Annotated in this window: 104 protein-coding genes and 1 riboswitch (1 of these 105 running past the window's edge); of the genes, 43 read left to right on the forward strand and 61 right to left on the reverse strand. The window is 40.2% G+C overall.

Annotation, left to right across the window (positions count from 1 at the left end):
• Positions 1 to 330: 330 nt before the first annotated feature.
• Positions 331 to 1,068 (forward strand): FMN reductase, encoded by a 738-nt coding sequence (gene msuE, locus NQ782_RS06605; RefSeq protein WP_000145704.1) that lies wholly within the window; start codon positions 331 to 333, stop codon positions 1,066 to 1,068.
• 44 nt (positions 1,069 to 1,112) lie between these two features.
• Positions 1,113 to 2,225, forward strand: coding sequence for a dimethylsulfone monooxygenase SfnG (gene sfnG, locus NQ782_RS06610; protein ID WP_057093275.1), 1,113 nt, complete (start codon positions 1,113 to 1,115; stop codon positions 2,223 to 2,225).
• Between the two features lie 91 nt (positions 2,226 to 2,316).
• On the opposite strand, the gene NQ782_RS06615 is transcribed toward sfnG, so the two are convergent.
• Positions 2,317 to 2,730, reverse strand: coding sequence for an Lrp/AsnC family transcriptional regulator (locus NQ782_RS06615; protein ID WP_001019415.1), 414 nt, complete (start codon positions 2,728 to 2,730; stop codon positions 2,317 to 2,319).
• A 105-nt stretch (positions 2,731 to 2,835) separates the two neighbouring features.
• Here NQ782_RS06615 and NQ782_RS06620 point away from each other — a divergent pair, with 105 nt between their 5' ends.
• Positions 2,836 to 3,378 carry a cysteine hydrolase family protein gene (locus NQ782_RS06620; RefSeq protein ID WP_000806374.1) on the forward strand — a complete coding sequence of 181 codons (543 nt, stop codon included), beginning with the start codon at positions 2,836 to 2,838 and terminating at the stop codon, positions 3,376 to 3,378.
• A 46-nt stretch (positions 3,379 to 3,424) separates the two neighbouring features.
• Here the strand turns inward: NQ782_RS06620 and acs are convergent, their stop codons facing one another.
• Positions 3,425 to 5,374, reverse strand: coding sequence for an acetate--CoA ligase (gene acs, locus NQ782_RS06625; RefSeq protein WP_086231073.1), 1,950 nt, complete (start codon positions 5,372 to 5,374; stop codon positions 3,425 to 3,427).
• A gap of 294 nt (positions 5,375 to 5,668) precedes the next feature.
• Between acs and NQ782_RS06630 the strand changes: the two genes are divergently transcribed.
• Positions 5,669 to 6,244, forward strand: a complete 576-nt coding sequence (locus NQ782_RS06630) for a DUF805 domain-containing protein (protein ID WP_000457175.1) — start codon at positions 5,669 to 5,671, stop codon at positions 6,242 to 6,244.
• 112 nt (positions 6,245 to 6,356) lie between these two features.
• Positions 6,357 to 7,337: a mechanosensitive ion channel family protein gene (locus NQ782_RS06635; RefSeq protein WP_000752853.1), complete on the forward strand. Its 981-nt coding sequence runs from the start codon at positions 6,357 to 6,359 to the stop codon at positions 7,335 to 7,337.
• Here NQ782_RS06635 and NQ782_RS06640 read toward each other — a convergent pair.
• The 5 genes from NQ782_RS06640 to prfB form a co-directional block, all read right to left on the reverse strand.
• Positions 7,317 to 8,024, reverse strand: coding sequence for a 16S rRNA (uracil(1498)-N(3))-methyltransferase (locus NQ782_RS06640; protein ID WP_057093277.1), 708 nt, complete (start codon positions 8,022 to 8,024; stop codon positions 7,317 to 7,319). The two genes, NQ782_RS06635 and NQ782_RS06640, sit on opposite strands and share 21 nt — an antisense overlap.
• Positions 8,021 to 9,313 carry a 3-deoxy-D-manno-octulosonic acid transferase gene (locus tag NQ782_RS06645; protein ID WP_000224845.1) on the reverse strand — a complete coding sequence of 431 codons (1,293 nt, stop codon included), beginning with the start codon at positions 9,311 to 9,313 and terminating at the stop codon, positions 8,021 to 8,023. The genes NQ782_RS06640 and NQ782_RS06645 overlap by 4 nt, the downstream gene beginning before the upstream one ends.
• A 168-nt stretch (positions 9,314 to 9,481) precedes the next feature.
• Positions 9,482 to 10,540, reverse strand: coding sequence for an alkene reductase (locus NQ782_RS06650; RefSeq protein WP_000819048.1), 1,059 nt, complete (start codon positions 10,538 to 10,540; stop codon positions 9,482 to 9,484).
• Positions 10,541 to 10,568: 28 nt separating this feature from the next.
• The gene (locus NQ782_RS06655; protein WP_000350419.1) at positions 10,569 to 10,871 is read right to left on the reverse strand and encodes a helix-turn-helix transcriptional regulator; all 303 of its coding nucleotides are present in this window, start codon (positions 10,869 to 10,871) and stop codon (positions 10,569 to 10,571) included.
• Between the two features lie 199 nt (positions 10,872 to 11,070).
• A protein-coding gene (gene prfB / locus NQ782_RS06660) for a peptide chain release factor 2 (protein ID WP_096640204.1) occupies positions 11,071 to 12,166 on the reverse strand; the annotation gives its coding sequence in 2 pieces (ribosomal slippage) (positions 11,071 to 12,093 and positions 12,095 to 12,166; 1,095 coding nt in all).
• Positions 12,167 to 12,558: 392 nt separating this feature from the next.
• Between prfB and NQ782_RS06665 the strand changes: the two genes are divergently transcribed.
• The gene (locus NQ782_RS06665; protein ID WP_000731728.1) at positions 12,559 to 13,326 is read left to right on the forward strand and encodes a putative porin; all 768 of its coding nucleotides are present in this window, start codon (positions 12,559 to 12,561) and stop codon (positions 13,324 to 13,326) included.
• A gap of 43 nt (positions 13,327 to 13,369) precedes the next feature.
• Here the strand turns inward: NQ782_RS06665 and recJ are convergent, their stop codons facing one another.
• From recJ to NQ782_RS06695, 6 genes are all read right to left on the reverse strand, one after another.
• Positions 13,370 to 15,070, reverse strand: a complete 1,701-nt coding sequence (gene recJ / locus NQ782_RS06670) for a single-stranded-DNA-specific exonuclease RecJ (RefSeq protein WP_000161610.1) — start codon at positions 15,068 to 15,070, stop codon at positions 13,370 to 13,372.
• Positions 15,071 to 15,727 (reverse strand): pyridoxamine 5'-phosphate oxidase, encoded by a 657-nt coding sequence (pdxH, locus tag NQ782_RS06675; protein WP_057093279.1) that lies wholly within the window; start codon positions 15,725 to 15,727, stop codon positions 15,071 to 15,073.
• Positions 15,728 to 15,737: 10 nt separating this feature from the next.
• On the reverse strand, positions 15,738 to 17,075 hold the full coding sequence (gene glmM / locus NQ782_RS06680; protein ID WP_002132444.1) for a phosphoglucosamine mutase: 1,338 nt from the start codon (positions 17,073 to 17,075) through the stop codon (positions 15,738 to 15,740).
• Positions 17,076 to 17,224: 149 nt separating this feature from the next.
• On the reverse strand, positions 17,225 to 18,691 hold the full coding sequence (guaB, locus tag NQ782_RS06685; RefSeq protein ID WP_000956023.1) for an IMP dehydrogenase: 1,467 nt from the start codon (positions 18,689 to 18,691) through the stop codon (positions 17,225 to 17,227).
• A gap of 135 nt (positions 18,692 to 18,826) precedes the next feature.
• A complete protein-coding gene (locus NQ782_RS06690) occupies positions 18,827 to 19,192 on the reverse strand; it encodes a YkgJ family cysteine cluster protein (RefSeq protein WP_000952249.1) in 366 nt (121 codons plus the stop codon).
• 91 nt (positions 19,193 to 19,283) lie between these two features.
• On the reverse strand, positions 19,284 to 20,081 hold the full coding sequence (locus tag NQ782_RS06695) for an MBL fold metallo-hydrolase (protein WP_000505322.1): 798 nt from the start codon (positions 20,079 to 20,081) through the stop codon (positions 19,284 to 19,286).
• Positions 20,082 to 20,308: 227 nt separating this feature from the next.
• Between NQ782_RS06695 and NQ782_RS06700 the strand changes: the two genes are divergently transcribed.
• Positions 20,309 to 22,465: a TonB-dependent siderophore receptor gene (locus NQ782_RS06700; protein WP_057094366.1), complete on the forward strand. Its 2,157-nt coding sequence runs from the start codon at positions 20,309 to 20,311 to the stop codon at positions 22,463 to 22,465.
• Between the two features lie 58 nt (positions 22,466 to 22,523).
• On the opposite strand, the gene NQ782_RS06705 is transcribed toward NQ782_RS06700, so the two are convergent.
• From NQ782_RS06705 to NQ782_RS06725, 5 genes are all read right to left on the reverse strand, one after another.
• Positions 22,524 to 23,099, reverse strand: coding sequence for a TMEM165/GDT1 family protein (locus NQ782_RS06705; protein ID WP_001154986.1), 576 nt, complete (start codon positions 23,097 to 23,099; stop codon positions 22,524 to 22,526).
• A 15-nt stretch (positions 23,100 to 23,114) separates the two neighbouring features.
• Positions 23,115 to 23,311: riboswitch (yybP-ykoY riboswitch) on the reverse strand.
• A 36-nt stretch (positions 23,312 to 23,347) separates the two neighbouring features.
• Entirely contained in the window at positions 23,348 to 23,620 is a 273-nt protein-coding gene (locus NQ782_RS06710; RefSeq protein ID WP_267581182.1) for a hypothetical protein, read from the reverse strand.
• Between the two features lie 148 nt (positions 23,621 to 23,768).
• Positions 23,769 to 25,751: a 2-oxo acid dehydrogenase subunit E2 gene (locus NQ782_RS06715; RefSeq protein WP_057094370.1), complete on the reverse strand. Its 1,983-nt coding sequence runs from the start codon at positions 25,749 to 25,751 to the stop codon at positions 23,769 to 23,771.
• A gap of 2 nt (positions 25,752 to 25,753) precedes the next feature.
• The gene (aceE, locus tag NQ782_RS06720) at positions 25,754 to 28,471 is read right to left on the reverse strand and encodes a pyruvate dehydrogenase (acetyl-transferring), homodimeric type (RefSeq protein WP_000896433.1); all 2,718 of its coding nucleotides are present in this window, start codon (positions 28,469 to 28,471) and stop codon (positions 25,754 to 25,756) included.
• 250 nt (positions 28,472 to 28,721) lie between these two features.
• On the reverse strand, positions 28,722 to 29,414 hold the full coding sequence (locus NQ782_RS06725; protein WP_000557460.1) for a M23 family metallopeptidase: 693 nt from the start codon (positions 29,412 to 29,414) through the stop codon (positions 28,722 to 28,724).
• Between the two features lie 107 nt (positions 29,415 to 29,521).
• On the opposite strand from NQ782_RS06725, the gene NQ782_RS06730 reads away from it, so the two are divergent.
• On the forward strand, positions 29,522 to 29,962 hold the full coding sequence (locus NQ782_RS06730) for a DciA family protein (protein WP_000042455.1): 441 nt from the start codon (positions 29,522 to 29,524) through the stop codon (positions 29,960 to 29,962).
• A 97-nt stretch (positions 29,963 to 30,059) separates the two neighbouring features.
• Here NQ782_RS06730 and lpxC read toward each other — a convergent pair whose 3' ends face one another.
• The 8 genes from lpxC to gshB all read right to left on the reverse strand — a co-directional run bounded on the left by lpxC (position 30,060) and on the right by gshB (position 39,296).
• On the reverse strand, positions 30,060 to 30,962 hold the full coding sequence (lpxC, locus tag NQ782_RS06735) for a UDP-3-O-acyl-N-acetylglucosamine deacetylase (protein ID WP_000240700.1): 903 nt from the start codon (positions 30,960 to 30,962) through the stop codon (positions 30,060 to 30,062).
• A 110-nt stretch (positions 30,963 to 31,072) separates the two neighbouring features.
• A complete protein-coding gene (gene ftsZ, locus NQ782_RS06740) occupies positions 31,073 to 32,248 on the reverse strand; it encodes a cell division protein FtsZ (protein WP_000135734.1) in 1,176 nt (391 codons plus the stop codon).
• 164 nt (positions 32,249 to 32,412) lie between these two features.
• Entirely contained in the window at positions 32,413 to 33,675 is a 1,263-nt protein-coding gene (ftsA, locus tag NQ782_RS06745) for a cell division protein FtsA (RefSeq protein ID WP_001287630.1), read from the reverse strand.
• 60 nt (positions 33,676 to 33,735) lie between these two features.
• Positions 33,736 to 34,590, reverse strand: coding sequence for a cell division protein FtsQ/DivIB (locus NQ782_RS06750; RefSeq protein ID WP_000057903.1), 855 nt, complete (start codon positions 34,588 to 34,590; stop codon positions 33,736 to 33,738).
• A 2-nt stretch (positions 34,591 to 34,592) separates the two neighbouring features.
• A complete protein-coding gene (locus NQ782_RS06755; protein WP_057094372.1) occupies positions 34,593 to 35,519 on the reverse strand; it encodes a D-alanine--D-alanine ligase in 927 nt (308 codons plus the stop codon).
• Between the two features lie 37 nt (positions 35,520 to 35,556).
• The gene (gene murC / locus NQ782_RS06760; RefSeq protein ID WP_000075472.1) at positions 35,557 to 37,005 is read right to left on the reverse strand and encodes a UDP-N-acetylmuramate--L-alanine ligase; all 1,449 of its coding nucleotides are present in this window, start codon (positions 37,003 to 37,005) and stop codon (positions 35,557 to 35,559) included.
• An 11-nt stretch (positions 37,006 to 37,016) separates the two neighbouring features.
• Complete coding sequence (murG, locus tag NQ782_RS06765) at positions 37,017 to 38,114, reverse strand: undecaprenyldiphospho-muramoylpentapeptide beta-N-acetylglucosaminyltransferase (protein ID WP_057094374.1); 1,098 nt, start codon at positions 38,112 to 38,114, stop codon at positions 37,017 to 37,019.
• Positions 38,115 to 38,351: 237 nt separating this feature from the next.
• On the reverse strand, positions 38,352 to 39,296 hold the full coding sequence (gshB, locus tag NQ782_RS06770) for a glutathione synthase (RefSeq protein WP_057094376.1): 945 nt from the start codon (positions 39,294 to 39,296) through the stop codon (positions 38,352 to 38,354).
• 160 nt (positions 39,297 to 39,456) lie between these two features.
• Between gshB and NQ782_RS06775 the strand changes: the two genes are divergently transcribed.
• A complete protein-coding gene (locus NQ782_RS06775) occupies positions 39,457 to 39,669 on the forward strand; it encodes a DUF1737 domain-containing protein (RefSeq protein ID WP_000781166.1) in 213 nt (70 codons plus the stop codon).
• Between the two features lie 229 nt (positions 39,670 to 39,898).
• Complete coding sequence (locus tag NQ782_RS06780; protein WP_086231072.1) at positions 39,899 to 42,088, forward strand: TonB-dependent siderophore receptor; 2,190 nt, start codon at positions 39,899 to 39,901, stop codon at positions 42,086 to 42,088.
• A 50-nt stretch (positions 42,089 to 42,138) separates the two neighbouring features.
• On the opposite strand, the gene pyrE is transcribed toward NQ782_RS06780, so the two are convergent.
• Positions 42,139 to 42,789 (reverse strand): orotate phosphoribosyltransferase, encoded by a 651-nt coding sequence (pyrE, locus tag NQ782_RS06785; RefSeq protein WP_000211303.1) that lies wholly within the window; start codon positions 42,787 to 42,789, stop codon positions 42,139 to 42,141.
• 38 nt (positions 42,790 to 42,827) lie between these two features.
• Here pyrE and NQ782_RS06790 point away from each other — a divergent pair, with 38 nt between their 5' ends.
• Both NQ782_RS06790 and NQ782_RS06795 read left to right on the forward strand, forming a co-directional pair.
• Positions 42,828 to 43,652: an exodeoxyribonuclease III gene (locus NQ782_RS06790; RefSeq protein WP_000612365.1), complete on the forward strand. Its 825-nt coding sequence runs from the start codon at positions 42,828 to 42,830 to the stop codon at positions 43,650 to 43,652.
• 456 nt (positions 43,653 to 44,108) lie between these two features.
• Positions 44,109 to 44,459 carry an arsenate reductase gene (locus tag NQ782_RS06795; protein ID WP_002059456.1) on the forward strand — a complete coding sequence of 117 codons (351 nt, stop codon included), beginning with the start codon at positions 44,109 to 44,111 and terminating at the stop codon, positions 44,457 to 44,459.
• Between the two features lie 37 nt (positions 44,460 to 44,496).
• Here the strand turns inward: NQ782_RS06795 and NQ782_RS06800 are convergent, their stop codons facing one another.
• Positions 44,497 to 44,934, reverse strand: coding sequence for a DUF2147 domain-containing protein (locus tag NQ782_RS06800; RefSeq protein ID WP_000717015.1), 438 nt, complete (start codon positions 44,932 to 44,934; stop codon positions 44,497 to 44,499).
• A 149-nt stretch (positions 44,935 to 45,083) separates the two neighbouring features.
• Here NQ782_RS06800 and NQ782_RS06805 point away from each other — a divergent pair, with 149 nt between their 5' ends.
• Positions 45,084 to 45,995, forward strand: coding sequence for an alpha/beta hydrolase (locus NQ782_RS06805; protein WP_001025099.1), 912 nt, complete (start codon positions 45,084 to 45,086; stop codon positions 45,993 to 45,995).
• Positions 45,996 to 46,170: 175 nt separating this feature from the next.
• Positions 46,171 to 47,364 carry a GGDEF domain-containing protein gene (locus NQ782_RS06810; protein ID WP_000702282.1) on the forward strand — a complete coding sequence of 398 codons (1,194 nt, stop codon included), beginning with the start codon at positions 46,171 to 46,173 and terminating at the stop codon, positions 47,362 to 47,364.
• Here the strand turns inward: NQ782_RS06810 and dsbD are convergent.
• The 4 genes from dsbD to NQ782_RS06830 form a co-directional block, all read right to left on the reverse strand.
• Positions 47,356 to 49,170 carry a protein-disulfide reductase DsbD gene (dsbD, locus tag NQ782_RS06815; protein ID WP_057093910.1) on the reverse strand — a complete coding sequence of 605 codons (1,815 nt, stop codon included), beginning with the start codon at positions 49,168 to 49,170 and terminating at the stop codon, positions 47,356 to 47,358. The two genes, NQ782_RS06810 and dsbD, sit on opposite strands and share 9 nt — an antisense overlap.
• 28 nt (positions 49,171 to 49,198) lie before the next feature.
• Complete coding sequence (locus NQ782_RS06820; RefSeq protein WP_001218018.1) at positions 49,199 to 49,966, reverse strand: transporter; 768 nt, start codon at positions 49,964 to 49,966, stop codon at positions 49,199 to 49,201.
• Between the two features lie 12 nt (positions 49,967 to 49,978).
• Positions 49,979 to 50,524 carry an ankyrin repeat domain-containing protein gene (locus NQ782_RS06825; RefSeq protein WP_000958427.1) on the reverse strand — a complete coding sequence of 182 codons (546 nt, stop codon included), beginning with the start codon at positions 50,522 to 50,524 and terminating at the stop codon, positions 49,979 to 49,981.
• 158 nt (positions 50,525 to 50,682) lie between these two features.
• Positions 50,683 to 51,033, reverse strand: a complete 351-nt coding sequence (locus NQ782_RS06830) for an HPF/RaiA family ribosome-associated protein (protein WP_001019316.1) — start codon at positions 51,031 to 51,033, stop codon at positions 50,683 to 50,685.
• A gap of 252 nt (positions 51,034 to 51,285) precedes the next feature.
• Between NQ782_RS06830 and puuE the strand changes: the two genes are divergently transcribed.
• The 5 genes from puuE (at position 51,286) to NQ782_RS06855 (ending at position 55,413) form a co-directional block, all read left to right on the forward strand.
• Positions 51,286 to 52,251 (forward strand): allantoinase PuuE, encoded by a 966-nt coding sequence (gene puuE / locus NQ782_RS06835; RefSeq protein ID WP_038342939.1) that lies wholly within the window; start codon positions 51,286 to 51,288, stop codon positions 52,249 to 52,251.
• A 99-nt stretch (positions 52,252 to 52,350) separates the two neighbouring features.
• Complete coding sequence (gene uraD / locus NQ782_RS06840) at positions 52,351 to 52,854, forward strand: 2-oxo-4-hydroxy-4-carboxy-5-ureidoimidazoline decarboxylase (protein ID WP_000477669.1); 504 nt, start codon at positions 52,351 to 52,353, stop codon at positions 52,852 to 52,854.
• Entirely contained in the window at positions 52,851 to 53,174 is a 324-nt protein-coding gene (uraH, locus tag NQ782_RS06845; protein WP_000626024.1) for a hydroxyisourate hydrolase, read from the forward strand. The genes uraD and uraH overlap by 4 nt, the downstream gene beginning before the upstream one ends.
• A gap of 24 nt (positions 53,175 to 53,198) precedes the next feature.
• A complete protein-coding gene (locus tag NQ782_RS06850) occupies positions 53,199 to 54,566 on the forward strand; it encodes a nucleobase:cation symporter-2 family protein (RefSeq protein ID WP_057093909.1) in 1,368 nt (455 codons plus the stop codon).
• Positions 54,567 to 54,687: 121 nt separating this feature from the next.
• Positions 54,688 to 55,413, forward strand: a complete 726-nt coding sequence (locus NQ782_RS06855; RefSeq protein WP_057052156.1) for an outer membrane protein OmpK — start codon at positions 54,688 to 54,690, stop codon at positions 55,411 to 55,413.
• Between the two features lie 53 nt (positions 55,414 to 55,466).
• Here the strand turns inward: NQ782_RS06855 and hpxO are convergent, their stop codons facing one another.
• Positions 55,467 to 56,624, reverse strand: coding sequence for an FAD-dependent urate hydroxylase HpxO (hpxO, locus tag NQ782_RS06860; protein ID WP_001103537.1), 1,158 nt, complete (start codon positions 56,622 to 56,624; stop codon positions 55,467 to 55,469).
• A gap of 199 nt (positions 56,625 to 56,823) precedes the next feature.
• Here hpxO and alc point away from each other — a divergent pair, with 199 nt between their 5' ends.
• Entirely contained in the window at positions 56,824 to 57,834 is a 1,011-nt protein-coding gene (gene alc / locus NQ782_RS06865) for an allantoicase (protein WP_000212399.1), read from the forward strand.
• Positions 57,831 to 58,334 (forward strand): ureidoglycolate lyase, encoded by a 504-nt coding sequence (locus NQ782_RS06870; protein ID WP_057093906.1) that lies wholly within the window; start codon positions 57,831 to 57,833, stop codon positions 58,332 to 58,334. The genes alc and NQ782_RS06870 overlap by 4 nt, the downstream gene beginning before the upstream one ends.
• Before the next feature lie 122 nt (positions 58,335 to 58,456).
• On the opposite strand, the gene parE is transcribed toward NQ782_RS06870, so the two are convergent.
• Positions 58,457 to 60,340: a DNA topoisomerase IV subunit B gene (parE, locus tag NQ782_RS06875; RefSeq protein ID WP_000195974.1), complete on the reverse strand. Its 1,884-nt coding sequence runs from the start codon at positions 60,338 to 60,340 to the stop codon at positions 58,457 to 58,459.
• A 14-nt stretch (positions 60,341 to 60,354) separates the two neighbouring features.
• A complete protein-coding gene (locus NQ782_RS06880) occupies positions 60,355 to 60,936 on the reverse strand; it encodes a YqiA/YcfP family alpha/beta fold hydrolase (protein ID WP_001021725.1) in 582 nt (193 codons plus the stop codon).
• A 212-nt stretch (positions 60,937 to 61,148) separates the two neighbouring features.
• On the opposite strand from NQ782_RS06880, the gene NQ782_RS06885 reads away from it, so the two are divergent.
• Positions 61,149 to 62,492 (forward strand): alpha/beta fold hydrolase, encoded by a 1,344-nt coding sequence (locus tag NQ782_RS06885; RefSeq protein WP_057093905.1) that lies wholly within the window; start codon positions 61,149 to 61,151, stop codon positions 62,490 to 62,492.
• Positions 62,493 to 62,549: 57 nt separating this feature from the next.
• Here NQ782_RS06885 and NQ782_RS06890 read toward each other — a convergent pair whose 3' ends face one another.
• The 5 genes from NQ782_RS06890 to gshA all read right to left on the reverse strand — a co-directional run bounded on the left by NQ782_RS06890 (position 62,550) and on the right by gshA (position 69,844).
• Positions 62,550 to 63,077: a hypothetical protein gene (locus tag NQ782_RS06890; protein WP_086231066.1), complete on the reverse strand. Its 528-nt coding sequence runs from the start codon at positions 63,075 to 63,077 to the stop codon at positions 62,550 to 62,552.
• A gap of 15 nt (positions 63,078 to 63,092) precedes the next feature.
• Positions 63,093 to 64,691: a glycoside hydrolase family 19 gene (locus NQ782_RS06895; protein ID WP_086231065.1), complete on the reverse strand. Its 1,599-nt coding sequence runs from the start codon at positions 64,689 to 64,691 to the stop codon at positions 63,093 to 63,095.
• 3 nt (positions 64,692 to 64,694) lie between these two features.
• Positions 64,695 to 67,571, reverse strand: coding sequence for a type VI secretion system Vgr family protein (locus tag NQ782_RS06900; protein WP_086231064.1), 2,877 nt, complete (start codon positions 67,569 to 67,571; stop codon positions 64,695 to 64,697).
• Positions 67,572 to 67,736: 165 nt separating this feature from the next.
• On the reverse strand, positions 67,737 to 68,252 hold the full coding sequence (locus NQ782_RS06905; protein ID WP_001240040.1) for a disulfide bond formation protein B: 516 nt from the start codon (positions 68,250 to 68,252) through the stop codon (positions 67,737 to 67,739).
• 14 nt (positions 68,253 to 68,266) lie between these two features.
• Positions 68,267 to 69,844: a glutamate--cysteine ligase gene (gene gshA, locus NQ782_RS06910; RefSeq protein WP_000082281.1), complete on the reverse strand. Its 1,578-nt coding sequence runs from the start codon at positions 69,842 to 69,844 to the stop codon at positions 68,267 to 68,269.
• A gap of 168 nt (positions 69,845 to 70,012) precedes the next feature.
• On the opposite strand from gshA, the gene NQ782_RS06915 reads away from it, so the two are divergent.
• The 5 genes from NQ782_RS06915 (at position 70,013) to NQ782_RS06935 (ending at position 75,155) form a co-directional block, all read left to right on the forward strand.
• Positions 70,013 to 70,552, forward strand: a complete 540-nt coding sequence (locus tag NQ782_RS06915) for a DUF924 family protein (RefSeq protein WP_057092796.1) — start codon at positions 70,013 to 70,015, stop codon at positions 70,550 to 70,552.
• A 59-nt stretch (positions 70,553 to 70,611) separates the two neighbouring features.
• Positions 70,612 to 71,175 carry a CC0125/CC1285 family lipoprotein gene (locus NQ782_RS06920; protein WP_000876371.1) on the forward strand — a complete coding sequence of 188 codons (564 nt, stop codon included), beginning with the start codon at positions 70,612 to 70,614 and terminating at the stop codon, positions 71,173 to 71,175.
• 13 nt (positions 71,176 to 71,188) lie between these two features.
• The gene (locus NQ782_RS06925) at positions 71,189 to 72,499 is read left to right on the forward strand and encodes a DUF445 domain-containing protein (RefSeq protein ID WP_001055481.1); all 1,311 of its coding nucleotides are present in this window, start codon (positions 71,189 to 71,191) and stop codon (positions 72,497 to 72,499) included.
• A 27-nt stretch (positions 72,500 to 72,526) separates the two neighbouring features.
• Positions 72,527 to 73,681, forward strand: a complete 1,155-nt coding sequence (locus NQ782_RS06930) for a pyridoxal phosphate-dependent aminotransferase (RefSeq protein WP_057092797.1) — start codon at positions 72,527 to 72,529, stop codon at positions 73,679 to 73,681.
• Positions 73,682 to 73,787: 106 nt separating this feature from the next.
• Complete coding sequence (locus NQ782_RS06935; protein WP_001135114.1) at positions 73,788 to 75,155, forward strand: MATE family efflux transporter; 1,368 nt, start codon at positions 73,788 to 73,790, stop codon at positions 75,153 to 75,155.
• A 55-nt stretch (positions 75,156 to 75,210) separates the two neighbouring features.
• Here the strand turns inward: NQ782_RS06935 and NQ782_RS06940 are convergent, their stop codons facing one another.
• On the reverse strand, positions 75,211 to 76,044 hold the full coding sequence (locus tag NQ782_RS06940) for an SDR family oxidoreductase (RefSeq protein ID WP_000787755.1): 834 nt from the start codon (positions 76,042 to 76,044) through the stop codon (positions 75,211 to 75,213).
• Between the two features lie 196 nt (positions 76,045 to 76,240).
• On the opposite strand from NQ782_RS06940, the gene NQ782_RS06945 reads away from it, so the two are divergent.
• From NQ782_RS06945 to phoR, 3 genes are all read left to right on the forward strand, one after another.
• Positions 76,241 to 76,912, forward strand: a complete 672-nt coding sequence (locus NQ782_RS06945; RefSeq protein WP_000224581.1) for a TetR/AcrR family transcriptional regulator — start codon at positions 76,241 to 76,243, stop codon at positions 76,910 to 76,912.
• Between the two features lie 255 nt (positions 76,913 to 77,167).
• Entirely contained in the window at positions 77,168 to 77,878 is a 711-nt protein-coding gene (gene phoB, locus NQ782_RS06950; protein ID WP_000650776.1) for a phosphate regulon transcriptional regulator PhoB, read from the forward strand.
• A 9-nt stretch (positions 77,879 to 77,887) separates the two neighbouring features.
• Positions 77,888 to 79,246 carry a phosphate regulon sensor histidine kinase PhoR gene (gene phoR / locus NQ782_RS06955; RefSeq protein ID WP_057092799.1) on the forward strand — a complete coding sequence of 453 codons (1,359 nt, stop codon included), beginning with the start codon at positions 77,888 to 77,890 and terminating at the stop codon, positions 79,244 to 79,246.
• 69 nt (positions 79,247 to 79,315) lie between these two features.
• Here phoR and NQ782_RS06960 read toward each other — a convergent pair whose 3' ends face one another.
• From NQ782_RS06960 to pncB, 4 genes are all read right to left on the reverse strand, one after another.
• Positions 79,316 to 80,512, reverse strand: coding sequence for an alpha/beta fold hydrolase (locus NQ782_RS06960; protein ID WP_086231063.1), 1,197 nt, complete (start codon positions 80,510 to 80,512; stop codon positions 79,316 to 79,318).
• A 218-nt stretch (positions 80,513 to 80,730) separates the two neighbouring features.
• Positions 80,731 to 81,582 carry an archaetidylserine decarboxylase gene (gene asd, locus NQ782_RS06965; RefSeq protein WP_057094245.1) on the reverse strand — a complete coding sequence of 284 codons (852 nt, stop codon included), beginning with the start codon at positions 81,580 to 81,582 and terminating at the stop codon, positions 80,731 to 80,733.
• Positions 81,579 to 82,427, reverse strand: a complete 849-nt coding sequence (locus tag NQ782_RS06970) for a sulfurtransferase (protein ID WP_000174475.1) — start codon at positions 82,425 to 82,427, stop codon at positions 81,579 to 81,581. Before NQ782_RS06970 ends, asd begins: the two co-directional genes overlap by 4 nt.
• A 150-nt stretch (positions 82,428 to 82,577) precedes the next feature.
• On the reverse strand, positions 82,578 to 83,792 hold the full coding sequence (pncB, locus tag NQ782_RS06975; protein WP_000074557.1) for a nicotinate phosphoribosyltransferase: 1,215 nt from the start codon (positions 83,790 to 83,792) through the stop codon (positions 82,578 to 82,580).
• Positions 83,793 to 83,960: 168 nt separating this feature from the next.
• Here pncB and dtd point away from each other — a divergent pair, with 168 nt between their 5' ends.
• Positions 83,961 to 84,404, forward strand: a complete 444-nt coding sequence (dtd, locus tag NQ782_RS06980; protein ID WP_057094247.1) for a D-aminoacyl-tRNA deacylase — start codon at positions 83,961 to 83,963, stop codon at positions 84,402 to 84,404.
• A 39-nt stretch (positions 84,405 to 84,443) separates the two neighbouring features.
• On the opposite strand, the gene NQ782_RS06985 is transcribed toward dtd, so the two are convergent.
• The 3 genes from NQ782_RS06985 to serB form a co-directional block, all read right to left on the reverse strand.
• Entirely contained in the window at positions 84,444 to 84,923 is a 480-nt protein-coding gene (locus tag NQ782_RS06985) for a hypothetical protein (RefSeq protein WP_000778126.1), read from the reverse strand.
• A 253-nt stretch (positions 84,924 to 85,176) separates the two neighbouring features.
• Positions 85,177 to 85,512, reverse strand: a complete 336-nt coding sequence (gene aciT / locus NQ782_RS06990; protein ID WP_000255593.1) for a ciprofloxacin tolerance protein AciT — start codon at positions 85,510 to 85,512, stop codon at positions 85,177 to 85,179.
• Between the two features lie 409 nt (positions 85,513 to 85,921).
• Complete coding sequence (serB, locus tag NQ782_RS06995; protein WP_057094249.1) at positions 85,922 to 87,145, reverse strand: phosphoserine phosphatase SerB; 1,224 nt, start codon at positions 87,143 to 87,145, stop codon at positions 85,922 to 85,924.
• A gap of 59 nt (positions 87,146 to 87,204) precedes the next feature.
• Here serB and NQ782_RS07000 point away from each other — a divergent pair, with 59 nt between their 5' ends.
• From NQ782_RS07000 to glmS, 8 genes are all read left to right on the forward strand, one after another.
• A complete protein-coding gene (locus NQ782_RS07000) occupies positions 87,205 to 88,512 on the forward strand; it encodes a hypothetical protein (RefSeq protein WP_086231062.1) in 1,308 nt (435 codons plus the stop codon).
• A gap of 239 nt (positions 88,513 to 88,751) precedes the next feature.
• The gene (ribBA, locus tag NQ782_RS07005) at positions 88,752 to 89,873 is read left to right on the forward strand and encodes a bifunctional 3,4-dihydroxy-2-butanone-4-phosphate synthase/GTP cyclohydrolase II (RefSeq protein WP_001131392.1); all 1,122 of its coding nucleotides are present in this window, start codon (positions 88,752 to 88,754) and stop codon (positions 89,871 to 89,873) included.
• A gap of 11 nt (positions 89,874 to 89,884) precedes the next feature.
• The gene (gene ribE / locus NQ782_RS07010; RefSeq protein WP_001007829.1) at positions 89,885 to 90,355 is read left to right on the forward strand and encodes a 6,7-dimethyl-8-ribityllumazine synthase; all 471 of its coding nucleotides are present in this window, start codon (positions 89,885 to 89,887) and stop codon (positions 90,353 to 90,355) included.
• A 3-nt stretch (positions 90,356 to 90,358) separates the two neighbouring features.
• Entirely contained in the window at positions 90,359 to 90,808 is a 450-nt protein-coding gene (gene nusB / locus NQ782_RS07015) for a transcription antitermination factor NusB (protein WP_000084188.1), read from the forward strand.
• A 15-nt stretch (positions 90,809 to 90,823) separates the two neighbouring features.
• The gene (gene thiL / locus NQ782_RS07020) at positions 90,824 to 91,741 is read left to right on the forward strand and encodes a thiamine-phosphate kinase (protein ID WP_005109237.1); all 918 of its coding nucleotides are present in this window, start codon (positions 90,824 to 90,826) and stop codon (positions 91,739 to 91,741) included.
• Positions 91,719 to 92,234 carry a phosphatidylglycerophosphatase A gene (locus tag NQ782_RS07025; RefSeq protein ID WP_000380675.1) on the forward strand — a complete coding sequence of 172 codons (516 nt, stop codon included), beginning with the start codon at positions 91,719 to 91,721 and terminating at the stop codon, positions 92,232 to 92,234. Before thiL ends, NQ782_RS07025 begins: the two co-directional genes overlap by 23 nt.
• A gap of 16 nt (positions 92,235 to 92,250) precedes the next feature.
• Positions 92,251 to 93,615 carry a bifunctional UDP-N-acetylglucosamine diphosphorylase/glucosamine-1-phosphate N-acetyltransferase GlmU gene (gene glmU / locus NQ782_RS07030; protein WP_000108581.1) on the forward strand — a complete coding sequence of 455 codons (1,365 nt, stop codon included), beginning with the start codon at positions 92,251 to 92,253 and terminating at the stop codon, positions 93,613 to 93,615.
• A 12-nt stretch (positions 93,616 to 93,627) separates the two neighbouring features.
• Complete coding sequence (gene glmS / locus NQ782_RS07035) at positions 93,628 to 95,466, forward strand: glutamine--fructose-6-phosphate transaminase (isomerizing) (RefSeq protein WP_000334178.1); 1,839 nt, start codon at positions 93,628 to 93,630, stop codon at positions 95,464 to 95,466.
• A gap of 85 nt (positions 95,467 to 95,551) precedes the next feature.
• On the opposite strand, the gene murI is transcribed toward glmS, so the two are convergent.
• The 10 genes from murI to hutC form a co-directional block, all read right to left on the reverse strand.
• Complete coding sequence (gene murI / locus NQ782_RS07040) at positions 95,552 to 96,352, reverse strand: glutamate racemase (RefSeq protein ID WP_057094253.1); 801 nt, start codon at positions 96,350 to 96,352, stop codon at positions 95,552 to 95,554.
• 23 nt (positions 96,353 to 96,375) lie between these two features.
• Positions 96,376 to 97,014, reverse strand: a complete 639-nt coding sequence (locus tag NQ782_RS07045) for an HAD family hydrolase (protein ID WP_000414391.1) — start codon at positions 97,012 to 97,014, stop codon at positions 96,376 to 96,378.
• Positions 97,015 to 97,113: 99 nt separating this feature from the next.
• Complete coding sequence (locus tag NQ782_RS07050; RefSeq protein WP_057094255.1) at positions 97,114 to 98,940, reverse strand: DUF885 family protein; 1,827 nt, start codon at positions 98,938 to 98,940, stop codon at positions 97,114 to 97,116.
• 252 nt (positions 98,941 to 99,192) lie between these two features.
• A complete protein-coding gene (hutG, locus tag NQ782_RS07055; protein WP_001016881.1) occupies positions 99,193 to 100,113 on the reverse strand; it encodes a formimidoylglutamase in 921 nt (306 codons plus the stop codon).
• Between the two features lie 10 nt (positions 100,114 to 100,123).
• On the reverse strand, positions 100,124 to 101,329 hold the full coding sequence (gene hutI / locus NQ782_RS07060) for an imidazolonepropionase (protein WP_057093192.1): 1,206 nt from the start codon (positions 101,327 to 101,329) through the stop codon (positions 100,124 to 100,126).
• A 51-nt stretch (positions 101,330 to 101,380) separates the two neighbouring features.
• Positions 101,381 to 102,793 (reverse strand): amino acid permease, encoded by a 1,413-nt coding sequence (locus NQ782_RS07065; RefSeq protein ID WP_000081466.1) that lies wholly within the window; start codon positions 102,791 to 102,793, stop codon positions 101,381 to 101,383.
• Positions 102,794 to 102,857: 64 nt separating this feature from the next.
• Positions 102,858 to 104,396 (reverse strand): histidine ammonia-lyase, encoded by a 1,539-nt coding sequence (gene hutH / locus NQ782_RS07070; protein ID WP_057093190.1) that lies wholly within the window; start codon positions 104,394 to 104,396, stop codon positions 102,858 to 102,860.
• A gap of 87 nt (positions 104,397 to 104,483) precedes the next feature.
• Positions 104,484 to 106,160 carry a urocanate hydratase gene (gene hutU, locus NQ782_RS07075; RefSeq protein WP_000214181.1) on the reverse strand — a complete coding sequence of 559 codons (1,677 nt, stop codon included), beginning with the start codon at positions 106,158 to 106,160 and terminating at the stop codon, positions 104,484 to 104,486.
• Positions 106,161 to 106,411: 251 nt separating this feature from the next.
• Positions 106,412 to 106,987: a HutD family protein gene (locus tag NQ782_RS07080; protein ID WP_199983498.1), complete on the reverse strand. Its 576-nt coding sequence runs from the start codon at positions 106,985 to 106,987 to the stop codon at positions 106,412 to 106,414.
• On the reverse strand, positions 106,984 to 107,736 hold the full coding sequence (hutC, locus tag NQ782_RS07085) for a histidine utilization repressor (RefSeq protein WP_001138319.1): 753 nt from the start codon (positions 107,734 to 107,736) through the stop codon (positions 106,984 to 106,986). The genes NQ782_RS07080 and hutC overlap by 4 nt, the downstream gene beginning before the upstream one ends.
• 352 nt (positions 107,737 to 108,088) lie before the next feature.
• On the opposite strand from hutC, the gene NQ782_RS07090 reads away from it, so the two are divergent.
• Positions 108,089 to 109,201 (forward strand): acyltransferase, encoded by a 1,113-nt coding sequence (locus NQ782_RS07090; protein ID WP_057093119.1) that lies wholly within the window; start codon positions 108,089 to 108,091, stop codon positions 109,199 to 109,201.
• 34 nt (positions 109,202 to 109,235) lie between these two features.
• Here the strand turns inward: NQ782_RS07090 and zigA are convergent, their stop codons facing one another.
• From zigA to NQ782_RS07105, 3 genes are all read right to left on the reverse strand, one after another.
• The gene (gene zigA / locus NQ782_RS07095; protein ID WP_002068691.1) at positions 109,236 to 110,501 is read right to left on the reverse strand and encodes a zinc metallochaperone GTPase ZigA; all 1,266 of its coding nucleotides are present in this window, start codon (positions 110,499 to 110,501) and stop codon (positions 109,236 to 109,238) included.
• 142 nt (positions 110,502 to 110,643) lie between these two features.
• Positions 110,644 to 111,327 carry a D-Ala-D-Ala carboxypeptidase family metallohydrolase gene (locus NQ782_RS07100; protein WP_032009505.1) on the reverse strand — a complete coding sequence of 228 codons (684 nt, stop codon included), beginning with the start codon at positions 111,325 to 111,327 and terminating at the stop codon, positions 110,644 to 110,646.
• Positions 111,328 to 111,489: 162 nt separating this feature from the next.
• The gene (locus NQ782_RS07105; protein WP_000107088.1) at positions 111,490 to 112,878 is read right to left on the reverse strand and encodes an amino acid permease; all 1,389 of its coding nucleotides are present in this window, start codon (positions 112,876 to 112,878) and stop codon (positions 111,490 to 111,492) included.
• 358 nt (positions 112,879 to 113,236) lie between these two features.
• Here NQ782_RS07105 and fahA point away from each other — a divergent pair, with 358 nt between their 5' ends.
• The 3 genes in view from fahA to NQ782_RS07120 are tightly spaced (at most 17 nt apart) and all read left to right on the forward strand, a layout consistent with a single transcriptional unit that may run on beyond the window.
• Complete coding sequence (gene fahA / locus NQ782_RS07110) at positions 113,237 to 114,544, forward strand: fumarylacetoacetase (protein ID WP_000435865.1); 1,308 nt, start codon at positions 113,237 to 113,239, stop codon at positions 114,542 to 114,544.
• On the forward strand, positions 114,531 to 115,163 hold the full coding sequence (maiA, locus tag NQ782_RS07115) for a maleylacetoacetate isomerase (RefSeq protein ID WP_000781238.1): 633 nt from the start codon (positions 114,531 to 114,533) through the stop codon (positions 115,161 to 115,163). The genes fahA and maiA overlap by 14 nt, the downstream gene beginning before the upstream one ends.
• A 17-nt stretch (positions 115,164 to 115,180) precedes the next feature.
• A protein-coding gene (locus NQ782_RS07120) for a VOC family protein (RefSeq protein WP_000141645.1) crosses the window boundary here: on the forward strand, positions 115,181 to 115,343 show its start. Its footprint extends 386 nt past the window's final position; the window shows 163 of its 549 coding nt (coding positions 1-163); it begins with the start codon at positions 115,181 to 115,183; the stop codon falls past the right edge of the window.

Raw genomic sequence — 115,343 nt, forward strand, 5'->3', positions numbered from 1 at the left:
TACTATTTAGATGAAAGATATGCTCATCTTATCCATTTTTATGCAAAATGTTGTTAAATACAGACCTTTGCTCCGATTTGCAGATGTTTTTTACCTTTTAATCAAAATTAATCTGTTTTTTATATAAGCTTTATTTTTATTCTAAAAAATATATCATCAATAATTATATAAAATAAAAACAGTTATTTAACTCGCTATTTAATGATAAAAATCAACTATTCGGGTTTTATATTTAAAACTGATAAGGTTGACCAATTTCGTTATTTTACAGTTCGCCAGCATTGTTGATTAATAAGTCCAATCTTCTTTTTTAGGCTTAGGAACCAAATCATGACTGGTATCGCATCATCAAAACCCTTAAATATTGTTGCTGTTTCTGGTGGTTTGAATACGCCATCTAAAACCGAAAGTCTGGTTCAGGCCATTCTTGATGAGTTATCTGAAGCAATTGATATTAAAGTTCACTTTATTAAATTGAGTGAAATCGGGCCCTTATTAGGCGGCGCATTTTATCGCAACCAGCTTCCACAGCGCGTACAAGATGACCTTGCAGCGGTTGAAGCAGCAGATGCCTTAATTGTTGGTACGCCTGTTTACCGTGCTTCTTTTACAGGCCTTTTCAAACACTTTTTTGACTTCGTTGAACAAACTGCATTAGTAGATGTACCTGTACTTTTAGCTGCATCAGGTGGTAGTGATCGTCATGCACTCGTACTTGAACATCAGCTTCGCCCATTGTTTAGCTTCTTTCAGGCACAAACTTTACCAATTGGCGTATACGCAACAGATCGCGACTTTACTCCTGAATATACGGTGAAAAGTGAACAGTTATCTGACCGTATTACGCTAGCCGTAGCGCGTGCATTGCCAATTTTAGAATGGGCGCCAGCGAAAGGTAAACGTGCTGAAGTGGTTAAACCTAAATCTCAGCAAGCGAATCAAGAGCTCGGTATTAACAAGCAAATTGAGCAAGAAGAAGTATTGCCTTCAGCAGCTGTACCAAATCTCGATGCAGCAGAATCTCGTTTGCATCATAAGTCCGGTAAATCATTAACGCATGTTGCCTAAGCGCAATATAGCTAAATAAAAATAACGAATGGGGAGAGAGCACCATGACGCAATTACAACAACCAATTAAATTTGCTTATTGGGTACCAAATGTAAGCGGTGGCCTTGTCGTAAGTAACATCGAACAGCGTACAGACTGGAGTTATGACTACAATGTTCGACTTGCACAGGCAGCCGAAGACAATGGTTTTGAATATGCGCTCACCCAAATTCGTTTTACGGCAGGGTACGGGGCAGAAAACCAGCATGAATCTGTGAGTTTCAGTCATGCATTACTTGCAAAAACTGAGAAACTTAAAGTGATTGCGGCTATTCTGCCCGGCCCTTGGAAACCGGCACTTGCAGCTAAACAACTCGCAACGATTGATTATCTAACTCAAGGTCGTATTGCCATTAATGTGGTAAGTGGCTGGTTCAGAGGTGAGTTTGATGCTATTGGCGAAGAATGGCCTGAGCATGATGAGCGTTATGTTCGCTCTGAAGAGTTTATTCGCACGCTAAAAGGAATCTGGACCACAGATAACTATAGTTTCGATGGTAAGTATTACCAATTCCAGAACTACACACTTAAGCCAAAACCTCTGCAAAAACCACATATTGAAGTCTTTCAAGGTGGTAGTTCACGTGCCGCACGTGACATGGCCTCTCGTGTGTCTGACTGGTATTTTACCAACGGTAATACTGTCGAAGAAATTCAAAAACAGGTCGAAGACATTCGTAATAAAGCGAAAGCCAATAACCATCAAGTTAAAATTGGAGTGAACGCTTTCATTATTGCTCGAGATACCGAAGAAGAAGCAAAAGCAGTACTTCAAGAAATTATTGATAAAGCCAACACTGAAGCAGTAAATGCGTTTGGCGATGCAACTCGTGAAGCGGGTGCCGCTTCACCAGAACAAGAAGGCAACTGGGCAAAATCAACTTTTGAAGATTTAGTTCAATATAACGATGGCTTTAAAACCAATTTAATTGGTACACCTCAGCAAATTGCAGAGCGGATTGTGGCGCTTAAAAATGTAGGTGTCGACTTGATTCTTTCAGGTTTCTTACACTTTATTGAAGAGGTGGAATACTTTGGTGAAAAAGTTCTGCCGCTCGTTCGTCAGTTAGAACTACAACAGGAAAAGGAGGTAGAAATTCAAGCTAAATCAGCCTAAAACCTCCAGTTAAAACAGCGCAAGACAATAAAAACAATAAATAAAAATAAAGACATATTGGCTCCAAGACTCGGCTTGGAGCTTTTATTTTTTAAGCTTTCTCTACTTCTCGAATAACAGTTTCAACTGAGTAACGACACCATTTTGAGAGGACTTCAATAAAAGCATTGAGTTCTGCTGGTTCGAAATGACTAACGATCATATAACAAGCATTACCCATAACCTTAAAGCACTCATCGATTTGTTCATATTGCTTTACTAAATTTTCAATTTCTTCAAAGGAGCGCTGTTCATTTAAATGCAAATGAATGAATTGTTTATGCCTGTATTGCACGGCAATGGTGTAATTTTTAATAACGCCTGCATCCATTAACTGAGCAATTCGCGCTCCTACTGCCTGTCCTGTCCGATGAACACGCTGCCCAATTTCTTTATTTGTTAAGCGAGAATCTTGCTTAAGCAATGCAATAATTTTTAGATCAATAGGGTCTAATTCAATATTCATTTTTCATAACGAAAGAAAACTGGCGATAGTGCTTTCATAGGACTATAGCCGATTTTGCGGGCAGAGAATAACCTTGTTTTATCTTATACCAACAAGAGTATTCTCATGAAACAAGCACTATTAGTTATCGATGTACAAAATGATTATTTTAAAAATGGCAAAATGGAATTGGTTGGACCAGATCAAGCGCTCGATAAAATAAAACAGCTCGAGCAATATTTTAATGAAAAAGGTTTACCGATTATTTATGTGCAACATATTAACCCGCCACAAGCCAGCTTCTTTCAAGAAAATACTGAAGGTGTGTTACTTCATCCAGAACTTAGTGCTGGCAGTAATTCATTAATCGTGACAAAGCATTATCCAAACAGTTTTTTAGAAACCAATTTAAAAGAACTTTTAAAAGCACATCAAATTGAACAACTCGTGATCACAGGCATGATGACACATATTTGTATTGATTCTGGCACACGTGCAGCCAAAGAGTTAGGTTATCAACCCATCTTAATTGGAGATGCCACTGCGACCCGTGATTTAAGCCATAACGGAAAAACTGTTAAAGCCGAAGATGTACAAACTGCTTTTTTAGCTGCTCTTGGTATGTTTGCAAGCGTACAAAATACTGCTGAATTTCTAGCAAAATCTTAAACAGGCTTAATAAAAAAGCCCCTATCGGGGCTTTTTTATTAAAACGTTATTTTTGTCTATCAGGATAAACTGTCGCAATCAGTTGATCCACCACAGCAGGTTCAGCTAGGGTTGATGTATCGCCCAAACTATCCAGTTCATTCGCTGCAATTTTTCTTAAAATACGGCGCATGATTTTACCCGAACGGGTTTTAGGTAATGCTGGCGCCCAGTGCAGTGCATCTGGTGAAGCTACTGGTCCAAGTACTTTACGTACCCAGCTAATTAACTCTTTTCGCAGTTCTTCCGATTCCGGAACCCCCGCCTGCAGGGTCACAAAAGTACAAATACCCTGCCCTTTAATATCATGCGGCATACCCACAACAGCAGCCTCTGCCACCGATTCATGCGATACAAGAGCACTTTCAATTTCAGCCGTACCTAGACGGTGGCCTGAAACGTTTAAGACATCGTCAACACGACCCGTGATCCAGTAATAGCCATCTTCATCACGGCGGGCGCCATCACCTGTAAAATAAGTATTTTTAAAGGTCGAGAAGTAAGCTTCAATAAAGCGATCTGAGTCACCCCAAATGGTACGCATCTGGCCCGGCCATGAATCTTTAATCACAAGGTTACCTTCGGCAGCGCCTTCTAGTTCATTGCCTTCACCATCGACAATCGCTGGTTGAATACCAAATAAAGGACGCGTTGCCGAACCGGGTTTTAAAGCTGTTGCCCCCGGTAATGGCGCAATCAAAATACCACCTGTTTCGGTTTGCCACCATGTATCAACAATTGGACAGCGGCCTTCACCAACAACGTTGTAATACCAGTTCCAAGCCTCAGGGTTAATAGGTTCACCCACTGAACCTAACAAACGCAAGCTACTGCGGTTACTTTCACGTACATACGAATCACCCTCTCGCATCATGGCACGAATCGCGGTTGGCGCTGTATATAAAATAGAGACTTTATGTTTATCGACCACATGACCAAGACGTGCCCATGTTGGATACTGAGGCACACCTTCGAACATTAAGGTCGTCGTACCATTTGCTAGTGGTCCATAGATTAGATAACTATGGCCTGTAATCCAGCCGACATCAGCGGTACACCAGTACACATCATCTTGTTTTAAATCAAAAACTTCTTTAAAGGTACTCGCTACGTACACCAGATAACCACCTGTAGTATGTAACACTCCTTTAGGTTTCCCCGTCGAGCCAGAGGTATAAAGAATAAATAAAGGGTCTTCGGCCTTCATTGGTTCTGGAGGACAGTTTGCATCCACCTCCATAATAATAAGGTGATACCACAAATCACGACCCGGTTTCATCTCGATTGGGTTTGCATTACGGTAAACTACAATCACATTTTCAACGCACTCTGTGCCTGGCAATGCTAATGCCAAATCAACATTTTCTTTAAGTGGTAACAACTTACCGGCACGTAGGCTTGAGTCAGCCGTAATCACAAGTTTAGCTTGGCTATCTTCAATACGACTCGCCAACGAGTCTGGTGAGAAACCACCAAATACCACGCAGTGCACCGCACCAATACGGGCACAGGCTAACATGGCAATTGCAGCCTCAGTCACCATTGGCATATACAGCACAACGCGGTCACCTTTACCAATGCCATATTTCTTTAAAACGTTGGCGAAACGGCAGACTTCGTCATGTAATTCTTTATAAGAAACGATTTTATGACGAGAAGGATGGTCACCTTCCCAAATAATTGCAGGTTTGTGAGGGTGTTCTTTAAGATGCCTGTCCAAGCAGTTTGCTGATACGTTCAACTCACCATCAGCAAACCATTCAATCTTGAAATTGTCTTTGTCAAAACTAGTATTTTTAACTTGGGTAAATGGCTTTATCCAATCGACAATTTTAGCTTGCTCTGCCCAGAATTCATCTGGGTTCTCGATAGAGTGTTGATAACGTTTAAAGTAGTCTGCTTCAACAGTACGAGCAGTTTTTTTAAATTCCTCTGGTACTGGATAGATCTCATTCATACGCAACTTCCTTGATCTTGTGCATCCCATCTCGAGACTGTGGCTATTATTTTACTGGATCTTATTTGTTTGCCTTTTCAGTATGATGACTCTTTCAAAGCCTAGACAATGCGACTTTGGTCATATATTAATCACTTACTCAAGCATACGAAATTGTGAACATTTTTATAAAATTAAGTTGATTTAAAACATTTGTCTATAGCTTTTACTTTTATAATTTTTTTAAGTTTTGATGGTTTTGACCATCAACAAAGTTTATTTTAGCTTTTAGAAGCAGTGCAGGAATAAAATAAGATGTTTGCCGAAACCCCCTCTTCACGTCCACCTCAACTCCCGTTTAAAGACAGCCCTTTTTCAATTCATGGCCGCTTTAACCGAATGAGTTATTTGGGTGGATATGGCCTGATTTATTTAGTCACAATCGTGGGCTATTTTATACTGGCTTCGTTTCTTGGAAGTTTTCAGCTTTCAAGTGATCTATTTAATTTTGAATTTTACAGCTCTCTCTCCGGTATAAGTGCTTTAATGGTCTGGGCTTTCTGGCTATTTCTGATCTATCTCAACATTATTCTGGTCGTTCGACGCCTACATGATTTAAATAAAAGTGGCTGGATGGGACTACTGTTATTTATTCCAGTCGTTCAGTTCTTTTTTATGCTTTATTTACTGCTTGCTTCTGGTACAGCGGGCACTAATCAATATGGTCCCGTTCGGCCTTCAACGTTTATAGAAAAACTGATGGCTTGGCTTATTTTAATCGCTATTTTAATTAGCCTTATTTCTACAGCAGGCTTTTTCTACTACTTCTCTGGTACCGATACTATTCAAACCCCGACACAAATCTTACAAAAAGGAACGGAATACTTTTAATTAAAAAACACTTTATTATTTAGATGAACTCATTATAGTAGGCGCACATTTTATCTCCTACTATGATGGAAGCTGAAAAGGCTTTCTGAATTTATTCAATTAGAGACTTGTCGTGGCTGATGAACAAAAATCCTTAACGGATGTTGCAAAAAATACAGGCGAACTTTTGCAAGAAGCAGGTACTAAAACCACTCAAACAGTTTTAGCGCATACCGAGAAATACCATGATGCCTATACCACTATCGACAAAATCGTAGATAGTTTTTGGGAACGTGTACCTTATATCTGCATTGCGATTGTTGTTTTTCTTATTTTTTGGCTACTGACCAAATTATTTAAGTTCTTTGTTCGTAAGACCTTAGAAAATCGCTCTTATACTCGTCAAAATCTAGTTTTAGTTTTAAACCGTGTCGGTAGTACAGCGATCTTATTCTTTGGTTTCTTAATAGCTCTCGTCATTATGATTCCGGGGTTCACACCAGGCCAGCTTATGAGTGCGCTAGGTATCGGTTCGGTCGCCATTGGTTTTGCATTTAAAGATATTTTCCAAAACCTGCTTTCAGGTATTTTGATTTTATTGAGCGAGCCATTCCGTATTGGCGATTCAATTGTGGTGAATTCACTTGAAGGAACTGTAGAAGACATCCAGATCCGTGCAACCTTCCTACGCTCACCGGATGGTCGCCGTATTGTTATTCCAAATGCAACGGTTTATACAAGTGCCTTAACTGTTAATACTGCTTATCAACAACGACGCTGTGAGTTTGTAGTCGGAATTGGCTATGATGATGATGAGCAAAAAGCAAAACAGATTATTTTAGATATTCTCAATAATGATCGAAATGTACTGAGTCAACCTGCGTTTTCAGTTAACGTCACAGCTTTAGCAGATTTCTCGGTTAACCTGACTGTACGCTGGTGGGTTGATACCACTGAAACTGATATCTCTTCATCTATTAGTAATATTCAAGCTCAAGTAAAACAAGCTTTCAATGAAAATGATATTGATATTCCTTACCCAATTCAGGAATTAAAAATGGTATCTAATCCACCAGCTTTAAACCCTGAAACATCAGCTAAACAAACGACCTAAAATATAAGAAATAGACGTTTCGGTTCTTAAAATACGGTTGCCTAAGTTCATAGCTTGGCAGCCGTTTTTTATGAGCAAATCTACTTCGTAAGGAATAAATCCCCCTTCCGGTCCGACCACTACACTACAAGCATGGCTAATATTAATTGGCATACGCTGCTCAGCATAAGGATGAGCCACATAGGCAGGTGTTTCCTGCGTAATTAAACTTGGCAAGACGTCTTCAACGAAAGGTTTAAAGCGTTTATAGAGTTGAATTTCAGGAACAATTGTATCGCCTGCTTGCTCAAGTCCCAGCGTAACGTAGTTGTCTATTTGCTGTAAAAAGGGAGTTTGCCAATAGCTTTTATCAACACGATAACTATGAATCAAGCTTATCTTTTCAACCCCTAAAGTCACACTGTCCATAATTAGACGGCGTAAAACTTTAGGTCTTGGTAAAGCTACAATTAAATGAACCGGAAGTTTTGCTGGTAGTAGTTCTTCACGAATAGGCCGTATACGGACTTCATGCTCATTCATCGAAACAATTTCAGTGATATAACGAGCGCCGTTGCGAATACCAACTTTTAGATTCTGGCCGACTGTAATATCAAGATGTTCACGCAAATGTTGTAATTGACGTTTTGAATGGATAGACCATGTATCCGACTGAACATCTTCAGGCTCTAGTAAAACAATATTCATGATTTTTCGGCCAGATAGCGATTAATCACCCCGATATGTTTTTGTAAGGAACCTTGATTACGTTGCAACACTTTATGCGCCTGTACCACTAACTGTTCAGTCGCCTCAGGTTCTGCCAGACATGCTAACCAGATATCAACAACCTGCTGTGCATCTTGAGCAATAAGCACAGCATTTTCATCAATGAACTCATCGACAATCGTTTGAAAGTTAAAATAACGCGGTCCAACTACAGTAGGTACATTTAAAACCATAGGTTCTAAAATATTATGCCCACCACCCGGTTCATTTAAAGAACCGCCTACAAAACACACCTGACTTAAGGCATACCATAACCAGAGCTCACCCATACTGTCAGCGAGATAAACTTGCGTGCTGGCATGAATACTTTGGCCCATACTTCTACGATGCGTAATTAAATTTAAATTTTGGCAAATTTCAAATACTTCATCGAAACGTTCAGGATGACGAGGCACCACAATACACACCAACTCACGATCTGAATTTAAATAAGGTGCGAGCGCTTCCAAAATTTGTTGTTCTTCGGGTGCATGTGTACTGGCAATCGTCACAACCTGCCGATTTTCCAGATACCACTGCTGATGCAATTGGGCTGCTTGTTTAATAAAAGCCTCTGGTGCATGAATATCAAATTTAATATTACCAACGACCTGACTTTTGTGTTCGTCTAAACCCAGCTCAACATAACGCTGACGAGTTGCACTATCTTGCGCTAATACCCAGTCCAGCTGTTTTAACATACCTGCGGTTAAACCCGAGACTTTGCCATATCCTTTTGCAGATTTTTCTGACAACCGAGCATTAAGCAGCAAACAAGGTACATGCTGTAACTTGGCTTGATCGATTAAATTTGGCCAGAGTTCAGTTTCAACCAGTGCTAAAAGCTTTGGCTGATATAACTCAAAAAATTTTTTTAAAAGTGGCTTCTGGTCTACAGGCAAATAAACTGCTTGAAATAAATCTAAATAAGGTTCTTTTAGAAAAAGTGACTTGGCACGAGCCTGACCTGTTTTCGTGGTATTGGTCACTAAGACTGGCTGCCCAAGTTTTAGATAATATTCAATTAAAGGCTGTGCAGCATTGGTTTCCCCGACTGAAACAGCATGAAACCAGATCGCTTTTACATTCTTCGGTGCTTCAAACGGCCCAAATCTTTCCAGACATTCCTGCTGATATAATTCTAAACTTTCTGCACGTCTTTTTATCCGCCAACGATAAAACGGTTTTAATAAATGAAGTGCGGTGTTGTACCAAAATGGGGTCGCCAAGCGGTTTGCCTCAAATAGTCAAAATTCAAAAACTGCGGAAAATATAACATAGATAAAAAAAATGGCAGAGTTTCGATACCTAAACTCTACCATATACAAGAAAAGTCATTTACTGAACTCACAACAGAGCAAGTTCAGCACATATTAAATTTAAATAATATTATGAACTTATGAAGCTTCTAAAGCCGGATAGTCTGTATATCCTTCAGCGCCTTTAGCATATAAAGTTGTTGGTTGAAGTTCATTTAAAGGTAAGCCTTGTTCTAAACGCTGTAAAAGATCTGGGTTAGCGATATATGCTTTACCAAAAGATACAGCATCTGCTTGACCTTCACGCAAGATACGTTTTGCTGACTCTGGTGTCAGATTTTCATTGGCAATCCATACACCATTAAATTTTTTACGTAATTGTGGGCTAATACTATCAGCTGCTTCATATTCACGAGAGAAAATGAAAGCCACATTACGTTGGCTAAGTTGTTCAACCACATAACCAAATGTCGCTAGCGGGTTTTCATCACCCATATCATGCGAGTCGCCACGCGGTGCAATATGCACACCTACTCGGCCAGCGCCCCACACTTCAATAAAGGCATCAACTACTTCTAATAACAAGCGAGCGCGGTTTTCAACCGGACCACCATACTCATCATCACGCTGGTTAGTATTACTTTGAAGGAACTGGTCAATTAAATAACCATTTGCTGCATGTAGCTCAACGCCATCAAAACCTGCTGCTTTAGCCAATTCAGCTGAATGTTTATATTGAGCAACAATTTCCTGAATTTCTTCAATTGAAAGCGCACGTGGCGTTACATATGGACGTTTAGGGCGTAATAAACTTACTTCACCCGCAGGTTGAATCGCACTCGGTGCAACAGGAATATCGCCATCTAACAGCTCTGGATGTGAAATACGACCCACATGCCACAGTTGAACTACAATTTTTGAACCTTGAGCATGAACTGCTTCAATAATCTTATTCCATGCTTGTGCTTGCTCTTGTGACCACAGTCCCGGAGTATCTGCATAACCTACGGTTTTTGAACCAATCACTGTTGCTTCAGTGAGAATGAGACCAGCATTTGCACGTTGCTGATAATATTCCACCATTAAATCGTTTGGAACACGGCTTTCGCCACTACGCGCACGTGTTAATGGGGCCATTACCAGTCGATTTTTAATTTCAAAATCACCAACTGTTAAGGGAGTATTGAGTTCAGCCATGATCGCCTCGACTTACACTTTATTTGTTTTAAAGTGTTTGTTTTAAATGTTCGATATATTGCTGAATCAAAGCTTCGTTACGTGAAAAATAAGACCATTGTCCATATTTTTGGACCTGAATGAGACCCGCCTGCTGTAATACAGACAAATGATTGGACATCGTAGACTGAGCTACTTTACCCAAACGTTCAATATGACCTGCGCAAACCCCTTTTTCAAAACTACCACCACACTCTTCTACCGGTAAATAATGCTCCGGTTCTTTTAACCATTGCAGAATCTGCCGACGCAGAGGATTGGCTAGGGCTTTGCTAATTGCATCAATATCCATAGGCTCAACACGTCTTGTAAACGAACAAAGCTTTGTTCAGCATTTCGAAAACATAATATCGTATTTTGACGATATTCATATCTATTTTTTTCGATATTCATATCGTATTTTTCCGATTAACTTCCAAACACTGAACTGCTTTGCCGTTTTAATCGCTAAAAATTTAAGAGTTATAGAGAATTAAAAGTTCCAAAGACTCTTATAACCCCTGTTTTAAACTCGCTTCAATAAAACGATCAAGGTCACCATCAAGAACCGCACCAGTATTTGAATTTTCAACACCCGTACGTAAATCCTTGATTCGAGAGTCATCAAGTACATAAGAACGAATTTGGCTACCCCAACCAATATCAGACTTCGAGTCTTCAAGTGCTTGAGCAGCTTCATTACGTTTTTGCATTTCTAATTCATACAATTTTGCACGTAACTGTTTCCATGCATGATCACGGTTCGCATGCTGTGAACGTTGGTTCTGACATGCCACAACAATACCAGTCGGAATATGCGTCAAACGTACTGCCGAATCGGTTTTGTTAATGTGCTGCCCACCTGCACCAGATGCACGGTAAGTATCAGTACGAACATCTGAAGGATTAATATCAATTTCGATATTGTCATCAACTTCTGGAGAAATAAATACCGCAGAGAAAGAAGTATGACGACGGTTACCACTGTCAAATGGTGATTTACGTACTAAACGGTGTACACCAGATTCTGTACGTAACCAACCATACGCATATTCACCTTCAACACGAATCGTTGCAGATTTGATACCTGCGACGTCACCGTCAGACACTTCCATAAGTTCTGCTTTAAAACCATGACGTTCAATCCAGCGCATATACATACGTAATAGCATTGAAGCCCAATCTTGTGCTTCTGTACCACCTGAACCCGCCTGAATCTCGACATAGCAAGGATTCGGGTCCATTGGATTGCTAAACATACGGCGGAATTCAAGTTTTGCTAATTCTTCTTCAGCAGTACTCAGTTCAGACTGAACATCTTCAAGCAAGCTTTCATCATCAGCTTCTACAGCCAAATCCAACATTGCTTTTGCATCTTCAAGCTGTGTAGATAAGCCATCTAATACATTAATAACGTTTTCTAGTTCGCCCTTTTCTTTCGCCATTGCCTGAGCACGGTTTTGATCATTCCAGATCGCAGGGTCTTCTAACTCACGTAAAACTTCTTCTAAACGTTCTTTTTTTAGATCGTAGTCAAAGATACCCCCGTAGTGTTTGGCTACGATCAGTTAAGTCTTTCAATTGGTTTAGATAAGGATTAATTTCCACGCGAGTGTTCCCATAAAAGCAGATAAACAGTCAAATATTTTATCATAGCTACGGTTATCTTCGAACCTGCTTTAATCGCTAACTCTTATTTCAATGAATAAGTTTGCTAATTTTCTTTCAGTAGATTTTAAGCTTAACTCGTAACATCCCCATACAAAATTGGGTACTTTTCCAGCATTTTTAAGTTTCTACACAAAATCTCCTCATTTTTAATAAAATAAAACATTGTTTTTTTATTATTTAAAATCAATATATTAAATTAAATATAGTTACATAAAAAGCACATGGTTACAGTCCAGTTACTTGGACAAGATTGACGGTGAATGATTTTGCTCTAGACTGAAAGTTGTAACAAAACATTTATAAAATCGTTTTTAGAGGGGAGAGATTCCATGAAAAAACTAGCAATTGCATCAGCTCTTTTATCTGCTCTTGCAGTAAGTGGCGCAGCAAACGCTTACCAAGCTGAAGTTGGTGGTTCTTACAATTATCTTGATCCAGATAACGGCAGCAGCGTAAGCAAATTCGGTGTTGATGGGACTTATTATTTCAACCCTGTTCAAACACGTAATGCACCGCTTGCAGAAGCAGCATTCTTAAACCGTGCAAGTAACGTTAACGCACATGTTAACTATGGCGATAACAGCGGCACAAAAGACACTCAATATGGCGTAGGCGTTGAGTACTTCGTTCCTAACTCTGACTTTTACCTTAGCGGTGATGTAGGCAGAAACGAACGTGAAATCGACAACACTAATATCGACAGTAAAGTGACTACTTATGCTGCAGAAGTAGGTTATTTACCAGCTCCTGGTTTATTACTTGCTCTAGGTGTTAAAGGTTACGACGAGAAAGACGGTAAAGACGGTGCAGATCCTACCGTTCGTGCTAAGTATGTAACCCAAGTTGGTCAACATGACGTAAACCTTGAAGCTTATGGTGCGTTTGGTGACCTTGACGAATATAAAGTTCGTGGTGACTACTACATCGATAAAACTTTAAGTTTAGGTGTGGACTACTACAACAACGACTTAACTGATAAAGATGAGTTTGGTATCAATGCTAAAAAATTCTTAAATCAGCAAGTAAGTGTTGAAGGTCGTGTTGGATTCGGTGATAACGACAACACTTATGGTGTTCGTGCAGCATACCGCTTCTAATCTAACCTAGATTAAAAAAATCCGCTCAATTGAGCGGATTTTTTTATTGATTTAAATGCACAATGCGTAGCTGTAAGCTCACATTACCATTAAAGACATTACGGTCTATTTCATAAACCAAATGCACATGGTCACGCATCGGATCAAACTCGAAGCGACCTGCCGCATTAAAAGCAATAGCATCGAAACTATATTGGTCTATCGCTAATCTAAGCTTTAAATGTGTCTCTTTGAGCCAACGAAAATCGATAACTTTAAAATGTCCTTCAAATTGAGGCAGTGGAAATTTTTGTCCCCACGGACCTAATTGCTCAATCCAGTTTAAGGTATCTAATTGCAAAGCAGAGACAGGTAGCTCACCATCGGTCCATAATGTCGCTTGAAAGATTGATTCATCCATAGCAGCTACACAATCATTAAATACGGTTTTAAAAGCTTCAAAGTTTTCTTTACGAATCGTTAAGCCTGCCGCTGCCGCATGCCCACCAAAATGACTCACCAGCTCAGGATGTTGTTCGGCAACTTGTTCAATGGTATCTCGAATATGCACCCCATCAATGGAACGTGCTGAGCCTTTAATATGAATACCATCTTCATCTGGGGCAAACACAATCGTTGGGCGATGAAACTGTTCTTTTAAACGTCCCGCGACAATCCCGATTACACCTTGGTGCCAATTTTCTTCAAACAGAACAAGCGCCGCGGGAATATCTTGTTGTGAGAGTTGTAAACTGTCTAAAGCAGATAAAGCTTGTTGCTTCATCTCCCCTTCAATTTGACGGCGATCGATATTTAACTGATTTAATTGCTGAGCAATGGGGTATGCAGTTTCCATCGTGTCAGCTAATAAACACTCGATCCCAATACGCATACTCTCCATACGTCCAGCAGCATTAATGCGCGGTCCGAGCACAAAACCTAAATCTTGAGCACGTATTGAAGTAGCTTCCCGACCAGCGATATCGAGTAAGGCTAAGATTCCTACTCGACACTGATGTTGCTGAATGCGTTTTACACCTGCATCGACCAAAATACGGTTGTTATAATCTAGGACAGCAACATCAGCATAAGTTCCTAAAGCGACCAAATCTAAATATTGGGTAACTTTACTTGTGCTTTTACCTTGTCTATTGCGTAGGCTCGCCAAATTGGCAAGTACATAAAAAGCAACGCCAACACCTGCCAATGCTTTACTTGGAAACTCACAGCCTAATTGATTTGGATTAACAACTGCTTCTGCAAGTGGTGTTTCTTTAGTCGTTAAGTGATGATCAGTAATAATCACTTGCATGCCTAGAGCATGTGCTGCATCAACACCAGCATGACTAGAAATACCATTATCTACCGTAATTAATAGATCGGGTTGATAGGTGTGATGAGCAAGCTCAGCAATCGCAGGAGTAAGTCCATAGCCATATTTGAAACGATCCGGTACCAAATAGTCGACTTGTGCTCCCATATCGCGAAGCACGAGCATCATTAAAGCAGTGCTGGTTGCGCCATCAGCATCATAGTCCCCCACAATAACTATTTTTTTCTGCTCATCGATGGCTTGATCCATTAATGCTACAGCAGCGTCTAACCCTTTGAGTTCAGGAGCCAGTAAATTCTTAAGCTTTAACTCTAGTTCTTGCTCGGATTGTACGCCCCGTCTTGCCAAAATTTCGGCAATAAACGGAGGCACGCCCTGAAACTGTTCAGGGCGTGTCAATAAAGGTCTTTGTTTAATTTGTATTTTTGTCATTTAAGGCATCAGTCGGTGCAACGTCCATTGACCGTCGATTTTTTCATAACTCAAGCGGTCATGTAAACGATTTGGTCGCCCTTGCCAGAACTCATAATAATCTGGCTGTAGACGATATCCGCCCCAGAACTCCGGCTTATCGAGTACTTCACGGCTTTGAACTTGTTGTTGTAAGTCTTGAAAACGCTGTTGTAACAACTCGCGACTTTCAATTTTGCCACTTTGGGGGGTACTGATATGAGCTGCGATCTGGCTATCACGTGGACGTTTATGATAGTAGTCTATAGATTCCTGTTCAGGAATTTTTACAACATGCCCACCTACTCGTACCTGACGCTCTAGACTTGGCCAATAAAATAACAATTCAGCATATGGATTTTCTGCCAAATCTATACCTTTTTGACTGTCATAGTTGGTATAGAAATCATAACCGGCTTCTGTCGCACCGCGTAACAACACAGTTCTAACATGCGGACGACCACTAGCACTCGCAGTTGCTAATGACATTGCATACGGTTCATGCAAGTTAGCTGCTAAAGCATGATTAAACCAACCTAGAAATTGCTCGTGGGGATTGCTAGCAACTTGAGTCTCGTACAACTCACCTTGTTCATAGCTTAAGCGCAATTCACTTAAGTCTTTAATGACATCACTCATGCCATACACCTTATGCGACTTGTGCCTGTGAACGAACTGCATTTGCTAAATGTTCAGCTAAAGTTTTCACTTCTTGCTCGTTATCACCTTCAACCATGACACGAATGACTGGCTCAGTTCCAGACTTACGAATTAAAATACGTCCACGTCCTTTGAGCTGCTCTTCAGCTTTATTGAACTCAGCAACTAATGCAGGAATAGAATATGGATCAAGCATTTGTTCCAAACGTACATTTACAAGAACTTGTGGGTACAGTTTAAAGTCGTGAACCAATTCGTGCAGCGCTTTGTTCTGCTCAACCATCACGGTTAACACTTGTAATGCTGCAATAATCGCATCACCTGTTGTGCTCTTGTCTAAAGTCAGAATATGACCAGAAGGCTCACCACCTGTTACCCATCCGTTTTCTTCTAAGGCTTGTAATACATAACGGTCACCGACTTTTGCACGAACAAAGCCAACATTTGCTTTTTCAAGCGCGACTTCAAGTGCCATGTTACTCATTACTGTACCAACAACACCTGCTGGCTTGTTTTTTGCCTGAGTCGCTAAAATATATAAGATGTGGTCACCGTCAATTAAGTTACCGAACTTATCAACCATCACTACACGGTCAGCATCACCATCAAAGGCAATACCTAAGTCAGCCCCATGTTCCACAACCGCTTTTTGTAAGTTCTCTGGATGAGTTGAACCACAGTTTTCATTAATATTTAAACCATCTGGCTCATTGTATAAAGCGACAACTTTAGCGCCGAGTTCACGGAAAACCGAAGGGCCAACGCTGTAAGCAGCGCCGTGAGCACAATCCACAACAATTTTTAAATTATTTAAATCAAAATGATATGGGAATGTAGATTTACAAAATTCGATATAACGACCATTTGCATCGGTCACACGAACACTTTTACCTAAGTTTGCAGTGTCTTCGATAAATAAATCTTTTTCTAATTCTTTATTAATTTCTTCCTGCAATGAATCTGGTAATTTTTTACCTTCACTTGAGAAGAACTTAATCCCGTTATCAAAATATGGGTTATGTGATGCAGAAATAACAATCCCTGCATGTGCATGTAAGGCACGGGTAAGATGTGCAATAGCCGGTGTCGGTAATGGTCCAAGTAAGTGAACATATACACCAGCAGCATTTAATCCCGCCTGCAAAGCAGACTCTAAAATATAACCGGATAAACGAGTATCTTTTCCTAATACAACAAGTGGTTTATTTTTCGGACTCGTTCGTTTTAATACCTTCCCTGCAGCAAAACCGAGTTTTAAAGCAAACTCTGGCGTAATCGGCATTTGCCCAAATTTTCCACGAATACCATCCGTTCCAAAATAACTCATAGCTTATCTCATTTTTACGCCACTTCAGCCGTGGCTCATTTCATATATGGCTATTCCGCCATATCTCTTTTCATCGGATTTACTTTACACCAAAAACAAAAAGCCGTCAGTGTACTGACGGCTTTCTTCGTTGTTTTGGTTACCAAAATCTAACCAACACGATAGTTCGGAGCTTCTTTAGTAATCGTTACATCATGAACATGTGACTCAGACATGCCTGCTGAAGTAATTTTCACAAATTTCGCATTTTGGCGAAGATCTTCAATCACAGCTGAACCTGTGTAACCCATCGATGAACGTAAACCACCCATCATTTGATGAACGATGTTACCCATTGGGCCTTTATATGGAACGCGGCCTTCGATTCCTTCTGGTACTAACTTCTCAGCACCCGCTTTTGAATCTTGGAAATAACGGTCAGCAGAACCAGTTGCTCCCGCCATTGCACCTAATGAACCCATACCACGATATGCTTTGTAGTAACGGCCTTGGAAAAACTCAACTTCGCCCGGCGCTTCTTCAGTACCTGCAAGTAATGAACCAACCATGATCGTACTTGCACCCGCACCGATCGCTTTTGCCATATCGCCAGAGAAGCGGATACCGCCATCTGCAATTAAAGGAATTTGATCTTTTAGTGCACTAGCAACGCTGTCAATTGCAGAAATTTGTGGCATACCGATACCAGCCACAATACGTGTTGTACAGATAGAACCAGGACCAATACCCACTTTTACAGCATCTGCACCTGCATCTAATAATGCTAATGCAGCATCACCAGTTGCAATGTTGCCACCAATCACTTGTACTTGAGGGAAGTTTTGTTTCACCCAACGTACACGTTCAATTACACCAGCAGAGTGGCCATGTGCTGTATCAACAACAATGACGTCAACACCAGCTTCAACCAATGCTTCCACACGACTTGGTGTATCAGCACCTGTACCTACCGCAGCGCCAACACGTAAACGACCAAGATCATCTTTACAACTATTTGGATAGCTCTCGGCTTTGCGGAAGTCAGTTACTGTAATTAAGCCTTTAAGTTCGTTGCTCTCGCCAACGACCAAGACTTTTTCAATACGGTGTTTTTGCAATAATGCTTGAATATTTTCTTTAGACTCGCCTTCACGTACAGTGACTAAACGATCTTGGCCTGTCATGATGTTGCTAACAGGTTGTTCTAAATTGGTTTCAAAACGCGTATCACGGCCTGTCACAATACCAACAACCTTGCCGTCTTTAACAACAGGTACACCACTAATGTTATTAGCAGAGGTAATTGCAATCAGTTCACGTACTGTAGTTTCAGGGCTTACAGTGATAGGGTCTTTCACCATACCCGCTTCGAATTTTTTCACACGGCGTACTTCTGCAGCTTGAGCAGCAATATCCATGTTTTTGTGCAAAATCCCGATACCACCATTTTGCGCCATTGCAATCGCCATACGTGACTCAGTCACTGTATCCATTGCAGCTGAAACTAATGGGATATTTAAATAAATGCCGCGAGTTAAACGTGTCTTTAGAGAGACATCTTTTGGGAGAACAGTAGAGTAGGCAGGAAGTAATAAGACATCATCGAAGGTTAGCGCTTCTTGAACGATGGTCAGCATAACAATCTCACTGGTAAATTCCGTGAGCTATTATAAACAAATTTCGATGCAATTTTCATATTATCTTTACCTTTTTCAGCAATAGATATTCGCCTACTCTAAATATTTCCCACTTATTATTGTGTTAGCTTATATTTAACTCACCTGATCATAGTCGTGATCATTCTCTGAATCTGCCGGGCTAACTTGAATAAGAGGAATAAGCTGGTGCGCTAAACGAGCTTTATTACACTGCTCATCCGCAATCTGCACTTCTCTACAGGTAGAACTACGCACCGCATAGATGGAACAACCCACCTCTTTACCAATTTCACCCGTCAAAGCCTGACATCGGGGCTCAGGCTGATTAGTTCCACGCATACATGAATAGACAGGTGTCAAAGGTTCAACTAGATGTTCTTCCATTAACTCGGCCTCAGCCCAGTAAAATGAAACCCGAAAATGTGCACAACATGCCCCACAGCGTAGGCATTCATCTGGAGTCGCAACTTGAGATAACATTTTTATTCAAATTCTCGTCATCAAAAATTTTTCTGCGACGCGAAATCCTAAAAAAATTTCAAATTGGACTCAATATGTCGAATATTATTTTTTATGTTGGACAGCTAAAAATTTGTTCTGTCATTAAGTCTACACCGCATGGCAATGTTTCAATCCAGTCTAAAAACTGATTAATCATCTCTTTACCAATAAATGGACTACCGTGCTGAGGGACAATCATTTCAATATCCATCTGACGGACCATGTTGACCCATAAGCGAATGACTTTATTTGAACACATATAACGTTGATGAAAAGCTTTCATTTTCATCACATGGCTATCAAAATCTTTTAGAGGCTGACTTGCATCATCTACGATGGATGCTCCCATATCGCCCGAAAACAAAATTTTAGCCACGGGATCATAAAACTGAAAATTACCCACCGAATGTAGAAAATGCGCTGGAACGATTACAAGTTTCGATTCACCTAATTGAATCACTTGACCACGATCAGGCAGCTCAATCAGACGGTCTTCCCAATTCCCTTTCATACGCTCACTCATAAATGATGAATTTAAGTGAGGTAAAAAACGTGCCCATAATTTTGAGGCCACCACTTTAGCATCGGTATAGACTAACCAGCGGGGCATTGAGGTGATAATATCTGGATCCTGATGCGAAGCCATCACATAATCAAGATTTTTAAGGCGCGTATATTTATTAAGTTCCATTGTCAACGGAACATAGGTCAAATCACCACCCGGGTCGATCACGGCAGCACGCTCATGATCAATAATTAAAAATTGATTGGCTTGTATGCCTTCCCCTTTGACCAAACTGGTAAAACTAATACATTTGTGTACGCCATTATCAAATAATATCTGTGATGTTGTTTTTTCAAACCCCATAAAATTCCCCAAAAAAACTTTAAATATTAGATATTTTTATTTCCATAATAAAATAATGGGATTCAGTAACTCATGCAATGAATTACTTTATTTTTCTCATAATATTTTAAAATTGATTTTGGTTTTCTTATTTTATAAATGAATCATAATGTTATTTAAAATTAAACTGCAATAAATTAAAATAATTCTCATTATCAAATTTACTTTTTGCGCTGTTTAGGCCTCCCATGACTCAACGCTTTGCTTTTTCAACTTCAAAAACTTTGTTAGCAGTTGCTATTTTTACTTCAATGACAACAAGTCATGCTGAAGAACCGGCAGAACAGCAAAATTCAACCAATGTGTTACCCACTATTTCTATTCAAGCACAAAAAGAAAATCCCACTTCTTATGTCGCAACAAAAGCAAATTCAGCTTTAAAATCAGATGCACCTCTATTTAAAACTGCTCAATCAGTTTCTGTCGTCACCCGTGAACAACTTGACCAAAAACAAGCAAGAACTTTAGCAGATGCACTTGAAGGTGTTGCAGGCGTAGAAGCTGGGAAACTTGGTCGCCGCGGTTGGGATGATTTCATTATCCGTGGGCAAACTTCTTCTGATTCGGTGTATGTCGATGGTTTAAGGGTAGGCCAAAATACTTATGTTGCCACCGAACTATCTGGTATGGATCAGGTACAAATTTTAAAAGGTCCTGCTTCTATTAATTTCGGTTTAGTTGCTCCGGGTGGTATGGTCAATTTAGTGACTAAAAGACCGGAAGCAGAAAGCTTTGCACGTGCTAGCATGACTTATGGTAGTTACAGCCTTAAAGAAGGAACATTCGATTTAAACTACAGCCCAAACAATAGTGAAAAAGGTGCTTTCCGTTTAAATGGACGTATCTCTGATCAAGATGATCCGACCGATTATGTTTATTTTAAAAATTTTTATATCTCGCCTTCTTATAATTTTGACCTCGGTGATAACACCGACCTCTCTATAATCGCAAGCTATCAACACCGCGAATATATTCGTCAGCAAGGTTTACCTGTAATTGGTACATTAAAAGACAACCCTAATGGATCTATAGATCGTAGTTTATATATTGGCGATCCTAATTTCGGTAAATATGAGGCAGATGTTTATCGCACTGGTTATACGTTTAAACATACTTTTGATAATGGCTGGAACTTTAACCAGAATTTTGCCGTACAAAAAACCGAAATGGATGGCAAAGCAGTCTTTGCTCGTACAGGTAGTAACTTTTGGGCAAAAGATAAACAAGGTGAAATTGATTACACGACTATCAGCCGTAGAAATAACAGCCGACACCAAGTTATTGATAACTTAAGCTTCGCCATCGATAACCGTTTAAATAAACAGTTTGATCTATATGGCATGCAGCACGACATTAATATTGGAGTCGATGCTTTTCAGGAAAAAAGTGATTACACCAATGATAAATATGATATTGGTGATTTAAATATCTATAACCCTGTCTATGGTCAGAACGTGACATTGAAGCAAAATGTACGTGATATCAACCGTCTCAAATATCTGGGGCTTTATTTACGCGACCGTATTCAGCTTAATGATCAATTACTTTTAAGCTTATCAGGACGTCAAGATTGGGCACAAACCCAAACTACAAGTTTAGTAACTGGCAATGCGAGTAAACAATCAGATAATGCATTTACGGGCAGTGCTTCTGTCATGTATACCCTCAATGACATTGTGGCACCTTATGTGAGCTACGCTACTTCATTTACCCCAAATAGTGGTACTGATGTAAATAGCAACCCATTTAAGCCAGAAAAAGGAAAACAGGTTGAGGTCGGGATGAAATTACAAAGTCCGGATCAACGAATTCAAGGTGCTATCGCTTGGTATGATCTAAAACGTCAGAATGTTTTGGTTACTGATACTGCGAATAGTGGCTATAAAGTACAACGTGGTGAACAGTTAACTCGCGGTATTGAAACTGAACTTAGTGCAGAAATTTTAAAAGGTTTAAAATTAACGGCTGCATATACCTACACAATTGATGCAGAAATTAGTAAAGATGCAAATGCAAGCAATGTAGGGAAAGCGCTCGACAATATTCCTGAACACGCTTATAGCTTGTCAGCTCGTTACAAATTTGATCCATCATCAAAACTTGGTTGGTATGTAGGTGGTGGTTTCCGAGGTGAAACTTATAAAACTGTTGATGGTTTAGATGTGCATGTTCCGGGCTATACAGTATTTGATACCGAAGCTGGCTATGAGGCTGAGCGTTGGGGTGCTCAACTTGCGATCCGTAATCTATTTGATAAAGATTATTATGCGGGTGCTCTCAACGAAAATTTGGTAACACTCGGCAATCCACGCCAAATTAACTTTACTGTGAAATTTAATTATTAATACTCGTTAGAAAAAACGCACTCTTAATGAGTGCGTTTTTATATAAGCTTAAAATCATTTAAAAGAAGTAATGCTGTACGAGCGTAGAAACACCTACAATGAAGAAAATAGCAGCGCCAATTTTATGAATGAGCGAGATAGATAAACGTTCAGCCAATTTGTTGCCAATAAATACAGCTGGTGCGTTGGCAATCATCATTCCTAAAGTTGTGCCTAACATTACCCAGAAAATGCTGTCATAACGTGCAGCTAAAGCGACTGTTGCAATTTGGGTCTTATCGCCAATTTCCGCCAAGAAAAATAAAATAAAGGTTGCGCCAAAAACGCCAAACTTTTGCCATTTATTAATACTCGCTGTTTCATCATCAAGCTCATCCGGAATAAGCATCCAGAACGCCATCCCAATGAAACCAACCGCAAGTACCCAGACTAAGATTTCAGGGCTTAAAACCGTTGTAATCCACTGCCCAAGCACAGCAGAAATACCATGGTTAATTAAAGTTGCTAAAAGAATCGCGATTAAAATAGGGATTGGCTTACGAAAACGTGCAGATAATAAAAGTGCCAACAATTGAGTTTTATCGCCCATTTCAGCGAGGGCAACAATCGAGGTAGAAATCAGAAATTCTTGCATGTCGGTTCTCTGGCTAGCATAAATGCCTATGACCTACCCCTCCTGCTAGCCAAATATCATAAAATGATTGCAGAGTGGTAAATCAAAGGTCTTGCCAACTCAGGAACGATGAGACGTTTAAGCTATGATGACCATGTTCTGTTGAACAATTATGTTGACCATCACCTATTCACATTTGCTGTGAATAGCGGCTACTCCCCAATGAAGTATGGGCTTATTATATTCGACTAAATCTATTTTTCAAATATTCAGGCAAAAAATTTTACCCATGTCCATACGAATAAACGGGCTATTCCTAACAGCACTGCAAGACAAGCACTTATACTGATAAAACCAATATGGCTGCTACTTGTTCCAGTTTGATATTCAAGGGGTAAAATCAGAGTAGCGACAAACACTTCAATCCCCATGACAACATAAGTCATCCACTCCCAAGGGACGTGCAAAATACTGACCCATATTCCCATCAATAAAAATACAACCAACAACAAGGGCAACATAATTTTCAGAAAACCCAACATTTACTATTTCTCCTTTATGTAATAACGAGAAATGTCTCCTCACTCTCGATAAGTCCTGCTTAATCTGTAGATTAACCTAAAATTAAGTCAAATAGACATTAAAACAAAACCCCGCCGAAGCGAGGTTTTAGTATGTTCTTTCAAAGCATTAGATTAATAAAGTACGAATATCTTTAAGAAGTTTCGTAAGTTTATTTGTAAAGCGCGCTGCATCCGCACCATTAATTACACGGTGGTCATAAGACAATGACAACGGCAACATTAAGCGTGGATCAAAGTCTTTACCATTCCATACAGGCTGCATCGTTGCAGGTGAAATACCCAAAATTGCAACTTGTGGCCAGTTAACTAGTGGCGTAAATGCTGTACCGCCAATTGAGCCCAAGCTTGTGATCGTGAAGTTAGCACCTTGTAAATCTTTCGGCGTTAATTTCTTATCACGCGCTTTTTTACTCAACTCACCTAATTCAACAGCAATTTGCTTAATTGATTTTTGGTCAGGATTACGTAGTACAGGCACGGTCAAACCATCTGGAGTTGCAACCGCAATACCCATATGGATTTCATTACGGAGTAATACAGATTTCTGATCATCTGCTAAGTGACCCGCGAAATAAGGCTCTTCTTTCAACAAGTGAGCTACTGCTTTTGCAATAAATGCTAAAATTGTTAGGCTCACACCTTGTTTCTTAAAGCCGTCTTTCAACTCACCACGCCAAGCTTCTAGCTCAGTAATATCCGCAAGGTCAAACTGAGTTACTTGTGGAATGTAGTTGTTTAAAGACAACTGCGGTACAGAAACTTGCTGTAAACGCGTCATTGGTTTCACTTCACCGCCACCAAAAGCAGTAAAGTCAGGTAATGACGGCAATCCAGCCGGAGCAGCAGTAGCTTGAGCCACTGGTGCAGCTTGCGGCGCAGTTAAACGGCTCTTCACATAAGCAAAGATATCTTCTTTAACAACACGGCCATGCTCACCAGAAGTTTTAACTTGTGACAAGATCACACCAAGTTCACGAGCCAGCTTACGAACAGCAGGACCAGCATACACTTTAGCGTTTTCTGCTTCTTGCTCTTTCGTTAACTTATCAGTACCAGATGTAGGTGCCGCAGGTGCAGACTGAGTTGCAACAGGAGCAGCTGCTTTAGGTGCTGCTGCCTGTGGAGCTGGGGCTGCTTCTGCTTTTGCCGCTGGTGCAGCAGCAGGTGCTTGGCCTTCAGCTTCAATTGTTGCAAGCAATATACCTTGTGAAACTTGTTGGCCTGCTTGCAAGTGAATTGCTTTTACAACACCAGCAACGGTACTTGGAACTTCCACAGTTGCTTTATCTGACTCAACAACAACAAGGCTTTGGTCTACATCAACTTTATCGCCAACTTGAACCAAGATTTCAGCAACGACAGCTTTGTCTACACCCAAATCAGGAACATTGATATCAACTGAACCAGACTGAGCTGGAACCGCTGCCAGAGTTTCTTGCTTTGCAGCAACCGGTTCAGCTGCCGCAGCTGGAGCTGGTGTAGTAGCAGGAGCTTCTGCTTGCGCATTAGATGCAGCTGCTGTTTTCACTTGAATAAGAACAACACCTTCTTTAACGGTATCGCCTTCTTTCACTTGAATACTTTCTACAGTACCAGCAACACTACTTGGAACTTCTACAGTCGCTTTATCCGACTCTACAACCACAATACTTTGTTCAACATCGATCTGGTCACCCACTTTAACGAGGATTTCACCAACCAATGCTTTTTCAACACCGATGTCAGGTACAGTCACTTCAACAGTTGCACTTGATGTAGCGGCAGCAGGTTGAGCTGAAGCTTGTGTTTGTTGCGCAGGTGCTGGAGCAGCTGGCTTTTCAGCCGCAGGAGTTGGTGTTGGTTCCGGTGCTGCTTGTGCCGCACCTTCTGCTTCGATCTCAATCAAAGCAACACCTTCAGTCACATCATCACCTTGATTAATCAAGATACTTTTTACGACACCTGCTGAAGTGCTAGGCACTTCAACAGTTGCTTTATCAGACTCAAGCACAACGATACTGTCGTCAACTTCAACACGGTCGCCAACTTTTACTAAAATTTCAGCGACGTTTGCTTTATCTACACCAATATCAGGGGTCTTAATTTGCATGCTTAGTTCCCCTCACCTGTTTGCGTTTCATTGTATTCAGCAACTGGCTGAACTTCCGGATGTGCTTGCGGCGCCCATGCAACCGGACGGTCAGTATCTAGCTCAAAGTTAGAAATTGCATCTTTCACTAAACGTGCGTCTACTTCACCTTCGTCAGCTAATTTTTTCAAGGTAGCAACAACGATGTGCGCAGCATCAACACCAAAGAAACTACGTAAGTTCGCACGTGTATCTGAACGGCCGTAACCATCTGTACCCAATGCAACAAATGGGCGACCATCTGGAAGATAAGCACGGATTTGTTCACTGTAAGCACGCATATGGTCGGTAGCAGAAACTACGATACCTTCCGTACCACGTAATTGTTTAGATACCCAAGATTCTTTAACTTCTTCAGCAAGTGGGTGTAGGCGGTTGTATTCTTCACATGCCATACCATCACGTGCCAATTCATTGAAGCTTGTTACACTCCAAACGTTTGAATGGATTTGGTATTCATCACGTAAGATTTTCGCAGCTTTAATCACTTCACGAAGGATTACACCTGAACCAAGTAACTGAACAGTTGCTTTTTCATCTTTCTCGAATAAATACATACCACGTTTAATGCCTTCTTCAACGCCTTCTGGCATTGCAGGATGCTCGTAGTTTTCATTCATTACAGTTAAGTAATAGAACACACGCTCTTGGTTCACATACATACGTTGTAAACCGTCATGCACGATGACAGCCAACTCATAACCAAAACATGGGTCATAAGATACGCAGTTTGGAATCGTGTTCGCCAAGATGTGAGAATGACCGTCTTGGTGCTGTAAGCCTTCACCGTTCAATGTTGTACGACCCGCAGTCGCACCTAACAAGAAACCTTGAGCTTGTGCGTCACCCGCAGCCCATGCAATATCACCAATACGTTGGAAACCAAACATTGAGTAGTACATGTACATTGGAATCATTGGCAAGTTATTGGTTGAATAACTTGTCGCTAACGCAGCCCATGCACTCATCGCACCTGCTTCGTTAATCCCTTCTTGTAACATGTGACCGTCTTTTGCTTCACGGTAATGCATTAACTGCTCTTGGTCTTCCGGTGTATATTTTTGACCGTGAGCGGCATAAATACCAAGCTGACGGAACATACCCTCTAAACCAAAAGTACGTGCTTCATCTGGAACGATTGGCACTACGCGGTCTTTAATTGCTTTTTCTTTAAGTAAAGCAGCAATTAAACGAACCATCACCATAGTGGTTGATTGTTCTTTGCCACCCGAACCTTTCAACACTGCATCAAATACAGATAAATCAGGAATCGCTAAAGATTCACTCTCACGACGACGTGCAGGTAAGTAACCACCTAACGCTTCACGACGCGCTTTCATATATTTCATTTCTGGAGAGTTTTCACTTGGGCGATAGAATGGAAGCTCTTCTAATTGCTCATCTGTGAATGGAAGATTGAAACGGTCACGTACATATCTTAAAGAGTCGATTTGCATCTTTTTGATTTGGTGTGTTTTATTCACCGCTTCAATTTCTTCAGATAAGCCATAACCTTTAATGGTTTTCGCCAAGATTACTGTTGGTTGACCTTTTGCTTTCATCGCTTCTGCATATGCAGCAAAAACTTTGTAAGGGTCATGACCACCACGGTTAAGATTATCGATATCTTCATCGCTTAAATCTTTTACAAGTTCCGCAGCTTCCGGGTACTTACCAAAGAATTTTTCGCGTGTATATGCGCCGCCTTTTACTTGATAACGCTGATAGTCACCATCAACAGCTTCTTCCATACGTGCTTTTAATGCGCCGCTTGTGTCTTTAGCTAGTAATGGATCCCAATGACGACCCCATACTACTTTAATGACACGCCAGCCTGCGCCACGGAAGATTGATTCAAGTTCTTGAATAATTTTACCGTTACCACGTACAGGACCATCTAGACGCTGTAAGTTACAGTTAACTACCCAAATTAAGTTATCAAGCTTCTCACGACCAGCTAGTGAGATCGCGCCTAAGCTTTCTGGCTCATCCATCTCGCCATCACCGAGATATGCCCAAACTTTACGATCTTCTTCTTTGATCAAGCCACGGTTCATCAAATATTTTTGAATGTGCGCTTGATAAATCGACATGATTGGACCAAGACCCATTGATACAGTTGGGAATTGCCAATAGTCTGGCATTAAATATGGATGTGGATAGCTTGGTAAACCGTTACCGCCAACTTCACGGCGGAAATTACTTAACTGTTCTTCAGTTAAACGTCCTTCAAGGAATGAACGTGCATAAATACCAGGAGCACAGTGTCCTTGGTAATAAATCATATCTCCGCCAAAGTTATCACTGTTAGCGCGGAAGAAATGGTTAAAACCTACGTCATATAATGTTGCACTTGATGCGAAGCTCGCCAAGTGACCACCTAAATCATCACCTGTTTTATTCGCGCGAAGTACCATTGCTAAGGCATTCCAACGAATCAATGCACGAATACGGCGTTCCATATCTTGGTCGCCTGGCATTGCAGGTTGCTCTTCAACAGAAATTGTATTTAAGTAAGGTGTATTGAGACGTTGAATTGGAACATGCTTAGCAATTGCTTGTTGGTAAAGTTTTTCCAACAAGAATGCCGCTCGCTCAGTTCCCATGTGTTGTAAAACTGAATCGAATGCATCTTGCCATTCTTGGGTTTCTTGTGCGTCGGAGTCACCGTAAAACGCCATAATTCACCTGTTCCTTGTTCTCTAATCTACTTTGTATTTTTACCACGTTTTACCCCTTTCAAGTTATTGCCACGGGTGAATGTGGGGGGGGCATATTATTTTCTGAATGAATAGTCATTGACCGAGCAGTAAACAAAATAACAAAAAAACGCCAATAAAGGCGTTTTTTTATACAATCATTACGTTAAAAAAGGTTTAAGTTAATTTCAAATTCATAAATTTAATAACCTTGACCTTAGAGGCAATGCAATTAAGGCAACATTGCCAAGTAAGTTGATGGATTCTTACGTTGACCATCTTTAACTACTTCATAATGTAAATGTGGACCAGTACAACGGCCTGTACAACCGACATTAGCAATATGGTCACCAGCAGAAACCTGATCACCTACTCGAACCATTAAGCGTGAAGCATGCGCGTAACGTGTTAAATAACCATTACCATGGTTAATTTCAACATATTGGCCATAACCTGTGCCCCAGCCTGATTTAGTCACAATACCCGGGCCAGTCGCATAGATTGGCGTACCACTTGGTGCAGCCATATCTAAACCACCATGATGCTCTGCACGACCACCCATGGTACGACCACCAAAGTTAGAAGAAACACGTACTGTATCAGGAAGAGGATGAGAAACTAACCAAGAATAAGGATTTGAAGAAGAGGTTTTAAATGAGTTTTTAGCTGTCGTTGTGCCGTATTTCTTTGCCAGTGAATCATTGTTGAGTTCAACTGTTTTCTCACGTAAAGTCACTGAAACTTTTGCACTCGCCGGAAGATCTAAATCATCAGGATGAGTATATGAGCCTTGAGATAGTGTTTTTGATAACTGTTCCAATCGATCTGAATCAGTAGATTGGTTAATATTTTGATAATCTGCAAAAGCAACCGATGCTGCCGAAGCGGCAAGTGAAAACGCTAATAAAATACGACGCGTGTGCATAAAAACCTCTTGAAACTGTTCTTACTCAAGTTCCTTATGATCTCTTCCTTGATATCGGTTGAAATGAACGCTTAAGATTAGGACAACAAACCATTTGAGAATGATCAATGTCTAAACCCGATAACGTTTTTCAACAAACCGGAAAACACATAAAAACAGGAAACCTTACGTTTCTAACAACGCAAGTCGCGCAATGGCAAAGACTTACGAAAATAATCCAACCCTTATTGCCCCAACCGGAACAATGGCAAGTCGTGTGTTATCAAAATGGCTCTTTAATTATTACTGGTGAAAATCAGGCAATGATTAGTCAACTCAGCTATTTACAGAGCCAATATGTATCTAAATTATCTCAACTTGAAGGATTAAAAGACTTACAAAGAATTCAAGTGCGCTTAAGAAATAAAACTATTCCTGTAACGACCTCATCTGAGCCTTCTAAATCCATCCCCCCGGAAACACAAGAAATGTTACGTAGTGCCGCCGACTTCGTGAGCGACCCTAAGCTTAGCCAAGCTTTACTACGTTTGGCAAGCAATAAAAAATGATGAGCTTTCTATTTCTTAATTAGAATCGTTCTTAATATGTGATAAAAATCACACTTATTAATGTTACATTATAACATAGCCAAATAAAGACAATGACTTATGTCACACTCACGTATGGAATTGGACAGTCTTTCTCGTCATCAAATGTTACAATTTCATAATTACTCGGATCACTTTGAACATTGCGTAATAGCTGATTATTTAAGGCATGTCCTGATTTATAGCCATCAAACTTGGCAATAATTTGATGACCAAGTAAATACAAATCACCAACTGCATCTAAAATTTTGTGACGAACAAACTCATCGGCAAATCGTAAACCTTCTTCGTTCACCACACCCGTATCATCTACGCCAATTGCATTATCTAGACTTGCTCCTAAAGCTAAATTATTTGCTTTGAGGTAATCCAAGTCTTTCATAAAACCAAAAGTTCGTGCCTCACTGACTTCATACACAAACGTTTCAGTAGAAAAATCAATAGTTGCAGACTGATATTCTTTGGCAAATGCAGGATGATCAAAATCAATCGTAAAGTTAAGCTGAAAGCCATTATGCGGGCTGAATATTGCTTTTTTATCATCAATTAAAGCCTCAACTGGCTTTAATATTTTTATAAATTTCTTAGGAGCATCTTGTTCACGCAAGCCACCTTGCATGAGCAAATAAATAAATGGACCAGCACTACCATCCATAATTGGAACTTCTGATGCAGACACTTCCACAATTAAGTTATCGATTCCTAAACCAGCAATCGCACTCATCACATGTTCGATTGTCCCGACTTTAATATCGCCAGTGACAAGATTTGAACACATAAATGCTTCTTGAATCAGCAATGCATTAGCAGGTATATCGACAGGTGGATCCAAATCGATACGGCGAAATACAATACCTCCATCCACGGTATGTGGAATGAAATTGATCATCACTTTTTGACCGCTATGAAGACCTATTCCACTCGCTTTTACCACACGATTGAGAGTACGCTGTTTCACCATGCTTTGTAACTTCTTTTTTAAAACCGCTATACGTTAGCATATTTAGTCATTGATCAAAAATAAAAAAAGGCAGTGTTTATACACTGCCTTTCGATAGATTGTACGCTAAATTACTTACGTTGCTGATTTTTCAAGTAATCTTGAATACTCATTGGCGAAGAACGCGGTGTTGAACTTGGCGCATTATTCACGTCATTTTCAGCATTTTGGCGTTTATTAATTGCAGGAACGTCATCTTCATCTACAGATTGTGCAGATTGAGTTGATGTATGGCTAACTGTATTACGCTTTCTTGGCTCTGCATCAGCTGCATTACGTGTTAAACCAGTTGCAATCACAGTTACGCGTAATTCATCACGTGCATCTGGGTCAAATACTGTACCGTAGAAGATTTCACCTTCATCGAGGTCAACAATCTGGTTAACAACGTCAGTAATGATTTCTGTTTCACGTAATGTGATGTCATCGCCACCAGTAATGTTAATTAACACGCCTTTCGCATTAATAATGTTTACATTATCAAGCAATGGGCTACGGATAGCTTGTTCAGCTGCTTGACGCGCACGGTCTTCACCACGGCCCAAACCAGCACCCATCATTGCGTAACCACGAGTACTCATTGCAGTTTTCAAGTCCGCGAAGTCAAGGTTAATATGACCACGGTTAACTACAAGGTCAAAAATACTGCGTACAGCGTTTAACAATACGTCATCTGCCTTTTTATAGGCATCTTTCATTGAAATATCACCATAAACGCTTAATAAACGTTGGTTAGGAATAATAATCAATGAATCAACATGAGCTTCCAGCGCTTCAATACCACGCTCAGCAGACTTTTGACGACGACGGCCTTCAAAGTTAAATGGAGTTGTTACAACACCAACAGTCAAAATCCCCATTTCTTTAGCAACTTCGGCAACAACCGGAGCTGCACCAGTACCTGTACCACCACCCATACCAGCGGTTACAAACACCATGTCAGTCCCTTCAAGGTGCTGACGAATAATTTCACGGCTTTCTTCTGCTGCTACCTGGCCTACTTCAGGGTTAGCACCTGCACCTAGACCGCGTGTACTTTGCTCACCTAACTGAATTTTGAAAGGGGCATTCATACAGTCAAGTGCTTGTTTATCTGTATTAGCACAAACGAATTTAACACCCTGAATATCAGACTGTACCATGTGCTGAACGGCATTACCGCCACCGCCACCTACACCAAATACAGTGAAACGGGCTTGACCGTTGCCATCGTTTAGTTCATCTTCTATAAATTCAAATGAGGCCATGACCTTTAGGGTTCCTAATACATTATGGCAGTCACTTCAGCCCGTATACTGCCTTGATTTTCAAAAATAACTAATTTTAAGAATGCTGTGCAATACCAACCTTGTCAAGTACAGTGGTTTTCTCTTACAACTTCCTAACAATTCTACCAATAAATACATACATCCTAAAAAATGGCTTTAAGTTTGCTATTAAAAGCATTCCAGCCATTCACCATTCGTTCCCATACCGAACGGTCATTTCCCTCTTCAGGCTCCTCAACAGCTTCTTGTAATTCACTTTGGCTAAACATAAGTAAACCAGCTGCTGTTGCATACATTGAGCGGCGTAATGCAGCTTGATGCTGATCATCAGCATACACCTGTAATGGCGGATTACCTAGATGGGCAGACACACCTAACATACGACGCGCCAAACTTACCATACCTTCAATCTGGCAAGCATCACCAGTCAATACAACACCATGATATAGACCATGGATTGCACCGCTTTGTTCGAGTTCTTCGCGAATCTGGCTGAAAATCTCTTCATAACGAGCAATAATAATTTCCGCTAACTCAATTCGGCTAATCGTTTGCGGACCATCAATACCCTGTACTTGAATCATATGGTCAGGCTTAACAGCACTTAGATCAACACAGCCATGCAGAATCTTAATACGTTCAGCTTCTTCAGTGGTTGTTTGTAACACGGCAGCAATATCACGTGTCACATGCTCACCACCACGCTGCAAGGTGCGTGCTAAAGCTAAACGGCCATCTAAATAAACTGCCAGATTGGTAATACCTGCACCAATATCGACAAGACAGACACCATATTCTTTTTCATCTTTAAGCAAACTTGCCTCAGCCGTAGCCAAGCAAGAAACCACCATTTTCTCAACTCCAATGTTCGCGCCTTTCATGGCACGATCAAGGTTTTGCATAGTGGCAATCGGCATCATCATAAGCTGATAATGACCAGTCATGCTGTGAGCGGTCATATTGATTGGGTTTTGAACCCATTCAGATGAGTCGCCTAATTCAAATCCTAATGGGACCGCACTCGCTAGATAATAGTCAGAAGTCACATGGCTTGCTTTTGCCAACTCTAATGCGCGTACAACTTCATTGGTTGTAATCACATGCGCCGGGTTAGCAACAGGTGTGCGTCCAGAAGCATAGAAACTTTGTAGCTCGGTACTCGGAATAGATACCCACGCACTATGAATGCGACATTCGGCCATATTTTCCGCTTCAGCAACAGCGTTTTTAATCGCAGCAATGACTTTATCGAGACTTACAATTTTTCCTTTGTTCATGCCTCGATTGCGAGCAGTTGCCATACCGATAACCTGAATGTTATCCGGCGCATGAATTTTTCCAATCAAAACTGAAACTTTATGCGTCCCAATGTCAATCGCAACAACTGAGGGAACAGCTTCACTCATCACTCATACCATTTCTTTGTTGTCTAATACCAGGCAAATTGCCTATTTTAAAGCCACGTATTATGGCTTTGCTTTTGTACCACCTGCAATGCTTGTGTCATCACTCGTTACAACAAACTGACCATTCACGATTTTAGGTGGGGTTGCATTCTTCCATTGAATAGATAATCCATTACGATATCGCAAATCAATGGCTGAGATTTTCGGCCACACAGGTTTTAGGTCAGATTGTGCCAAGTGACTTAAACGTTGCAATTTATTCATTGTTTGATCTTGGTCAACAATAATTCGTAAACCAGAGTCAAACTGCATAAACCAAGTCATTCGCTCTGTTAGATATAACTCTTTTAAACGCAAATTAACAGGATGGAATAACTGATTAATTTCATTATAGCGTCGCATCATCATTTTAGACTGACTTACCGGACCGTGTAGTAACGGAAGCTCAGGATGAAGTCTCGGCTCTGCTTCACTAAATACATCGCCACCATCGCTCAATAAGCGACCTGTTCCCCAACGGGCGATAGCATGTCGAGGCATAACACGAACGCGAATACCATTGGGCCAGGCACGAGATACGACGACTCGGTCTACCCATGAAATTTCTAATGCTTTATCACGAATCTGCTCTAAATCAGATGTAAAGTAGTTATCTTTTACAATCGGCTGCACATATCGCATCACTTGCTGAGTCTCAACTGGAGTTGTTGAACCTACAACTTCAAGTTTTGCAACAGTTGCATCAGTAATAACTTTATATAGTCCGTAAATTCCGACCGCCAAGACTAAAAAGGCAATAACCAGCAACACCCATCCGCCGGCATTGGCAAGTTTTTGCTTGCGCGTAGGCGGTTTTTCATGAATGGAGGTAATTGCCGCACGTTTACGGCGCATGGATGCCGGAAGTTGTGCCATATTTAAGCCGTACCTTCCAATGTTTGCTCAAGAATTGCAACACACAATTCATCAAAGCTATAACCTACTGCTTTAGCAGCCTTTGGTACAAGCGAATGACTGGTCATGCCTGGCACAGTATTTACTTCTAAAAGCCAGAAGTTACCTTGCTCATCCTGCATTGCATCAATACGTCCCCAGCCTTCTGCACCTACGGCTTGAAAAGCGCGTAAACATAGAGCTTGTAGTTTTTTCTCTTCAGTTTCGCTAAGACCACAAGGAATGCCATACTCAACATCATTACGTTGATATTTTGCTTCGTAGTCATAGAAAGCAACATCTGCTGGTGGCTGCAAACGAATAACAGGTAGAGGCTGACCATTTAAGAATGAAATCGTAAATTCGCGTCCTGTAATCCACTTTTCTGCCATAACTACAGCATCGTGCTGAGTTGCCTTTTCCATTGCTGCCGCAAAATCTTCAGCTTTCTCAACCTTACTCATGCCTACACTTGAACCTTCATGTACAGGCTTGATAATGACAGGCAACCCCAATTCAGCAATCACTGAATCCAAGTCAGTTTCTTTAGTAATAATGCGATACGGTGCGGTTGGTAAATCACTACCTTGCCAGATTTGCTTGGTTTTGACTTTATCCATACCAATGGCAGAACCTTGTACACCCGTTCCTGTATAAGGGATGTTCAACCACTCAAGCACACCTTGGATTTGACCGTCTTCGCCACCACGACCATGCAATACAATAAATGCACGATCATAGTTTACAAGTTCAGTTACGCTACGGTCTTGCGGATCAAATGCCTCAGCCTGAACACCTGAACGTAACAAAGCGTCCAAAACTGCCTGACCACTATCTAAAGACACAGCACGCTCAGCCGATTTCCCACCAAGTAACACGGCAACTTTGCCGAATTTTGTAGCATTTGACACGTTTAAATCCTTAACCCGATAATTCAATACTTTTTGTTTATTTCACATACAAATGGTGCTGTGCAAGTTCTACTGAAATTGCTCCCACGTTACCTGCACCTTGCGTTAATAACAAGTCATTTGGTTGTAACACATTTTGCATGATGTTTTGCAAATTACCTTCAACCGGATCAATCAAAATCGGTTCAACCTGACCACGCAAGCGAATACTACGCGCCAAAGTACGGCTATCTGCACCAACAATTGGTTTTTCCCCAGCCGGATAAACTTCTAGTAATAATAATTGGTCGACTTGAGATAAAACTTCAATAAAGTCATCAAAACAATCACGAGTACGAGAGTAACGGTGTGGTTGGAAAAGCATAACTAAACGACGATCAGGATGGCTCTGACGAGCAGCTTTAATCGTAGCTTCCACTTCTTTAGGATGGTGTCCATAGTCATCGACTAATTTTACATTCCCTTCACCAAGTTCAAATTCACCTTGTACTTGGAAGCGACGTCCAACACCACTAAAACCTTTTAATGCACGGCTAATTGCTTCATCCGAAACGCCTTCATCAGTTGCAACACCAATTGCAGCCAAAGCATTTAAAACGTTATGTAAACCCGGTTGATTAATGGTTAGACGTAACGGCTCACGTCCTTTACGTAATACCGTAAAGTGCGAACGCATACCATCTTGCTCTACATCAATCGCACGGATGTCATTATCTTCATTAAAACCATAAGTAATAACCGGACGGCCTACACGTGGCAAAATCTCACGAATGTTCGCATCATCACCACAAACCACAGCCAAGCCGTAGAATGGTAAGTTATGAAGGAACTGCACGAAGGTATCTTTTAATTTATCGAAACTGCCTTCATAGGTATCCATATGGTCAGCATCAATGTTGGTTACAATCGCTGCCATTGGCTGTAAATAAAGGAAAGATGCGTCCGATTCGTCAGCTTCAGCAACAATAAAGCGGCTTTCACCAAGCGCTGCATTTACGCCTGTACTGTTAAGTAAACCACCGATCACATAAGTTGGGTCGAGGTTTTCTTCCGCCAACATTGTCGTCAAAAGACTTGTGGTTGTAGTTTTACCATGTGTACCTGCCACAGCAATACCATGACGGTAACGCATAAGCTCACCGAGCATTTCTGCACGACGTACAATCGGAATACGTTGTTCAATGGCAGCTTTAACTTCCGGATTTTCCGGGTCAATTGCTGTTGACACGACAAGCACATTTGCATTTTTAATATTTTCTGCTTCGTGTCCGATATAGACCTTAATGCCATTTTCTTCTAATTGTTGTGTGGTTTTTGATGCCTTAATATCTGAACCGGAAATTTTATATCCTTGGTTAGCTAACACCTCAGCAATACCACACATACCTGCACCGCCAATTCCCACAAAATGAATGTGTTTGATACGGCGCATTTCAGGCACTTTAATCAGTTTTTTTGCTTGGTTCGCAGCTGTTGTTGGAGACATAGTAAATCCGATTACATTTTTTGGATAAGATCAACCACATGCTGAGTTGCATTTGGTTGGGCATGTTGACGCGCTTTCACTGCCATTTCTGTAAGTAATTGGCGATTCATCAGCGTAGTAAACAATTGATTTAAAACTTCTGGTGTCATAGTCGATTGCTGGCAAATTTTTGCAGCACCGACATCGGCCAGAAATTTGGCATTTGCAGTTTGGTGGTCATCCACCGCAATAGGAAGCGGTACAAAAACTGCTGCAACACCAGCTGTTGCTACTTCTGTCACAGTTAAAGCACCAGCACGGCAAATAATCAGGTCTGCTTCGCTATAAGCTTTCGCCATATCTTCAATAAACGGCAAAACCTGTACGGTCAAATTTGCTGGCGCATCTGCGTACAAAGCTTGAGTTGCTTCAACCTGTTGCTGACCACATTGATGAAAAATATTCAGTGGAACTTCAAGTTGTTTTAATGCCGGAGGTAAGCGTTCATTCAGTGCTTTTGCACCTAAAGATCCGCCCACAATTAAAATATTTAACGGCTTACCCGCTTGCTCGCGTTCATCATAGCGCCACTTTGGACTTAAGATATCAGTGATTTCACGACGTACCGGATTGCCGGTTGTCACTACTTTTTCGCTAGCAGGAAATGTATCTGGAAACGCTTCACATACCACTTTAGCAACACGGGATAACTGTGCATTGGTAAATCCTGCAACCGCATTTTGCTCGTGGATGAGAACAGGAATACCTAATAAACGCGCTGCTAGCCCACCCGGGCCTGCCACATATCCCCCAAAGCCTGCAACTGCATCCACTTTAAGCTGTTTCATATAGCGCATTGCACTAAAAGTTGCTTTTAAAATTTTAAAAGGTGCAGCAAGTTTACGGATCACTCCGTTTCCACGCACACCTTGAATATCAATTTGATAAATTGGAATATTTTGATCTTTTAATAAACGATTTTCCATACCTGTTGGCGTGGCTAACCATGAAACTTGACAACCTTGTTGTTGAAGTTGTTTGGCTACGGCGAGGGCTGGAAAAACATGTCCACCAGTACCGGCAGCCATCATCATGACATGTTTAGGTTTGCTTTGCTGTGAATCGGTCACGGTCTAATTCTTCAACTCAAAAAACAATGGAAATTGTCATCTATTTTTGTAGCCGTTTATTTTAATCCTAAAGCTTCATTAACGAAAAGCGAATTTCACTCGTTTATAACAGAAAGATGTGCTTTTTTGAAAATATGCCTACAAAGCGCTAGCGTATTTCATATTGTGATTTTATTAATTCATATATTTTCGGGTGATTTCCAATAATAAGCTTAGAAAACCACCCGAACTAGACCATTATGCTGGACGACCGGCTTCTAATACATCAAATAGGTCATCGGCAATTGATGTACCAAATTGCGCATCAATTTCACGAATACAGGTTGGACTTGTCACATTAATTTCAGTGACATAATTACCAATTACATCAAGACCTACAAATACCAAACCTTTTTCACGTAAGAAAGGACCAACTTTAGCAGCAATGAGTTTGTCATTTTCTGTGAGTGGACGCGCTTGACCTAAGCCACCAGCTGCCAAGTTACCGCGTACTTCACCATTTTGCGGAATACGTGCCAGACAGTAAGGAATAGGCTCGCCATTTACCATTAAAATTCGTTTATCCCCTTCTACAATTTCAGGAATATAACGCTGAGCCATAATTGGGCGGGTGCCTAATTCCGTAAGCATTTCTAAGGTAGAACCAATATTTACACCGTCTTGGTATAAACGGAAAATACCCATACCACCCATACCATCAAGTGGCTTAACGATCACATCACCGTGCTCGGTAATAAATTCGCGAATCAAACTCTGCTGCGATGTTACTAGTGTCGGCACCAGTAATTCAGGAAATTGCGTAGCAAACAATTTTTCATTGCAGTCACGCAGTGATTGGGGCTTATTAATAATCCATGAACCTTCACGCTCGGCTTGTTCAAGCACGTAAGTTGTGTAGACAAAGTTCATGTCAAAAGGCGGATCTTTACGCATAAGGACAACATCATAAGCCGCGATAGATTCTTTTTTCTTTTCGCCTAACTCATAATAATGGTTGTAATCTTCGAAAACTTTTAACGGAGAGATGAGACCGTAAGCCTTACCTTGATCGATATATAAATCTTGTTGTAATGCATAACCTAACTCATGTCCACGACGGCTCGCCGCCCACAACATTGCCATGGTTGAATCCTTTTTCAGATTTACGGTTTCAATCGGATCCATGACGACAAGTACACGCATGCTCAAGCTCTTCTTAAAATTTAAATTAGCATGAGTATAGCTGAGATTTTTCACTCGTTTTTCTTAATTTTAGTAAAACCTTATCGGTTATTTCTTTATCTTGAATTAAGGTAAATTCAGTTAAACTACTCCCATAAAATATTATTTTTAAAGGCTAAAGATGAAACTTTATCGCTATTTAACCGGACCTGATGACTCTGCTTTTTGTGCACGAGTGACTAAAGCACTTAATCATGGTTGGGAGCTCTATGAAGCACCTACTATGACTTTTAATGGCTCTCAAGTCATTGTAGGCCAAGCGATTTGCAAAACAATTGATGAAAATTATGATCCAGAAATGGATATTTTAGATGTTCTCAAAAATAATGCGTGATTTTAGAGGGGGCATTTTTATCAATAAAAAGCCCCCTCTAAAATCTAATTAACAAGAAAAACTAATGAGTCAACTCAATAAGTCCTTTAATTTGCTAATTAACTTCCTAAAAATCAGTTAATAAAAAATAAATATATCATTTTTCAAGTTAATAGTTCTTTTATTCTAAACAATTAAATGATTATAATTATCATTTATACTTTTATTTTTGTTAATTGATTTTATTTTTATGTTAAGAATTTCTATATCATCTCCCCAAATTAAGGGTTCATTCCCGCTCAGCTTACTCAGTTTAATGATTTTAAATATTCAAGGTGCTAACGCCGAGGAATTGATTGAATCCTCATCAAAAGCCGCAGCCACCATGCCAACCATAAAAATCGAGGCCATGAGTGAGCTCGACCCGATTAAAAGCTATATCGATTATGACAAAGCCAATGTCACTCGTAATGGTTTAGATAAAAAAGATATCCCTCAAACCGTTGATACCATTGATGTTCAGAAATATAAAATTTATGGATCGAATGATTTAAGCGTCATGCTGCAAGGTACACCAGGTGTATCAACCAGTTACGATATGCGTGGTGATGGGATCACGATTCGTGGTTTTGGTGCTGATACAGGTGATATTTACCGTGATGGCATACGTGAAAGCGGGCAAGTACGCCGCAGTACAGCCAATATCGAACGTATAGAAATTTTAAAAGGCCCCGCTTCGGTTTTATATGGCCGTAGTGCTGGCGGCGGGGTTGTGAATATGGTGAGTAAATTCGCCAATTTTGACTCTAAAAGTTCAGTTGGCGCATATGCGGGTTCATACGATAACTACGGAACAACCGCTGACATCAACCAAGTACTTAATGACAATTTAGCAGTGCGTTTGACTGGAGAATATGGCGAGGCAGGCAGCTTCCGCTCTGGTATTGAAAATAAGATTGAGATGTTTTCTCCAAGCTTTACCTATAAGAATGACGATGGAAAGCTGACTTGGACCACACAATATACCTATGACAAATTAAATCGTGTACCTGACCGTGGGCCAACACGTGACAACTTGCCTGCGGGAACTTCAATTAAAATGGGATTTGCCCAAGACGGCGATTATGTTGATGATATTTTGCAAGTCGTTCGTACCGATGTGAATTATGAATATGCGCCTGATTGGAACTTCCACTGGGCAGCAAGCTACCGACAAGCAGAACAGAACTTTGACCACTTTTACTTTGGAAATTATTGTGGTTTAAATGGAAAAAACTCAAAGAATGAGGCTTGTACAAAAAAAGGTTACATCGATCAAATTTACTACTGGCAACAAACCAGCAACAAGACCACAACCAATACATTTGATATTAAAGGAAAGTTCAAGACAGGCCAGCTTGAACACCAAATTATGGTCGGTACAGACTGGACTTATGAACAACGAGAACCACGTCTAGCCAATAAAACTCAAAATGGATCGGCCATTTATGGTTACGTTAATCCAATCACTGGTGAACGAGAGTACAGTCGTGGCAATGGCCCATTAAAGATTAGTCAGCATAACTATAATGAAGGCACAACTTACGGCGTATTTATTCAAGATTTAATTGGTCTAAATGACCAACTTAAACTTATGATGGGACTCCGCTACGATTACTTCGATTTTTCAACCACTAACAAAATTAAGAATGAACAGCGTAATGTAAAAGACAGTACTTTTAGCCCAAATGTTGGCTTGGTATGGCAACCAGTTCCTGAACATAGCTTTTATACGTCTTACTCTAAAAGCTTCGCACCATTTGGTGGACAAATGGGTGTCAACCAAGTTACTGGAAGTACCGATGTCGCGAAAATGGATAAAGAGCCTCAATATAACGAGCAATATGAAGTTGGGGTAAAAAGTGAATGGTTCGATAATCGTTTAAATACTCAATTTTCTGTCTTTGATATTCGTAAAAATAATATTCGTTATAAACCGAATCCTGACAGTGAACCAGAGGTATGGGCAACTGCTGGTCAACATCAATCTCGTGGTCTCGAATTTAGTTTTATTGGCCGTGTACTTGATAATGTCTTTGTTCGCGGTGGGTATGGCTATACCGATGCCAAAGTAAAAGAAGACAAGCAAAATCCTGAACGTGAAGGCAATTATTTAGCCAACACATCTAAGAACACAGGTAATTTATTTGTTCGTTATTTACCAACCGAGCAGTGGTATACCGAAGTGGGCGTGACCTATGTGGGTTCTTATTATCCAAATATTAATAATCAAGTAAAAATGGAAGGCTTCAATCGTGTCGATGCAGCAATTGGCTACAGTGCCGACCCTTGGAATGTCACACTTGCGGTAAATAACCTAACCAATAAAGAGTACTGGCGTTCAGACAGCATGCCAGGCACACCACGTAATGTGTTATTGCGTTTGAATTATCAGTTTTAAGTAAATATTAAAAAGGCATACCTCTATTTTAGAGGTATGCCTTTTTGTTTTTAGATACCGTATTTTTCACGGTAAGCTTGCATGTTTGCTAGCGCTTCTTTTTCGCCTTTCGCCTCTAAATAATCCATTAAATCTTTCATGGTAATCAGTGCGTGTACAGGAATTTCTAATTCTTTTTGAACTTCTTGAATTGCAGAAAGCTCACCTTGACCACGTTCTTGACGATCTAGCGCAACCAACACACCCGCAATAGTTGCACCGGCATTTTTCAAAATCGTTACCACTTCGCGAATCGCTGTGCCTGCGGTAATCACGTCATCAATGATCCAGACTTTTTTACCTTCAACCGCAGCACCGACTAAAACACCGCCTTCACCATGATCTTTTGCTTCTTTACGGTTAAAGCCCCATGGCACGCTCTTGTTATGTGTTTGCGATAAAGCAACAGCAGTCGCAGCTACAAATGGAATACCTTTGTAAGCTGGTCCAAAAATCACATCAACATTTTCACATTGTGTTAATTTATCGGCATAGCCTTGTGCTAAAAGAGATAAAGCTTCACCATCGTTGAGTAGGCCTGCATTAAAAAAATAAGGACTCACGCGTCCAGATTTTAAAGTAAACTCACCAAATTTAAGCACACCGCGTGATAATGCGAGTTCGATAAATGCTTGCGGGTGAAATGACACAGGCGTTGTCATGAGGTGCTCCAAATTCACAATTGAGGTTAAATTTTCGCATGATACCAAAGGATCAGTATCCAAGTGATGTAAAAATTCTTCGAGTCGTTTCCATTAACGTAAATGGCTTACGTTCTTCAGTGACGAAAGGCTTACTTGAATGGTTAGAACAATCAGATGCCGATGTCGTATGCATGCAGGAAAGCCGCATTACCCATGAACAATGGACTGAGAAATTTAGACCCGAGGGATGGCATACCCATCTCTTTCCAGCAGAGCGTGCAGGCTACGCAGGTACTGCAATTTATAGCCGCTTACCCTTTGTCTCTATTAAAGATGGTTTAGGGTTTGAATTGGCCGATAGTCAAGGCCGCTTCATTTCTGCCGAATTCGATTTAGGTTTGTCACATCCCGTACATATTGCATCATTATACTTACCTTCAGGCTCAAGTGGTGAAGAAGCGCAAGCACGTAAAGATTTATTTTTAGGTGAATACGCCAAAATCTTGAAACAATGGCGTGATGAGAATAAGTCCATCATTATTTGTGGCGATTACAACATTGTTCATAAACGGATTGATATTAAAAACTGGTCTGGCAACCAAAAGTCGTCTGGCTGTTTACCACATGAGCGTGCTTGGCTTGACCACATTTATGATGAACTTGGTTATGTAGATACTTTCCGTGTTGTAAGAACAGAAGCGGAATTGTATTCATGGTGGTCAAATCGCGGACAAGCGCGTGCGAAAAATGTAGGTTGGCGTATTGACTATCACGCATGTTCACCAGACTGGAAAGCGCGCACTGTAAATGCATGGGTCTATAAAGATCAATGGTTTAGTGACCATGCTCCAGTTATTATCGATTATAAAATTCAAGAATAAGTGAACACATGTTCACTTACATTGTCGTTTTTGCTTACAACACATGTCGCTTTTGAGTATTTTTCTTACACATGTTTAACGGCATTATAGCCCCACGGCACAGGGAAGCAGTCAGGATGACGCAAAAGGATAGGACGCCGTAGGAAGATAAAATAAACTTAAGATAAGTTTATTTGCAAGGATGTGACAATGGACGTTGAAATGAGACCCGCATGATCAGGATGATTAAATGCGGGTTTTCTCTTTTCTATCTCTTATTTTTTGCGCTACGTTCTTTTAGTTTTTTAATTTATTCTTATTAAGCTCATTATTACCTTGTCTTATGACAATAACATGACATTCTTTATTGTTTTAATCATTATTTTTCATTTGTTTTAAAAGTATCTGTATAAAGTAGTGCTCAAATGCATTTTGGGTTAGGCTGTGTGTTCTTTCTTTTTGACATGGTCCGATAAAATGTTAAAAATTTATGGTATTAAAAACTGTAACTCGATGAAAAAAGCATTTGATGCTTTACAAGCAAAAGGTTTGAGCTACGAATTTCACGATTATAAAAAACAAGGGATCGATGCCGATACTCTAAAAATCTGGTTAAAAGAAATTGGACAAGACACGGTGCTCAACAAGAAAGGTACCACGTGGAAAAAACTATCTGAAGAAGAACAAACGCGTGCTTTAAGCAGTGAAGATCATCTTATTGAGGCGCTAATTACTCAGCCAAGCTTAATCAAGCGACCAGTTCTACAGACCTCTAAAGGGTTTCTTGTGGGCTTTGATGAAACGGCCTATCAAAACTTAAGCGCATAAAAAAACGAGCCCAATGGCTCGTTTTTTATTTAGGCTTTTAGTTCGCACGAATCCAAGTTTGGTTACGGCCCAATGCTGAAACGCCAATATAACCACGTAATTTAAGCTTCTTACCGCCCTCAGCCAACTCACCTTTTAATTTGTAAGTTTTGCCAGATTTAGGGTCTAAAATTGTACCGTTTTCATAACTGTTGCCACCTACATTTTTTAGATTATGTACAATGGTCACACCTTTAAGCGGTTTGTTTTTATACGGACCTTCACATTTTGTACAAGCGTTTTCTTCACCTGGTGTCAAAATGTTTTGAATGGTTGCAGTTAAGGTTCCATCCTTCTGTTCCGTAAATTTTACTACGGCTTTGGGCTTATTGGTTTGGTCATCAATCGTTTTCCATACCGTTCCGTTTAGTGGGTCAGCCGCATTGGCAAATGCAGCCATACCAACAAGTCCTAAAGCTAAAGCAATCTTTTTCATTTTTGTAATATCCTTGGGTCTTCCAAGACTTCAGTATTCAAAACTCGCAACGATATTGCAATTTTTGAATGTGACTGTTTCGTGTAACCTTGTAACCTTGAAAAATAAAATTTATAGGGAAACAAGTAATTAACATAAGCGGATACTATATGAATATACCTAATGTTTTAAAATATTATTTCACAGAAACATTTCTTAAAACAGCAATTCGTAAACCAAGTCAGTTGAATTTACCTCCAACTGCTCTGCGCCCTATGCTTGAACAACTTTGCCGAGCATTTCCAAAACAAAAAAATGTAAATGTTCGACCAATCCGACTTGCTGGCATTAAGGGGGAAGAAATTAAAGCTCAAGATTCAGCGACCCAGCTTATTTTTCATATTCACGGCGGCGCCTTTTTTTTAGGAAGTTTAAAAACACATCATGCGTTCATGACAGATTTGGCTGCTCGTACCCAAATGCAGATTATTCATGTGGACTATCCACTTGCACCCGAGCATCCATATCCTGAAGCAACTGAGGCCTTATATGACGTCTATCAATCGTTATTAGTTCAAGGTATCCAGCCTAAAGATATTATTTTATCTGGTGACTCTTGTGGAGCTAATTTAGCTTTGGCACTTTGCTTACGTTTAAAAGAACAACCCGAACTTATGCCAAGTGGCCTGATTTTATTGTCACCTTTTCTAGATTTAACCCTAACCAGTGAGTCTTTAAGATTTAACCAAAAACATGATGCCCTACTTTCTCTTGAAGCCCTGCAAATAGGTATTCAACATTATATTGGCAATCATATTGCGGCAGACGACCCGCGTGTTTCGCCTATTTTCGACAACTTAGAAGGTTTACCGCCAACATTAGTTCAAGTCGGTTCAAAAGAAATTTTATTAGACGATGCCAAGCGTTTTAGAGAGAAAGCTGAAGAAGCAGGTGTAAAAGTGCATTTTAAACTTTACACAGGCATGTGGCATAACTTCCAAATGTTTAATGCTTGGTTCGAAGAAGCAAAACAGGCGATGGCGGATATTGCTGAGTTTGCTCATGAACTTGATAAGACGTAATCAAAATGAAGAAGTGACAAATTTAAAATTTGTCACTTCTTCTTATTTTTCACAATCCAAATCATGAGGTTTAATTTATGAATCATGGTATGTTTAGGTTATGAATCCTTCAAACTCTCCCTCTTTAGGATGATCTGACGAAGAGACATCTCTATTTAGGAGTTCCTTTATTATTATGAAAATTCGTTTAATCACTCGTCCTATAAATAAAATAAAACAGGTGATTCTCGATTTCATCCATCACAATCACATTATTAACTGGACCCCATTACAAAAAAGCGCATTAATGCTTACCCTCGCCTGCGCAATGAACTTCAGTTGGATTTTATGGAAAGGCTATATTTTAATTACTCCTAGTATTTGGCAATGGGCAAATCTATCTTTAGTTGAATCACAAATCTGGCTGAATTTACTGACCTTATTTTTATTAGCTGTACTCATTATTCCTTGTTATCGCTACAAAGACCAAGCTTGGGCGCAAAAAATTGTGCCTTTAATTAGTGTACAAGCCTTTATGCTGATGTTGTGCCACGATGGATATTTAATTGGTAGTATCAGCCCTGCCACAATGGTGGGTTACGTAGGCACTATTGGCGTAGGTTTGGTTTTATTTGAAAGAAAAATTGTTTATAGCGCTTTTATACCTGCAACTATTATTCTAGCGGTATGTACATATTTAAGTATGACGGGGGTTATTTCATATGCTCCCCTATTTAATTTTACAGCGATGCGGCATGCTCAAACCAATCCATTTTGGCTAGGAAGTATGCTGTTTTTTATTATGCCTATTTTAGTGGCGTGTTTTATTTTATTTGAAATATTGCTGACCCAATGGCGTCAACGAGAAACCTATATTCAACGTTTAAGCCAAATCGACCCGTTAACTAATGTCTTAAATAGACGAAGCTTAAACACCCATCTTGAAGCACTTCATGAACAGCAATTTGATTATGCCGTGATACTTCTTGATATCGATCATTTTAAAAAAATTAATGATATATACGGACATCACCAAGGTGATCAGGTTTTGATTAAAATTGCTCAATGTCTTTCTGAAAATTTACGTAATGAAGACATCATTGGTCGATTTGGTGGAGAAGAATTTATTTTATTACTTCCTCATACTGATATTATTCAAGCAGAAAAAATTGCCGAACGTTGCCGGCAAGCTTTACAAGAATTGACTATCTTCAATAATCAAAATATCCAAATTCATGTAAGTGCCAGCTTTGGCATCAGCAGTTCCGCATTTGCAAATGACCCCTATCTTGTGATTAGACAAGCCGATCAAGCGCTCTATGCGGTAAAGGCCTCTGGGCGTAATCAAGTACGCACTTTTCACCAACTACCTCAGATCAAATCAATTTGAATCTTTAGCTTTTGATAAGCTTCCCAGCTGTTGTAAAAGCTCTTGCTGACTAAATGCGCCTGTTAAACGTAAAGAACGAATTTCTTGCTGTTGCTTGTTTAAAAAGAGATAAGTTGGTGGCCCAAGAATATTCCACTGCTTGAGTAGAGCTTCATGTGACTGGTCATAATGACTCAAATCAAGTTTAATGAGATAGTAAGGCGCAAGAGCCATCTGAACCTCAGGTGCTTTTAAAATACGATGTTCAATAGGCTGACAAGCCACGCACCAATCGGCATAGACATCAACTACAATAGCCCGATCAGCAGGAGCTGCTGCTAAAATCTTTTGAAAGTCTGCTGCCGTGGTCGCCACATGCCACTCAGCCATATGCTCAGAATTTTGCAAGCTACGATTTTGAATATGTTGATACTGGTTATAAACCACAAATGGCGTTACCAATAAAAGTAGGAGCGCATAAAGCCACTGTAACTGCCCTTTTTTCCAAAAAAACTGATACAGCGCATAAATAATAAAAGCCAGCCCTAGCAATAAACTAAGCACTTGCATCCCCCAATCTGGTAATAAAGGGCGGATGAAATAAAGGCTTAACCCCAACATCAGAAAAGCAAAAATCACTTTAATCTGATGCATCCAGTCGCCCGCTTTAGGTAAGAACTTTGCACCTAAAACACTCGCGATGAGTAAAGGTATTCCCATGCCAAAACCGAGACAGAATAAAAGCAAAGCACCTTGCCATTGGTTCTGGGTTTGAGAAATAAATAATAAAGTTCCAGCCAAAGGCGCAGTCATGCATGGACCAACCAAGAGCGCAGAAACCACGCCCATAACGCCTGCACCAACTAAAGTGCCGCCTTGTTGCATGGACTGAATACGATCAAGGCGATTTAACCAAGTTTGCGGTAACCGAAGCTCAAAAATCCCAAACAGATTTAGTGCAAAAACCACAAACAACAAACTAAACGCAATAAGAGTAGCAGGCTGTTGTAGCCAGCGTTGGAAATTTAAACCCGCTGAAGAAGCAATCAAGCCTAGACCTGCATAGACCAATGCCATACTACACACAAAAGTAAGTGCAATCGTCCAAGCTTTTAAACCTTTGTGATCCCGGATAATTAATGAAGTTAAAATCGGCAGCATTGGTAAAGAGCATGGCGTAAATGCAAGCAGCATGCCTAAACCTAAAAATAATAAAACACCATACCAAAGCGAGTGTTCAATTAACTTTGCTGACCAAACCTGATCTTGGGCAATCTCTGGAGCAGCTCCTTCAGTTTGAGTAGCTGAACTCTGATTCTCTAAAGACTCCGTAGAGCTTGATGCTTGTGTATTTGCCAAATCTAATAAGCGTTTTGGTGCTGCACCAGCCTGATTTTGCAAACCGACCAGACCATCTGCGTCAGTTTGAAACTCAATAGTTTGTGGAGGATAACAAATACGGTCTTTGGCACAGCCTTGCCAAGTTACAGTGTAGTGCTCTGAAGGCTTGGTTTTAATCTGGAAGTTGACTTGATGGTAATAAACTTGGCTTTGGCCATAGTTCTCATCATATTGAGAAACTGCTTTAGGCAAATTTAAAGCTAAAGGCTGATTGCCCTGTTGTACGGTAAATTTATGTTGATATAAATAATAATTCGGCTGAATCTGCCACGATAACTTTGCGGTATGCGATTGTGGCGATTCAACCGAAAATGAAAAAGCCTGTTCGGGTGACAATAACTTATCTTCTGCAAAGACAAACTGACTCCATACAAAAGTAGCGGCTACTAGAAAATAAATAATTCCCTGAGAAATAAGCTTTTTCATCAATAATAATTAGTTTAAGTTAGTCTGATCAGAATAAGAATGCCATGCCTAAGCCACCCTTGTAGCTCTTATCTTGACCTTCTAAGTCCACACCAATATTTGCATCAAGTTGAGTGCGGTTATTTACTGCGTAAACTAAACCTGTTCCTAAACCATATTGGTAGTCTTGGCTTTCAGCTTTACGATAAACAAATTCAGAATATCCTGAAAGTTTGCCCGCAATCTTATAATTGATGGTTGGAATTGCAGTCACTGCCCAGTTACTGTTTTGTACTTCATAACGCATGGTAATAGAAGTATCCAACAAATCATTATATTTATAAGCTACTGCTGAACTTAAACTATATATATCGTCATGGGCAGTAAACTCATCATTACCTGTTGCGATAACAGCTTCAGCCAATACAGCCATTGTTAAATTTTCATCATTTAAATCAATCGCTTTTTTTAAGCCGATGCTTACATCGCCAAAACCTGAGTTATCCGTTTTTTTACCAGCACGTTTAGTTTGAGTCCATGCCGGACCTTGCCAGCCTAATTGCAATTCCAAACCATCAGCTAAACCTGTACGGAATAACATATCCTCATTTACAGTAACTGTTTTTTCTTTAACGCCATCAACAGTTGTCTCTGTATAAGTTGCACTTGGTAAACCTTGTTCCCATGCTAATTTACCAACTGGCGTAATGCCTGTTCCAAAGCCTGAACCCGGACGATCAAACGAGAACTCTGCGGCAAAAGTACTTCCTGCAGCAACAGCGGTCAGAGCAAAAGTTAAAATTTGAAATATTCTCATTCTATTATCCAATCAAGTAGTTAATTCTTTTGACATTTTTGCTCCGTGACGGCGCAATAACTCTAGTGTTTCACGCTCTTCTTGAAGCGCTTCTGACCAATCTATTTCATCAAAATCACAATCAAAGAACAACTGACTGATTGAAGATAAAATGGTGAGTCCTTCTTCATCACGTGTGTTTGGATCAACTTTTTCATCTAGCAAGCGCTGAACTGCTGGTGCACATGCCGAACTTGCTGCATCCCATAGTGGACCATAAAACTCTTCTGCATCCCAAAGATGAACATTTGCCTTTGCCTGAATGAGAGCTTCAAGAATATCGAGATAAACTTGCAGGGCTTGCTGTTTTTCTTCTTGTGATAATGGAGTCCCCGCTTCATACGCTTCAGAGACGTCTTCCCACCATTTAAAAATTCCATCACAAATAATGGACACTGGCGGTCCTTGTTCCGGATCAATGAAATTCGGATCAAGACCCTCAGCAAGTAATTTTTGTACTTGCGCGAGTTCTAATTCTTCTATGGCTTTAATTAAAGCCTGCTGTTGGGTGGTTAACATGACCATCTCTCAAAAATATATTAGCGCTATTATGCCTAATCTCTACTGAAGATTTTAGAGGTCAACGCTATTGCATTGCAAACCTAAAGTTGTGAAGAGTTTTTATTGGTCTTTTTACGTATTCATAAAAAAAGCCCCGAAGGGCTTTTTAGTGTTTTTTAAACTTCATCATCAATGAATTCTGGTTGACCACCTCTCGGGTGTTCTTTTTTCTCAAAGGTATGTTCAAGGCTACGTTTTAGCTTTTCAATCGCGCCATGAATTGAAGCGTCAATATTTCCTGCTTTATGGTGCACTGCAACTGGTTTTAAGCCAGAAGGACGTGCTTCGATCATACAGTGGATATCTTTGTCTCCACCTTTGTCCCCATTTTCATCACTAAAATGAACCGAGAAATGTGTAATACGTTCGCTATGACGTTGGAATTCTTGAGTAAGTTCTGCACGTACATAAGTAATTAAACGTTCACTATTATGGATGTTTTTATCTGTGCGGATTTCAATATTCATAAATACCATCCTCTCTTTCTTACTGTGGATCTTTTCTATGCAAAACTTTTTTATGTTGGCATGTTTTAAGCATGCATGAACTGACTTCAATTGTACATTTTGATGGTGTAATGGTTTGTTATCTCCTGACTTAAACGTACTGCTTTTAATTTATTTTGAAGATCTTCATACCTTCAATATCAGTCCATCTATAAAAATATGCAAGCTGATTTTTTAAATTTTTATGAAAAATTGAACAAAAGGAGAGCAATTGTGTCCGAATCTTATCTATCTGGAGCAGAACTTATTGAGCAGATTCAAAAGTCTCCTTATTCACGTGATTTAATCGGTTATCACGGACAGCCTCCAGAGGTGAAATGGCCTAATAATGCTAAGGTTGCCGTGCAATTTGTGCTGAATTATGAAGAAGGTGGCGAAAAACATATTGAACACGGCGACGAAGGTTCAGAGCAGTTTTTATCCGAGATTATTGGCGCTGCAAGTTACCCAGCCAAACATATGTCGATGGACTCTATGTACGAATATGGTTCACGTGCTGGTTTTTGGCGCATTCATAATGAGTTTCAACGGCGCAAGCTCCCCATGACCATTTTTGGAGTAGCAATGGCACTTGTTCGCAACCCTTATATTGTAGAGGCAATTAAACAAGCCGATTACGATGTGGTTTCTCATGGCTACCGCTGGCTTCATTATCAAGAGAGTGATCTTGAAGTCGAAAAACAGCATATGGAGCAAGCCTTATCTGTTTTAGAAAACTTGTTTGGAAATAAAACCATAGGTTGGTACACCGGGCGTGATAGCCCCAATACGCGTCAGTTGCTTGCAGAGTTCCCGCAAATACAATACGACTCTGATTATTATGGTGATGACCTGCCTTTTTGGACCACACTTACCGATACGGCGGGTGCATCACGACCTCATCTGATTATTCCTTATACTTTGGAATGTAACGATATGAAGTTCTGCTCACCAGGTGGATTTAATAGCTCAGAACAGTTTTTTCAATATTTAAAAGATAGTTTTGATGTGTTGTATGCCGAGGGAGAAACTGCACCAAAAATGATGTCTATTGGAATGCACTGCCGTATTTTAGGGCGTCCGGGTCGTTTTAAAGCATTACAAAGATTCCTAGACTATATTGAAATGCATGATCGTGTTTGGGTATGTCGCCGTCAGGATATTGCAGAATATTGGTATAAAAATCACATAAACCAATAATTGATTATTAATTTTCCAAATTCTTAAGCAAATCTCAAATCACTCTTGGCACTGTTATTGCTAAAACTCTATATCACGACAACGAGTTTAGGAATAACAGTGTTTTTAGCCGAGTTTAATCAAGCCCCACCCGACCAACTCAAGACTCTGTTAAACAACTGCGTCCATATTCCTGTATGGGCCGAAAAAATTATTTCAGAACGTCCCTACTCATCAACATCAGTACTTTTAGGGTATGCAGAACAATTAAGCCACACATGGTCATGGCAAGAGATTCAGGCCGCATTAGCCACCCATCCAAAAATTGGTGAAAGACAGGCAAAAAAACAGCTCAATGCAAAAGAGCAAAATTTTTCAGCCCAAGAACAAGCTGGCATTTCCTTAGATGAACAAACACAACAAGCCCTGCTGCAAGGTAATATCGAGTATGAGCAGAAGTTTGGTTTTATTTTTCTAATTAAAGCCGCAGGCCTCAGTAGCGACGAGATTTTAAAAAAACTCCATCAACGTCTTCAAAACAACTTAGCTATTGAAAAAACAATTGTACATGAGCAACTCGCTGCAATTGCTCTATTACGTCTATCTCAGGAAGTACAAGCATGATCAGCACTCATATTTTAGATACGAATTTAGGTAAACCAGCTGCACAGGTCGAAGTAAAGTTGTTTTATGCAGCCACTCATGAACTGATAGCGACTGCAATTACCAACCAAGATGGGCGAGTGAGTGATTTTGGAATAAAAAACTTAGGTAAAGGTGCTTATCAACTTGAATTTGAAGTTGCCCCTTATTTTTCATCACAGCAAATCAAAACTTTTTTCCCCCGTGTTTGTATTCAATTTTTCATAGAAGACACCAATCAGCATTACCACATTCCATTACTGATCAGCCCGTTTGCTTACTCCACTTATCGCGGCAGCTAACTCAAATATAAATAGGAGAAAAATATGAATCATCAGCAAAAGAATGCGATTTCTCCAGAGCATGAATATTTAGGAATTTCCAAAAGTTTTGCTTACGGCTTACAGCATGTACTCACCATGTATGGGGGTATTGTAGCCCCGCCACTGATTATTGGAACGGCAGCTGGCTTAAGCGCAGCACAAGTCGGAATGCTCATTGCAGCGGCCCTATTTGTAGGCGGGTTGGCAACTCTCATACAAACCATCGGAACCAAATATCTAGGGGCAAAATTACCTCTAGTGCAAGGTGTGTCTTTTGCTGGTGTGGCAACCATGGTTGCTATTATCACTACAGGCGGTGGTTTACCTGCTGTCTACGGCGCGGTTATTGCCGCATCTTTAATTGGACTATGCCTTGCACCTTACTTTTCAAAAATTATTCGTTTTTTTCCACCTGTTGTGACGGGATGTATCATCACGATTATTGGGTTATCTCTGTTACCCGTTGCGATTCGCTGGATGATGGGTGGCAACAACAAAGCACCTGATTGGGGTAGCGTCGAGAATATCTCTTTAGCTTTGCTGACCTTAGGCATTGTGATTATTCTAAATATGCTGCCACAAGCAAGTATACGCCGTTTATCAATTTTGTTGGCTATTGTTGCTGGTACTACCCTTGCCTACTTTATGGGTTTTGGAGATTTTAGTCAGGTGAGCTCAGGCGCATGGCTGCAATTTCCACACTTATTTGCATTTGGTTTACCAACTTTCGAGCTAAGTGCAATTTTATCGATGCTAATCGTTACTTTGGTGATTATGACGGAAACTACAGCCGATATTATTGCTGTCGGAGATATTGTAGGAACCGAAGTCGATTCAAAACGTATCGCCAATGGTGTACGTGCAGATATGTTTTCAAGTGCGATTGCCCCTATCTTTGGTTCATTCATGCAAAGTGCTTTTGCCCAAAATGTTGGACTGGTGGCAATTACAGGCATCAAAAGCCGCTTTGTCGTGGCAGCAGGCGGTGTCATTCTGATTATTTTAGGTCTATTACCTGTTATGGGCCGCCTTATTGCGGCAATTCCTATGCCAGTACTTGGTGGTGCGGGTTTGGTCTTATTTGGGTCGGTTGCAGCAAGTGGAATTCGCACTTTGGCAAAAATTGATTATAACGATCAGAAAAATTTGATTATTGTAGCAACTGCTTTATCAGCTGGGATGATTCCAATTATTAACCATGAATTTTATGCTCATTTCCCAGTTTGGGTACAAACTTTGTTCCATTCGGGTATTAGTTCGACTTGTATCTTTGCTATCTTATTGAATTTGTTATTTAATCACTTACCTTCATTTCGCAGCTCGCGTACCCCTCATTTAAGCCAAACAATAAACACACGAAATACACATTAATGAGTTAGTTTTTAGCGCCCCACTTCGGTGGGCTTTTTTTTAACCGTTGATCAAATTTGGCTTCATTTTTGCTTAAGACCCTGTATCCTTAGCGTGCTTTATTTGGGGGGAGATCATTTAAATGCAATTAAAGCAACTTGCGGCGACTTGTGCCTTGTTATCTGCAACTGCCATGGTTCAGGCAAAACCAATCTGGCAAGATTTTAGCGTGACTGGACTTTATGGTGAAAACTATGAAGTTGTAGATGACAAAGAAACTACGATTACTTTGGAATATGCAGCAAAAGTTAAATATGCTGATGTATTTTTCTTTATGGACCGCATGCGTGGCGAAGATGACTATAAAAGTACTTACTTTGAGTTATCACCACGTTTAAGCTTAGGTGAAGTTTCTGGCAAAAAACTGGCGTACGGCCCAATTAAAGATGTGCTCATTAGTACCACTTGGGAGAGTAACTCTCAAAACGGCAATAACTTCGACAACTTCCTTTATGGTTTTGCAGTTGATTTAGATATCCCATATTTCCAATATGCGAATTTAAACTTCTACCGTGCGAATAATGAGAACACTGACGACGATTATCAAATGACATTCGTTTACGGCATCCCATTAAAATTAGGATCTGAAGATTTCTTGGTAGATGGTTTCCTTGACTGGTCAACCGCTGAAGATGACCATGCAAGCGAGTTGAACTGGACCACTCAATGGAAATGGAATGTAGGTAAACACATTTCTCCTGATACACGTCTATACCTCGGTATCGAGCACTCTGTGTGGAATAACAAATTTGGTATTAAAGGGGCCGACGAAAATAACGTCAGTGCTTTGGTTAAATACCACTTCTAAAATTTTTATTTAGAAGATAAAACAGCAAGGAAAACTCCTTGCTGTTTTTGTTTTTAATCGAGTGGATTACCCACAATATTGCTAATAATCCCCTGCATAATATGTCCGCCTTGTTCACGGCGTAGTTCTGCATACCATGCCTGCGTGACCGTTTCATCTTTCATATGCGTTACGTCACAGCGTTTGCGCGCACGAAGCACCAATTCATTGGCACGTTCATTACGCTTGTTTTGATAGCGGCGTAAAGCATCTTCTAGTCCCAAAGTGTTAATTTGCAAAGACCGCGCTAAATAAATCGCGTCTTCCATAGCTTGGCAACCGCCTTGCCCAATATCAGGTGTCGTGCTATGTGCAGCATCACCTAAAATCACCACACGACCTTTATAAAACTGTGTGAACGGTTCAATATCATGGATTTCTACCCGATTGGTTTTTTGCGGGTCTAAGCGTTCAATAAGCTGCTGCACTGGCTGACACCAATCAGCAAAATATTGTTTTAAAAGTTTTTTATATTCATCCCGATTATTCTCTAACCCTGCTGGTAAAGGTACATCTAAAAAGAAATAAAAACGTCCATCCGCAACTGGCATCAGAGACGCGCGCTTGCCCTCTCCTACATAAGTCGTCCATTGCTGAGCTGGCGCTAAATCTTCGGATATTTCAACCAGACCATTCCAGTTCACATAACCTGCATAGCGACGTTGTACCTGCTGACCTAACACATAGGCCCGAGTCATTGAATGCGTACCATCTGCCCCTATGAGTAAATCAGCCTGTGTTGAGCTACCATCAGCAAAATGAACCTCTACAAAATCAGCTTTATCTTCAAGGCCTACCATTTTTTTGCCTAAATAAATCTGATCTCGACCAAACTCATCCATTAACATATTTTGTAAATCGGCACGTGCAACCGGATAAGGGCGTTGTCCTACTTCTTCAATTAATGGTCGTAAACTGAATTGTGTCATCACATCTCCAGTTAAACCATCTACATAGGCCAAGTCATCCATTTGTCCACCAAGTTTGGCGATTTTCTCGGTTAATCCCAGATAATTTAGACATTTCACCCCATTCGACCACAGCGAAATTGCCGCGCCGACCGGAAGAATCTTTTCAGTTTGCTCAAAAATACGAACTTGGTGACCAAATTTCTTTAATGCAATGCCTGTGGTTAGACCTCCCATTCCCGCACCAATAATCACCACATTCATAACACGCTCCTATAGATATTCACCTATAGGGTGCTTATGCTAAAAACATGCCATCGTTCAAAATTTATTTAGCTTTTCCACAAAACTGGCATGCACCATGCTTATATATTTATGTATAAAACTCATCTCAACACGCTCAGTGTGAGTGCAGTTTTAAATGAAAAATCATGTTTTTAACAAGAAATACGGATACCCCATTATGGCAACATTGCACGCTCCAGCTTTTGAACTTCCTGAAATTTTGAATACTAAAACGAATTTGGCAGATGCCCGAATTGGTGCACAAGTGATTGAGTGTTCAGATGATTTCTTTGCCGAAGCAAAGCGCATGCTGCAATTTGAAGCACCTATTTTTGTTGAAGATAAATTTGATGATCATGGCAAATGGATGGACGGTTGGGAGTCCCGCCGTAAGCGTCATGCAGGCTATGACTGGTGTATTGTGAAACTAGGTGTGAGTGGAAAAATCAGTGCACTTGATATCGACACCACGTTTTTTACAGGAAATTATCCTGCATCTGCATCATTAGAGGCATGTTATGCACCAAATGGTGACCTTACTGGGGTAACGTGGCAGAGTATTTTGGAAAATACAGAGCTAGGGCCGAGTCAACATCATATTTTTATGGTCAATAATGATGCAATTTTCACGCATATACGCCTCAATATTTTCCCAGATGGCGGTATTGCCCGTTTACGCGTTTATGGTGACGTTCATATTCAGGTGACCGACCACGAGCAGACTCTCGATTTATTGGCCTTAGAAAATGGCGGTCGTGTAATTGCTTATAGCGATGCGCACTTTGGACATCCACGTAATTTGATTAACCCAGGCCGTGGCGTCAACATGGGCGATGGGTGGGAAACCAAACGCCGCCGTGCACCAGGTTATGACTGGTGTATTCTTGCATTGGGTAAAAGCGGAAAAATTGAAAAAATTGAAATTGATACGGCGCATTTTAAAGGTAACTTTCCTGCTGAAGTTTCTATTCAGGCTGTCTACCTTGAAAATGCAACCGATGCACAGCTGATTCCACAAAGTATGTTTTGGTCTTACTTACTTGAAGCCCAACCTATGCAAATGGACCATATTCATGAATATATGAATGAAATTTTACAGCATGAAAAAGTCTCGCATATCCGTATTAATATGATTCCGGATGGTGGTATTAGCCGTGTCCGTTTATGGGGAAAAATTGCCAAGTCATGATCATGAAGAATGTTCAAATTCAGCCTTTAACCATTGAGAACTTTCAGCCCTTCGGAGAAGTCATTTGTTGTGACGGGCATGATTTTTTTCATATTAATGATGCACACACCGAACGCTACCATGCGCTCGTTGAAACTGAAATTGAGGGCGAAGCAAAGGCAGGAATCAGTATATTCCGAAATATTAAGGCCAGTGTGTTACCTATGGAAATTTCAATGCTAGAGCGCCATCCGAAAGGCTCTCAAGCATTCATTCCATTACAGCAACAAAAATTTTTAATTATTGTGGCCCCTGCTTTAGATGAAAATACTCCTGATATTTCAAAACTATGTGCTTTTGTTTCGGATGGCAAGCAAAGTATCAATTATCGGGCAGGTACTTGGCATCATCCTTTGCTTACCTTTGAAGCGCCGAGTGATTTTGCAGTAGTGGATCGAATTGGAGGCGGTGCAAATTGCGATATTTTTCAATTTCCAGAAGCTATAAAAATTACTGTCTAAATTAAAATAGACAGATCTGTCTATTTTTTAATTTAATAGTAGAACCCGTTGTGGTGATTTTCAACAATTTAGATTTACACAAAAAATCCCCGCCAATTGAGCAGGGATTTTTTCATTTATTTTTAAACCGTAATATCAGCTAAGTTACCCTTCTGCTCAAGCCATTGCTTACGGTCTGCTGCACGTTTTTTTGCAAGGAGCTTGTCGAGTAAACCTGCCGTTAAATGTGCATCATCTAGATCGAGTTGCACCAAACGACGGGTGTTCGGATCCATTGTTGTTTCACGTAGTTGAATTGCGTTCATCTCACCCAACCCTTTGAATCGGGTAATTTGCGGGTTCTTATTGCCTTTAACATTTTTCAAAATGGTTTCAAGCTCTTCATCATCTAGCGCATAATGGACATCTTTACCAATGTCGATACGGAACAATGGTGGCATTGCTACATACAAATGCCCTTCTTCAACCAATGCTGGAAAATGTTTAACGAATAAAGCGCAAAGCAAAGTCGCAATGTGTAAACCATCCGAGTCGGCATCGGCCAAAATACAAATTTTGCCGTAACGTAATTCAGATAAATCATCACTACCTGGGTCTACACCAATTGCAATCGCAATGTCGTGAACTTCCTGAGAAGCAAGTACTTCATCTGAAGAAACTTCCCATGTATTTAAGATTTTTCCACGAATTGGCATGATGGCCTGAAAGTTCTTATCACGCGCCTGCTTGGCACTACCGCCCGCAGAGTCACCCTCAACAATAAAGAGTTCACTTTCTTCACGCGTTTGGCCCACGCAGTCCGCCAGCTTACCCGGTAAAGCCGGGCCAGAAACAATCTTTTTACGCTCAACTTTTTTCGCAGCTTTTAAACGGCGCCCTGCTTTAGAAATTGCCATTTCAGCAAGTTGCATGGCAATTTCAGCATGCTGGTTGAGCCAGAGCGCAAACGCATCTTTAGCAATATTTAAAACTATATTGGCAGCTTCACGACTCGAAAGACGCTCTTTGGTTTGACCAGAGAACTGTGGTTCTTGGAACTTAAGCGATAAAATATAGTTCACGCCATCCCAAACATCTTCAGCCGAAAGTTTAAGATTACGTGGTAATAAATTACGTAACTCACAGAATTCACGTAATGCCTCGGTCACTCCCGAACGTAAACCGTTTACATGTGTACCGCCTTGTGCAGTCGGAATCAGGTTGACGTAGCTTTCTTGAACCTGCTCACCACCTTCTACATTCCAGCAAATCGCAAACTCACACGCGGCACGATCTGCTTGACCACTGCTTACAAATGCAGGGTTTGGCAAAATTTCGCGGTCTTGCAATTCATCCATCAAATAATCGACAAGACCATTTTCAAATTGCCATTCGATTTTTTCATCATTAATTTGATCGATATAAGTGATTTTTAAACCGGCAGCTAAAACAGCTTTGGCTTTTAAATTATGTTTAAGTGCTTTTAAAGCAAATTTTGGGCTATCAAAATATTTAGCTTCAGGCCAGAAACGTACAGTAGTTCCTGTCGCACGTTTAGGTGCTTTACCTTCTAACACCGCTAAAGGTGCAACAGGTTCGCCTTGCTCAAAGGCCATCTGGTATAAATTACCCTGACGCTGAACTTCTACCTCAACACGTGTAGATAAAGCGTTTACAACCGAAATCCCCACACCATGTAAACCACCTGAAAACTGATAGTTATCAGTACTAAACTTACCACCAGCATGCAACTTGGTTAAAATGATTTCGATACCACTTTGGCCATATTCAGGGTGAATATCGACTGGCATACCACGGCCATTATCTTCAACTGACAATGAACCATCTTTATAAACCGTGACACAGATTTTGTCGGCATGACCAGCTAAGGCTTCATCGACAGCATTATCAATAACTTCTTGGGCTAAATGGTTAGGACGAGAAGTATCGGTATACATCCCCGGACGACGACGAACAGGGTCTAAACCGGAAAGAACTTCAAGCGATTGAGCCGTATATTGTGTCACGTTGTACGTTTTCCTTATTTGATGGTGTGCGCAAAGAATTCGATCACTAAGGGTAATTTTTCTTCAAAATCTTCCATGGCATGATTGCCATGAGCATCCGTCAAAATCAATGAGGATGGTGTTGCAGCACTATAATAGCGTTGTGCTTGACGATAATCCAAAATTTCGTCGCCTTGTTGCAACAAGACGAGTATTTTGTCAGCATTTTCAGGCTGTTTCAGTTCCAGTTGTTCTAACTGTCGTAACTGAACATGATCAATTGACCATTGATCGTTCACCTTATAAGGCATACTTTCAACTTGAAATAACTCATCAAACAGCTTCCATGGTTGCATAGCAGGGTTAATCAGTACAGCCGGAATATTATATTTCGCGACAAAATATGTCGCAAAAAATCCACCAAGACTACTGCCGACTAAAGCCACCTCTTGTAAAGACTCAATCAGCTCTGAAACCTGTGCTACTACCTGTTCCGGAGATCTATTTAAATCTGGCAAATGCACATTTATCCCCAATTCGCTACAATACTGCTTAAGGCTGAGCCCTTTAATTGAAGAAGAGCTACTATTAAAGCCATGGAGGTAGATAATATTCATATATTTTTCCCTCTAAATTGAGAATAAACTCACATTTTTGTTCTCAGTTTGTATATAAAAACACTATTGTCAGACAAGAAAAACCACTCAACTTACCATTCATCAGTATTTTAAAAACATGTGTTATTTAAACTACTAAGATGGAAACGTTAGCTGCCGTTCATAAAAAGTACAGCTTAAAACGTCGGTTATAACGTAAATGGGGAAAAGATATGCCGAGCTTAACACCGTTACATGAAACTTATTGTAAATGGGATCGTACGCCACCTAGTCAGGCCGACGTACTAGAAGGTTTAGCTCAACTGTTCAGTACCAGCTTAAATGGTATACATGAATTAATACAAGTCATTAATATTGAAGTATTAAAAAATGCTTTTGGTATTAGCGCCCAAAATGCTAAAAATTTCCAAAAACGGCCCTTTGTCCAAAAGGCATATCAGTTTTCTTATGGTGCCTTACAAAAATATGGTAGTTGTTTTTTAGCACCAGGGTTACGTCGTATTATTGAAAAATTTCCAACTCTTCATGAGAAGCCATTAACACCAACCCTTCATTTTTTAGTAGGAGTGTTAAATGGTATTTTCGGAGACTATCTACTTAAACAGCACAGTCCCCTCGCCTTGCCAATGGTTCTATACGACCACTACGGTGCAATCCAACAAGGCGAACTTGCAGGCCGTATTGTAATTTTGGTTCATGGTTTGTGCATGAACCATCTTACTTGGTCAAATGCACATTATGGCGGGATTGGTGAGCGTTTGTTAGCACAGCGTGATCACAACACGATGCTGTATTTAAATTACAATACAGGCCGCCGTATTTCAGCCAATGGCCGCAGTTTCTCAAATTTATTAGAAGATTTAGTACAGCGTAATCCAAGAATTACCAGTATTGATTTAATTGGTCATAGCATGGGTGGATTAGTTTCCCGTAGCGCACTGTTTTACGGTAAACAAAATATGTACCAATGGATTCATATGGTCGAAAACCTCGTCTGTATTGGATCTCCCCACCACGGTGCAGTACTTGAGCGTTTTGGATTTGCACTACAAGATCGGCTAGGCGCTTTTCCATTTGTTGGCCTAATTGGTCAGCTGGTTAACATCCGTAGTAATGGGATTTTAGACCTACGCCATGGTAGTGTTCGAGATGATGACTGGGAATACATGGATGCCCGTATTGGTATGATGGATGACAACCGTGCTCCAGCTCCTCTACCTTCCCATATCAATACCTTTTTAGTGGCAGGAACACTCGAGTTTGAAAAGGTACGTAATAAAGCGCTTACTGTGATTGGCGATTACTTAGTCAGTGTGAAAAGCGCACTGGGCGAACATCCAAATCCACGTTTTCAGCTTAAAGTTCCAGACTCACATAAAGCGGTGTTTTATGGCTTAAATCACTTTGAAATTCAGTATCACTCAAGTGTTGCCGAACAGATTACTCGTTGGTTATATCCTCATGTGAATGATTATGTGCAAGACGGTATTCAAACCCATATTATTGATATGCCGAACTATTCGCTCGAAGATTTAGAAGGAATTGTAGAGACGTAAAAAAAAGCCCAACTTATGTTGGGTTTTTTTAAATTATTTTTCAAGAATATAAATCCATCAATAATTTTTATCTAACCATTTTTTAATTTCAGAAATATTTTTATATTTATAATAGACTTTTCCTTCCGCTCTCCCTTCAAAACCCTCTGCATTAACACCCAATATATTAGTTATATTTTTCAGATTTAAGGTTTTATTTTCACTAATTTGATATAAATTAACTTGATACATTTCACCCTCCATTTGCGGAGTACAACAGTAATAAGATGAATTAAGGATAATTAATATAGGTGGTTTTCTTTTTTTTGATTTATAGATACTGACAGCTAAAAGTTTAGGGCTTTCTTTAGCTGCAAAATCAGAGTAATCACTAACAAATATTTTTTTTTCTTGAGATCCTAGATAACCTTTTAGATAAGAACCCTCTACAGAGTCACACATATAATTATAGAATTTATAATCATTTTTCTTAAAAATAGTTAAATTTACTGTCTCTTCAATATTACATTGATCATTTGCAAAAATATTCTGAGAATATATTAAAGAAGATATTATTAACAGAACAGTAGTAAAATATTTTTTCATTACATAAACACTATATTAAATAAAAATCTTTCGTGCCTGAACAAAATGTGCTCTTCGATCAGCATATGAATTTGTAGCCTCATTAATTACTTTCGTAATAGCATCTACCTGTTCTCCATTAGCTCCTCTATCTGCAACCTCATAAAGCTTAAATTTTAGCCAAAATCTAATGGCAGATCTTACTGCATATTTGGGTTTTTCAATTAATTCAGGGTTCTTTACGAAATCAACTTTTTCTCCTGGCCATAGAGTTGAATACATATTCGTTAGATCTTGATAATTATTCTTCCCTGTTAATTGTTTTAGGCCTCGGCCTAAATATTTCCAACCATCACCAGGAGAAGTATTACCTAATTTATATTTAGCGCTCCGATAATTATCATCGTACATACGATTTGCAATTACTTCACCATTTGCTGGACCTTGTCCTCTTTTATATCCATCAATCTCTGCTTGTTTAGGATGAGTTCTATAATAGCCTATTTGTTTCAAAGCTGTTGGACCCATATATTCGACTTGCTCTCTTAATGAAAAAGAGCTACCTACTTCTTGCCTAACTTGAGCCATAAAATGGGCTTGTCTCAATCTAGTATCTAATTTATAACCTAATAAATCGCTATTTAGTTCATCTAAAATTGGTTGCATTTTTGTAGCCAAAGCTTTTGGCCACATTTTTTTCATTTGTTCCATTGTAATTAATATATCAACTTTAACTTTCTTATTAATTTCTGGATCATTTTGTGCCGTACTACCTTTTGTTATATCTACGTCCAGATGGAACTCAATAAGGTTGTTTTTGACTCGTGTTGCCATATAGGTTTGTGTCTTTAAAGGCTTACCATCAGGCTTATACACCGTAAATTCTAGTTTCTGCCCTATCATGCTTTGTAATGACAATTTTCCATTTGATATACTAAAAAGCTGCTTTTTACCATTCTCTACAACTAACATTTCCACATTAGTCTTTTCTACAATGTAGTCACTTCCATCTCGATCTAGAATTTTAATCGTAGATGCACTTTTAAATTTTTCATAAGGCTCATCTAATTTAATAAGAACTGGTTGTGAACTGCCATTAGCAGAATTTATTGAACTTTTTAAAACAAATGTATCATTTGATGTTAATACTAAGACCTCTATATCTCTATTAGGTGATGAGCGTACTTCTACTATGCCTTCATCATTTGTATATTTATCGGGCGAATTTCCTTTACCTTTTGGTCGTGATTGAATAGGAAAATTTTTCATAACCTTTCCATTCATATCAAAAATTTTAAAAAAAGTACTTACGATTCCTTTGGTTGATTTGGATTGCTTTACTTGTTTATATTCATCAATTGTTTTTGGTAATTGAACTTTTATCGGATGTATTTCCGAGGAATTCATAGATGAGTTTATCGTTTTAAATACTGTATAGTCTTTTTGATTAGGAGGCTTTGCTAATATCTCAACAGTTCTATTTGGCGAAGCCTGAAATACAAACAGACCGAGCTTATCAGTTTTTTGGCTATTAGCTTTTAATGATCCTTTGTATCTTGATTGTACATTTAAATTAATAATCCGATTTCCAGATTTATCATAGAACTTAGTAGTAATAGTGACTAATTTATTCATTAATCAAAACTCCTCTTCTGTATAGACATCATCATTTTCTTCGTCATACAAAAGTGTTTCTTCGAAAAGCTCATCAATATTTTCACTATCAGGTATATTTTGCTTTAACTGAATATAATCCGAATTAAAAATCATTGCAGTAAAGTCTACTTCTTCTGGTGTATAAAAACGTAATGAACTTAAATTATTATTCTTATCAAGCTCATTTTTATGGCTTCTTATAAGAATATTATTCTTTTTATTTATAATAAATAGTTCTTTTTTTCCCTCTGAATTTATATTCCAGTTATAGTTAATTTTATTACTAAAAGGTGTTTTTATAGTAGGTAAGCTTATCTTGGGAACAACAATATTTGCGCCGCTCATAAATAAATGCTGACCTGCTTTAACCTCAAGCTTGCCCCCAGTTACAGGGAAAATACCTGAACTATTAATCTTGAGTTGTGAACCGTCCGCAGTGAGTATAATTTCTTTTGGGCTAGTTATTTCGATTCTATCTTCTGTTGAAATAATCTGTACCCCTTTTCGTGCAATGATATCTGTACCATCATTTTGTGCTTGTAACTCAATTTTGCCCTTGCCCGCATACATTCTTGCTCCATCTTGAGCTGCAAAAAAACTTATCTTATTTTGGGCATGAGCAATAAAATTCTTTTGAGTACTCAGGTTAATACTATCATCAGCAGTTTGGCTAATCTGTCCATCTGCAATCACATGGATGTTTTCATTACTGGTAAGGGCCATACTATTTGGCGCACTTAACACCATAATCGCTTGTTTAAATGCAGCAGCTTTATCTTTGTCTCGCTGTTCAATCTGGTCTAAAAAGGTTTTTAAATGATCAAGAACTTCCAACGGATCTGTCTGCTGATTTTTAGCAACTTCACTTAGAGCTTTGCTGTTGTTTAATCCACCTTCAAGCTGCTGTTTGGTTTCATTCGCATTAAGGTGAAATCCTTGAGCTTGATCTTGTTTGTGCGTACTAATGTATAAACCTTTACCCGCACGCACAGCTCCCCAAGCGTCTGTTCTAAGCTCAAAGCCTTCACCACGGCCTTGGCTTGTCGCTTGTTCTTTAGGATGGCTCAAATTACCTAAATTCAGCTGTGTTGCTGCATGACTACTTTGGAGTTGGGTACTGATTTGTCCAGTTGTGTCATCAAAGCGTAATTGGTTGAAGCCACTTCCATTGATTTCCTGACTGCGTATGCCACTTAGCTTTTTAGTATCAGGAAGCTGCCCTTTTACATCGAATTTAGTTGGTGAACGCTGCGCTTCATGGATTCGGCCCGTCACAAATGGACGGTCGATATTGCCATCAAAAAAGTCAATGACAACCACTTCACCAATACGTGGTAAGAAACGTGCACCATAACCTTCTCCTGCCCAAGGAGTCAGTACATCCACCCAAGCCGAGTCGGTATCATTGTCATTACTACCTGCGCCACCATCATGGCCATGATCATCACTACGAGTAAATAGAAAACGTACTTTAATGCGTCCCCATTCATCGACATGAATAGTTTCTCCCTCAGGTCCCACGACTTTCGCTCTTTGTGGGTAAGCAATTGGTCGATGCTGTTCCGGATTGTATTCCGGTGCAGTTTTGATTTGACGGCGTATTAAGGTCAGCTCATTACTTTGACGTTCGATATCATCGTAACCATGTTGATCCCAACGACTTTGGGTTAATAACTGGCTAACTTGCTGTTGTAAATCTTTAGGTAAATTATTTTGGTTATAGAAATTTTTAGCAATAATTAGGAACTCTTGATCTGCCCCTTCATGCTGATCAATTTCAGGGTGCTCTCTTAAATTAAACCAATAGCCGACTTGGGTATCGCGCACACTACTGTAAGCTTTAAAGTATTTGGCCCGACTCGCATGCATGTCGGTGAAGTGCTGATTTAATTTTTCTAGTTGGCTACTGCTTGAAGCGGTTGCCTGATCTTCCCCTTTTAAATCTTGCATCCAGGCGGGGCTTACGTGCCATGCTTGCTCAAGACTTAAAGTGGCCGAATCAAAGTTATCTGAGTGTGTATGGGTAGTAACAACTGAACCATTACCCTCTTCTTGTGCTAACGCATCGGGCTGCCAACGCTGTACATGTACGGCAGTCGGTTGCAGACTTCGCACTGCAACAAAGCCTGTAATACTATCTTGATATTCGGTTGCGCTACTTCTGTGATAGCGAATACTACAACGCGCTAAAGCTTGGTATTGGTTATTGTCATCAATTAATCTTAGTTTTTGAGCTTGTATTGGTGCAGTAAAATGAGGGACAAAAAGCTCTGATTCATCAATGAGCCAACTAACACCCTCACTTCGCCACAAACGTGTGAGAAAGTCATAGTCAGACTCATTATGCTGCATAGTGAACGGACGAATATCATAGTTTTGACTTAACCCACCCAAATCAAGACTTAAACTCGCAGCAAACAGTGGACTTTTTTCTTGCCATTCTTTAAATAGAACTTCGGTAATTTCTACAATACTTTTATTCATAAAAACACGACTATTACGGCGTTTGTGCCATAAATTTGTCGCATCTTCTATAGTCAGCTTATAAAGCGTTAAAGCGCCATCACTTTGTCCATAACTGGCCTCAGTCACAATACCTGTAGTGCGGAACAATTGCCCCGAATCAGTGACCTGATCAACAGCGACTTGGACACCAATAAATTGCTTCAGTGCAATTTGGGCATTGGTTGAAAGGCAAATCAATTCTGCCATTAGGCCACCATTTAGCTGATGTTGGCCTTCTATACGTTGTAAGAATACTTGATGATTGAGTAGTTCATTAGAAAATTGTACGTGGATAGCACGTTTCTGAGCATTTAGCCCTATTTTTTCCAAGACACTAAATATATTAAAAAGCATTTTTTTATAATCATAAGGATATATAAACGGCTGCACTTTATAAAAAACAGAACTATCTGTCTACAAAATTATGCGTTATTTCTATCAATTTTTTTATATTTTCACTTATTCGAAAGTTATAAAAAAAGCCCAACTTAAGTTGAGCCTTTTTTAATTACTTTAAACTTACTTTTTAGCCGTCTTAAACACTGGATAAAAACGGAATAACTGCCATAAACAAACCAATAACAGTAAAAGGAAATAGGCCAATGACCAAACTGGTAAAGACTGACCTAAAAAAGTCCAGTCAATTGCCGCACACTCACCTGAGCCAGAAAGTACTTCTTGTAAAACGGTTTTCATTGGTAAAGCATCAATGAGGTAATTTAAACCCGGACCACAGCTTGGTACTTGATCTGGTGGTAAATGCTGTAGCCAAACATGTCGGCCCGCCACTCCCACTGACCATAAAATTGCAACACCTGCCAAAAATGCATAAAAGCGTTTAATCGCATTGGAAACCGGGTTATGCAAAAACGCAATAAGAGCTACAAAACCCATTGCCATTAAGCCAACACGTTGAAAAATACAGAGCGGACATGGCTCCAACCCTTTTACATGTTCTAAATACAACGCAAAAGACATGCCGACAATGCTTGCCAGAACAAGCAGTCCACTCACCAAACGGTAACTTAATCGCATGTAAAACCTCGTTTTTATCTATATTGTTCAAGATATTGATCAAAACTGATCTGACTATCTTGCTCAAGTTGTTCTTGCTGCTGTAAAGATTGCACAGCCAATTGTTCAAAATATTGCAAAGTCTCTGCACTAATCTCATGCTTTTCATAAGTTTCAGCATGTAACTGTGCCATATGACTACCAAAGCTCCAGGTTCCACCATGCTTTAATGTGTCATCAATCACATGAGCAGATAATGTTTCATCTACTTCATCAATACGTTCTTGCATCACAGCCAAAGCCGAGCTGTATAGATCTGTGGCATAGGTCTGATCGAGTAAGCGAGCACAATCCTGCATTTTAGAAATATGCTGACGTGCCCAATCTTCAATATGGTAAGACCCGTTTAAATCAGTAATGGTTGCGTTTGGTGCTCGGCCACGGTTAACCACTTCTGTCTGGTTTTTCTCAATCAAATCTTGCTCAGGGCATAACAGTTCAGGACTATCGCTTAATAAACAATAAAGCGCTAATGCCTCAAGGAAACCTGCTGTTGTTTCATTGACGCCAATTGCCGAATATGGATTTACGTCCACTGCACGAAGTTCAACATAACCCACCCCTCGATTTTTCAAGGCTTGAGACGGTGTTTCACCCGCTTGAGGAACTTGTTTTGGACGCACGAGACTGTAATATTCATTCTCGATTTGTAAAACATGATCATTAATTTGCAATGGTTCACCAGAGGCATCATTTAACCCTAAACGGCTAAATGGCGGGTATGGAGAATGTACTGCTTTTTGTAAACCATCCAAATAACCAGTTAAGTTGTTATAGTGAATGCCTAAACTTTTTTGTGCCGAGTTTTGGTAGCCTAAACGTCCCATACGCAGAGCTGTAGCATACGGTAAATAATATGACCCTTTGATTAAAGGCAACAAATGATGTTCATGACCCGTCAGAAAACAACGGCAAACCGATGGACTCGCACCCACCAAAAACATAACCAGTGGTGTTAAACGAATAAAGTTACGAATCAGACCAAAATAGCGATGACTACGATAATCTTGCAGACTAAGTGCTTTTAATTTTTCGTCAGTTTCATGTGCCTGCAAAGCAGAAAAAAGAGAATCAGGGAAAGATAAATTATAGTGTACGCCCGAAATCGTCTGCATACGGCGACCATAACGAATACCTAAACCACGGCGATAAAGCGTCTTGAAACGGCCAATATTAGAAGTGCCATATTGAGCTAGACGAATACGTTCTTCATTGTCATCTAGCATACATGGCATAGACAACGGCCAGAGCTTTTCACCATTTTCTAAATGACGGTGCACAACCGCATGAATATCGGTGAGCTCATGCAAGGCATCACCAATGGTTGGCTGTGGTGAAGTAATAAACTCCATCAACGCTTCTGAATAATCAGTCGTAATTTTTGGATGTGTTAACGCCGAACCTAATGCCTTCGGATGTAACTCTTGTGATAAGAACCCATTACTCTGCATACGTAGGCTTTCACGCTCTATTCCACGTAACATGCCTTGTAGTAGCGACGAATCCACCCAAGCAGGAATAACTGATTGAGATGGTGTAGTGGGTTGACTCATGCATTTGCTCGCTTATTAAAGATCACTATATACAAAATCGTGAGATGATACGGCTATTTATATAATCACATCATTCCAGTTTGGCAATTTTTATCACAATCTTGTTATTTAAGACACGAAAGAATTGTGATTTTATTGAAGAATAATTGCTAAAGAGTTGTCAATATCATGAACGATCAAGACATTTTAAACTTCTGGTTTTCACCTGAACACCGTTCACTTTGGTTTGCGAAAAGTGATGATTTTGACAAAAAAATCCGTGAAAATTTTTCTGATGTTCATCGACAGGCAACTCGAGCAGAACTTTGGTCTTGGCGGAAAACACCAGAAGGTCGTCTTGCAGAGATTATTGTGCTAGATCAGTTTTCTCGCAACATTTATCGTGATCAACCCGAATCTTTTGCTTATGACGGTCTTGCTTTAGCCTTGTCACAAGAAGCAATTAGCTTGCAACTCGATGCACAACTTAACCCAGAACAGCGCTCGTTTTTGTACATGCCATTTATGCATAGTGAATCGAAGCTAATTCATGAGTTTGCTTTAAAATTATTTCAACGCCTCGGCAATGAAATTAATTTAAGCTTTGAGAAAAAACATAAAGTGATTATAGATCGCTTTGGACGTTATCCTCATCGTAATGCCATCCTTGGACGTGTCTCAACACCAGAGGAAACCGAATTTTTATTAGAACCGAACAGTAGTTTTTAAGACTTCTCTATTTTTAATGCTGACGCATCCATTCTTTTATGCTCAGCTGGGAGTTCACTATGAAATATCTCTCTCTTTGTTTAGCTTTAGGCACTGCCATAACTTTAAGTGCTTGTTCAACTGTACCCAGCAAACCAAAAACTTTCGATCAGCTTGGCCAGTTTTCGGCCTATCCGTTAAATGCTCAAACGTTTCGAATCAGCTTTCAGGCTGATCCAAACATGAGCTATGGAGCAGCCGAAGAAATTACTTTAGTGAAATCAGCACAGACTACAGTACAAAAAGGTTTTCGCTTTTTTAAAGTGCTAAACGACCCAAGTAATCAAAGCCAAAAACCACCGCGTCAAGCTGTAGTTTACCCATCTGCACCAAGCTTTTACCCGTATGGTTACTACCGCCGCTATCCGGGTTTCTGGCATGATCCGTTCTATGATTTCCCACAAGTGGTCAATATCGACCCTGTTCAAGTGTCGTATACTATTGAATGTTATCGGGATCAAAAGCAGGCTCCTCAAGATGCCTTTGATGCAACGTTAATTCTCAAATCTATCGGACAAAAATATGGTTTAAGCCCGACAGGAGAATTGTTGCCGCCACCTGAGCCGCCAGTAAAACAAAAATGAATAGGATGACCGTATGAATATGGCAGAAGAAGTACACCATGCACCCAATCTGAAGCGCAGCAAATATTTCGCTACGATGGCACTTATTATTGTGGTGGTGCTGTGGATTGGGTTATTGATCGCCAATCGCTTTCTGCCAGAGTACACAGACTTAATTCATATTTTAATGCTAGGTGCGGAAGCTGGTGTAGTGGGTGGACTAGCAGATTGGTATGCGATTACCGTTCTGTTTCGAAACCCATTTGGTAAGCTTCCTATCCCTAAGTTTTTGCGTGATCATACTGAAATTATTCCACGTAATAAGGCACGTATTGCCGAATCAATGGGTCGATTTGTACAGGAAAACTTCCTGTCGCCTCAGGTGGTCGAACGAAGCCTAGAAAAAACCGATTTAAGTCTTGCCATTGGCCAATGGCTTGCCAGTCCACAAAACAATACGCAAGTGGTACAACTCATTCAGCAAACTGTACCTAAAGTTTTTGAATTTGTTAGCCAAGAACAAATTGCCAATTTCGTGCAAAACAACAGTGTGCAATGGGTGCGTAACACTCAAGTCAATAAACTTGCGAGTGAAATGCTGCGTGCAGTATTGGAAAATGATTTCCACCAAGATGTACTGCAACGTGGTCTCGATATCGCGCATGAGTGGGTGGTACAAAATCCGGATAAAACTCGCGAATTGACAAGAAAAATGTTTAAAGCGCTGGGCGTCTGGTCTCTTGCAAAAGGTGCAAGCTGGATCGGTATTGATGTTCAGCAGCGCACCATTGATTCACTGGTTGAAAAAGTAGAATCAATGCTGGCTGACCATGAACACCCATGGCGACAGGAAATTGAAACTATTGCCCACTCGCTCATGCTGGAGTTGGCAAACCCTGAGAGTATTGCCAGCCAACGTCTAAATAGTGGCAAAGATGCGCTCCTTGATAGTCCTCAAGTTCTAAATTTCATTAGTGGTGCTGTCACTATTTTATGCGATGCCATTAAAGAAGATTTAATGAAAGAAGACTCTGGTATTGCAATGAACCTCAGAGCTGCCATTCAGCAGTTGGGTGAAAACCTTGTCCAAAATGTAAAAGTACGTGAAGTTCTCAACAAAGAAATGACAGGACTTGCCATGAACTTTACGGACCAATATAGCCATAAAATCATACGCTATGTGAGTGAGCGCATTCATGAGTGGGACTCACGTGAAATGATTGGAAAAATTGAAAATGAAGTCGGTGGCGACTTACACATGATTCGTGTGAATGGCGTTGTGGTAGGTGCATTTATCGGCTTAACTCTAGGTGTAATACGAGCAGCGATTGAATCAATTTTATAACGTTAATAATTTCCTTAAGAGAACAATATGCTACAGCTTCAGTCCAAATTGCCCGCACAAGGGGTGACTATTTTTAGTACGATGACGGCAATGGCACAGCGCTTGGGTGCACTTAACCTTTCACAGGGTTTCCCGGATTTTCCTGCACCCCCTGCTTTGCTCGAAGCCCTATCTCAGGCAACTTTGGCTGGACACAATCAGTACCCACCTGGTGATGGCATTCTCGCACTACGTGAACAGCTCGCTTTACAATTTCAACAGCGTGACCAGCTTCAACTTGATCCTGTAACTCAAATCACGATTACGCCCGGTGCAACCATAGCAATTTTCTGTGCCATACAAGCTTGCATCAACACAGGGGATGAAGTCATTATTTTTGACCCGAGTTATGACAGCTATGGACCTTCTGTCGAGTTAGCAGGTGGTAAAGCAGTACATATTGCCTTGCAAGCACCTGACTTTAAGGTGAACTGGCAACAAGTTAAAGATCGAATTAACGATAAAACCCGTATGATTGTGGTAAATACTCCCCACAATCCAACAGGTACAATCTGGTCCAAACAAGACTGGTTAGAACTCATTGAACTAATTCAGGATAAAAATATTGTAGTTTTATCTGATGAAGTCTACGAACACTTAGTTTTTGATGGTCAGCAACACTTTAGCGCGTTGCATTTCCCTGAGCTCAGAGAACGTAGTTTTGTGATTGGTTCTTTTGGAAAAACCTTCCATGTCACAGGTTGGAAAACTGGTTACTGTGTTGCTTCACCTGATTTAATGCGTTTGTTCCGCCAGATTTATCAATATGTTAATTTCTGTGGCACAACACCTTGTCAGATTGCGCTTGCGCAATATATGCAGCAACACCCAGAACATATTCAGGAACTTTCACAGTTTTATCAGACTAAACGAGACCGATTTAATCAGGCGATTCACAATAGCCGTTTTTTGCTTAACCCATCGCAAGGAACTTATTTCCAAAACCTTGATTACAGCCAGATTAGACCTGACTTAAACGATGTGGAAATGTGCCAGTTTCTTGCCGAGCAACATAAGATTGTGGCTATTCCTGTTTCGGTGTTTTACCAACAAGCCCCAGAGTCTTTACGCCTAATACGGTTCTGCTTTGCAAAAAATGATGAAACACTGCAAAAAGCAGGAGAAATTCTGAATCAATGTTAATAAATTTAGTCACTTAGCATAGTAAAAATACTACAAGAAATTCCACACAACTATGCTAAGTTGAATATCCGACCCGCTCATCAAAGAGATGGGCGATGGAGAATACATGCCACCAAGACAGTCTTTAATTCATCAGCAAAATCTTTGGAAAACATTTTTTGTTTTCTTATTGCCCCTGATTGCAACCAATATCTTGCAAAACCTGTCCGGTACCATTAACACCATCTTTGTTGGACAAATGATGGGGGTCGATGCGATTGCTGCCGTCTCGGTTTTTTTCCCCATTTTGTTTTTACTGCTTGCGTTTATTATCGGCATTTCAACGGGTACTACTGTTTTAGTAGGGCAGGCATGGGGCGCGCAGAATATTGAAAAAGTTCAAAGTGTGGTGGGCTCTACTCTGTTTATGACCATCATTGGCGGTATCATTACCGCAATCATTGGTGTGTTTTTTGCCCACGACATTTTAGAACTTTTAGGTACGGATCCGAAGGTGATGCACCTCTCTTTGCCTTATGTGCAATGGATGTTGGCAGGTAGTCCTCTTCTCTTTGTTTATATTATCTATACCTCAATTTTACGCGGTGTAGGAGACAGTACTACTCCTTTACTTGCACTGGCTTTAACCAGTGTGATTGGTTTGGTCATTACCCCGATATTGCTTAAAGGTTATTTTGGTTTACCCGCTCTAGGAATTATTGCTCCGGCAATTGCGACCATTACTGGCTATGTAGCTATTCTCATTTTTCTTGCGATTTATCTAAACAAGAAAAAGCATCCACTTCGGCCGAACCGTCAGCTTTTGCAACATATTCGTCATAATTCGGAATTAAGTAAAATCATTTTACGCCTAGGTGTTCCAACCGGTATTCAAATGATTACCACTTCAATGGCCGGTTTAGTCATTGTGGGTTTAGTGAACCGTTTCGGAGCTCATGCCACAGCTGCGTATGGTGCCGTGAATCAGGTACTCAACTATATTCAGTTTCCAGCGATTTCGATCTCTATCGCGGCCTCAATCTTTGCAGCACAAGCGATTGGTGCTGGTAAGTCGGACCTACTCGCACGTGTTACACGCACCGCTTTGGGAATGAACTTTTTATTTACAGGTGCCTTAATTGCACTCGGCTATCTATTTTCAAAATATTTGATGGCTTTATTCATCACAGATCCAACTGTGGTGGTGTTAGGGCAACAGCTTTTATTTATTGTACTTTGGGCAATTTTATTCTTTGGTGCAGGTGCCATTTTTGCATCAATTATGCGTGCCAGTGGGACTGTAACCGTACCAATGCTGATTAACATCTCTGCCATTTTATTTATTGAAATGCCATGTGCTTACTGGTTTAGTTCGATGTGGGGGCTTAAAGGCATTTGGGTCGCCTATGCCTTGGCATTTGTCAGTTTATGTATTATTCAAGGCTTGTATTATCAATTTATCTGGAAGAAAAAGAAGATCAAAGTTCTTATTTAGAATGCATTAAACCTTATAAAAAAGCCATCAATTGATGGCTTTTTTCTTTTAAATCTTATTTCATCCATTTGGTTACAATGGTTGAAGCACGTTGATATCCCGTTGGGAATAAACGCTGGAATGCATCCAGAATTTTTGCATCGCTACCGATGAGTAAACGGCGTTTATTTTTCAAAACTGCATCCAAAATTTGACGAGCTGCTTCCTCTGGTGGGGTACGCAATAACTTATCAAAGTTTTGAATCGATTTAGTTGGGTCCATACCCAAGCTACTCAAACTATCACTCATTTTTGCAGCTTTAGCGATATTGGTACGGATACCGCCCGGATGTACGCATAGCGAACTTACGCCGCATTTTTCAATATCTAATTCTTGACGCAATGACTCAGTAAAACCACGTACCGCAAATTTAGTCGCATTATAGCCAGACTGGGTTGGCTGAGCTGTTAAACCAAATAAACTGGAAACATTAATAATATGGCCATCTTGTGTTTGCTTAATGAACGGTAAGAATTCTTTAGTACCGTAAACCACGCCCCAGAAGTTAATTCCCACAATCCACTCTAAATCTTCATAAGTCGCGCCTTCTACAGTTGAGCCTAAAGCTACACCAGCATTGTTAAAAATCAGGTTAACACAGCCATGATCTTGAACAGTTTCCTGTGCCCACTGCTTTACTGCCTCGCGGTCAGAAACGTCTAACTTCTTGGTTGTTACAGTAATGTTACTGTACGGTTTTAATAGCTCAACAGTTTTCTCTAAGCCCTTTTCATTAATGTCACTTAATGAAAGATGGCAGCCCTGCTTTGCCAGAAGAATTGCTAATTGTTGCCCAATGCCAGAACCCGCACCCGTAATTGCAGCGACTTTGTTTTTAAAATTTTTCATTGTCCATCCTTTGTTTTTCGATTTGCACAACTGGTTCATTGCATGTGCAATTTAGACTCTTTCAATATAATTTTGACAATATACATTGTCAATATAGTACACTGTAATTTCAGATAGATTGGCACAATTCTGCTGACGGCTTTATCATAGGGCTCATATTTGCCGAAAAACCGATAAATTAGGAAACCATTTATTTATGGCGACAAACGACTCAACCAGTAAAAAGAAAACAAAAACTGTGAGTAAAGAACGTCAGTTCAAAGGGTTATCTCTGTCTGAGCGCAAAGAGGCACGTCGCGAAAAACTCATTGAAGCCGGTATTGCAACTTATGGAACCCTTGGCTTTTTTTCCGTGACGGTAAAAGATGTCTGCCAAGAAGCAAAACTCACCGAACGTTATTTTTATGAATCATTTAAAAAGAGTGAAGATTTATTCCAAACTATCTTTTTAAAAATGATTGAAGAATTACAGCAAAACTTGATGCAAGCCGTCATTAAAGCGGCTCCAGACCCTGAGCAAATGGTCGATGCTGGTTTACGTGCTCTACTGAGTACTTTAAAAGACGACCCTCGTTTGGCTCGGATTGTGTATGTCGATGCAATTTTGGTCCAAGAATTACATAATCAAGCCACCATTCAGGAAACTCTCGCCCAGTTTGATCGTATGATTCAAGCTTTTGTGATGCTAACCATGCCGCAAATCCAGCATAACGAAAATGAACTCTCATTAATCGCTACTGGTTTAAATGGATACGTGACACAAATTGCCGTTCGATGGGTGATGGGCGGGTTTAAGCAGTCTCTAGAGCAAGTTTTAGCGGCCTGCCGTATCGTTTTTTTAGCTTTGCTCGCGAAAGTTTCAAAATAATATTAAAGTTTTTTGACACTGTTTTTATTTTAAAAACCTCGTTTGAGATAAGCTTGTAACACACTGAATGGTTTTAAGAAAATTTATACCTACCTGTCATCATTTGGTCATGCGCTTGCCGTATTTTTGTCACAAATTATTGCTAAATTCGTTTTTATAGACTTTTCTGCAATGAAATTGTCATAATTAATCTTTGTAATAAGCCTGTCATAACTACAAAACGGTTCACCGTTAAAATCTACAAGGTATTACGCTGTGAAAGATGACTATATTTTAATTGTCGATGATGAGCTTCCTATCCGCGAAATGATCCATACCTCTTTGGACATGGCAGGCTTTCAGTGTTTACAGGCAGAAGATGCCAAACAGGCTCATCAAATTATCGTCGACCAACGTCCGGCGCTTATCTTGCTCGATTGGATGTTACCCGGGGGCGTAAGTGGAGTCGACTTATGTCGCCGTTTAAAACGTGATGAAAACTTAGCAGAAATTCCTGTCATTATGTTGACCGCTCGCGGTGAAGAAGACCACAAAGTACAAGGTCTGGATGCTGGTGCAGATGACTATATGACCAAACCATTTTCAACCCGTGAATTGGTTTCTCGTATTAAAGCTGTTCTACGCCGCGCAAATGCATTAAGCGGTGAAAAAACAATTGATGCCAATGGTTTAATTCTTGATCCTGTAAGCCAACGCGTAAGCTTTGGTAACAGTATTTTAGATATGGGACCAACAGAATACCGTCTGCTTGCATTTTTTATGACCCATCCGGAACGTGCCTATACACGTGCCCAGTTGCTCGATCAGGTGTGGGGCGGTAATGTATACATCGAAGACCGTACTATCGATGTGCATATCCGTCGTTTGCGTAAAGTCTTAGAACCTTTTGGTGTAGATCGATTTGTTCAGACTGTACGTGGTACAGGTTATCGTTTCTCAACACGTGCAGATTTAGCCGCAGGTTAACCAAAATTTATGTATGAACCCTACCCCGTCCCCGAACAGGTACGTGAACAAAAGCTTTCCCGCTACAGTAGTTTATGGACGTTTGCTAAACAAGATTTACGACTTTTATTATTTTTCCTGATTATTGCAGGTTTAGTCGGTTTAGGAATTGGGTATTTCTGGAGCTGTATTTTTATTGCCTTTGTGGTGTTTTTTACACTTCAGTTGCGTTCTTTATATTTGGTCAATGACTGGATTGCCAATAATCCATACGATGTCCCTCCGAACCTCAACGGAATTTGGGGGGCATTATTATTTAACGTTTACCGTGCCCAGCGCCAAGAACGTATTGTTCAAGCGGAAATGGTAGGACTTATTGACCGCGCTCAATCTTCATTAGTTGCACTTGCCGAAGCGGTAGTCTTGATTGATGATCAACATCAAATTGAATGGTGGAACCCAGCCGCAGAGCGTTTACTAGGAATTAGTCCACTTGACCGTGGTCGCAACTTATTAACCATTTTGCGCCAGCCAACTTTTATTGAATATTTTAACAATATTGATCAGGCACCCGATGGGATTAAACTCCATTCAAATCTTGATGATGACCGTTATGTACAGGTTAAGCTCACACGATTTGGTGGGGAAAGCCGCTTACTTGTGGCATACGATGTAACTCGTATGCATAATCTTGAGCAAATGCGTAAAGACTTTGTCGATAATATTTCGCATGAACTACGTACACCTTTAACCGTACTGAGTGGTTATATCGAAACCTTTACCGACCAAGATGATATTAACCCACGCTGGAAACGTGCATTTGACCAGATGCAATCTCAAACCAAACGTATGAATGCGTTGGTTAATGATTTACTATTGTTATCAAATTTAGAAAATAATAAGAAAATCGCAAAAAATCAGATTATTGAAATGCCGAGCTTAATGAATCAATTATTTGATGATGCTCAGGCCTACAATGCCGATTATGGGCATACACTCAATTTACATATTGATAGCCACTGTGACCTCATCGGTTCAGACATGGAAATTGCCAGCGCATTTAGTAATTTAATTACTAATGCCATTAAGTACACACCAAAAGGCGGAACCATTACCATTGGCTGGCACGATGACGGTGAGCATGCTTACTTTAGCGTACAAGATACCGGTATCGGCATTAACCCTAAACATTTACCACGTCTGACTGAACGCTTCTATCGCGTGGACAGCGACCGTAGTCGTCAAACCGGTGGAACAGGATTAGGCTTAGCGATTGTAAAACACGTACTCATGCAACACGGCGCCTACTTAGACGTGCAATCTAAAGAAAATGAAGGATCAACCTTTACCGCAGTTTTTCCAAAAGAAAGACTCTATAACATGACTTAAAATCATCTTTCTTCAAATATAAAAAGCCGACTTATGAAAAGTCGGCTTTCTTGTAGTATTTAAACCAATTTACTTAAGATTTGAGCAATACGATTTTGTCTGATTTTTCTCTATGACATTTAAAAAGTCAGTGGCAAAAGTATGACTCTGACGTAGTGCATCGCGATGATCTCCACCATCAATTGATTGATAAATAGTTGGTTTTTTTGATTTACATAGCTGTTGGTAATAAGCATATGTTCCTCTAGGGTCAACTAAATGATCTTTAGAACCCTGAACAATCATTAACGGTACAGTCGGCACCATATTTTCAATAGACTGCTGTTTTAAATAAGACAAAAGAGGTTTTAAATCTGCATTAGGTCGAAATATGCTAGAAGGAGATTTCTTCAAATCAGATTGAAGTTCAGATAAACAGCGGCTACGTGCTTGAGTCAGCACATTGCCCATTTCTGGACTGACTAAATTCTCAGGAATAATACTTGGCTCTGCTGCTTGCGCTCCCAATAATACAATCGGGAAAAATGCTGCCACACTTGGTTCTGGGTTTGGATGACTCAACACATATTCTGCAATGCCTTCATATTGATAGCCACCTGGCGCAAGAGCAATTGCCCCTTTTAAATCTAGTTCGGGAGCATCTTTTTGACCATAAGCCGCCACGGTAATAGCAGCAGCACCGCCTTGGCTATGCCCCATCACCAACCACTGTTTATTAAAATCTTTTGGCTTAAGCATATGTAACGCCCGCACTGCATCTACTACTGTATACAATTGGCTCTTTGCATTCATATAAGGATGTGCACCTAAAGTACCCAGACCTTGATAATCAGGTGCGACTACTGCATAGCCTCGTGCAAGCCAACCATCTAACGCTTTTGAAGCAACTTCCTGATATGAATGAACTGGTCCACCGGCATAATCACCCGAAGGTGCACAAGTATCGGCTACTCCTGTTGTACCATGCGCCCAAGCTAGTACGGGCCAGCCATTTTTTGGTGGTGTTCCTTTCGGTAATAAAATAAACGCTGAGGCAACGATAGGCTCGTTATTCACACCTCGACTACGATAATTTACTAATAAGCGCTGATCTGCATGCAGAAATAAATCCGTCACATCTTGTTGCGCTATAGAAAGTATTGAGCCCGGTTTTTCACTCACAATTTGCTTACTCAAATCTGTAATTGGAGCAGCCATAGCAGAACCAGATATCAAACAAATACTGCTAAATAAAATTTTTAATAAAGAATTACTTTTTCTAATCAAGGGATTACTCCTCTACTTTCTAATCATCATTTCAAATTAGTTTTATAAAAAATATGCCCCCTATTGCATATAAAGAACCTAACAAGAGGCAAATGAAAGAACTCACATACCAACATAGATGACTATTCCCACTAAATCTAGACTTTAAGCTTAGAAATGCCAATCCATAGAAAATAAAAAAGAGAGCAAAAGCTCTCTTTTTTTAATCTACTGATGGGTTAAAGCGTATGACCCATACGTTCGCCCATGACAACAACAGACTCGGCTTTAAAACGCGTTTCCCACTCGATTTTATCTTTTTCAAATAAAATAATTGCGGTAGAACCTAAATAAAAACGGCCAAGCTCAGCACCTTTCTCTAACTTCAACTCATGATGCTGTAATTCGATACGACCCGATGGTTTTACTTTACCTGTTGCCACAGTTTCAATACCTGCCACAATCATAGCACCGACCAAAACAACGGCCATACGACCAAGCTCAGTATCAAACAAACATACCATACGCTCATTACGGGCAAATAATCCCGGTACATTTTCAGCAGTCACCTGATTTACTGAGAATAACTCACCCGGTACATATAACGTTTCAGTTAATGTGCCTGAAAATGGCATATGAACACGGTGATAATCACGTGGAGAAAGATAAACCGTTGCAAACTCACCTTCTTGGAAAGGTTGAGCAAGTTGTGGATCGCCAATTAACTTTTCTACAGAGAAACTTTGGCCTTTTGCTTGAAATACTTCGCCCGCAGTGATTTTACCAATTTGAGAAATCGCGCCATCCGCTGGTGAAACAATACTATCCGGATTTTCATCAACTAAACGTACGCCATCTTTCAAGGCACGGGTAAAGAAATCATTAAAAGATTTATATTTCAGTGCATTGCCTTGTTCAGCAATTGATAAATCAATGCCGTATTTGGTTTTAAATGCATGAATAACAGCAGCTTTTAAAATTGGATTTTCACTTGCAGCAACTTTACCCACTACACGACTTAACTGATGCTGAGGAACAAGATTTTGTGCCTTAATAAATAATTCTTTTTTTAAGCGAGATGTAAAACTCAAGACGGCGATTCTCCAGTAATGATAGGACTATCGAGGCGATTGCCCCATTCACTCCACGCACCATCATAGGCTTTTGCTTCCCAACCTAAAAGTCTAGCCAGAATATAAGCCAAACCAGAACGGTGATGTGACTGGCAGTATACGACTACAGGTTGTTTTAAATCGAACCCAAGTTGTTCAAGACGCTGCCGCGTGCGTTCAAGCGGATGCAATTTTAGATGATTTTGACGATTAAGTGCAGTACTCCATTCAAAATGGAGGGCATTTGGAATGTGACCACCGCGTCGCGCTGCTAAACGGACGCCACTATATTCATCACTCGTCCGGCAATCCCAGAGTTGCACACTTTCTTGCTCAACTTGTTTGCGTAGTTCTTCATAGTTCACTCTGAACTGAGCAGCATGTGATAAATCGATCTGAATTAAGTTATCAACTCGAGGAAGTTCTTCAACCTCAGCTGTGGTGGGTAAACCTGCACCAAGCCATGCATGAATTCCGCCATTAATTAAACTTGTACGGGTAAAACCTAAGCAATGGAGATTCCAGATTAAACGCCCTGCCCATGCTCCACCTTCATCATCATAGACCACCACATGGTGATTTGGTGAAATATTCAATTTTTCAATAAGCGCTTGTAAACCCGCTTCATCCGGTAAAACACCTGTTGCTTCTTCGTGTTGAGCAACTAACCATTTAGGTTGTAAGTGAATAGCATGCGGAACATGGAGCTGCTCATAAACTGATGCACGGCTCAAATCAACAATACGGATATATTCATTGCCTAAATAAGGCACTAACTCTTCTGCTTCTATTAATAAATCGAGTTTAAAATCAGGGAGTGTCATCGTCATGGTTACTTTTTATACCAGCTTAATTTCATCTTAGCATAAGCTTATATCTATCAAACTCTGATTTTCTGCTAGTGTTTAGCAGAAAATCAGATATTAAAATTCTCAAGTCTTAAGTGGCTGCCAAGCGCTTAAGCTCTATTGTAATTAAATTGCTTCATCCAGCTCTTCGATTTGGAAAACCTGACGTAAATAGGCCAAGAATGTATCGTTATCAGTCATGGTTTTGCCAGGGCTGTCCGAAATTTTAGCAACAGACTGACCATTACACTCAACCAGTTTCAATACAATATTGAGCGGTGTTTGGCCCATGTCATTGGTCAAATTAGTACCAATACCGAAACTCACCTGGAAACGGTCTTTGAAATATTGATGTAGCTCCCAAGCCTTTGGTAAATTAAGGCCATCACTAAAGGTCAACATTTTGGTTTTGGTATCAATTTTTAATTTACGATAGTGTGCATATGCTTTATCACCCCACTCGTACGGATCACCACTGTCATGACGTAAGCCATCAAATAATTTGGCAAAATACAAGTCAAAATCTCTGAGGAAAGCGTCCATACCCACAACATCAGTTAAAGCAATTCCTAAGTCTCCGCGATATTCTTGAACCCACGTTTCTAAAGCAGCTTTTTGAAAGTCACGTAAGCGAACATCAAGCGCCTGAAACGCTTGTAGGAATTCGTGGGCCATGGTTCCAATTGGCGTAATATTTAACTCTTTGGCAAGCAAGACGTTACTTGTACCACGGAACACATTTGGCACAGTGTTATGGAATGCAGCAACTACATGTTTTTGCCATTCAAAACTATAACGACGGCGGGTACCAAAATCAGAAACTAAAAATGGTGGATCATTCGGTTGTTGAGCTTTTTCGTATTGCTGAATTAATTCAAGTTTTGCTTGTAAACGACGCTCGCCTTCAGCCCAGACTTCATCTGTTTTAATTCGGCTAAAATATAATTCATTTACAATGGCTAAAACAAAAATCTCAAACATCATGGCTTGAACCATTGGCCCTTCAATACGGATATCTAATCGACCTTCTTCATCTATACTCGCATGAATAAAACGGCGTTTGAGTTGAAATAATTCTAAATAATCGACAAAGTCGCTTTTAATAAATCGTAATTTTCTTAAATATTGTAGTTCGTCTTCTTTATATTTGAGATTACATAAATGGTCGAGTTGCTCGTTTAAATCATCCAAAATATCCACTAATGGATAGACCGTATCTTCTAAATTTCTGCAACGAAAATGATAGACGCTATGTGTTTGCGGGAATTTATGCAAAACCACTTGTAGCATCGTAAATTTGTACAAGTCTGTATCAAGTAAAGAATGGATAATTGGAGACATAGTCAATGATTATTCGCTTGCTTCTTAGCATTAAAGCATATTTTTCTAGATGAATTGCGAGCTTTTATACCATTGTTGCAGTTCCATGAAATTTCCTTTTAAAAATCATTTAATTTAATTTCTGCTAAACTGCATCCATTCAATTAATTGCAGAAACTTTCTCTAACAATGCGCGCTTTAATACAACGAGTTCTTGAAGCTAAAGTAGTAGTAGACGGTGAAACGACCGGTGAAATCCAGCATGGCTTATTGGTTTTTTTAGGTTTAGGAAAAGAAGATACTTTAGAGAAAGGACAAAAGCTCATCGACAAGATTTTGAAATATCGTATTTTTGATGATGAGCAAGGCAAAATGGGCTGGAATGTATCTCAGGCAAATGGCGGAGTCCTGCTTGTTTCACAGTTCACTTTAATGGCTCAAACGCAAAAAGGACTACGTCCTGACTTTGGTCCGGCCATGCCACCTAGCGACGCAAAAGCACTATATGAACAGTTGGTAGAATATACCCGTTCACAGTTTGAAAATGTTCAAACAGGTATTTTTGCTGCGGACATGAAAGTTCATTTGATTAATGATGGACCAGTCACTTTCAATTTAGAAGTTGAAGCATAAATATAAAAAAACTCCCAATCGGGAGTTTTTTATTAGATCTTAACGACCAGTTTTTTCTTTAATAAAAGCACGTGCTTGACGTACTTTATCTTTTACTGGTTTTGGTAATTTTGGTGGAATCAATTTAGCTGCTTGGTTAAACCAAACGAGCAAGCTGAAATCACCTTCCATTTTAATGCTACCGTCTTGCATACCTGTCATAAATGCTGTTGGGTCACCTTTGAGTAAAGTTTTTACGCCTTGTTCGCTATCTGCAAACTGCAAAATAAAGTCAGCTTTTTCAGGTGATCCAGCAACTGTATCGATGTGACCATGATTAATAATAATTTGGCGAGCCACACCTAAATCAGTACCAATTTGAATGCGGAATGCGCGGTCATGCACTAGCTCAATAAACTTAGGACTTGTACGTGCCAACTGTTTCATACGCAGCGCCAAACCTGCTACCAATAAATCTAACGGGTCTGTACTGACATCAACAAGTGGTAACTTGACTACAGGTATAGAAGAAAGTTTCATGAACATTCACGCCTATTGTATTTTTATGAAAACCTTGGGGCAAAACTCAGCAAGGACTCACCATTGCCTGTTTCGTGCATCGACTGATGATATTCTAATTGGCAACGCAATCTATATATGAAACGTCAACAGACCAGTCTATCGTAGCATAACTGGCTATTTTTTAATAAATGCTTTGTATAATAAAAATCATGTTTTCGTAAATAAAAAAGGCATGCTGTGCATACCTTTTTACCGTTAGATAACAATTAAATTATCGGCTAGAACATTGCTGCTGATCATCTTCATATACTGGCGTGTGTTCTATATATTGGCGATTTGCCAAAGCCTTCTGTGCCTGTTTATCCTCACGTAATAAAACAAATGTAACCATTACCATCGCTAGACTTAGTGCAGTTAAATAACTATATGTGACTGGCATTTCAAAAGTGACTTGAACTCCAAAACGGACCACTTCCAATAGCCCCCAAAAAAACATCCCTGCAAGCATAAAACCAAGCCAACGACGGTAAGGAGAAAAGAACACAGCAACAAGCGCGACAGCAATTAAGCTGAGTCCGGCGATAGCGGCAAAATTCGCTGTTACCATAGAAACCTCCGTCTTAATGAAAACGTCTAAAAACATTCGGTCTGAACACCAGACCTCATTCCAAAAACAACTTTAATTCATGATTTGTGTTGAAGCTTAGAAAGCATTATGGATGTTTTTTTTTAGAAAAAAAGACCTGTTATTTGTCGATGCGACATACTTTGTCGCAACATTCTTTTGTCATTACATTTTTGTAAATTTTAAAAAGTTCTACTTCCTATATGGCATCAATTCTGGCGTGTCATTACAAAAAACTATGCTGTTTTTTTGCCTCAAAATAAGTTTTTTTCAGTTTTTTTTATTGCCTTTTTTCTGTGCATAATTTTGTCATAACTTGCTTGTTTTTATGACTATTCTGCATAAAAAAAGCGCTACTCTTGAGCAGCGCTTAATGATTGTTCACTATTATTTAAGCACGGCTTAAATCTTTATCATGCATACCGAGTAAATACAGTACTCCATCCAGACCAACGCTTGAAATCGCCTGATTTGCATTTTGACGCACCAGTGGTTTAGCACGATATGCTACGCCAAGTCCTGCAATCGCAAGCATCGGTAAATCATTTGCGCCATCGCCAACAGCCATCGCTTGCTCTAGTGAAATACCGAGTTTGTTCGCCAGCTCACGCAGCAACTCTGCTTTACGGGCACCATCAACAATTACACCTTTTACTTCACCAGTCACAACGCCATCTTGTACATCTAAAACGTTAGCGTGAACTTCATCAATGCCTAATTTAGCTTGTAAATATTCAGCAAAATATTGGAAGCCACCAGATAAAATTGCCGTTTTATATCCAAGGGCTTTTAAAGTCGAAATGAGGCGCTCGGCACCTTCGGTGATTGTCAATCGCTCGGCAATTTTAGGTAAAACTGATGCATCAAGACCTTTGAGTAAAGCAACCCGCGCACGGAAACTTTGCTGGAAGTCCAACTCACCTTGCATCGCTCTTTCAGTAATTTCAGCAACTTGCTCGCCCACCCCTGCTTCAAGCGCCAATTCATCAATCACTTCTTGTTCAATTAAAGTTGAATCCATATCGAAGCAGACTAAACGGCGGTTACGTCGATAAGCGTTATCTTCCTGAACAGCCACATCAATATTTAATTCGCTTGAAAGAAGCAAACAAGCTGCACGCATAGCTTGAGCATCTAAAGTCGGACCACTGCTTAAACCAAACTGTACACAAGCACGGCGAGGCAATGCGCTATCTTTTTCAAGATCTACACGACCTGATAAACGAGTTACAGTTTCGATGTTAAAGCCTTGGCTAGACACAATTTGTGTAACGGCTTGTAAATGTGCAGCAGTGAGTTCCGGTGCTAAAGCCGTGACGATATAACGAGTTCGTCCACCTTCGCTGACCCATTGATCGTATTCTGCGCCCGAGATAGGTTTAAAGCGCACTGTTAAGCCAATATCATGTGCTAAAATCAAAATCTCTTTCATTGCCAACGCGGTCGCGGTTTCATTTTCAGAGGCGACCACAATGCCCAATGTCAGTTGATTATGAATAACAGCCTGACCTACATCCAGTATTTGCAATGAATGTACGGATAGTACTTGCATTAATCGGGTAAACTGGTTTGGTTGGTCCGGTCCTAAAAAGGATATAAGAATGATTTCTCGCATGAATTGACTCTAGTCTGAGTGACAACTATTGTAAGAATCATAATCGAATTTCAATATAATTGCCTTGGAAGTTTAACTTGATTGCGCCTAGACAAGGGCTATTTGCTAGCCTACTGATCATTAGTTTTGCATTGCATACCTTTTTATTGGTGATTGCAACGACACACCAGCTCAATGAAAACCGTGCGAGCCAAGGTCAGCTCATGACCAGTCAACTCGTTGCAGACAGCTTATCTGAGCTTGAACCTGCCAATACGGTCTCTTTAGCTCTGATTGCCAATCGCTATGCGACCAATCCAAGTGTGGCATCTATCCGTATTCTTGACGCCAATAAACAAGTTTTGGCAACAAGCGGCATGTCAAAAACTCGCCAAGGTGAAATTTTTGTTCGTGATGCGCTTCAAAACGAGAAAAAAGTCGGTTCTATTGAAATCACACTAATTCAACCAAGTATTGGAGAAATACTTCGTACCCAATGGCTTGCGATTTTAGCTTCACTGTTTTTACATGTTTTATTATGGCTGGCTTACCGTGCCATCGCTCGCCCAACGCGTAGCGAATACTTAGCTCGTATTAATGAAGAAAATCGTTTAAAACATGAAATTCAAGAGTTAACTCAAGCTCTCGCGCTTGAAAAACAAAATACAGTGACCTTGGTTGCTCAAGCTCAGCAGCAAGCTAAAGCTAAACCAATTGTTCGCTCACAACCAGAAAAAAGCTTAGAGTCTACAGACCAAAATACCTTGGCACTTAATATTCAATTTTATGACCCTAAACAGTTATTAAGTAGTGTTAACCAGTCTGTTTCTGTACCGTACTTTAAACTTTGTCAGCTCTTTTTAAACAAGAGTGTTGAGCTATGTACGAAGCATTATCATTTGAAAGCGACTGATATTGATGTTGTAGACGAGTTTCATGCAGAGGGCGCAACACTTGCCATTTCGACTTCACATCCACACGCTGTAGAGTGTCTACTTATGGTAGGTACGGTTTTCCAATTGCTTTCGGACGTTTTATATAAGCGTTACCGTGAAGATAAACGCTTTGCGCTACAAACTCGCAGTGCCGTGTGTCATGCCGTAGAAGCAATGCAAATTGATGCCAAAGAAGCTGCTCAACGTTTAGCGCAACATCTTCATGCGAAGGAATCTGCACTCTACCTTGATAATGAACAGCTTAAAGCAATTCAAGACAGCTATCAGCTTGTTGCAATGCCTAACCCAAGTAATGTCATGACTCGTCATGCATTTATGATCAATGGTATGAATGCTGAATGTGCAGAGCTTGCACAAAATATTCGAACTGAAATTTTGATGGGTAAAAAATCAATTCCTCAAAATGACAGCCCGAGTAGTGCAGCATCTTAAAAATTTATTGTGCGCATTTAAACCTAGCCATTCGGCTAGGTTTTTTTATCTAAATTTATGGTATTTATTTTAAATAATTTTATTTCTTTATGATTTATTTATCTAAATAAAACCGGACCTATGATGTTGAGTCGTAAATTTGGATAAATCAGAATCATAGGCAAAATTCTATAAACAGCGTAAACTATGCGAAATTTATTCAATAGAAATTGTCTTACGACAAAAAAAGGTGAAAGCGAATGCCGCTGAGTCGTGTTGAAGAACTTGTCGCCGATATTCGTGCAGGCAAAATGGTCATCTTAATGGATGACGAAGACCGTGAAAATGAAGGTGACCTTGTCATCGCAGCAACGCATGTACGCCCTGAAGATATTAACTTCATGATTACACATGCACGCGGTTTAGTTTGCTTAACTTTAAGCCGTGAACGTTGTAAACAATTAAACCTCCCGCTGATGGTTGACCAGAACGGTGCCCAGCATGGTACTAACTTTACGTTATCTATCGAAGCAGCTGAAGGTATTACCACAGGTATTTCGGCAGCAGAACGTGCTCACACGATTCAAGCTGCTGTGGCAGCACATGCCAAACCAACCGATATTGTACAACCGGGCCATATTTTCCCACTCATGGCACAGCCAGGTGGTGTATTACACCGTGCAGGTCATACCGAAGCAGGTTGTGATTTAGCACGACTGGCAGGTCTTGAGCCTGCATCTGTCATTTGTGAAATCATCAAAGAAGATGGCACAATGGCACGCCGCGCAGATTTAGAAATTTTTGCTGAGAAGCATGGCCTAAAAATTGGTACAATTGCCGACCTAATCCACTACCGTATGACCAATGAGCAAACTGTAGAACGTTTGGATCAAAGAACGATTCAAACAGAATATGGTTCATTTGAGCTCTATCGCTATCGTGAGATAGGTAACCCTGACATTCACTTGGCTTTAGTTAAAGGTGAGCCAAAAGAAGGTGTTACAACGGTACGTGTACATGGTTTTAGTCCTGTTCGCGATTTGCTTAAGCTAAATAAAGCTGACGGTGAACCGGCTTGGAATCTAGACCGTGCGCTACAAACGATTGCAGCAAGTGACCGCGGCGTTTTAGTCTGGATCGGACAAGATCATTTGCAAGACTTGGGACCAGCGTTGGATGATTTAACTAAGCCAAAACCGGTGAAATCCAATGCAGCACTTTCACATCAATATCAAACCATTGGTGTTGGTGCTCAAATTTTGCGTGATTTAGGTGTTGAAAAAATGAAGCTTCTGAGCTCACCATTGCGTTTCAATGCCTTATCTGGCTTTAATTTAGAAGTAGTGGAATATGTCACTGCTGATCAAATCACAACGAAATAATCGAGGTTGCTATGGCAATTCGCCGTATTGAAGGTTTATTACATCTCGCAAGCGAAGGACGTTATGCGATTTTAGTGGGTCGTTTCAACAGTTTTGTTGTTGAACACTTATTAGAAGGCGCGATCGACACGTTAAAACGTCATGGCGTAAATGAAGATAACATTACTGTTATTCACGCTCCTGGCGCATGGGAACTACCGATCGTTGCTAAAAAATTAGCTACATCAAACCAGTTTGATGCCATTATTGCACTCGGTGCAGTCATTCGTGGTAGCACACCTCACTTTGACTTTGTTGCTGGTGAATGTGCGAAAGGTTTAGGTGTAGTTGCGTTAGAAAGCAGCTTGCCTGTTATCAATGGTGTATTAACTACTGACAGCATCGAGCAAGCAATCGAACGCTCAGGTACAAAAGCAGGAAACAAAGGTAGCGAAGCTGCTTTAACTGCAATTGAAATGGTTAATTTATTAAAGGCAATTTAAAGCATGTCTCAAACACTGCAAGCCGCTTATGCAGCAAAACGTAAAGCACGTCGTTTTGCTGTACAAGGTATTTATGAGTGGCAAATGAGTCACAACCCTGTACATGAAATTGAAGCGCGTACACGTGCTGAAAATGCAATGCACAAGGTAGACTTGAACTATTATCACGAACTACTTACTCAAGTTATCGCTCAGCACGAAGACCTTGATGCGTTACTTATTCCGGTACTTGACCGTGAAATTGACGCGCTAGATGGTGTAGAGCTCGCAACCTTGCGTTTAGGTGCTTACGAGTTACGTGATCATCTAGAAATTCCATATCGTGTGGTACTTGATGAAGCAATCGAACTTGCGAAGCATTTTGGCGGAGCAGACAGTCATAAATACATCAATGGTGTATTAGACCGTTTAAGTTCGACACTGCGTAGCGCAGAAAAACAACAAGCAAAATAATAGGCTTGATGTTCTATGGCTGAGTTCTCAATTATTGATCAATACTTTAATCGTCAGTCACATCCTGACGTTGCGCTTGGTATTGGTGATGACTCAGCCTTAATTACTCCCCCTCCAAATCAACAACTGGTGATCTGTGCCGATACACTTGTTGCTGGACGTCACTTCCCTCTTGAAACCTCGCCCCATGCGATTGGCTGGAAAAGTGTTGCCGTAAATCTGTCTGATATTGCTGCAATGGGTGCCAAACCACATAGTATTTTACTTGCGATCAGCTTGCCTCAAGTTGACCATGAGTGGCTTGAAGGATTTAGTCAGGGAATCTATGACTGTTGTAATCAATTTGGAGTTGCCTTAATTGGCGGAGATACCACTCAAGGTCCGCACCTTACCATTACCGTCACAGCCATGGGCTGGATTGAAACAGGAAAAGCTGTATTACGTTCAGGCGCTAAGGTCGGTGATTATGTTTGTGTAAGTGGGCAGATTGGTGATGCTGCTTATGGGCTTCAGCATTTAGGACATTCCCTACAACAAAGACTGGACTATCCGACGCCACGTTGTAAGCTTGGAGAAGAGCTAAAAGGGCTCGCCTCTAGCATGATCGATGTGTCAGATGGTTTAGCTCAAGATTTAGGACATATTTTAAAAGCATCCACGGTTGGAGCACGACTCATCCTGGAAAAATTACCTGTTGATCCTGTACTGCAACAACTAGAAGAACAACAACGTTGGCAATATGCATTGGCAGGTGGTGATGACTACGAATTATGTTTTACAATAACACCGCAAAATTATGAAAAACTTTTGCAAAAACAACTAGACGTTAAGATTACAATGATTGGACAGATCGTTGAGCAAACAAAACTAACTTTTGAGCATTTGGGTTCAGATTACCCATTGCAAATTCATGGATACCAACACTTTGCATAAACCGCCGATTCATTTTAAAGACATGTCTTGGTTCAACCGCTGCATCGTTTTCTGTGGGGTTGGTTTTGGATCTGGTCTTGCTCCTAAAGCACCTGGTACTTTTGGCTCTGCTTTTGCCTTACTTTTTGTTCCCATCTGGTTATCTCTCGGATTTACTTTAAGTTTAATCGCTATTCTCATCATGTCAGTGGTGGGTATTTATATTTGCGGTCAAACTGCAAAAGTAATCAACGTACACGATGATGGTCGAATTGTGTGGGATGAATTTGCAGGTCAATCTATTACCTTTATTCCCCTGCTCTATTTACAACAAATAAATTGGATTTGGGTAATTACAGGATTTATATTATTTCGAATTTTCGATGTTTGGAAACCTTGGCCTATACGCGTCATTGATCGCCAAGTACACGGTGGTTTTGGTATTATGCTTGACGATATTATTGCCGGTGTATGGGCTGCTCTTTGTACACTAATTATTATCCATTTGAGTTAAATCATTCGAGTTATTCATGTCAACTACTGTCATTATTCTTGCTGCAGGCAAAGGAACGCGAATGCGTTCTCAGCTCCCTAAAGTACTACAACCTTTAGCTGGTCGCCCGCTACTAGGACATGTTATTAAAACAGCAAAACAACTATTAGCAGAAAACATCATTACCATTTATGGACATGGTGGCGATCACGTAAAAAAGACATTCGCACAAGAAAATATTCAGTGGGTTGAACAAGCAGAACAGTTAGGGACCGGTCATGCTGTACAGATGACTTTACCGGTACTTCCTAAAGACGGCATTTCATTAATTTTATACGGTGATGTTCCTTTAGTCCGTCAAACAACACTTGAACAACTGATTGAAGCATCAAATAAAACCGGTATTGGCATGATTACTTTACATGTCGATAACCCAACAGGTTATGGCCGTATTGTCCGCCAAGACGGTAAAATCCAAGCGATTGTTGAACATAAAGACGCAACCGAAGCTCAGCGTCAAATTCAAGAAATCAACACAGGTATTTACTGTGTCAGCAATGCAAAACTGCATGAGTGGTTGCCTAAGCTTTCAAATGAAAATGCACAAGGCGAATACTATTTAACTGATATCGTTGCGATGGCTGTTGCTGATGGTTTAGAAATCGCCTCAATTCAACCAGAGCTCGCATTTGAAGTTGAAGGTGTAAATGACCGCCTGCAACTTGCAGCACTTGAGCGTGAATTTCAGAAGCAACAAGCAAAAGAACTTATGCAGCAAGGCGTAACTTTTGCTGATCCTGCACGTTTTGATTTACGTGGTACAGTAAAAGTTGGTCATGATGTCCGTATTGATGTGAATGTCATTATTGAAGGCGACTGTGAACTCGGTGACTTTGTCGAAATCGGTGCTGGCTGTATCTTAAAAAATACAACCATTGCAGCGGGCACTAAAGTCCAAGCATACAGCGTTTTTGATGGAGCAGTTGTTGGGGAAAATACCCAAATTGGTCCTTTCGCACGCTTACGTCCAGGTGCTAAATTGGCAAACGAAGTACATATCGGCAACTTTGTTGAAGTCAAAAATACAACGATCGGTCTAGGCAGTAAAGCTAACCATTTCACCTATTTAGGTGATGCCGAGATCGGCGCTGAATCAAATATTGGGGCAGGTACAATCACCTGCAATTATGATGGTGCAAATAAACACAAAACCACTATTGGCGATGCAGTTTTTATCGGTTCTAATAGCTCGCTGGTTGCGCCTGTGACTATTGGTAATGGAGCAACAGTCGGTGCGGGTTCTGTGATTACGAAAGATGTGGCTGAACAAAGTCTCTCCTTTGAGCGTGCTCAACAAATTTCTAAAGCAAATTATCAACGTCCCCAAAAGCTTAAAAAATAAGAGGATTGAAGTATGTGTGGTATCGTCGGAGGCGTTGCAGAACGTTGTGTAACCGAGATTTTAATTGAAGGTTTAAAACGTCTTGAATATCGTGGTTATGATTCGGCTGGTGTTGCTTTACTGAACAAGCAACAGATTTTACGTGAACGTCGTGTTGGTAAGGTAATCAATCTTGAAGATGCCGTTGCTGATCAACAACTCACGGGGACAATCGGTATTGCTCATACCCGTTGGGCAACACATGGTAAACCAACCGAAAATAATGCTCACCCGCACATGTCAGGCAAGGTAGCAGTCGTCCACAACGGTATTATCGAGAACTATCAAGAGCTTAAAGATGACCTTCAAGCTTTAGGATATGTATTTACTTCTCAAACAGATACTGAAGTGGTAGCCCATTTAGTTGCAGAAGCTCTAAAAAATACTGATAGTTTACTTGAAGCAGTAGAATCTGTAGTTCCTCAGCTTAAAGGTGCCTATGCGTTAGGTATTATTCACAGCGATTACCCAGATGAACTCATTACTGTACGTGAAGGTTCACCACTTGTAATTGGTGTGGGTATTGGCGAAAACTTTATCAGTTCAGACCAATTGGCTCTTTTACCAGTAACAAACCGTTTTATTTACTTAGAGGAAGGCGATATTGCCCGTCTTACTCGTACTTCAATTGAAGTATTTGTAAAAGGTGAACGTGTTGAACGTCCAGTTAAAGAACTTGATGCAACTGTAAGCAGTGCTTCAAAAGGTGAATATAAACACTACATGCTCAAAGAAATTTATGAGCAGCCTGAAGCAATCAAACAAACAATTTCTCAAGCACTTGATGGCAACAATTTACGTGATGATTTCTTGAAAGATGCTGATGCAGATTTCAGTAAACTTCAAAGTGTTCAAATTATTGCGTGTGGTACAAGTTATCACTCAGGAATGATCGCTAAATATTGGTTTGAACAGCTAATTGGTGTGCCATGCCAAGTTGAGATTGCGAGTGAATTCCGTTATCGCTCACCAGTGATTGTGGAAAATACACTTTACATCTGTATTTCACAATCAGGTGAAACAGCAGATACCTTAGCTGCACTACGTGAAACTCAAAAACGTGCTAAAGCAAATAATATCGATATTCAGACTTTAACGATCTGTAACGTCGCAACTTCTTCAATGGTACGTGAAACTGATCACCACTTATTGACGCTTGCAGGCCCAGAGATTGGTGTTGCATCAACAAAAGCGTTCACGACTCAGCTCGCTGCATTAATGTTGTTAATCTTGAAAATTGGTCAAGTGAAACAGCGTATTAGCAATGTGATGATTGAAGAGCTTGCTCGTGAATTGTGGCACAGCCCGAAAGTCATTCTTGATACGCTTAAGCAAGATGCTGAAATTTTACGTTTATCAGAATTGTTCGTTGAAAAACAACACTGTTTATTCTTAGGCCGTGGCACACACTATCCAATCGCTTTGGAGGGTGCATTAAAGCTTAAAGAAATTTCATATATTCACGCAGAAGGTTATGCGGCTGGTGAGTTAAAACATGGCCCATTGGCACTTGTTGATACTGAAATGCCAATCGTGATTCTTGCGCCAAATGACGAAATGCTTGATAAGCTTAAGTCGAATATGGAAGAAGTTCAGGCGCGTGGCGGTGAGTTATTCGTTTTTGCTGATGAAAATAGCGGTGTAGTCGAAAAAGATCGTCAACACGTTGTACAAATTCCAGCAGTAAACGAATGGCTTGCACCAATCATTTATAGCGTACCAGTTCAGTTGTTGTCTTATCACGTTGCTGTATTACGTGGTACAGACGTTGACCAGCCACGTAACTTGGCGAAGTCAGTAACTGTAGAGTAATTCAAAAAAGATCATTATTAAGACATCACCTGCTTTAATAACTGATTGATTAAGCCCGATATGCATTAATTGCCTATTGGGCTTTTTATAGCTCTACAGCTTTTACAGACAATTTCTCAGATAACAAAGAAAAAGTAACATCCGCAACTTCCAACGGGTCTGAACTGGTCCAAATAATATGATTTCCCTCATTTGGACTTTCAGAACTTAAATGATATTGATTGAGCTGCCGTATTAATTGCGCTGTTACAGCTTCTGAAGGCTCAATAATTTGAATATCACAACCTACAATTTCCTGAATCGTGTCTGAAACAAATGGATAGTGTGTGCATCCCAAAATAATCGTATCGACTTTTTGTTCGACCAACGGCGCCAAAATATTTTTTAAATAATCTTTAACTTCCGCGGTATGTGCTTTGCCCGTTTCAATTTTTTCGGCTAAGCCAATACACGGCACTAAAGACACTTTAATATCTTGCGCATACGTTTCAATTAAACTCTTTAAGTTTTTGCCCTTCACCGTGGTAGCAGTTGCCAAAACCGCAATATGCTTGCTCACAGTCATTGCCACCGCGGGTTTTACCGCTGGTTCAATCGCAATAAGTGGCACATTAATTTGCGCTCTAATCGTTTCAACCGCAACAGCCGTCATGGTATTACAAGCAAGCACGATCGCTTTGCATTTGCCCTGAGCAACTAGGTTTGAAATTAAATGCGTGGTCCTTGAAACAATCCAGTCGCTTTCTCTGTCTCCATAAGGGACATATTTCGAGTCGGCGAAATAGATAATATCTTCATTCGGTAGCGCCTCCCGAATATGCTTAAAGAGAGACAACCCACCTAAACCAGAATCAATCATTCCAATCGGGTTGTTATTGTTATTCATTGTTTGTCCTGTATTTCATATATTTAGAAAAATTCTTTCATGGTTGCCAAGTCATTGAGCACGACTTTGGGCTGAATGGTTTTTAATTTTTCAGCCGATGTATAACCCCAACCTACCGCAGCAAAATCAATGCCTGCTTTATGTGCAGCTTCGCCATCAGTCGTTTGGTCTCCGACATAAATGGCCTGCTCTTTATTTAAATTCAAAATATTGAGAACACGCTTAATTCGTTTAGCTTTGCCAAATATAGACGAGCCACCATCAATATGGCTAAAAAGTTCACATAGTTCTTTACCCAGTACATTTTGACAGTTTTCTTTAGAGTTTGAAGTAATAATTGCGAGCGTATAACCCCGCTTATGCAGTTCAATTAAGTGGTCCCGCATACCCTCAAACAAATGAATTTCTTCATCTCTTTCTTTCATTAACCGAATAAAGTCTTTCGCAATCCAAGGCAGTTTCCACCGAGAAACGTTCATCTCTTTCATAATTTCTCTAGGCGTAAGTTGTTTGTAGTAATCGACTTCGTGAAGGCTTACCGATTTAAACTTATACTTTGCGGAAAGTTGATTTAAAACGCTTAGAAAAAAATGAAAGGAGTCGGCTAAGGTGCCATCTAAATCAAAAATAATAGCCTGATATTCTTTTAGGTTTTTTTCCATTTCTAGTTTCGAAAATATATTTTTTATTATTATATTCTGTTTTCTATCGGTTTTTAAATCAGGCCCAACGAGGACCTGACCTAAATTTCGATTTTTGTTTTAAGCTGCCGCTTTTTGTTCCTTTATCCAATTTTTAATACGGGCATCGAGTATATTTAAAGGCAAGGTTCCTGCATTTAAAACCATGTCATGGAATGCTTTGATATCAAAACGGTCTCCAAGCTCATGTTTCGCGAGTTCCCGTAGCTCTAAAATTTTGAGTTGGCCCATCTTATATGCTAATGCTTGGGCAGGAATAGCGATATAGCGATCCGTCTCTGCCTGAATATCAGGTTCATCTAAAGCAGAGTGTTCACGCATAAAATCAATCATTTGCTGACGCGTCCACTTTTTATAATGCACGCCAGTGTCCACCACTAAGCGACAAGCGCGGAACAATTCACTCGAGAGTCTTCCATAGTCTGAAAGCGGGTCTTTATAGAAACCAACGTCCTTGCCCAGTTGCTCTGTGTAAAGTGCCCATCCTTCAATATAAGCGGTATGGTTAGGTTGCTTTCGGAACATCGGCAAATTTGGCAGGTTTTGGGCAATATCAATCTGCATATGGTGGCCGGGAATTGCCTCATGGTAAGCGGTTGCTTCCATTGATATTTTGGAACGTTCAGAGAAGTCGCCAGTATTTACATATACCTGTCCCGGCCGTGAACCATCAGGCGTTCCTTGATGATACTCCGCACCTGCCGCTTCTTTTTCGCGATATTGCTCTACAGGCAAAACTTCGACTTTATTTTTGGGTAACAAACCAAAGAGCTTTGGCAACTCTGGTTGCATTTGGGCAATATATCCTCGATAAATCTCTAAAATTTCTTCACGAGATTTTGGGAAAACAGCTGGATTTGTTTTTAGAGATTGTTGGAAACTTTTTAAGTCATTGAAACCTTGTGCTTTGGCAATTTTCAGTATTTCCGCTTCTATACGAGCAACTTCTTTTAACCCGAGCTGATGAATGTTTTCAGGGCTTTCCGAGGTTGTCGTATTATTTTCTACATAAAAGCGATAGAGCTCGTCACCGTTTGGCAAGCTCCATATACCCTCGTGTTGTCGTCCATGGGGTAAGTAATCTTTCTGAATAAACGTCCCGAGTTTTTGATAAGCAGGCCGAACATTCTGATCTATGGCCTGTAGTATTTCACGGCTTAAACGCTCTTGTTCTGCTTTCGAAATATTTTTTGGAAATTGCTTTAATGGAGAAGCAAAAACACTGTCCTTTCCTGCGGGAGCTGCAATGATATTAATCTGCTTTGCCACCTTTTCAATTAAATATTTGGGTGGCATCAAGCCATCTTTTTGTCCTTGTTTCGCTAACTGAATACCTTGATCAAGAATAAGAGGAATTTGTTTTAAACGAGAAATATAGTCTTGATATTGCTTAGTATTATCAAATGGAATCGAACTAATAAATCCCGGAAATTGTAAATGTAGCCCCCACATTTGATTAAAAGGCATCTCATACAATTTCAAATCATAATTTTTAAGTGTTTCTTTCAACTGATAAATCATTAAATCTTTATTTAATTGGTCAGTTGCTGAAAACCCTGTGCTATCAATTGCTTCAAAACGTTTTAAAAAATTTTGCGTACTTTTTTTATCTTTCTCGATCTGAGTTTTTGAAAACTCGGTCCATCGATCGTTATAGCGTAAATCTCCTAAAACGGTTGCAGTTTCAGGACTATTTTTCAAAGTATATTCCCACTGTTCTTGTAAAAGTTGGTTTAAAGCTTTCACCCGAATAGAGACATCACTCTTTTGTTTAGATTGTGATTTTTCGATGGTATTTGTATTTATTTCAGGGGTTGCAGCATTAGAAGAATGAGACATCCAAAATAAAACACTGATACAAGCAAAATGTAAGGCTCTGTTTTTCATTTAATTATCCAAATATATTTAACAAAGGTTAAAATAAAGACAAAACAAATTACGTGCCAAGCAGCATATAAAATAGTGTAAAAATCGAGTATTTTTTAACTCAATGATTTTATAAATTAATTTTCTTTTTAATTAAATTATTTATAGTTGCTATCTATATTCCGTATCTGACTTTAATTTACCAGATAGTCAAAAAAAGCGCACATGAGCGATCTCAGTGCACTTTTTCATTTCTACATTAAAAATTGTTTCTCAAGAAAATAAATATTGATAAACAATGTACGCAGCCAGTTTTGCTGTTCGATTGTCCAAATCAAATTTTGGATTGCACTCAGCAATATCTAGAAGTTTGATTTTTCCAGTCTCTTGAATATGCTTAAAAATCGCTTCAAAAGTCGCTAAATCAATTCCTTTGACAGCTGGCGCACTGACCCCCGGTGCAACCGCAGCCGCGAAGACATCTAGATCAATCGTAACGTACAAGCAGTCTACTTTTTCAATAAAAGCATCAACCGCTGCAAGCACGTTGTTTAGGTTAAAAATATTAACCTCATGATCACGTAAATATGAACAATTCAGCGCATCGGCAGTATCAAATAAAATTTTAGTATTGGCATGGTTGGCGACCCCAATACATAAATAATTAAATTGTTTTTGATGCTGTTCTGAAAGACGAGCTGCCTGTAAAAAAGGTGTTCCAGAGGTGGCATGCTCTGCTTCACGTAAATCAAAATGGGCATCGAAATTAATAATGCCGATTTTTTTATCTGGCGCGTGGGCTTGTACATATTGGAACAGACCGCTAAAGCTGCCAAATGCAACTTCATGTCCACCGCCCAATACAACAGGTTTTAAGCCATGTTCTAGGCTATTGGCGACTTGTTCAGCTAATTCGCTTTGTGCTTGCTCTAAATTGCCATATTCACAGGTCACCGTCCCCAAATCGACAATACTGACTGGACGATGAATCGGTAAGTTAGCAAGTTGGGTACGAATCGCATCTGGTGCGTCGGCAGCACCAACTCGACCTTTATTACGTTTCACGCCTTCATCAGAGCTAAAACCAATCAGGGCAAATTCAGCATGTTGGGTGGTGTTCACTATATGGTGAATACGTTGATGTGCCTCACCCTCGCCATCATGTCGGCCTTGCCATTTAAATGTGTGATTCATGTGACACCGTTTAAAAAATAACTTCTTGTCCATGCTGAACGACTCGCTTAGGCAAATCTCCGCCCAGCCAGTAAACAATTTCAGATGGATGCTCAATATCCCAAGCCACAAAGTCAGCGACTTTACCCTGCTCCAAACTGCCGTGTGTTTGCTCTAAACCGAGCGCTTGTGCAGCATGAATGGTGACACCGGCTAATGCTTGCTCAGGTGTCAGACGGAATAACGTACTGCCCATATTCAGCATTAAACGTAAAGAAAGTGCTGGAGATGTGCCGGGGTTTAAATCGCTCGATAGCGCAATACGCACGCCATGCTTAATAAGACTTTCAATCGGTGGGTATTGTGTTTCACGCAATAAATAAAAGGCACCCGGTAGTAACACAGCAACCGTACCCGACTCTGCCATGGCTTTGACATCATCTTCGGTCATGTACTCTAAATGGTCAGCCGACAAAGCATGATAACGTGCTGCTAAGCTTGAGCCACCTAGCGATGAAAGCTGTTCAGCATGAAGTTTAACGGGTAGCCCCAATGATTGTGCCGTTTTAAAAACACGTTCAACCTGAGCTGGCGAAAATGCTAAATGCTCGCAGAAAGCATCAACAGCATCGACTAAACCTTCAGCATGCAGTTTAGGCAGCATTTCTGTACAGATATGCTCGATATAAGCATCGCTTTGGTCTTTGTACTCTGGCGGTAAAGCATGTGCAGCTAAACACGTACTTTTTACCGTCATTGGTAAAGCTTCACCAATTTGACGGATCACACGCAGCATCTTGCGCTCGTTTTCGTAGTTGAGTCCGTAGCCAGACTTAATTTCAATGGTGGTTACACCGTCTTGTTGCATGCAGCGAATACGCTTAAGGGCTGATTTCAGTAATTGTTCTTCACTGGCTTCTCGGGTTGCGCGTACTGTACTGGCAATACCGCCACCACTTGCAGCAATTTCAGCATAACTCATGCCCTGTAGGCGCTTTTCAAACTCAACACTACGGTTACCACCAAATACGCTATGCGTATGACAGTCGATGAACCCCGGGGTTACCCAAGCGCCATTTAAGTCAACTGTTTCGGAATAAGTGTCGGCAGGAAGTTGTTGTTGTTTTCCAATCCAGTGGATGAGACGCCCTTCTGTGACAATTGCAGCATCTTCAATGTAGGAATATTGCCCATTTTGCATGGTCGCAATATGGCAGTTTTGCCAAAGTTTTTTCATTAGCCTATCCTCGAAACTGCCCAACAGTAAAACTATTGGGCAGCTGATTTGTTAGCTTTCCATTTCTATGTTTTGCTGGACAGGCTCACTTTCCTTTCCCAAGCTTTGCTCTGGTTTTACCCAAATACGATAAGCAATAGTTAAGAGAGCAAGCCAGGTGATTCCTACATAAATTGCAGGACGCGAATCTGGGAAGTAGCCCATCATCACTAAAATGAACACCATAAAACCGATTGCAAAAGCAGGGGCATATGGCCAACCCCAGACAGGGAAATCAAGTGCCTTAATTTCAGCAGTAGATAATTTACGGCGCATAGCCACTTGCGAAAGCAAGATCATGAGCCATACCCAAACAGTTGCAAACGTTGCAATTGATGCAATGATGACAAACACATTTTCAGGAATCAGGTAGTTCAGCACCACACCAATTAACAGCACGCCAGCCATAACCACAACAGTCATCCAAGGCACACCATTACGCGATAATTTTTGGAAAATTCGAGGTGCTTGACCACGATTTGCCATACCGTACAACATACGGCCTGCACCAAACACATCACTGTTAATTGCCGAAATTGCAGCAGTTACCACCACAATATTTAAAATATTTGCAGCAGATTTAATGCCTAAGTTTTCAAAAATTTGTACAAACGGACTACCTTGGCTACCAATCTGGTTCCATGGGAAAATCGACATGAGTACAAATATAGTCAGTACATAGAAAAGTAAAATACGTACCGGAACAGCATTAATTGCTTTAGGTAAAGTAGTTTTCGGGTCTTGTGATTCACCTGCTGTAATACCAATAATTTCGATACCACCGAAAGCAAATACCACTACAGATAAACATGCAACCAAGCCTGCAATGCCATGTGGCATAAAGCCTTCATAGATCCATAAGTTTTGAATCCCTGGCACTACACTGCTATGGTCAGCATGGAAGCCATAGAACATCAAACCTAAGCCACCTAAAATCATGGCAACAATGGCACTCACCTTGACAATTGAGAGCCAAAATTCGAGTTCACCAAAGACTTTCACATGAATGAGGTTAATCGCGCCCAAGAACATGATGAGAGACAAAATCCAGATCCACCGTGGGACATCGGGATACCAGAACCCCATATAAATACCAAACGCAGTGACATCGGCAATTGCAACAATCACCATCTCAAAAACATAAGTCCAGCCCGTCGTAAAGCCGGCCAAAGGACCAATGTACTGAGAAGCATAGTGGCTAAATGAGCCAGAGACAGGGTTATGGACTGCCATTTCACCCAGTGCGCGCATCACAATATAAATTGCAATCCCTGCAACGATGTACGCAAGTAATACTGAAGGCCCTGCCATTTTAATAGCAGTTGCCGAACCATAGAAAAGCCCAGTTCCAATTGCTGAGCCCAATGCCAAGAAACGAATGTGGCGGGTGTTTAAGCCCCGCTGTAGTGTGGAGTTTTGTGACATTATAATCTCCAATCCTTGAGGAAATTTAGTTGGATTCGGCCACTCCATGTGACCGTTTTATCAATCACACTTCAGATAAACTAGGGAGTAGTTTTGGAATGAGTAACTCGTTTAGGCAACCACTCGCAAGCAATTCACTAGCCTGTTCGATATCAGGAGCAAAGAAACGGTCTTCACTGTAGTAAGGAACTTGGTCGCGCAAGATTTTACGAGCTTGTTCAAGTTTAGGCGAGCTTTTTAAACCTTCACGGAAGTCTAGACCCTGACAAGCGCCTAACCATTCAACAGCTAAAATGCCGCGGACGTTATCAGCCATATACCAAAGACGTTTACCAGCATTTGGAGCCATCGATACATGGTCTTCTTGGTTGGCTGAAGTCGGTAAGCTATCCACACTTGCAGGATGTGCAAGCGCTTTGTTGTCACTTGCAAGAGCAGCAGCTGTCACTTGAGCAATCATAAAGCCTGAGTTAACACCACCATTTGCCACCAAGAACGGTGGAAGCTGTGACATATGACGGTCCATCATCATTGAAATACGACGTTCAGACAGTGAACCAATTTCTGCAATTGCCAATGCTAAATTGTCGGCCGCCATTGCAACAGGTTCTGCATGGAAGTTACCACCAGAAATCACGTCACCTTGTTCAGCAAATACAAGCGGGTTATCAGATACGGCATTTGCTTCAATTTCTAATACTTCAGCAGCCTGACGGATTTGAGTTAAACATGCACCCATCACCTGTGGTTGGCAACGTAAAGAATATGGGTCTTGAACTTTGCCACATTCTTCATGTGAACGAGAGATTTCACTCGAATCAGTCAATAAATCGCGATAAGCCGCAGCTACATCAATTTGACCACGTTGGCCGCGTACTTCGTGAATACGCGCATCGAAAGGTGCACGTGAACCAAGCATTGCTTCAACACTTAAGCCACCACAAATTGTTGCGGCAGCAAATAAATCTTCTGCTTCAAATAAGCCGCGTAAAGCATAAGCCGTCGAAACCTGCGTACCATTTAAAAGTGCCAAACCTTCTTTAGCCGCTAAAGAAATTGGTTCCAAACCTGCAATTTTTAAAGCTTCAACTGCTGGTAACCATTCACCTTTATAACGTGCCTTACTTTCACCAAGTAAAACTAAAGACATGTGTGCAAGTGGTGCCAAGTCGCCAGAAGCCCCTACTGAACCTTTAAGTGGAATGTGTGGGTAAACTTCAGCATTAATTAAGGCCAACAAAGCATCAATGACTTTACGACGAATACCAGAGAAACCACGTGCCAAGCTATTTGCTTTCAATAGAATAATTAAACGAACCATTGCATCATCAAGTGCTTCACCTACACCTGCGGCATGGGAAAGCACCAAAGAACGCTGTAATTTTTCTAAATCTTCAGGCGCAATTTTAGTTGAAGCAAGTAAACCAAAACCTGTATTAATACCGTAAGCTGTACGTCCTTCATTTACAATTTGCTCTACACAAGCCACGCTTGCATTAATTGCAGATGAAGCACTTTCATCTAATTTAACTTTAATTGGGTTGAGGTAAGCTTGACGTAAATCGGCTAAGGTCAGTTTTCCCGGTTGGATCAGTAATTCCATGTTGGCTTCCTAATTTTTTGCACTATATTCTGCTGAGACGGTGCTTTTCACAATTGCAAAAAGCACCGCCAGTTCTTCCATGTATTTTTATTGCGTGATCATTGGCAAGTGTAGGCCTTGCTCTTTGGCACAGTTAATCGCAATTTCATAACCTGCATCGGCATGACGCATAACACCTGTTGCAGGGTCATTGGTTAGTACGCGAGCAATACGTGCAGCAGCTTCATCTGTACCGTCACACACAATCACAACGCCTGAGTGTTGAGAGAAGCCCATACCTACACCACCACCATGATGTAGAGACACCCAAGTTGCGCCGCCTGCTGTATTTAACAATGCATTTAATAAAGGCCAGTCTGATACTGCATCTGATCCGTCTTGCATTGCTTCAGTTTCACGGTTAGGACTTGCAACCGAACCTGAGTCTAAGTGGTCACGACCAATCACGATCGGTGCAGACAATTCACCGCTACGAACCATTTCGTTAAATGCCAAACCAAGTTTTGCACGTAAGCCCAAACCTACCCAGCAAATACGCGCTGGTAAGCCTTGGAAACTAATACGTTCACGAGCCATGTCTAACCAGTGATGTAAATGCTCATCATCAGGAATTAACTCTTTAACTTTGGCATCTGTTTTATAAATATCTTCTGGGTCACCAGAAAGCGCTGCCCAACGGAATGGACCAATACCACGGCAGAACAATGGACGGATGTATGCAGGTACGAAGCCTGGGAAATCAAAAGCGTTTGCTACGCCTTCTTCTTTCGCCATTTGACGGATGTTATTACCATAGTCAAATGTTGGAACACCCATTTTTTGGAAATCAAGCATGGCTTGTACGTGTTTTGCCATCGACTGTTTTGCAGCTTTTACAACAGCTTCCGGTTCTTTTTTCGCGCGTTCACGGTATTCATCCCAAGTCCAGCCTACTGGTAAGTAGCCATTAAGTGGATCGTGTGCACTTGTTTGGTCAGTCACCATGTCTGGACGTACACCACGGCGTACAAGCTCAGGTAAAATTTCAGCAGCATTACCATGAAGTGCGATTGAAATTGCTTTACCTTCTTTTGTATAACGATCAATACGCGCTAAAGCGTCGTCTAAATCAGTTGCTTGTTCGTCTACATAACGGGTACGTAAACGGAAATCGATACTTGCTTGTTGGCATTCGATGTTTAAAGAACACGCACCTGCAAGTGTTGCAGCTAAAGGCTGAGCACCACCCATACCGCCTAAACCAGCAGTAAGAACCCAACGGCCTTTTAAGTCACCGTTGTAGTGTTGGCGACCTGCTTCAACGAAAGTTTCATAAGTACCTTGTACAATACCTTGGCTACCAATGTAGATCCACGAACCCGCTGTCATTTGACCGTACATTGCCAAAGCTTTAGCGTCTAATTCGTTAAAGTGTTCCCAGTTTGCCCAGTGCGGTACAAGGTTTGAGTTTGCAATTAAAACGCGTGGCGCATCTTTATGAGTTTTAAATACACCTACTGGTTTGCCTGATTGAACTAATAAAGTTTCGTCAGTTTCAAGATTTTTTAGCGTATCTACAATTTTGTCGAAACATTCCCAGTTTCGTGCTGCACGGCCAATACCACCGTATACCACCAATTCTTTCGGGTTTTCTGCAACGTCCGGATCAAGGTTATTCATCAACATACGCAATGGGGCTTCAGTTAACCAACTCTTAGCCGTTAATTCAGTGCCGCGTGGTGCACGAATTTCTACATCACGAAATTTTGTTGTCGTTGTTGTCACAGTCGGACTCCTTCCTTTGAGCTTACATCAGCAGAACATCACTTGTTTCTGCATTTGTATAGTAATGTATTAACTTGTATATACATCCATATACTACACAAATATTTTTCGGCGTGAAGAGGCTTGCTCGTATTTTTTTAAAAAAATTGAATAAGCTTATGAATTAAATTAATTTATTTTTATATGTAACATAAAAAAAGCACATATCTTCTAACAAGACATGTGCTTTTTAATCAGTAAACTATATCTTTTTAACGTTGAATTAACTCAATGATATAGCAACTTTTGAGCTGTTTTTTTGGAAAATTGATTGTTGTGACACCAGATTTTTTCTCAATTTTTAGCGTCTCATGAGCAGCAATCTGAACGGAATGCTCATCAACGTTCACTTCCGTTTCACTACCCTGATTAAAAATAAAAATCAGGTCTGCCGAGCTTATAAATGCCTGCTCCGCTGCCTCATTCAACCACTGAAAACGGGCATGAAACTTTGCAGGATCATAAATTAAATTTAAATCCCGAATTGCACCGCCTACCAGTTCACTTTGGACCTGACTTTCACCATAAAAAGCAAAAATATCACCCTGTTTCAGCTTTTTGACAGGAAGGTCATCGACATGCAGTACCATGCCCTGCCCATCGAGTACGCTAATAATGCGTTGCTTATTCGGAAATAACGAAAATGGTCCAGAAGTTGTTACATCTGCCATCGAAATGCGCCACTCAAAGTCGGCTTCACCTTGGCTTCGAGCAATTTCTAAAGTAAAGCCTGCACCATTTTTCCAAAGCATTTTTGTATATTGATCGGCCCTGATCAATTTAATCATGGATTAAATTTCCCTTCGAGATAATAGCGACTGCCCGGATAAATCAATCGTGCACTTGAAATGAGTTGTTTGTTTGACCATGTGCGACGGCGGATGAGTAAACACGGTTCAGCTTTAGTAATCTTTAACCACTTACACTCTTGAGGCGATGCTAAAACGGCCTCAACAATGTGTTCACCTTCTGTCACGGGTGCTTTTGCCATGAGGTAAGCATTTGGGGTAATGGTTTTAAAATCTTGTTCTAAATAATCTGGAATCAGTGCCGCATCAACTAAACGATCTTCGACCTGAACAGGCACATCATTTTCATAATGCACAATAATCGAGTGAAATAATTTTTGCCCTTCGCGAGTCTGCATTAACACGCTTTGCTCTGCATTTGCATAAATTTGTTCTAAGACTAAAACTTCAGCATGGTGCTTATGGTTTCGTGCAATAATCTCATCGGCAATATTGTTAATTTGAAAAAGTGCAGTTCGGCCTTGCCCTTCAGCAACGAAAGAACCAACACCCTGAATTCGAACAAGTAAGCCTTCTGTTGTTAACTCACGTAGCGCACGGTTTACCGTCATACGGCTACAGCCGAGTTGATTAACGAGTTCACTTTCCGAAGGAATTTTTTTATTTACAGCCCAAGAGCCTTCATAAATCTTTTGTGAAATCAGCTGTTTTACGCGCTGATATAAAGGAACTGGACTATCAGCTTCAATCGAAAGCTCAGTATGTTCTTGTTTTGATGTTCTGGGCATAACAAATACTCAAAAAGGCAGCAGGCAAAAAGGTATTTTAGTTGACATGCTATGTATATACAACCACATACAACATGTTAATTTATGAATTAAATATATTTTAAAAAGTTTAAAAAATAAACATAGCTCGACAAGAGCTAATTTAAAGTTTTATGTAGAGAAATTCAAATATATAAAGGCTTTATTAATATTTATTGAATAGTTATTTCTGCTAAGCCAGTGCCCCATCCTAGAAAACAAAAATATCATTTTTTCTGGTTTACGAAATGATGCTTAAAATTTTTATTTAAAATAACTGAACGATAGTATTCTTCTGCCACACAGTATATTAATAAAACTGGAAGCACATCGAATGCGTAATTATAAAATAGATATTCTTCGAGGAATTTCTATCCTTTTGGTTCTTTTACATCATTTTAATATTCCTTATAAACTTAAAGATACATGGTTAGGTTTTGATTTTTTAGGTGAAGCATTTAGCACAGTCATCGCAAGAAATGGAAATTATGGCGTCACCATGTTTTTTGTGATTTCGGGCTTTTTAATTACCCATCACACTTTAAAACGAGACAAACAATTTTCTGCAATTAACCTCAAGCATTTTTATATCCGACGGGCAGCACGTATTTTACCGTGTCTGGTATTACTCATTTTAGGTGTAAGCATACTTGGTTCATTTGACTTAAAACCCTTTATGAACCAAGCACCGAATGGCATTGAGGTCTCTTATCCTTTAACCATATTTGCAGCCTTAACCTTCTGGATGAATATCCTGATTATTAAATTTGGTTGGGTAAACTACGCTTTGGGCGTGTTGTGGTCGCTCTCTGTAGAAGAAGTTTTTTACTTTGTTTTTCCATTATTGTGTCTACTCATCCGTAGTAATAAGGTCTTTATTGCTGTACTTGTTGGAGTGATTTTATATGGGCCTTATTTTAGGTCTCTCCATTTTGGAGAAGAAAGCGGCGCTTATTTATATCATTATTTTTCAAGTTTTGATGGTATAGCGGTGGGCTGTTTAACGGCGATTTTTTCTCATAAATATCAGCCAAATTGGACCTATAAAAAACCTCTTTCATGGTTGATTATTTTGAGTATGACCGCTCTATATTTATATGCGCCCATTAAAGAAGTCAGTACATGGGGTATTAGCTTATTTGCTCTTGCCACAGGTTTACTCATTCTGTGTTTCCAACATCCTTCCGAAACACAAGCACATAGTCTATTTACCAAAGTAATGGTCTGGTTGGGGCAAAGGAGTTATGAAACTTATTTGTTTCATCTGGTTGTGCTGGGCCTTATGAAGGTTGCTTTTATTCCAGCCCAAACCGACTCTAGCATTAAAATTATGCTTTTAATTGGCTATTTGGTTCTGACTTTTATCATTAGCGCAGCAATTGAAACATACTATTCCACCCCGCTTAACAGCTACATTCGAAAGGTTTTTATTAAAGATAAATCATAAAAAAATAAGCCCCTTGAAAATAGGGGCTTTTTTATTAAGCGATCAACATCGTTTCATCATCTTGCTTAAAAGGATTAGACCAGCTCTGCCATGCTTGTGGTCCTAAAGCCATTTCTTCATCGTTTAACAAGCAGCTATCTAAGCGTTGTATTAAAGCTTGCTCATCCATTTGCATACCAATTAAAACCAGCTCCTGACGCGCATCACCTGTGCGGGCATCCCAGTTTTTCTTAATTTCTTCAATACTGGCTAGGTCACTCGGCCAGTCTTCTTCTGCAACGGCTGCCCACCAATAACCAGCTAAACCGTGTCGAGCCATTGCTCCCGCTTGTGACCATGAGTAAGCCAATGTCGGTTCGGCAGCCAACCAGAAAAAGCCTTTGGAACGCACAACTCCCGGCCATTCAGCCTGTACCAAATCATAAAAACGTTCTGGATGGAAAGGTCGGCGGGCACGGTAAACAAAGCTACTAATGCCATACTCTTCAGTTTCAGGTGTATGCTCGCCGCGTAACTCTTTTAACCAACCCGGTGCTTGCGCGGCTTCATCAAAATCAAATAACTGTGTATTTAAAATTTTATCTAAAGCGACCTTTCCAAATTGAGCAATTTCAATTCGGGCACGCGGGTTTAACGTTTTTAAAATGGCGATAAGCTGATCTTGCTGAGCCTGATCAATCAAATCAATTTTATTCAGTACAATCACATCACAAAACTCAATCTGATCGATAAGAAGGTCAACCACAGTTCTCTCATCTTGCTCGCCTAATGATTCGCCGCGTTGTTGTAGGGAGTCAACTGAACTGTAGTCTTTAAGAAAGTTAAACGCATCGACTACCGTAACCATAGTGTCGAGTCGAGCAAACTCATTGAGTGAGTTTCCATCTTCATCTTCAAAAGTAAAAGTTTCTGCCACAGGTAAAGGTTCTGAAATGCCTGTTGACTCAATCACCAATTGGTCAAAGCGTCCTTCATTGGCTAAACGTCTCACCTCAACCAATAAATCTTCTCGTAACGTACAGCAGATACAGCCATTACTCATTTCAACCAGTTTTTCATCTGTTCTTGAAAGCTCTGCCCCACCTTCGCGTACTAATGCCGCATCAATATTTACCTCAGACATATCATTAACAATCACGGCAATACGGCGGCCTTCACGATTATTTAAAATATGGTTGAGTAATGTAGTTTTTCCTGCACCCAAAAAGCCCGATAAAACAGTGACGGGAAGCTTGGCAAATGAGTTGGCGATTGCAGTGTGCATGGCTTGATCTCTTTGAATAATATTTAAACTGATCATGGCTGGCCATTTAAATATGGCCAGATCACAGGCGTAATGTATTTCTAAACCACAATAATGCTATGTTATAACATAACTATTGATCAAGTTTTTATTCCAGTTTTATCTAAGCCAAATCACTTAGTCTTTGAAAAAGTTGCTTTTATAGTCCCTGACAAATTGAGCTTCTATAGTGATGGTCTGGCCCCCATGCTCTAAAACCTTGACTATCAATATGGATTTGTCCTGAAGCATAAACACCCAGTCCCATATTAAACGCTTGGCCTTTAGTCGCCCAGAACTGACAAAGCTTGGTTTTAGTTTGTTGAATATTGAACTGGTCTAAGTCGCTAGGCTGTTCTGGCCCAATCCTAAAATCAAGTGCTGCATTAAAGACATGTCGGGAAGCATCTGCACCACCTGCACAGCGGTTTAAAGCTAAAGCTCGATAGACCGAAGTCACTTCAAAATCGTTAATCACGCCATCATCAACCAATGCTTTTAATATATTGAGCGTCGGAACAATATTGGACCAAATCTCGCGTGGTGGAACTGCGTAAGGCTCAACTCCACATTTTTGCCAGTCTCGGGCTGAACGTAATAACTCGTGGTCTGGAACTAAATCGGCAAGTCCTTTTTGCTTAAGAAATTGCTTATAAGCTTGTACAGACTGTCTGTGATCTGCAGTTGCAATCCAAACGATATAATCTTCAGGCTGTTGTTTGATTTTAACCACAGTTTTAGATGGTTGAGGCAAAGAGGGAGAGCGATGAGTAATCGTCGGCTGGGGTGTTTGAGTACTACAAGCCGCCAGAGATAATACGAGTAAACCTAAATAACGCTTCATAAATATATTCTATCTTCCCTAAACATCTGGAAGCCTTTAATCACTTAATTTCAGAAATGTTATAATATAACAATTATTAAATCCTTTAATTTCTGTTGTAAATTTTAAAAAATAAAAAAGGACGTATTTATACGTCCTCTTTAGCTTCTATCTAAGACCTAATTACATATCGGCTTCTAAAGCATGTACAGGCTGCTCAGCTTTTATTTTACGGCGCTTAAATTGATAAGCCACCATCAAACACAAAATCCATCCTGGAATCATCATAACTGCCACACGCATGTCTGGCGTTAAAGACATCACAACTAAAATTCCAAGCATAAATGCCATGCAAAGATAGTTGCTAAATGGATACATGAAGCTAGGGAATTTAGTCGTTTGACCTTGACGTTGCATGAATTTACGGAATTTTAAATGTGTCCATGAAATCACTACCCAGTTAATCACAATCGCTGCTACGACAAGCATCATGAGTAAACCAAATGCTTTTTCAGGGAAAATATAATTGAGTAAAACACACAATACCGTCACAAATGCAGAGACTAGAACCGCATTGGTTGGAATACCGCGTTTATTAATACGGGCAAGAGCTTTCGGGGCATTACCTTGTTGGGCAAGGCCTAAAAGCATACGGCTGCTGCAATAACTGGTTCCGTTATAGACGGAAACTGCAGCTGTCAAAATAACGAAATTTAATAATGTCGCAACACCTTGGCTATCTAAAGAAGCAAAGACCATCACAAAAGGACTGCCACCTTCTGCCATTTGATTCCATGGAAATAGTGAGAATAAAACAAAAAGTGTCGCAATATAGAAAATCAAAATACGATAGATAATCTGGTTTACAGCTTTAGGTAAAGTTTTGTCTGGATCACGCGCTTCAGCAGCAGTAATACCGAAAAGCTCAATACCACCAAAAGCAAAAATAATCACAGCCATTGCCATAACCAAGCCTTCAATACCAAATGGGAAGAAACCACCCAATGCCCAAAGGTTAGAAATACTGGCCTGAGGCCCTGCTGTGCCGGTTGCAAGTAAATATGAACCGAAACCGATCATGGCTAAAATTGCTAAGATTTTGACAATAGAAAACCAAAATTCCATTTCGCCAAAAAACTTAACATGCAGTAAATTGATACCATTAATGAGAATAAAGAACGTTAGAGCAGATGCCCACGTTGGGATTTGCGGCCACCAATATTGAATATAAAGACCAATTGCACTTAACTCTGCCATACATACCAGTACATTGAGTACCCAGTAATTCCATCCTGACATGAAGCCTGCAAAAGGTCCCCAATATTTGTAAGCGAAGTGGCTAAAAGATCCACTTACAGGTTCTTCTACGACCATTTCACCGAGCTGGCGCATCATTAAAAAAGCAATAAATCCTGCAATCGCATAACCCAAGATTACCGATGGACCTGCCAATTTAATCGATTGTGATATACCAAGAAACAGCCCTGTACCAATCGCTCCACCCAACGCAATCAGCTGGATGTGACGATTACTCAAACCATGTTTCAGGTTTCCTTGCTCTTGTGTTGACATATGATTATTCTCATCCTTGTCACGTAATTTTTTTCCAATAAATTACGTATATCATAAATTGATCGGATTTTCATAGAGATTGATGAAAAAATAATTGCGTTACTTTTCTCACAACCGCGCATGAAAACAGAAAATGCAAGAAATAACAATTATTATGCAATGTGTAATTAAATTATGTATTGCGTAATTTGATGAATTCAGTATTATAAGAACCATGAAGTAATTGGTTGTTCTCGGTCTCTATCAAACTCATAAGTAAAAAGATGATCTAAATAACGGTTAAAACTTATTGAGTAGCTCAGTCCCTAGACCGAACTTTTATTTGTATAAGACACGAGATGAAGACAAGGAAGCGAAAATGGAACAAAAACTAAACTCTTTTATTGAAGTTTCACCTCAATCTGATTTCACTATTCATAATTTGCCTTATGGTATTTTTAGTAGAACAGCCGAAGGCGAGCGTCAGGTCGGTGTAGCTATCGGTGATTGGGTCATTGATCTCGCTGCTCTTGAAAAGCATGGTCTTTTAAAACTTTCAGATCAAGACACCTACTTTAACCAGCCTACACTGAATAAATTTATTGAATCGGGTAAAGCCAATTGGTCTAAAGTTCGTAAAACGCTACAGTCTCTTCTTTCAGTTGATAATTTAACGCTTCAAGAAAATGAACCATTGCGCCAAGAAGTTTTGGTTAAGCAAGACAGTGTTACTTTGCATTTACCACTTCAAGTATCTGGTTATACCGATTTCTATTCTTCTAAAGAACATGCCACCAATGTAGGCTGTATGTTCCGCGACCCTAAAAATGCCTTACTTCCAAACTGGACTGAATTGCCTGTTGGTTACAATGGCCGTGCTAGCTCTGTTGTAGTCAGTGGCACTCAAGTCGTGCGTCCATCTGGACAAATTAAACTTCCAAATGAAGAGCGTCCAGTTTTCTCAGCTACGCGTAAACTCGATTTCGAACTTGAAACAGCATTTGTTATTGGTAAACCAACGGAGCTTGGCCAGCCAATCTCAATTGAAAATGCTTGGGACCATATTTTTGGAATGGTATTACTCAATGACTGGTCAGCGCGCGATATCCAGCAATGGGAATATGTACCTCTAGGTCCTTTCAATTCAAAATCTTTTGCTAGTGCCATCTCACCTTGGGTAGTCACGCTTGAAGCACTTGAGCCATTTAAAGTGGAAGGCCCAAAACAAGAGCCTAAACCTTTAGCGTATCTACAAGAAAATATCGCAAATAGTTACGACATTAATTTGAGTGTTGAAATTCAAAGCCCGAAATCAACACAACCTGATGTGATCTGCCGTACTAATTTTAAATATATGTATTGGTCTATGGCTCAGCAGTTGACTCACCACACCATTGGAGGCTGTAACGTTCAGGTTGGTGATTTAATGGGTTCAGGTACCATTTCAGGTTCTACACCAGATTCGTATGGTAGCTTGCTTGAGTTGACTTGGAACACCACCAAGCCTCTAACACTTGCGAATGGTGAAACTCGTGGTTTCTTGCAAGACGGCGACACACTCATCATGAAAGGCCACTGTGAGAAAAATGGTATTCGCATTGGTTTTGGTGAAGTCCGAAATACGGTACTTCCTGCATTAACTTTTGATTTTGCAGAAACTTCGGAGCCTAATTATGAAGCTGTATAGTTACTTTCGTAGCTCTGCAGCTTACAGAGTACGGATTGGTCTCAACCTTAAAAGTCTCGCTTATGAAACTGTACCCGTTCATTTAGTTAAAAATGAGCAGCAAAGCGAAGACTATTTAAAGTTAAATCGCAGTGCCTTAGTACCAACTTTAGTGGACGGCGATTTAACCCTGTCACAGTCATTAAGTATTTTGGAATATCTGGATGAACAATATCCTGAAACCAAATTACTTCCAAATGATGTGAAAGAAAGAGCCAAAATCCGTGCTTTTGCACAGGCGATTGCCTGTGATATTCACCCGTTAAATAACTTACGCGTGCTGAAATATTTAAAAAATGATTTAAATGTTTCGGACGAACAAAAAAATTACTGGTATCAGCACTGGATTCTTGAAGGCTTTCAAACACTCGAACAGCAACTTCAAGATTCAAATGGACAATTTTGCTTTGGACAACACGCAACCATTGCCGACTGCTGCCTGATTCCACAGGTTTACAACGCGAAACGCTTCAAGATTGATTTGTCGGCGTTTCCAAAAATTGAATCAATTTATCAACATTGTTTGTCTATCCCAGCCTTCTATAACGCGGCGCCAGAACAACAACCAGATTGGGAATAGTAAAAAGGAGTTTCAACATGACATTTGCCATTAAAAAAATACATCACGTTGCATATCGCTGTAAGGATGCGAAAGAAACTGTTGAGTGGTATAAAAAAATGCTCAATATGGACTTTATCTTAGCTTTTGCAGAAGACCATGTACCTTCAACGAAAGCTTTTGACCCGTATATGCATTTAT

The sequence above is a fragment of the Acinetobacter sp. BD54 genome (assembly GCF_044778325.1).
Classification (GTDB): domain Bacteria; phylum Pseudomonadota; class Gammaproteobacteria; order Pseudomonadales; family Moraxellaceae; genus Acinetobacter; species Acinetobacter baumannii.

Bases quoted from the DNA above. Each gene is read 5' to 3' on its own strand.
- NQ782_RS06795 (WP_002059456.1), top strand. From the start codon at position 44,109: ATGTTAAAAATTTATGGTATTAAAAACTGTAACTCGATGAAAAAAGCA.
- NQ782_RS07080 (WP_199983498.1), bottom strand. From the start codon at position 106,987: ATGATTAAATTGATCAGGGCCGATCAATATACAAAAATGCTTTGGAAA.
- lpxC (WP_000240700.1), bottom strand. From the start codon at position 30,962: ATGGTGAAACAGCGTACTCTCAATCGTGTGGTAAAAGCGAGTGGAATA.
- glmM (WP_002132444.1), bottom strand. From the start codon at position 17,075: ATGAGTTATTTTGGAACGGATGGTATTCGTGGAAAATTTGGGCAAATG.
- ribBA (WP_001131392.1), top strand. From the start codon at position 88,752: ATGCCGCTGAGTCGTGTTGAAGAACTTGTCGCCGATATTCGTGCAGGC.
- NQ782_RS06905 (WP_001240040.1), bottom strand. From the start codon at position 68,252: ATGCGATTAAGTTACCGTTTGGTGAGTGGACTGCTTGTTCTGGCAAGC.
- dsbD (WP_057093910.1), bottom strand. From the start codon at position 49,170: ATGAAAAAGCTTATTTCTCAGGGAATTATTTATTTTCTAGTAGCCGCT.
- NQ782_RS07105 (WP_000107088.1), bottom strand. From the start codon at position 112,878: ATGTCAACACAAGAGCAAGGAAACCTGAAACATGGTTTGAGTAATCGT.
- NQ782_RS07100 (WP_032009505.1), bottom strand. From the start codon at position 111,327: ATGAAGCGTTATTTAGGTTTACTCGTATTATCTCTGGCGGCTTGTAGT.
- aciT (WP_000255593.1), bottom strand. From the start codon at position 85,512: ATGGTAACAGCGAATTTTGCCGCTATCGCCGGACTCAGCTTAATTGCT.
- NQ782_RS06710 (WP_267581182.1), bottom strand. From the start codon at position 23,620: ATGTTGGGTTTTCTGAAAATTATGTTGCCCTTGTTGTTGGTTGTATTT.
- NQ782_RS06920 (WP_000876371.1), top strand. From the start codon at position 70,612: ATGAAATATCTCTCTCTTTGTTTAGCTTTAGGCACTGCCATAACTTTA.
- NQ782_RS06725 (WP_000557460.1), bottom strand. From the start codon at position 29,414: ATGCACACGCGTCGTATTTTATTAGCGTTTTCACTTGCCGCTTCGGCA.
- NQ782_RS06970 (WP_000174475.1), bottom strand. From the start codon at position 82,427: ATGACACTCCCTGATTTTAAACTCGATTTATTAATAGAAGCAGAAGAG.
- NQ782_RS06890 (WP_086231066.1), bottom strand. From the start codon at position 63,077: ATGAAAAAATATTTTACTACTGTTCTGTTAATAATATCTTCTTTAATA.
- pncB (WP_000074557.1), bottom strand. From the start codon at position 83,792: ATGTCTCCAATTATCCATTCTTTACTTGATACAGACTTGTACAAATTT.
- NQ782_RS06895 (WP_086231065.1), bottom strand. From the start codon at position 64,691: ATGAATAAATTAGTCACTATTACTACTAAGTTCTATGATAAATCTGGA.
- NQ782_RS06705 (WP_001154986.1), bottom strand. From the start codon at position 23,099: ATGCAAGAATTTCTGATTTCTACCTCGATTGTTGCCCTCGCTGAAATG.
- msuE (WP_000145704.1), top strand. From the start codon at position 331: ATGACTGGTATCGCATCATCAAAACCCTTAAATATTGTTGCTGTTTCT.
- NQ782_RS06700 (WP_057094366.1), top strand. From the start codon at position 20,309: ATGACTCAACGCTTTGCTTTTTCAACTTCAAAAACTTTGTTAGCAGTT.
- hutC (WP_001138319.1), bottom strand. From the start codon at position 107,736: ATGCCCAGAACATCAAAACAAGAACATACTGAGCTTTCGATTGAAGCT.
- fahA (WP_000435865.1), top strand. From the start codon at position 113,237: ATGGAACAAAAACTAAACTCTTTTATTGAAGTTTCACCTCAATCTGAT.
- hpxO (WP_001103537.1), bottom strand. From the start codon at position 56,624: ATGAATGTGGTGATTATTGGTGCGGGAATGGGAGGTCTAACCACAGGC.
- recJ (WP_000161610.1), bottom strand. From the start codon at position 15,070: ATGACAAAAATACAAATTAAACAAAGACCTTTATTGACACGCCCTGAA.
- hutG (WP_001016881.1), bottom strand. From the start codon at position 100,113: ATGAATCACACATTTAAATGGCAAGGCCGACATGATGGCGAGGGTGAG.
- NQ782_RS07065 (WP_000081466.1), bottom strand. From the start codon at position 102,793: ATGTCACAAAACTCCACACTACAGCGGGGCTTAAACACCCGCCACATT.
- NQ782_RS06900 (WP_086231064.1), bottom strand. From the start codon at position 67,571: ATGCTTTTTAATATATTTAGTGTCTTGGAAAAAATAGGGCTAAATGCT.
- NQ782_RS06985 (WP_000778126.1), bottom strand. From the start codon at position 84,923: ATGAAACTTTCTTCTATACCTGTAGTCAAGTTACCACTTGTTGATGTC.
- NQ782_RS06690 (WP_000952249.1), bottom strand. From the start codon at position 19,192: ATGTTATCTCAAGTTGCGACTCCAGATGAATGCCTACGCTGTGGGGCA.
- NQ782_RS06930 (WP_057092797.1), top strand. From the start codon at position 72,527: ATGCTACAGCTTCAGTCCAAATTGCCCGCACAAGGGGTGACTATTTTT.
- NQ782_RS06850 (WP_057093909.1), top strand. From the start codon at position 53,199: ATGAATCATCAGCAAAAGAATGCGATTTCTCCAGAGCATGAATATTTA.
- aceE (WP_000896433.1), bottom strand. From the start codon at position 28,471: ATGGCGTTTTACGGTGACTCCGACGCACAAGAAACCCAAGAATGGCAA.
- NQ782_RS06880 (WP_001021725.1), bottom strand. From the start codon at position 60,936: ATGAATATTATCTACCTCCATGGCTTTAATAGTAGCTCTTCTTCAATT.
- NQ782_RS06790 (WP_000612365.1), top strand. From the start codon at position 42,828: ATGATACCAAAGGATCAGTATCCAAGTGATGTAAAAATTCTTCGAGTC.
- NQ782_RS06730 (WP_000042455.1), top strand. From the start codon at position 29,522: ATGTCTAAACCCGATAACGTTTTTCAACAAACCGGAAAACACATAAAA.
- NQ782_RS06855 (WP_057052156.1), top strand. From the start codon at position 54,688: ATGCAATTAAAGCAACTTGCGGCGACTTGTGCCTTGTTATCTGCAACT.
- glmU (WP_000108581.1), top strand. From the start codon at position 92,251: ATGTCAACTACTGTCATTATTCTTGCTGCAGGCAAAGGAACGCGAATG.
- NQ782_RS06915 (WP_057092796.1), top strand. From the start codon at position 70,013: ATGAACGATCAAGACATTTTAAACTTCTGGTTTTCACCTGAACACCGT.
- NQ782_RS06870 (WP_057093906.1), top strand. From the start codon at position 57,831: ATGATCATGAAGAATGTTCAAATTCAGCCTTTAACCATTGAGAACTTT.
- ftsA (WP_001287630.1), bottom strand. From the start codon at position 33,675: ATGAGTGAAGCTGTTCCCTCAGTTGTTGCGATTGACATTGGGACGCAT.
- phoR (WP_057092799.1), top strand. From the start codon at position 77,888: ATGTATGAACCCTACCCCGTCCCCGAACAGGTACGTGAACAAAAGCTT.
- NQ782_RS07090 (WP_057093119.1), top strand. From the start codon at position 108,089: ATGCGTAATTATAAAATAGATATTCTTCGAGGAATTTCTATCCTTTTG.
- NQ782_RS06715 (WP_057094370.1), bottom strand. From the start codon at position 25,751: ATGCAAATTAAGACCCCTGATATTGGTGTAGATAAAGCAAACGTCGCT.
- NQ782_RS07045 (WP_000414391.1), bottom strand. From the start codon at position 97,014: ATGGAAAAAAACCTAAAAGAATATCAGGCTATTATTTTTGATTTAGAT.
- pdxH (WP_057093279.1), bottom strand. From the start codon at position 15,727: ATGAGTGATGTCATTAAAGACTTAAGTGAATTGCGCTTAAGCTATGAA.
- NQ782_RS06620 (WP_000806374.1), top strand. From the start codon at position 2,836: ATGAAACAAGCACTATTAGTTATCGATGTACAAAATGATTATTTTAAA.
- NQ782_RS06940 (WP_000787755.1), bottom strand. From the start codon at position 76,044: ATGAAAAATTTTAAAAACAAAGTCGCTGCAATTACGGGTGCGGGTTCT.
- guaB (WP_000956023.1), bottom strand. From the start codon at position 18,691: ATGCTGACCATCGTTCAAGAAGCGCTAACCTTCGATGATGTCTTATTA.
- dtd (WP_057094247.1), top strand. From the start codon at position 83,961: ATGCGCGCTTTAATACAACGAGTTCTTGAAGCTAAAGTAGTAGTAGAC.
- murC (WP_000075472.1), bottom strand. From the start codon at position 37,005: ATGTCTCCAACAACAGCTGCGAACCAAGCAAAAAAACTGATTAAAGTG.
- thiL (WP_005109237.1), top strand. From the start codon at position 90,824: ATGGCTGAGTTCTCAATTATTGATCAATACTTTAATCGTCAGTCACAT.
- NQ782_RS06820 (WP_001218018.1), bottom strand. From the start codon at position 49,966: ATGAGAATATTTCAAATTTTAACTTTTGCTCTGACCGCTGTTGCTGCA.
- serB (WP_057094249.1), bottom strand. From the start codon at position 87,145: ATGCGAGAAATCATTCTTATATCCTTTTTAGGACCGGACCAACCAAAC.
- NQ782_RS06935 (WP_001135114.1), top strand. From the start codon at position 73,788: ATGCCACCAAGACAGTCTTTAATTCATCAGCAAAATCTTTGGAAAACA.
- NQ782_RS06800 (WP_000717015.1), bottom strand. From the start codon at position 44,934: ATGAAAAAGATTGCTTTAGCTTTAGGACTTGTTGGTATGGCTGCATTT.
- gshA (WP_000082281.1), bottom strand. From the start codon at position 69,844: ATGAGTCAACCCACTACACCATCTCAATCAGTTATTCCTGCTTGGGTG.
- acs (WP_086231073.1), bottom strand. From the start codon at position 5,374: ATGAATGAGATCTATCCAGTACCAGAGGAATTTAAAAAAACTGCTCGT.
- NQ782_RS06775 (WP_000781166.1), top strand. From the start codon at position 39,457: ATGAAACTTTATCGCTATTTAACCGGACCTGATGACTCTGCTTTTTGT.
- NQ782_RS06810 (WP_000702282.1), top strand. From the start codon at position 46,171: ATGAAAATTCGTTTAATCACTCGTCCTATAAATAAAATAAAACAGGTG.
- hutH (WP_057093190.1), bottom strand. From the start codon at position 104,396: ATGGAATTACTGATCCAACCGGGAAAACTGACCTTAGCCGATTTACGT.
- NQ782_RS06780 (WP_086231072.1), top strand. From the start codon at position 39,899: ATGTTAAGAATTTCTATATCATCTCCCCAAATTAAGGGTTCATTCCCG.
- NQ782_RS06630 (WP_000457175.1), top strand. From the start codon at position 5,669: ATGTTTGCCGAAACCCCCTCTTCACGTCCACCTCAACTCCCGTTTAAA.
- gshB (WP_057094376.1), bottom strand. From the start codon at position 39,296: ATGCGTGTACTTGTCGTCATGGATCCGATTGAAACCGTAAATCTGAAA.
- nusB (WP_000084188.1), top strand. From the start codon at position 90,359: ATGTCTCAAACACTGCAAGCCGCTTATGCAGCAAAACGTAAAGCACGT.
- uraH (WP_000626024.1), top strand. From the start codon at position 52,851: ATGATCAGCACTCATATTTTAGATACGAATTTAGGTAAACCAGCTGCA.
- NQ782_RS06750 (WP_000057903.1), bottom strand. From the start codon at position 34,590: ATGGCACAACTTCCGGCATCCATGCGCCGTAAACGTGCGGCAATTACC.
- pyrE (WP_000211303.1), bottom strand. From the start codon at position 42,789: ATGACAACGCCTGTGTCATTTCACCCGCAAGCATTTATCGAACTCGCA.
- NQ782_RS06665 (WP_000731728.1), top strand. From the start codon at position 12,559: ATGAAAAAACTAGCAATTGCATCAGCTCTTTTATCTGCTCTTGCAGTA.
- alc (WP_000212399.1), top strand. From the start codon at position 56,824: ATGGCAACATTGCACGCTCCAGCTTTTGAACTTCCTGAAATTTTGAAT.
- NQ782_RS06925 (WP_001055481.1), top strand. From the start codon at position 71,189: ATGAATATGGCAGAAGAAGTACACCATGCACCCAATCTGAAGCGCAGC.
- NQ782_RS06650 (WP_000819048.1), bottom strand. From the start codon at position 10,540: ATGGCTGAACTCAATACTCCCTTAACAGTTGGTGATTTTGAAATTAAA.
- NQ782_RS06655 (WP_000350419.1), bottom strand. From the start codon at position 10,871: ATGGATATTGATGCAATTAGCAAAGCCCTAGCCAATCCTCTGCGTCGG.
- NQ782_RS06830 (WP_001019316.1), bottom strand. From the start codon at position 51,033: ATGAATATTGAAATCCGCACAGATAAAAACATCCATAATAGTGAACGT.
- NQ782_RS06805 (WP_001025099.1), top strand. From the start codon at position 45,084: ATGAATATACCTAATGTTTTAAAATATTATTTCACAGAAACATTTCTT.
- sfnG (WP_057093275.1), top strand. From the start codon at position 1,113: ATGACGCAATTACAACAACCAATTAAATTTGCTTATTGGGTACCAAAT.
- maiA (WP_000781238.1), top strand. From the start codon at position 114,531: ATGAAGCTGTATAGTTACTTTCGTAGCTCTGCAGCTTACAGAGTACGG.
- NQ782_RS07025 (WP_000380675.1), top strand. From the start codon at position 91,719: ATGGATACCAACACTTTGCATAAACCGCCGATTCATTTTAAAGACATG.
- NQ782_RS06640 (WP_057093277.1), bottom strand. From the start codon at position 8,024: ATGAATATTGTTTTACTAGAGCCTGAAGATGTTCAGTCGGATACATGG.
- ribE (WP_001007829.1), top strand. From the start codon at position 89,885: ATGGCAATTCGCCGTATTGAAGGTTTATTACATCTCGCAAGCGAAGGA.
- ftsZ (WP_000135734.1), bottom strand. From the start codon at position 32,248: ATGGCCTCATTTGAATTTATAGAAGATGAACTAAACGATGGCAACGGT.
- NQ782_RS06615 (WP_001019415.1), bottom strand. From the start codon at position 2,730: ATGAATATTGAATTAGACCCTATTGATCTAAAAATTATTGCATTGCTT.
- glmS (WP_000334178.1), top strand. From the start codon at position 93,628: ATGTGTGGTATCGTCGGAGGCGTTGCAGAACGTTGTGTAACCGAGATT.
- zigA (WP_002068691.1), bottom strand. From the start codon at position 110,501: ATGATCAGTTTAAATATTATTCAAAGAGATCAAGCCATGCACACTGCA.
- NQ782_RS07050 (WP_057094255.1), bottom strand. From the start codon at position 98,940: ATGAAAAACAGAGCCTTACATTTTGCTTGTATCAGTGTTTTATTTTGG.
- hutI (WP_057093192.1), bottom strand. From the start codon at position 101,329: ATGAAAAAACTTTGGCAAAACTGCCATATTGCGACCATGCAAAATGGG.
- murI (WP_057094253.1), bottom strand. From the start codon at position 96,352: ATGAATAACAATAACAACCCGATTGGAATGATTGATTCTGGTTTAGGT.
- NQ782_RS06945 (WP_000224581.1), top strand. From the start codon at position 76,241: ATGGCGACAAACGACTCAACCAGTAAAAAGAAAACAAAAACTGTGAGT.
- NQ782_RS06695 (WP_000505322.1), bottom strand. From the start codon at position 20,081: ATGGGGTTTGAAAAAACAACATCACAGATATTATTTGATAATGGCGTA.
- NQ782_RS06825 (WP_000958427.1), bottom strand. From the start codon at position 50,524: ATGTTAACCACCCAACAGCAGGCTTTAATTAAAGCCATAGAAGAATTA.
- NQ782_RS06885 (WP_057093905.1), top strand. From the start codon at position 61,149: ATGCCGAGCTTAACACCGTTACATGAAACTTATTGTAAATGGGATCGT.